Annotated in this window: 102 protein-coding genes, 2 tRNA genes, 2 rRNA genes and 2 pseudogenes (2 of these 108 running past the window's edge); 42 read left to right on the forward strand and 66 right to left on the reverse strand. The window is 46.9% G+C overall.

The window, feature by feature from the left end:
- Together PKOR_RS07550 and rrf are read left to right on the forward strand one after the other, a co-directional pair.
- Positions 1-444 (forward strand): 23S ribosomal RNA (locus tag PKOR_RS07550); it begins 2,453 nt to the left of the window's first position.
- Positions 445-543: 99 nt separating this feature from the next.
- Positions 544-655: ribosomal RNA gene (rrf, locus tag PKOR_RS07555) — 5S ribosomal RNA — on the forward strand.
- Between the two features lie 207 nt (positions 656-862).
- Here rrf and aspA read toward each other — a convergent pair.
- From aspA to PKOR_RS07590, 6 genes are all read right to left on the reverse strand, one after another.
- On the reverse strand, positions 863-2,272 hold the full coding sequence (gene aspA, locus PKOR_RS07565) for an aspartate ammonia-lyase (protein ID WP_046310022.1): 1,410 nt from the start codon (positions 2,270-2,272) through the stop codon (positions 863-865).
- A 38-nt stretch (positions 2,273-2,310) separates the two neighbouring features.
- On the reverse strand, positions 2,311-3,495 hold the full coding sequence (locus PKOR_RS07570; RefSeq protein WP_046310023.1) for a ribonuclease D: 1,185 nt from the start codon (positions 3,493-3,495) through the stop codon (positions 2,311-2,313).
- Between the two features lie 133 nt (positions 3,496-3,628).
- On the reverse strand, positions 3,629-3,865 hold the full coding sequence (locus tag PKOR_RS07575) for a hypothetical protein (protein ID WP_046310024.1): 237 nt from the start codon (positions 3,863-3,865) through the stop codon (positions 3,629-3,631).
- Positions 3,866-4,164: 299 nt separating this feature from the next.
- Entirely contained in the window at positions 4,165-5,898 is a 1,734-nt protein-coding gene (locus PKOR_RS07580) for a M28 family metallopeptidase (protein ID WP_046310025.1), read from the reverse strand.
- Between the two features lie 73 nt (positions 5,899-5,971).
- Positions 5,972-6,442, reverse strand: a complete 471-nt coding sequence (locus PKOR_RS07585; protein ID WP_235337321.1) for a very short patch repair endonuclease — start codon at positions 6,440-6,442, stop codon at positions 5,972-5,974.
- Positions 6,443-6,575: 133 nt separating this feature from the next.
- Positions 6,576-6,875 carry a WYL domain-containing protein gene (locus PKOR_RS07590; protein ID WP_046310026.1) on the reverse strand — a complete coding sequence of 100 codons (300 nt, stop codon included), beginning with the start codon at positions 6,873-6,875 and terminating at the stop codon, positions 6,576-6,578.
- A gap of 563 nt (positions 6,876-7,438) precedes the next feature.
- Between PKOR_RS07590 and PKOR_RS07595 the strand changes: the two genes are divergently transcribed.
- The 4 genes from PKOR_RS07595 to PKOR_RS07610 all read left to right on the forward strand — a co-directional run bounded on the left by PKOR_RS07595 (position 7,439) and on the right by PKOR_RS07610 (position 14,394).
- Positions 7,439-10,198 carry a 2-oxoglutarate dehydrogenase E1 component gene (locus tag PKOR_RS07595; RefSeq protein WP_046310027.1) on the forward strand — a complete coding sequence of 920 codons (2,760 nt, stop codon included), beginning with the start codon at positions 7,439-7,441 and terminating at the stop codon, positions 10,196-10,198.
- A gap of 109 nt (positions 10,199-10,307) precedes the next feature.
- On the forward strand, positions 10,308-11,885 hold the full coding sequence (gene odhB, locus PKOR_RS07600; RefSeq protein ID WP_046310028.1) for a 2-oxoglutarate dehydrogenase complex dihydrolipoyllysine-residue succinyltransferase: 1,578 nt from the start codon (positions 10,308-10,310) through the stop codon (positions 11,883-11,885).
- 144 nt (positions 11,886-12,029) lie between these two features.
- Positions 12,030-13,433, forward strand: coding sequence for a dihydrolipoyl dehydrogenase (lpdA, locus tag PKOR_RS07605; protein WP_046310029.1), 1,404 nt, complete (start codon positions 12,030-12,032; stop codon positions 13,431-13,433).
- 178 nt (positions 13,434-13,611) lie between these two features.
- Positions 13,612-14,394 (forward strand): pentapeptide repeat-containing protein, encoded by a 783-nt coding sequence (locus PKOR_RS07610; RefSeq protein WP_046310030.1) that lies wholly within the window; start codon positions 13,612-13,614, stop codon positions 14,392-14,394.
- A gap of 67 nt (positions 14,395-14,461) precedes the next feature.
- Here the strand turns inward: PKOR_RS07610 and PKOR_RS07615 are convergent, their stop codons facing one another.
- Entirely contained in the window at positions 14,462-15,013 is a 552-nt protein-coding gene (locus PKOR_RS07615; RefSeq protein ID WP_420806333.1) for a hypothetical protein, read from the reverse strand.
- Positions 15,014-15,383: 370 nt separating this feature from the next.
- Between PKOR_RS07615 and PKOR_RS07620 the strand changes: the two genes are divergently transcribed.
- The 7 genes from PKOR_RS07620 to PKOR_RS07650 all read left to right on the forward strand — a co-directional run bounded on the left by PKOR_RS07620 (position 15,384) and on the right by PKOR_RS07650 (position 21,777).
- Positions 15,384-16,115: an ABC transporter ATP-binding protein gene (locus PKOR_RS07620; protein WP_046310032.1), complete on the forward strand. Its 732-nt coding sequence runs from the start codon at positions 15,384-15,386 to the stop codon at positions 16,113-16,115.
- A 35-nt stretch (positions 16,116-16,150) separates the two neighbouring features.
- A complete protein-coding gene (locus PKOR_RS07625; protein ID WP_046310033.1) occupies positions 16,151-17,395 on the forward strand; it encodes an ABC transporter permease in 1,245 nt (414 codons plus the stop codon).
- 78 nt (positions 17,396-17,473) lie between these two features.
- Positions 17,474-18,724, forward strand: coding sequence for an ABC transporter permease (locus tag PKOR_RS07630; RefSeq protein ID WP_046310034.1), 1,251 nt, complete (start codon positions 17,474-17,476; stop codon positions 18,722-18,724).
- A 45-nt stretch (positions 18,725-18,769) separates the two neighbouring features.
- Positions 18,770-19,864: an efflux RND transporter periplasmic adaptor subunit gene (locus tag PKOR_RS07635; protein WP_046310035.1), complete on the forward strand. Its 1,095-nt coding sequence runs from the start codon at positions 18,770-18,772 to the stop codon at positions 19,862-19,864.
- A 207-nt stretch (positions 19,865-20,071) separates the two neighbouring features.
- Positions 20,072-20,557, forward strand: a complete 486-nt coding sequence (locus tag PKOR_RS07640; RefSeq protein ID WP_052738763.1) for a CHRD domain-containing protein — start codon at positions 20,072-20,074, stop codon at positions 20,555-20,557.
- Positions 20,558-20,705: 148 nt separating this feature from the next.
- Positions 20,706-21,191, forward strand: coding sequence for a GNAT family N-acetyltransferase (locus tag PKOR_RS07645; RefSeq protein WP_046310036.1), 486 nt, complete (start codon positions 20,706-20,708; stop codon positions 21,189-21,191).
- 280 nt (positions 21,192-21,471) lie between these two features.
- Positions 21,472-21,777: a hypothetical protein gene (locus PKOR_RS07650; RefSeq protein ID WP_052738764.1), complete on the forward strand. Its 306-nt coding sequence runs from the start codon at positions 21,472-21,474 to the stop codon at positions 21,775-21,777.
- An 88-nt stretch (positions 21,778-21,865) separates the two neighbouring features.
- Here the strand turns inward: PKOR_RS07650 and PKOR_RS07655 are convergent, their stop codons facing one another.
- Together PKOR_RS07655 and PKOR_RS07660 are read right to left on the reverse strand one after the other, a co-directional pair.
- On the reverse strand, positions 21,866-24,340 hold the full coding sequence (locus tag PKOR_RS07655; protein ID WP_084694743.1) for a TonB-dependent receptor: 2,475 nt from the start codon (positions 24,338-24,340) through the stop codon (positions 21,866-21,868).
- A gap of 228 nt (positions 24,341-24,568) precedes the next feature.
- Positions 24,569-25,108: an RNA methyltransferase gene (locus tag PKOR_RS07660; protein WP_071843123.1), complete on the reverse strand. Its 540-nt coding sequence runs from the start codon at positions 25,106-25,108 to the stop codon at positions 24,569-24,571.
- A 393-nt stretch (positions 25,109-25,501) separates the two neighbouring features.
- Here PKOR_RS07660 and mutS point away from each other — a divergent pair, with 393 nt between their 5' ends.
- The 4 genes from mutS (at position 25,502) to PKOR_RS07680 (ending at position 29,401) form a co-directional block, all read left to right on the forward strand.
- Complete coding sequence (gene mutS / locus PKOR_RS07665) at positions 25,502-28,135, forward strand: DNA mismatch repair protein MutS (protein WP_046310039.1); 2,634 nt, start codon at positions 25,502-25,504, stop codon at positions 28,133-28,135.
- A gap of 310 nt (positions 28,136-28,445) precedes the next feature.
- A tRNA-Gly gene (locus PKOR_RS07670) sits at positions 28,446-28,518 on the forward strand.
- 82 nt (positions 28,519-28,600) lie between these two features.
- Positions 28,601-28,684: transfer RNA gene (locus PKOR_RS07675), tRNA-Leu, on the forward strand.
- Positions 28,685-29,020: 336 nt separating this feature from the next.
- Positions 29,021-29,401: a hypothetical protein gene (locus PKOR_RS07680; RefSeq protein ID WP_046310040.1), complete on the forward strand. Its 381-nt coding sequence runs from the start codon at positions 29,021-29,023 to the stop codon at positions 29,399-29,401.
- A 127-nt stretch (positions 29,402-29,528) separates the two neighbouring features.
- Here PKOR_RS07680 and rodA read toward each other — a convergent pair whose 3' ends face one another.
- The 11 genes from rodA to PKOR_RS07740 form a co-directional block, all read right to left on the reverse strand.
- The gene (gene rodA / locus PKOR_RS07685; protein ID WP_046310041.1) at positions 29,529-30,848 is read right to left on the reverse strand and encodes a rod shape-determining protein RodA; all 1,320 of its coding nucleotides are present in this window, start codon (positions 30,846-30,848) and stop codon (positions 29,529-29,531) included.
- A gap of 4 nt (positions 30,849-30,852) precedes the next feature.
- Positions 30,853-32,682, reverse strand: a complete 1,830-nt coding sequence (mrdA, locus tag PKOR_RS07690) for a penicillin-binding protein 2 (RefSeq protein ID WP_046310042.1) — start codon at positions 32,680-32,682, stop codon at positions 30,853-30,855.
- On the reverse strand, positions 32,679-33,212 hold the full coding sequence (locus PKOR_RS07695) for a hypothetical protein (RefSeq protein WP_046310043.1): 534 nt from the start codon (positions 33,210-33,212) through the stop codon (positions 32,679-32,681). Before PKOR_RS07695 ends, mrdA begins: the two co-directional genes overlap by 4 nt.
- Positions 33,202-34,068, reverse strand: coding sequence for a rod shape-determining protein MreC (mreC, locus tag PKOR_RS07700; RefSeq protein WP_046310044.1), 867 nt, complete (start codon positions 34,066-34,068; stop codon positions 33,202-33,204). The genes PKOR_RS07695 and mreC overlap by 11 nt, the downstream gene beginning before the upstream one ends.
- A gap of 9 nt (positions 34,069-34,077) precedes the next feature.
- Positions 34,078-35,103 carry a rod shape-determining protein gene (locus PKOR_RS07705; RefSeq protein ID WP_046310045.1) on the reverse strand — a complete coding sequence of 342 codons (1,026 nt, stop codon included), beginning with the start codon at positions 35,101-35,103 and terminating at the stop codon, positions 34,078-34,080.
- Between the two features lie 295 nt (positions 35,104-35,398).
- A complete protein-coding gene (purH, locus tag PKOR_RS07710) occupies positions 35,399-36,922 on the reverse strand; it encodes a bifunctional phosphoribosylaminoimidazolecarboxamide formyltransferase/IMP cyclohydrolase (protein ID WP_046310046.1) in 1,524 nt (507 codons plus the stop codon).
- A 31-nt stretch (positions 36,923-36,953) separates the two neighbouring features.
- Entirely contained in the window at positions 36,954-37,547 is a 594-nt protein-coding gene (gene purN / locus PKOR_RS07715; protein ID WP_046310047.1) for a phosphoribosylglycinamide formyltransferase, read from the reverse strand.
- A gap of 1,402 nt (positions 37,548-38,949) precedes the next feature.
- The gene (locus tag PKOR_RS07725; protein ID WP_046310049.1) at positions 38,950-39,333 is read right to left on the reverse strand and encodes an SRPBCC domain-containing protein; all 384 of its coding nucleotides are present in this window, start codon (positions 39,331-39,333) and stop codon (positions 38,950-38,952) included.
- Positions 39,334-39,370: 37 nt separating this feature from the next.
- Positions 39,371-40,195: a Cof-type HAD-IIB family hydrolase gene (locus PKOR_RS07730; RefSeq protein WP_046310050.1), complete on the reverse strand. Its 825-nt coding sequence runs from the start codon at positions 40,193-40,195 to the stop codon at positions 39,371-39,373.
- 68 nt (positions 40,196-40,263) lie between these two features.
- The gene (locus PKOR_RS07735) at positions 40,264-40,761 is read right to left on the reverse strand and encodes a DUF4442 domain-containing protein (RefSeq protein WP_046310051.1); all 498 of its coding nucleotides are present in this window, start codon (positions 40,759-40,761) and stop codon (positions 40,264-40,266) included.
- Between the two features lie 68 nt (positions 40,762-40,829).
- Complete coding sequence (locus PKOR_RS07740; protein WP_046310052.1) at positions 40,830-41,246, reverse strand: Fur family transcriptional regulator; 417 nt, start codon at positions 41,244-41,246, stop codon at positions 40,830-40,832.
- A gap of 207 nt (positions 41,247-41,453) precedes the next feature.
- Between PKOR_RS07740 and PKOR_RS07745 the strand changes: the two genes are divergently transcribed.
- On the forward strand, positions 41,454-42,200 hold the full coding sequence (locus tag PKOR_RS07745; RefSeq protein WP_158453751.1) for a T9SS type A sorting domain-containing protein: 747 nt from the start codon (positions 41,454-41,456) through the stop codon (positions 42,198-42,200).
- 59 nt (positions 42,201-42,259) lie between these two features.
- Here the strand turns inward: PKOR_RS07745 and PKOR_RS07750 are convergent, their stop codons facing one another.
- From PKOR_RS07750 to PKOR_RS07800, 11 genes and pseudogenes are all read right to left on the reverse strand, one after another.
- Positions 42,260-43,162, reverse strand: a complete 903-nt coding sequence (locus PKOR_RS07750) for a geranylgeranylglycerol-phosphate geranylgeranyltransferase (RefSeq protein ID WP_262501852.1) — start codon at positions 43,160-43,162, stop codon at positions 42,260-42,262.
- 52 nt (positions 43,163-43,214) lie between these two features.
- Positions 43,215-43,409: a cold-shock protein gene (locus PKOR_RS07755; protein WP_046310054.1), complete on the reverse strand. Its 195-nt coding sequence runs from the start codon at positions 43,407-43,409 to the stop codon at positions 43,215-43,217.
- A 122-nt stretch (positions 43,410-43,531) separates the two neighbouring features.
- The gene (locus PKOR_RS07760; protein WP_046310055.1) at positions 43,532-44,029 is read right to left on the reverse strand and encodes a KdsC family phosphatase; all 498 of its coding nucleotides are present in this window, start codon (positions 44,027-44,029) and stop codon (positions 43,532-43,534) included.
- A 134-nt stretch (positions 44,030-44,163) separates the two neighbouring features.
- Positions 44,164-44,400 carry a Fe-S cluster assembly protein IscX gene (iscX, locus tag PKOR_RS07765; protein WP_046310056.1) on the reverse strand — a complete coding sequence of 79 codons (237 nt, stop codon included), beginning with the start codon at positions 44,398-44,400 and terminating at the stop codon, positions 44,164-44,166.
- Between the two features lie 73 nt (positions 44,401-44,473).
- Complete coding sequence (locus PKOR_RS07770; RefSeq protein ID WP_148561647.1) at positions 44,474-44,803, reverse strand: 2Fe-2S iron-sulfur cluster-binding protein; 330 nt, start codon at positions 44,801-44,803, stop codon at positions 44,474-44,476.
- A 107-nt stretch (positions 44,804-44,910) separates the two neighbouring features.
- Complete coding sequence (locus PKOR_RS07775; protein WP_046310057.1) at positions 44,911-45,690, reverse strand: Rossmann-like and DUF2520 domain-containing protein; 780 nt, start codon at positions 45,688-45,690, stop codon at positions 44,911-44,913.
- Between the two features lie 116 nt (positions 45,691-45,806).
- The gene (gene ccsA, locus PKOR_RS07780) at positions 45,807-48,404 is read right to left on the reverse strand and encodes a cytochrome c biogenesis protein CcsA (RefSeq protein ID WP_046310058.1); all 2,598 of its coding nucleotides are present in this window, start codon (positions 48,402-48,404) and stop codon (positions 45,807-45,809) included.
- A 61-nt stretch (positions 48,405-48,465) separates the two neighbouring features.
- Positions 48,466-48,891 carry a cytochrome c maturation protein CcmE domain-containing protein gene (locus PKOR_RS07785; RefSeq protein ID WP_046310059.1) on the reverse strand — a complete coding sequence of 142 codons (426 nt, stop codon included), beginning with the start codon at positions 48,889-48,891 and terminating at the stop codon, positions 48,466-48,468.
- A 112-nt stretch (positions 48,892-49,003) separates the two neighbouring features.
- Positions 49,004-49,270 carry a CcmD family protein gene (locus PKOR_RS07790; protein WP_052738766.1) on the reverse strand — a complete coding sequence of 89 codons (267 nt, stop codon included), beginning with the start codon at positions 49,268-49,270 and terminating at the stop codon, positions 49,004-49,006.
- Positions 49,257-49,952, reverse strand: a pseudogene (locus PKOR_RS07795) (cytochrome c biogenesis protein); the annotation flags it as partial. The pseudogene PKOR_RS07795 and the gene PKOR_RS07790, both read right to left, overlap by 14 nt.
- Before the next feature lie 164 nt (positions 49,953-50,116).
- Positions 50,117-50,782: a heme exporter protein CcmB gene (locus PKOR_RS07800; protein WP_235337501.1), complete on the reverse strand. Its 666-nt coding sequence runs from the start codon at positions 50,780-50,782 to the stop codon at positions 50,117-50,119.
- A 199-nt stretch (positions 50,783-50,981) separates the two neighbouring features.
- Here PKOR_RS07800 and PKOR_RS25980 point away from each other — a divergent pair.
- Together PKOR_RS25980 and PKOR_RS07805 are read left to right on the forward strand one after the other, a co-directional pair.
- A pseudogene (locus tag PKOR_RS25980) lies at positions 50,982-51,416 on the forward strand (trehalase-like domain-containing protein); the annotation flags it as partial.
- Between the two features lie 105 nt (positions 51,417-51,521).
- Complete coding sequence (locus PKOR_RS07805; RefSeq protein ID WP_338047514.1) at positions 51,522-52,802, forward strand: glycoside hydrolase family 15 protein; 1,281 nt, start codon at positions 51,522-51,524, stop codon at positions 52,800-52,802.
- 131 nt (positions 52,803-52,933) lie between these two features.
- Here PKOR_RS07805 and phoU read toward each other — a convergent pair whose 3' ends face one another.
- From phoU to PKOR_RS07865, 12 genes are all read right to left on the reverse strand, one after another.
- Positions 52,934-53,611 carry a phosphate signaling complex protein PhoU gene (gene phoU / locus PKOR_RS07810; protein WP_046310063.1) on the reverse strand — a complete coding sequence of 226 codons (678 nt, stop codon included), beginning with the start codon at positions 53,609-53,611 and terminating at the stop codon, positions 52,934-52,936.
- A 57-nt stretch (positions 53,612-53,668) separates the two neighbouring features.
- Positions 53,669-54,433 (reverse strand): phosphate ABC transporter ATP-binding protein PstB, encoded by a 765-nt coding sequence (gene pstB / locus PKOR_RS07815; RefSeq protein ID WP_046310064.1) that lies wholly within the window; start codon positions 54,431-54,433, stop codon positions 53,669-53,671.
- Between the two features lie 89 nt (positions 54,434-54,522).
- Positions 54,523-55,380, reverse strand: a complete 858-nt coding sequence (gene pstA, locus PKOR_RS07820) for a phosphate ABC transporter permease PstA (RefSeq protein ID WP_046310065.1) — start codon at positions 55,378-55,380, stop codon at positions 54,523-54,525.
- The gene (gene pstC / locus PKOR_RS07825) at positions 55,373-56,248 is read right to left on the reverse strand and encodes a phosphate ABC transporter permease subunit PstC (RefSeq protein WP_046310066.1); all 876 of its coding nucleotides are present in this window, start codon (positions 56,246-56,248) and stop codon (positions 55,373-55,375) included. Before pstC ends, pstA begins: the two co-directional genes overlap by 8 nt.
- 71 nt (positions 56,249-56,319) lie before the next feature.
- On the reverse strand, positions 56,320-57,306 hold the full coding sequence (locus PKOR_RS07830) for a PstS family phosphate ABC transporter substrate-binding protein (RefSeq protein WP_046310067.1): 987 nt from the start codon (positions 57,304-57,306) through the stop codon (positions 56,320-56,322).
- A 201-nt stretch (positions 57,307-57,507) separates the two neighbouring features.
- Positions 57,508-58,695, reverse strand: a complete 1,188-nt coding sequence (locus tag PKOR_RS07835) for a porin (RefSeq protein ID WP_084694744.1) — start codon at positions 58,693-58,695, stop codon at positions 57,508-57,510.
- Between the two features lie 588 nt (positions 58,696-59,283).
- Positions 59,284-60,420, reverse strand: coding sequence for a hypothetical protein (locus PKOR_RS07840; RefSeq protein ID WP_046310068.1), 1,137 nt, complete (start codon positions 60,418-60,420; stop codon positions 59,284-59,286).
- Positions 60,421-60,490: 70 nt separating this feature from the next.
- Complete coding sequence (locus tag PKOR_RS07845) at positions 60,491-63,220, reverse strand: TonB-dependent receptor (RefSeq protein WP_046310069.1); 2,730 nt, start codon at positions 63,218-63,220, stop codon at positions 60,491-60,493.
- Between the two features lie 697 nt (positions 63,221-63,917).
- Positions 63,918-64,877 (reverse strand): AAA family ATPase, encoded by a 960-nt coding sequence (locus PKOR_RS07850; protein ID WP_415837258.1) that lies wholly within the window; start codon positions 64,875-64,877, stop codon positions 63,918-63,920.
- Between the two features lie 167 nt (positions 64,878-65,044).
- Positions 65,045-65,584 carry a hypothetical protein gene (locus PKOR_RS07855; RefSeq protein WP_071843124.1) on the reverse strand — a complete coding sequence of 180 codons (540 nt, stop codon included), beginning with the start codon at positions 65,582-65,584 and terminating at the stop codon, positions 65,045-65,047.
- Positions 65,585-65,849: 265 nt separating this feature from the next.
- Entirely contained in the window at positions 65,850-66,239 is a 390-nt protein-coding gene (locus PKOR_RS07860) for a hypothetical protein (RefSeq protein WP_046310070.1), read from the reverse strand.
- A gap of 307 nt (positions 66,240-66,546) precedes the next feature.
- Positions 66,547-67,674 (reverse strand): hypothetical protein, encoded by a 1,128-nt coding sequence (locus tag PKOR_RS07865; protein WP_046310071.1) that lies wholly within the window; start codon positions 67,672-67,674, stop codon positions 66,547-66,549.
- A gap of 33 nt (positions 67,675-67,707) precedes the next feature.
- Here PKOR_RS07865 and PKOR_RS07870 point away from each other — a divergent pair, with 33 nt between their 5' ends.
- The 4 genes from PKOR_RS07870 to recO all read left to right on the forward strand — a co-directional run bounded on the left by PKOR_RS07870 (position 67,708) and on the right by recO (position 71,801).
- Positions 67,708-68,031, forward strand: a complete 324-nt coding sequence (locus PKOR_RS07870) for a 2Fe-2S iron-sulfur cluster-binding protein (RefSeq protein ID WP_046310072.1) — start codon at positions 67,708-67,710, stop codon at positions 68,029-68,031.
- Positions 68,032-68,142: 111 nt separating this feature from the next.
- The gene (locus tag PKOR_RS07875) at positions 68,143-68,739 is read left to right on the forward strand and encodes a thymidine kinase (RefSeq protein ID WP_046310073.1); all 597 of its coding nucleotides are present in this window, start codon (positions 68,143-68,145) and stop codon (positions 68,737-68,739) included.
- A 17-nt stretch (positions 68,740-68,756) separates the two neighbouring features.
- Positions 68,757-71,087: a type IX secretion system anionic LPS delivery protein PorZ gene (gene porZ / locus PKOR_RS07880; RefSeq protein ID WP_046310074.1), complete on the forward strand. Its 2,331-nt coding sequence runs from the start codon at positions 68,757-68,759 to the stop codon at positions 71,085-71,087.
- Positions 71,088-71,801, forward strand: coding sequence for a DNA repair protein RecO (recO, locus tag PKOR_RS07885; protein ID WP_046310075.1), 714 nt, complete (start codon positions 71,088-71,090; stop codon positions 71,799-71,801).
- A 74-nt stretch (positions 71,802-71,875) separates the two neighbouring features.
- Here the strand turns inward: recO and PKOR_RS07890 are convergent, their stop codons facing one another.
- Genes PKOR_RS07890 through PKOR_RS07900 form a run of 3 tightly spaced genes read right to left on the reverse strand, consistent with a single transcriptional unit; the run spans position 71,876 to position 74,419 of the window.
- A complete protein-coding gene (locus PKOR_RS07890; protein WP_046310076.1) occupies positions 71,876-72,385 on the reverse strand; it encodes an FKBP-type peptidyl-prolyl cis-trans isomerase in 510 nt (169 codons plus the stop codon).
- A gap of 15 nt (positions 72,386-72,400) precedes the next feature.
- Positions 72,401-73,372, reverse strand: a complete 972-nt coding sequence (locus PKOR_RS07895) for an FKBP-type peptidyl-prolyl cis-trans isomerase (RefSeq protein ID WP_046310077.1) — start codon at positions 73,370-73,372, stop codon at positions 72,401-72,403.
- A gap of 24 nt (positions 73,373-73,396) precedes the next feature.
- Complete coding sequence (locus PKOR_RS07900) at positions 73,397-74,419, reverse strand: DHH family phosphoesterase (protein ID WP_046310078.1); 1,023 nt, start codon at positions 74,417-74,419, stop codon at positions 73,397-73,399.
- Between the two features lie 219 nt (positions 74,420-74,638).
- On the opposite strand from PKOR_RS07900, the gene PKOR_RS07905 reads away from it, so the two are divergent.
- Positions 74,639-75,058 (forward strand): nucleoside-diphosphate kinase, encoded by a 420-nt coding sequence (locus PKOR_RS07905; RefSeq protein WP_046310079.1) that lies wholly within the window; start codon positions 74,639-74,641, stop codon positions 75,056-75,058.
- A 594-nt stretch (positions 75,059-75,652) separates the two neighbouring features.
- Here the strand turns inward: PKOR_RS07905 and PKOR_RS07910 are convergent.
- Complete coding sequence (locus PKOR_RS07910) at positions 75,653-75,949, reverse strand: LysM peptidoglycan-binding domain-containing protein (RefSeq protein WP_235337335.1); 297 nt, start codon at positions 75,947-75,949, stop codon at positions 75,653-75,655.
- Positions 75,950-76,190: 241 nt separating this feature from the next.
- Here PKOR_RS07910 and PKOR_RS07915 point away from each other — a divergent pair, with 241 nt between their 5' ends.
- Positions 76,191-76,601 carry a lipocalin family protein gene (locus PKOR_RS07915; RefSeq protein ID WP_046310080.1) on the forward strand — a complete coding sequence of 137 codons (411 nt, stop codon included), beginning with the start codon at positions 76,191-76,193 and terminating at the stop codon, positions 76,599-76,601.
- A gap of 78 nt (positions 76,602-76,679) precedes the next feature.
- Here PKOR_RS07915 and PKOR_RS07920 read toward each other — a convergent pair whose 3' ends face one another.
- The 3 genes from PKOR_RS07920 to dxs form a co-directional block, all read right to left on the reverse strand.
- Positions 76,680-77,867 carry an MFS transporter gene (locus PKOR_RS07920; RefSeq protein ID WP_046310081.1) on the reverse strand — a complete coding sequence of 396 codons (1,188 nt, stop codon included), beginning with the start codon at positions 77,865-77,867 and terminating at the stop codon, positions 76,680-76,682.
- 116 nt (positions 77,868-77,983) lie between these two features.
- Entirely contained in the window at positions 77,984-78,757 is a 774-nt protein-coding gene (locus tag PKOR_RS07925) for an alpha/beta fold hydrolase (RefSeq protein WP_046310082.1), read from the reverse strand.
- A gap of 167 nt (positions 78,758-78,924) precedes the next feature.
- Positions 78,925-80,841 carry a 1-deoxy-D-xylulose-5-phosphate synthase gene (gene dxs / locus PKOR_RS07930; protein WP_046310083.1) on the reverse strand — a complete coding sequence of 639 codons (1,917 nt, stop codon included), beginning with the start codon at positions 80,839-80,841 and terminating at the stop codon, positions 78,925-78,927.
- A 369-nt stretch (positions 80,842-81,210) separates the two neighbouring features.
- On the opposite strand from dxs, the gene PKOR_RS07935 reads away from it, so the two are divergent.
- Both PKOR_RS07935 and PKOR_RS07940 read left to right on the forward strand, forming a co-directional pair.
- Positions 81,211-81,984 carry a segregation and condensation protein A gene (locus PKOR_RS07935; RefSeq protein ID WP_235337346.1) on the forward strand — a complete coding sequence of 258 codons (774 nt, stop codon included), beginning with the start codon at positions 81,211-81,213 and terminating at the stop codon, positions 81,982-81,984.
- A 120-nt stretch (positions 81,985-82,104) separates the two neighbouring features.
- On the forward strand, positions 82,105-83,166 hold the full coding sequence (locus tag PKOR_RS07940; RefSeq protein ID WP_046310085.1) for a lysylphosphatidylglycerol synthase transmembrane domain-containing protein: 1,062 nt from the start codon (positions 82,105-82,107) through the stop codon (positions 83,164-83,166).
- An 82-nt stretch (positions 83,167-83,248) separates the two neighbouring features.
- Here PKOR_RS07940 and PKOR_RS07945 read toward each other — a convergent pair whose 3' ends face one another.
- On the reverse strand, positions 83,249-83,677 hold the full coding sequence (locus tag PKOR_RS07945; RefSeq protein ID WP_046310086.1) for a nuclear transport factor 2 family protein: 429 nt from the start codon (positions 83,675-83,677) through the stop codon (positions 83,249-83,251).
- Positions 83,678-83,816: 139 nt separating this feature from the next.
- Between PKOR_RS07945 and PKOR_RS07950 the strand changes: the two genes are divergently transcribed.
- The 3 genes from PKOR_RS07950 to chrA all read left to right on the forward strand — a co-directional run bounded on the left by PKOR_RS07950 (position 83,817) and on the right by chrA (position 87,041).
- A complete protein-coding gene (locus tag PKOR_RS07950) occupies positions 83,817-84,959 on the forward strand; it encodes an FAD-dependent monooxygenase (RefSeq protein WP_046310087.1) in 1,143 nt (380 codons plus the stop codon).
- A gap of 126 nt (positions 84,960-85,085) precedes the next feature.
- Positions 85,086-85,616, forward strand: coding sequence for a hypothetical protein (locus PKOR_RS23415; RefSeq protein WP_052738767.1), 531 nt, complete (start codon positions 85,086-85,088; stop codon positions 85,614-85,616).
- Between the two features lie 72 nt (positions 85,617-85,688).
- Positions 85,689-87,041, forward strand: a complete 1,353-nt coding sequence (chrA, locus tag PKOR_RS07960) for a chromate efflux transporter (protein ID WP_046310088.1) — start codon at positions 85,689-85,691, stop codon at positions 87,039-87,041.
- A 118-nt stretch (positions 87,042-87,159) separates the two neighbouring features.
- On the opposite strand, the gene PKOR_RS07965 is transcribed toward chrA, so the two are convergent.
- Entirely contained in the window at positions 87,160-87,570 is a 411-nt protein-coding gene (locus PKOR_RS07965; RefSeq protein ID WP_338047515.1) for a nuclear transport factor 2 family protein, read from the reverse strand.
- 293 nt (positions 87,571-87,863) lie between these two features.
- A complete protein-coding gene (locus PKOR_RS07970) occupies positions 87,864-88,853 on the reverse strand; it encodes an aspartate-semialdehyde dehydrogenase (RefSeq protein WP_046310090.1) in 990 nt (329 codons plus the stop codon).
- Positions 88,854-89,656: 803 nt separating this feature from the next.
- Between PKOR_RS07970 and PKOR_RS25230 the strand changes: the two genes are divergently transcribed.
- Positions 89,657-90,031, forward strand: a complete 375-nt coding sequence (locus PKOR_RS25230; protein WP_046310091.1) for a hypothetical protein — start codon at positions 89,657-89,659, stop codon at positions 90,029-90,031.
- A gap of 487 nt (positions 90,032-90,518) precedes the next feature.
- On the opposite strand, the gene PKOR_RS07980 is transcribed toward PKOR_RS25230, so the two are convergent.
- Positions 90,519-91,757: an alpha/beta hydrolase family protein gene (locus PKOR_RS07980; protein ID WP_235337348.1), complete on the reverse strand. Its 1,239-nt coding sequence runs from the start codon at positions 91,755-91,757 to the stop codon at positions 90,519-90,521.
- 180 nt (positions 91,758-91,937) lie between these two features.
- Between PKOR_RS07980 and PKOR_RS07985 the strand changes: the two genes are divergently transcribed.
- The gene (locus tag PKOR_RS07985; protein WP_046310092.1) at positions 91,938-92,759 is read left to right on the forward strand and encodes a sulfite exporter TauE/SafE family protein; all 822 of its coding nucleotides are present in this window, start codon (positions 91,938-91,940) and stop codon (positions 92,757-92,759) included.
- Between the two features lie 80 nt (positions 92,760-92,839).
- Here PKOR_RS07985 and PKOR_RS07990 read toward each other — a convergent pair whose 3' ends face one another.
- From PKOR_RS07990 to PKOR_RS08010, 5 genes are all read right to left on the reverse strand, one after another.
- A complete protein-coding gene (locus PKOR_RS07990; RefSeq protein ID WP_046310093.1) occupies positions 92,840-93,286 on the reverse strand; it encodes a DUF2059 domain-containing protein in 447 nt (148 codons plus the stop codon).
- 301 nt (positions 93,287-93,587) lie between these two features.
- Positions 93,588-95,027, reverse strand: coding sequence for a TolC family protein (locus PKOR_RS07995; RefSeq protein WP_046310094.1), 1,440 nt, complete (start codon positions 95,025-95,027; stop codon positions 93,588-93,590).
- A gap of 8 nt (positions 95,028-95,035) precedes the next feature.
- On the reverse strand, positions 95,036-96,403 hold the full coding sequence (locus tag PKOR_RS08000) for an HlyD family secretion protein (RefSeq protein ID WP_046310095.1): 1,368 nt from the start codon (positions 96,401-96,403) through the stop codon (positions 95,036-95,038).
- 3 nt (positions 96,404-96,406) lie between these two features.
- Positions 96,407-98,146: a peptidase domain-containing ABC transporter gene (locus tag PKOR_RS08005; protein WP_046310096.1), complete on the reverse strand. Its 1,740-nt coding sequence runs from the start codon at positions 98,144-98,146 to the stop codon at positions 96,407-96,409.
- 38 nt (positions 98,147-98,184) lie between these two features.
- The gene (locus PKOR_RS08010) at positions 98,185-98,859 is read right to left on the reverse strand and encodes a TetR/AcrR family transcriptional regulator (protein ID WP_046310097.1); all 675 of its coding nucleotides are present in this window, start codon (positions 98,857-98,859) and stop codon (positions 98,185-98,187) included.
- A 333-nt stretch (positions 98,860-99,192) separates the two neighbouring features.
- On the opposite strand from PKOR_RS08010, the gene PKOR_RS08015 reads away from it, so the two are divergent.
- The 3 genes from PKOR_RS08015 (at position 99,193) to PKOR_RS08025 (ending at position 101,840) form a co-directional block, all read left to right on the forward strand.
- Positions 99,193-99,918 (forward strand): oxygen-binding di-iron domain-containing protein, encoded by a 726-nt coding sequence (locus PKOR_RS08015; RefSeq protein ID WP_046310098.1) that lies wholly within the window; start codon positions 99,193-99,195, stop codon positions 99,916-99,918.
- 147 nt (positions 99,919-100,065) lie between these two features.
- On the forward strand, positions 100,066-101,331 hold the full coding sequence (locus PKOR_RS08020) for a DEAD/DEAH box helicase (RefSeq protein WP_046310099.1): 1,266 nt from the start codon (positions 100,066-100,068) through the stop codon (positions 101,329-101,331).
- Positions 101,332-101,612: 281 nt separating this feature from the next.
- Positions 101,613-101,840, forward strand: coding sequence for a hypothetical protein (locus tag PKOR_RS08025; RefSeq protein ID WP_046310100.1), 228 nt, complete (start codon positions 101,613-101,615; stop codon positions 101,838-101,840).
- A gap of 90 nt (positions 101,841-101,930) precedes the next feature.
- On the opposite strand, the gene PKOR_RS08030 is transcribed toward PKOR_RS08025, so the two are convergent.
- From PKOR_RS08030 to PKOR_RS08040, 3 genes are read right to left on the reverse strand one after another with little or no spacing between them, the layout of a single operon-like run.
- Positions 101,931-102,461: a dihydrofolate reductase family protein gene (locus PKOR_RS08030; protein ID WP_046310101.1), complete on the reverse strand. Its 531-nt coding sequence runs from the start codon at positions 102,459-102,461 to the stop codon at positions 101,931-101,933.
- Positions 102,462-102,503: 42 nt separating this feature from the next.
- On the reverse strand, positions 102,504-102,902 hold the full coding sequence (locus PKOR_RS08035) for a thiol-disulfide oxidoreductase DCC family protein (RefSeq protein ID WP_046310102.1): 399 nt from the start codon (positions 102,900-102,902) through the stop codon (positions 102,504-102,506).
- On the reverse strand, positions 102,892-103,098 hold the full coding sequence (locus tag PKOR_RS08040) for a YgaP family membrane protein (protein ID WP_046310103.1): 207 nt from the start codon (positions 103,096-103,098) through the stop codon (positions 102,892-102,894). The genes PKOR_RS08035 and PKOR_RS08040 overlap by 11 nt, the downstream gene beginning before the upstream one ends.
- A gap of 301 nt (positions 103,099-103,399) precedes the next feature.
- Between PKOR_RS08040 and PKOR_RS08045 the strand changes: the two genes are divergently transcribed.
- Positions 103,400-103,780, forward strand: coding sequence for a hypothetical protein (locus tag PKOR_RS08045; RefSeq protein WP_046310104.1), 381 nt, complete (start codon positions 103,400-103,402; stop codon positions 103,778-103,780).
- A gap of 76 nt (positions 103,781-103,856) precedes the next feature.
- Here PKOR_RS08045 and PKOR_RS08050 read toward each other — a convergent pair whose 3' ends face one another.
- Positions 103,857-104,210, reverse strand: coding sequence for a c-type cytochrome (locus PKOR_RS08050; protein WP_046310105.1), 354 nt, complete (start codon positions 104,208-104,210; stop codon positions 103,857-103,859).
- 4 nt (positions 104,211-104,214) lie between these two features.
- On the reverse strand, positions 104,215-105,663 hold the full coding sequence (locus PKOR_RS08055) for a PQQ-dependent sugar dehydrogenase (protein ID WP_052738769.1): 1,449 nt from the start codon (positions 105,661-105,663) through the stop codon (positions 104,215-104,217).
- Positions 105,664-105,738: 75 nt separating this feature from the next.
- Between PKOR_RS08055 and PKOR_RS08060 the strand changes: the two genes are divergently transcribed.
- Positions 105,739-106,122 carry a DUF2752 domain-containing protein gene (locus tag PKOR_RS08060; RefSeq protein ID WP_071843125.1) on the forward strand — a complete coding sequence of 128 codons (384 nt, stop codon included), beginning with the start codon at positions 105,739-105,741 and terminating at the stop codon, positions 106,120-106,122.
- Entirely contained in the window at positions 106,079-106,456 is a 378-nt protein-coding gene (locus tag PKOR_RS08065) for a TM2 domain-containing protein (RefSeq protein WP_046310106.1), read from the forward strand. The genes PKOR_RS08060 and PKOR_RS08065 overlap by 44 nt, the downstream gene beginning before the upstream one ends.
- A 98-nt stretch (positions 106,457-106,554) precedes the next feature.
- On the opposite strand, the gene PKOR_RS08070 is transcribed toward PKOR_RS08065, so the two are convergent.
- Positions 106,555-108,510 (reverse strand): M1 family metallopeptidase, encoded by a 1,956-nt coding sequence (locus PKOR_RS08070; RefSeq protein WP_046310107.1) that lies wholly within the window; start codon positions 108,508-108,510, stop codon positions 106,555-106,557.
- Between the two features lie 78 nt (positions 108,511-108,588).
- On the reverse strand, positions 108,589-109,473 hold the full coding sequence (locus PKOR_RS08075) for a TraB/GumN family protein (protein ID WP_052738770.1): 885 nt from the start codon (positions 109,471-109,473) through the stop codon (positions 108,589-108,591).
- 584 nt (positions 109,474-110,057) lie between these two features.
- Between PKOR_RS08075 and PKOR_RS08080 the strand changes: the two genes are divergently transcribed.
- From PKOR_RS08080 to PKOR_RS08090, 3 genes are all read left to right on the forward strand, one after another.
- A complete protein-coding gene (locus PKOR_RS08080) occupies positions 110,058-113,060 on the forward strand; it encodes a SusC/RagA family TonB-linked outer membrane protein (protein WP_046310108.1) in 3,003 nt (1,000 codons plus the stop codon).
- A gap of 20 nt (positions 113,061-113,080) precedes the next feature.
- Positions 113,081-114,481: a RagB/SusD family nutrient uptake outer membrane protein gene (locus PKOR_RS08085; protein ID WP_084694745.1), complete on the forward strand. Its 1,401-nt coding sequence runs from the start codon at positions 113,081-113,083 to the stop codon at positions 114,479-114,481.
- 241 nt (positions 114,482-114,722) lie between these two features.
- Positions 114,723-115,343, forward strand: the 5' portion of a protein-coding gene (locus tag PKOR_RS08090) for a hypothetical protein (protein WP_052738771.1). Its footprint extends 48 nt past the window's final position; 621 of the gene's 669 nt are visible here — the first part of the coding sequence; the start codon lies at positions 114,723-114,725; the stop codon falls past the right edge of the window.

Genomic DNA, 115,343 nt, shown 5'->3' on the forward strand with positions numbered 1-115,343 from the left:
TGGGGATAACAGGCTGATCTCCCCCAAGAGCTCATATCGACGGGGAGGTTTGGCACCTCGATGTCGGCTCGTCACGTCCTGGGGCTGGAGAAGGTCCCAAGGGTTCGGCTGTTCGCCGATTAAAGTGGCACGCGAGCTGGGTTCAGAACGTCGTGAGACAGTTCGGTCCCTATCTGTTGTGGGCGTAGGAGATTTGAGGGGTCCTGACCTTAGTACGAGAGGACCGGGTTGGACGAGCCTCTGGTGGACCTGTTGTGGCGCCAGCCGCAGCGCAGGGTAGCTACGCTCGGACGGGATAAGCGCTGAAAGCATCTAAGTGCGAAACCCGCCCCAAGATGAGATCTCCCTTGAAGGGCCGTCAAAGACGATGACGTTGATAGGCCGCAGGTGTAAAGTCAGAGATGGCAAAGCCGAGCGGTACTAATTGCCCGGGCGCGTCCGGTGCGGTGCACTGGCCCGCCGCTCTCGTAAATTTCCTTGCTTTTCTCTCCCCCACTTATCATGTCATAAAGCATAGGGCACGCATAGAAACCGTGCAACGATAATGGTGGCTATGGCCCCGGTGAGCACCTCTTCCCATTCCGAACAGAGCAGTTAAGCCCGGGAGCGCCGATGGTACTGGGGTCACACCCGGGAGAGTAGGTGGCCGCCAACCCCAACAAAGGGGCAGCAGGAGACAATCCCGCTGCCCCTTTTCCTTTTTATACACCCACCAGGGAAGGGAGGCATAGCAGCCCCAACAAACTGGCATGGCAGGCACGAAGGAGCCGCCATGAGATTAGAAGGCCAGCCAAAGGCATGGCCACAAAAAAGCCCCCGCTTCAGAGCGGAGGCTTTTTTGCTTATGGGGGTACTGTGAAAATTAGCTGTTGATAAACTTCGGATGTATAAGGTTTTCTATAGAAAATATCTCCTCCCATTTCTCCTGGGTAATTCTACCACGCTCAAGCACAGTAATATCATGAATGGATTTACCGGTTGCTAAAGCTTCTTTGGCTATAGAGGCAGACTCCTCATAACCTAAAATAGGATTCAAGGCAGTAATAATACCAACGCTATTCATTACCATGTTAGCACAGATCTCTTCATTAGCTGTTATTCCTTCTATGCATTTGTTCTTCAAAGTGTAGCAGGCATTTTCCATATAAGTTAATGAGCTGAATAAGCTGTAGGCAATTACCGGCTCCATCACGTTAAGCTGTAATTGTCCAGCTTCTGCAGCCATGGTTACTGTCATATCTGTACCTATTACATAGAAGGCTGTCTGATTTACTACCTCCGGAATAACAGGATTAACTTTGCCTGGCATAATAGAGGAACCCGGCTGCATCCTCGGCAGGTTAATTTCATTCAAGCCAGCTCGTGGGCCAGATGAAAGCAGGCGGAGGTCATTACATATCTTCGAGATCTTGACGGCAGAACGTTTCATGACACCAGATACCTGTACATATGCTCCTGTATCGCATGTAGCTTCTATCAAGTCTTCTGCAAGCACAACAGGTATTCCTGTGAGGTTACGCAAGTGCTCTGTTACGATTTGCGGGTAACCCTCAGGTGCGTTGATAGATGTTCCAATAGCGGTGGCACCCATATTGATTTCACAGATCAACATCTTCGCTTCGTTCAGGCGCTGAATATCTTCCTTGATAGTTGTAGAAAAGCCGTGGAATTCTGCTCCTAAAGTCATAGGTACAGCATCCTGCAACTGTGTGCGGCCCATCTTAAGAACATCCTTGAACTCTTCTCCTTTGCGAGCAAAAGCCTGCTGCAGAGCATCTAAACTTTCTGTGAATGCCTCTATTTTACGATACAGCGCTAAGCGAAATGCTGTAGGGTATGCATCATTTGTTGACTGAGAGAAGTTAACATGGTTGTTTGGGTGAACGTGCTGGTAATCGCCTTTTTTGTGCCCTAGTAACTCTAACGCGAGGTTAGCTACTACTTCATTAACATTCATGTTCACTGAAGTACCAGCACCACCTTGGATCATGTCAATCACGAACTGATCCAGATACTCTCCGGCAATTAGTTTATCACAGGCGCGGCAAATAGCCTCAGAAACCTCGGGAGAAAGAACACCACAATCACGGTTTGCCATGGCGGCTGCTTTTTTTACATAGCCGAAGGCTTGTATAAACAAGGGCTCCTTAGAAATAGGAATACCTGTAATATTGAAATTATCTAAAGCACGGGCTGTTTGGATACCATAATAAGCTTCGCTGGGTATATCCATTTCCCCTAAAAAGTCATGCTCAGTTCTGAACTTGCTCATATAATCTATGTAGTTGTAAAATTAATCAGGCGTTACGCTTAGCTCTCATCTCCTCCTTTGGTTATGGGGGAGGGCAAGTTGATTCTAAGCTCTTCTGCTGTACTTAAAACAATAGCAGTGGCATACTGTTTTGTGCAACGAAGCTGGCCGCTAAGGCTGTAGTCGGTAATTAGCCCTTGGTTGATAATAAGTCTGGTGGCAAACTCTCCGTACTTTTCTATAAGTCGCTTTTGTACCTGCGTTAGCTCTTCCTTGCGCTGCTCAGATTCAGGGGTGCGCAGTGGGCGTTGCCAACGATTGGTAGGGTAATCGTGGCTAATGTTATTCTCTTTAGCACCCTTTTTAGCATCACTTAGAGCATCTTTAAGCAGCTTCTCGTTACGAGAACGCTTCAGCCCCCCATGGATTCCCTTGGTGTGATTAAGCCACTCATGTATGTCTGTATTAGGGTTATTAGCCAAATCGACCAATGCCTCATTAGAAATAACGAAAGGTGCGGGCTTATTGAACTGCTTGCCCATCTGTTCTCTAAAAGCAAACAAATCCTTCAGGATGTACTGCTGGTAAAAATTTAGCTTATAGGCATTGCGCAGCTTAAGATGAGGGTTTTCAGGCTCTGTGTACGTAAGCGCTTCCAGTAGCTTATTCTCCTCTTCTAACCAGTGTAAGCGTCCTAGTTTTTCAATTTCATCTACTAGTTTCTCCTTAATCTGGTGAAGGTATATAACATCTATTGCTGCATAGTAGAGCTGTGCTTCTGTCAGAGGGCGTTTATTCCAGTTGCTAGACTGTTGCGACTTATCTATCTCGATATTGAACTCCTCTTTTAGCACCGTAGCCAGCGAGGAGCGTTCATAGTTCAGGATCTTGGCTGCTACATCTGTATCCATCACACCTTTGATACGACAGCCCATTTTATCAAGCAAGAGAATGTCGTTGTTGGAGTGATGTATGATTTTAGTAATCGCACTATTTTCCAGCAGCTCAAACAGTGGCTGTAGGTCTGTAACAGCAAAGGGGTCCATGATATAACAGGTGCCACTTTCGTCGGCAATCTGTATAAGGCAAAGGTTAAAACCGTAGGTAAAGCGATTCTGGTCAAACTCCAGGTCCAGGGCAAGCTCCTTTCTTTGGCTTAGCTGCCGGACAGCTTCCTCTAAATTCTCCTGCTGCTCAACCAGTTTTATTGTTACGCCATCAAGTTTTAGCGTTGAATTTTCCATTCCTAAATATAGAGCTTATTCAGCTTACTTGTATTCTTCTTTTTATGGCCTCTGGCACTGTTAATAAAGTATGGACATAAAAAAAGTCTCTGCCTTTTGAGCAGAGACTTCTAGTATAGTTATAATGTATAGATTACTGTACAGGTGGCTGTTCCTCATCTATTTCGTCAGCAACACCATCGTTTACAGTAGTATCTTCCACCATAATAGTGCTGTCTTCCTCCATATTCATATCGGTCTCCATGTCTGTTCCTACTTCATCAGTAGTTTCAACAGTTTCAGACTCAGTAGTTGTATTGTTATCGGAGCCGCAAGCCGTAAATGCAAAAGCTGCGAAAGCGGCAAAGGCGAATTTCCAAATCTTTTTCATAATCTTATTCAATTTGATTTTGTACTTCTTTATACGATATCATTAAAAAAGTAACCCCGCAAAAAGATCCATGTTGCATTTTTTAAAGCGAAGGTGAACTTATAGCAAGTGAAGGTACAAATATTGGGAGTGAATAAATGTGGTGCAGTAGAGGGAATAGGACAGGAATTTTAACTTTTCCTTGACGGATTTTAATTAAAGCTGACAAAGATATAAGCACTGGGCTATTTATGCGGTATAAACAGAAGGCCCCTGCTACAAAGTTGTAGCAGGGGCCTTCTGTAAGATAACTACAAGGGTTATTTAGAGGCTGAGGTTTTAGAAAGCATTTCTTCGCGCTTAGCTTTAAACTCTGTCCCTTCTTTCCATTCAGGGTATTTCTCAGTATTGGCTACTCTATAGCCTACACGCAGGAAGAGCTGCAAATCTTCAACAGCGCCCTCTAAATTCCAATCATCGCGTACTTCGTCAGAGAGCTTGTGGTAATCATTGGCTGTATAACGGGCCTTCCAGTTCTTTACATAATCAGCAGGTTGGTTACGTGCTATAACGCCCGAGCTGGCATATAAGGCAGGAACACCCTGTTTCGCGAACTCAAAATGATCTGAGCGGTAGAATGAGCCAACTTCAGGTGTCGCCTCAGGTACGACACGTCGGTTCTGGCTCTTGGCCTCTTGCGCCAGTACATCGTCCAGAGTGGAATTGCCAAAGCCTACCACTACCACATCTTCTGTAGGGCCATAGGCATTTAATACATCCATATTAACGACAGCCACAGTCTTTTCTAGTGGATAAAGCGGGCTGCTGGCATAATATTTAGATCCTAACAAGCCTTTTTCCTCGGCTGTTACAGCTAAGAAAAGGATGGAGCGTTTTGGCTTCGTCTCCATTTTACCAAAGGCTTCAGCAAGTTCAATCAAACCAGCAGTGCCAGTGGCATTATCAAGTGCACCGTTGTATACTTGGTCGCCTTGCAGGTTTGGGTCTTTACCCAGGTGGTCCCAGTGAGCTGTATAAACTACATACTCGTCCTTAAGTTCAGGATCTGAGCCTTCCAGTTTGGCAATAATATTGCGCGACTCAACCTCGCGTAGCTTGTTCTGGATGTTGAAGCTTGCAGTAGCCTTCAGGGGCACTGGCTTAAAGTCTTTCTGCTTGGCTGCCTCTTTTAAGTCCTCAAAGTTGCGACCCAGAGCAGAAAATATTTCCCGTGCCTTCGGCTCAGTTATCCAGGCTTCAACCTCTGCGCGGCTCATGTTTTTATCTGGTGTCAGAATCTCAACGCCCTCACGGCTGTGGCTTCCAGAGATAACCTCATAAGGATAACCTGCCGGGCCTGTTTCGTGAATAATGATGGCAGCTGCGGCTCCTTTCTCTGCAGCTATTTCATACTTGTAGGTCCAGCGACCATAGTAGGTCATTGCTTTGCCGCCAAACATGGTGCTGTCCAGCTGATCTGGGTTCTGAGGGTCTGCAACAGGCGGGTCATTTACCAGCATCACAATGGTCTTGCCTTTCACGTCTAAGCCCTTATAATCATTCCAGCCATACTCTGGCGCTACGACACCATAGCCTACAAACACCATATCAGAGTTCTTCAGGTCTACGTTTTGCACATAGCGACGCGTTAGAGCCACATAATCTTCCGGGAAGTTGAGCTGGATACTTTTACCATTGGCATTGATGGTTGCTTTTGGCTGTGGTGTATAACCAAACATAGGCACTCGCTGCACATAGCTACCATCAGGGTTGCCAGGCTGCAAGCCTAGTTGCTTGAACTGGCGTGTGAGGTAGGCTACAGTAGAGTCTTCGCCAACAGAACCAGGAGCACGACCCTCGAATTCGTCAGAGGCCAGAACGGTGGTATGAGCCAAAAGATCTTCTGCATTTATAGTTTGCAGGGCTGGCTGCAAGTTAGCGCTGTCAGCTGCTGCAGTGGCTTCACTGTCGGCTTCGCTTACCTCGCGGGAGCTTTCGTTGCAGCCAAAGGCCAGCAGTCCGAGCAGTCCGAGCAGCGGGATGTTTTTCTTCATAGGTTAAAAGTATAGGTTAGTATCTAATGTCAAGATAAGTAAAAATCTATACTTTATGCGTATGATGCTGCGTTTAGGCTGCTACTTCCCAGTTTTCGGGTACACCACTATGCAGCTCCCGTATTACTGCCACGATGCTACCTAGCCCTTGTTTTAGCTCGCATTCCCAGACTACCAGGCGCTGCCAACCTGCTTCGCGGTACATGTGTCTGTACTTGGCATCGCGGGCTACATTCTTCTCAAACTTATCTTGCCAAAAAGGGATGTTAGACTTAGGAAGAGCCAGCTGGCAGTACGGGCAACGGTGCCAGAAGCAGCCATGCACGAAAACAGCCAGCCGGCGGGAAGGGTAGCAAATATCAGGTTTGCCAGGAGCTTTAGGCCAGTGCACGCGGTATCCGCGCAGGCCTGCACGCCATAGTGCCCGCCGCAGCCTTAGTTCAGGCTGCGTGTTCTTGGCTTTGTTGCCCCGCATGTAGCGGCTAACCTTTTCCTGGGCCGTTAGCGGGGCCTTTGGCTTTTTATACTTTCTCTTTTTTGTCAATACTATTCCTGCAGGTATCGCACAGGTATAACACAAACACCTACAGCTTAGTTTTATGCAGGTGAGAAGTATAGCTAGCCTAGGCGTAGGCGGTTTTCATAACTCGGAGAGGCGGGCGCGAATTAAGCTTGTTTCAGATACGATAGTAGACGCGGGTCATGGTACTGTCGTAAGGGTCGTAGCCAGGACGTTTCCTACTGAACCGTTCGTCGAGAATCTTGGTGTTCTGCATTTGGTTCAAATAGTAGCAGTGCCAGGTTTGCTTGTGCTGATCTTCTTTGCTGATGCGCCAGGCAAGAAGGCAGTCTTTATGCTGTTGGTTTTGCCCCAAAAGGTGCGGCTCTACCGTATGGCTTTCACCCTCATAGTCGAAGCTTATCAGGAGCCTGGCTCCGATTGCCTTCGATAATTCTTCCAGCAAATAGCTATACATAAGTTTCCTCTGTTTTAGGGTAAAGGATATTTGGTGTTGCTGCACCTCTACGGCCCCATGGTGAATGCAAGGCCGTAACAAGAGCTTTATCCATGATCTAAAAATAGATCCTATATTACTGTTGCAACAGGAAATTATAGACGGAAAAGTAACTTGTATTTATTCTATCTATATTAGGTTTATTTTTATCACCTAGTATGTGTTTATGCGTTGTTAATGCGGTAAGGTGGTTATAACAATACACTAGTTGTTGGTAAGATAGAGAAAAGGAACAGGAGTATGTACACTGTTATAGCTTAATTTTACCCTGTTGTCTGATAGAAGATAATAATGTTGGGGAACATATACAGAGAATATAGCTAACTACCTGTAGCTGTGTATTCATAACATTATCTGTTATTTAGTGTTTTAGTAGATAAAAAGTAACCGGGCAGGGTAATAAAGGGTATGATATAAGAAGCTTATGTTTGATTTTGAGGCATATTTGCTAATGCGAATGTATGTAATTTGATTTTTAAAGAATACCTATATCTTTGCCTTTATCACATGCAGTAGTTCATACTATGGATAAATATACCTATATCGCCAACGCGCACGGCGATTACATCGATGGGCTGTATAAGGCCTATCAACAAGACCCTGAGTCAGTGGACGCTGGGTGGCGCAAGTTTTTTGAGGGGTTTGAGTTTGCAACAGCGTACAGCGAAAATGGCCATGAGGCTGCCGAAGGCGTTGCTGCCGCTCCTGCCAAAGGTACTGCAGCTGCCGCTGGCGAATCTGAAAAAGAGGTTGCAGTGCGCAACCTGATCCACGCTTACCGTACGCGCGGCCACCTACGCTCTAAAACTAACCCGGTGCGTGCCCGCAAAGACCGCAGAGCTAGACTTGATTTGGCTGACTTTGGTCTTACAGAGGCTGACTTGGATACTATTTTCCAGGTAGGTGAGATTATTGGCATCGGGCCAGCTACGCTGCGCGATATCGAAGCCGCACTGAAGAAGATCTACGAGGGCTCTATTGGTTTTGAATACATGTACATCCGTGATCCGGAAGTGCTGGAGTGGTTCAAGCAGAAGGTAGAGCGTGAGTCTCTTAGCTTCAACCCATCTATAGAGTATAAAAAACGCATCCTGTCTAAGCTGAACGAGGCTGTGGTGTTCGAGAACTTCCTGCACACGAAGTTTTTGGGCCAGAAGCGCTTCTCATTGGAAGGTGGCGAAACAACTATTCCTGCCCTGGATGCTATTATTGATAAAGGCTCAGAACTAGGTGTTGAGGAAGTAGTAATAGGTATGGCTCACCGTGGCCGCCTGAACGTGCTGGCAAACATCATGGGCAAGACCTATGAGCAGATCTTCTCTGAGTTTGAAGGTACTGCCGTTCCGGACCTGACAATGGGTGACGGTGACGTGAAATACCACATGGGTTATTCTTCTGAGGTGGTAACACCATCAGGTAAGAAAGTAAACCTGAAGCTGGCTCCGAACCCATCACACCTTGAGGCGGTAAATCCGGTAGTGGAAGGCTTTGTGCGTGCCAAGATAGACTGCATGTATGATAAGGATCCAGACAAGGTGCTTCCTATATTGATACATGGTGATGCAGCTATTGCTGGACAAGGCATTGTGTATGAAGTTACACAAATGGCAAACCTGGAAGGCTACAACACAGGTGGTACCATCCACTTTGTGATCAACAACCAGGTAGGTTTCACTACTGACTTTGAAGACGCTCGTTCTTCTATCTACAGCACTGATATTGCCAAAATTATTGATGCGCCTGTACTGCATGTAAATGGAGATGATCCGGAAGCAGTGGTATTTGCGATGCGTATGGCAATGGAGTACCGTCAGAAGGTGAACAACGATATCTTTATTGACATGGTTTGCTATCGTCGCCATGGCCATAACGAGTCAGATGAGCCTAAGTTTACGCAGCCGCAACTATATAACCTGATATCAAAGCACGCTAACCCGCGTGAGGTATACAACAAAACGCTTATCTCTCGCGGAGAGGTTGACGCAGAGTTGGCGAAGAACATGGACAAGGAGTTCCGCAGCTTGTTGCAGGACCGCCTGGACATGGTGAAGCAAAAGCCATTGCCATATAACTACCAGGTGCTGGAGAAAGAGTGGCAGGAACTACGCCGCTCCAAGCCGGAGGACTTCAACCAGTCTCCTGAGACCGGTGTGTCAGCCGAGGTTGTTGAGGCAGTAGGAAAAGCGCTTACTACACTTCCACAAGGCTTTAAGCCACTCAAGCAGATCGAGAAGCTTATCAAAGAGCGTAAGGAGATGTTCTTTGAGACCAAGCAGCTGAACTGGGCAGCCGGTGAATTGCTGGCTTACGGTTCTGTGTTATTGGATGGCAGGGTAGTGCGTTTCTCTGGCCAGGATGTGCAGCGTGGTACGTTCTCGCACCGCCATGCAGTGTTGCATGATGCTGTTACAAGCGCGGCTTACAATAACCTTAACCACATGCGTGAGGGGCAGGGCTCTTTCGAGATCTATAACTCGTTGCTGTCGGAGTATGGTGTGCTTGGTTTTGAGTTCGGTTATGCCATGGCTAACCCGAATGCTCTTGTTATCTGGGAAGCTCAGTTTGGTGACTTTGCCAACGGTGCCCAAGTAATGATCGACCAGTTTATCTCTGCTACTGAATCGAAGTGGCAGCGTATGAACGGTCTGGTGATGCTGTTGCCGCACGGCTACGAAGGTCAGGGACCAGAGCACTCAAATGCACGCCCTGAGCGCTTCCTGCAGTTGTCAGCCGAGAACAACATGTTTGTGACGTACATCACTACGCCAGCTAACCTGTTCCACTTTATGCGTCGTCAGTTGGCCCTGCCATTCCGCAAGCCAGCTGTTAACATGTCGCCTAAGTCGCTGCTTCGTCATCCTGCCGTGGTTTCTCCAGTAGAGGATTTCACATCAGGAGGCTTTAAGGAAGTAATTGGCGATACTTATGCGTCGGCTAAGTCGGTGAAGAAAGTGTTGCTGTGCTGGGGTAAAGTATATTTCGACCTGTTGGAAGAGCAGCAGAAGAACAAGCGTAAGGATGTGGCCATTATCCGTATGGAGCAGTTGGCGCCATTCCCGAAAGTTCAGCTGGAGGCAGAGCTTAGCAAGTATAAGAATGCCAAAATTTACTGGGTACAGGAAGAGCCTGAAAACATGGGCGCCTGGAACTACATCCTGCGTATCATGCGCAACGGTGTAGAAGACGTAGTAGCCCGTAAGGCTAGTGCTTCACCAGCAACCGGCTACCTGAAAGTACATGCTAAAGAGCAGCAAGAACTGATCGACAGAGCGTTTGCTATATAGTCCGGAAAGTATGGATGGTGTGCTGAGGAGGGATAAATTTACCTTTCTAAGACGGCATCCATACTTTTACCGTAATTCATAATTTGTAATTCATAACTCTGATAATAATATGAGCTTAGAAGTTAAAGTGCCTGCCGTAGGTGAGTCGATCACCGAGGTAACCATAGCCCAGTGGCTAAAGAAAGACGGCGACCGTGTGGAGATGGACGAGGTGATTGCAGAGCTGGAATCTGACAAAGCCACGTTCGAATTGCCAGCCGAAGCCGCAGGCATTTTACGTATTGTAGCGCAGGAAGGCGATACTATCGAAGTAGGCGCCGTTATCTGCAGAATTGATCAGAATGGAGCTGCCCCTTCAGCCCCTTCAGCCCCTGCTGAGCAAGCTGCAGCCCCTGCTGCACAGGAGTCTGCTCCGGCTGCTGCTACTGGCGGTGCCGGCGAGGCTGTAGAGATGAAAGTGCCAACTGTTGGCGAGTCTATCTCTGAGGTAACTATTGCCAGCTGGTTAAAGAAAGACGGCGACCATGTGGAGATGGACGAGGTAATCGCAGAGTTGGAGTCTGATAAAGCCACTTTTGAGTTGCCAGCTGAAGCGGCAGGCACGTTGCAGATTGTAGCACAGGAAGGTGATACCGTAGAGATTGGTGGCCTGTTGTGCAGAATTGTGCCAGGTGCTGGTACTGCTCACGCCAACGCTCAGGCTAATGCCAAGCAGGAAGCCGCTAATCAGGCTGTTGCTACTCAGCAAGCCGCTGCTGCTACCCCAGGAGTACAAACTTATGCCTCTGGCACGCCGTCTCCGGCTGCTGGTAAAATTCTGGCAGAGAAAGGCATTAACCCAACTGATGTGCAGGGTACAGGCCGTGATGGTCGTATTACAAAAGAAGATGCTCAGAACGCACATAAAGCTGTTTCTCAGCCAGCTGCCGCTGCTGCTCCTAAGCAAGAGGCTACTGCTTCTAGCGGGACTCCGGCTGCCACTGGTGGCCGTAACCAGCGCCGTGAGAAGATGACCTCGCTTCGCAAGACTGTTTCTCGTCGCCTGGTACAGGTGAAAAACGAGACAGCTATGTTAACTACCTTCAACGAGGTAGATATGAAGCCGATCATGGATATCCGTGCCAAGTATAAGGAGAAGTTTAAGGAGAAGCACGAAGTAGGCTTGGGCTTTATGTCTTTCTTCACGAAAGCTTGTACCGTAGCCTTGCAGGAGTGGCCAGCTGTAAACGCGATGATCGATGGTAATGAGATCGTGTTTAACGACTTCTGCGATGTGTCTATAGCAGTTTCTTCTCCAAAAGGTCTTGTTGTACCGGTTATCCGTAACGCAGAGCAACTGACATTGGACGGTATCGAGAAAGAAGTGATTCGCCTGGCGAAGAAAGCCCGTGATGGTAAGCTTTCCATCGAGGAGATGACAGGTGGTACCTTCACCATTACTAATGGTGGTGTGTTCGGTTCTATGATGTCTACGCCAATCATCAACGCACCTCAGTCCGCTATACTTGGTATGCACAACATCGTGCAGCGTCCGGTAGCTGTTAATGGTCAGGTTGAGATTCGCCCAATGATGTACCTGGCGTTGTCTTATGATCACCGCATCATCGACGGCCGTGAATCAGTAAGCTTCCTGGTACGCGTGAAGGAGCTGTTAGAAGATCCGATGAGACTTCTGTTAGGAGTTTAATTTATAGAGATAGCGGAGGAGGGGTAAGCGAATAAGTTTACTCCTCCTTTATTTTGCTATCATAGTGAATACTGTCCCCACTTAAGGGACTTTCCTAAATCAACTAAAAACGAGAGTATAGCTCTCCTCAAAGTATAAGACACGATGAAATACGATGTAACCGTAATCGGCTCTGGTCCTGGTGGGTATGTGGCAGCTATCCGCTGTGCACAGCTGGGCCTGAAGACTGCAATTATAGAGAAGTATACTGTATTAGGTGGTACCTGCCTTAACGTAGGCTGTATCCCGTCTAAAGCACTGCTGGATTCATCTGAGCACTTCCACAATGCAACTCATACTTTCAAAGAACACGGTATTGAGCTAGAGAACCTACAGGTTAACCTGCAGCAGATGATCAAGCGCAAAGGTGAAGTAATCAAGTCGAACAACGACGGTATTGCTTACCTGATGAAGAAGAACAAGATCGATACTTATTACGGCCTTGGATCTTTTGTAAACAAGAATAAAATCAAAATTACTGGTGTAGACGGCAACGTGCAGGAAATCGAAACGGAAAAGACCATCATTGCTACCGGTTCTAAGCCAACTTCATTGCCTTTCCTGCCAGTTGACAAAAAGCGTATCATCACTTCTACAGAGGCTTTGAGCCTAACGGAGGTGCCTAAAAACCTGATTATTATTGGTGGTGGGGTCATTGGCCTGGAGTTAGGTTCTGTTTATGCCCGTCTTGGTGCCAAAGTACAAGTGGTAGAGTACATGGATTCTATCATCCCGACAATGGATCGTGCTTTGGGCAAAGAGCTGCAGCGCATCCTGAAGAAGTCTCTAAGGTTTGAGTTCTTCTTTAACCACAAGGTAACTGGCGCTACCAACGAGGGCGACACAGTAAAAGTAACTGCTGAGAACCCGAAAGGTGAGTCTGTAATATTCGAAGGCGACTATGTACTGGTATCGGTAGGGCGTAAGCCATATACTGAAGGCCTGGGTCTGGAGAATGCGGGCGTGCAAATGGGTGAGCGCGGCATGATCGCTGTGAATGATCACATGGAAACAAACGTGCCAGGTATTTACGCTATCGGTGACGTGGTGCGTGGTGCTATGCTAGCCCATAAAGCCGAGGAGGAAGGTGTTTATGTAGCGGAGTATATGGCAGGCCAGAAGCCGCACATTAACTACAACCTGATTCCGGGTGTGGTATATACCTGGCCTGAAGTGGCAGGTGTAGGTTACACAGAGGAGCAGTTGAAGGAACAGGGCCGTGCCTATAAGTCTGGTTCGTTCCCATTCAAGGCCTCCGGCCGTGCAAAAGCCTCTATGGACACCGACGGCTTTGTGAAAGTGTTGGCAGATAAGGAGACTGATGAAATCCTGGGCGTGCACATGATCGGCCCACGTATTGCCGACCTGATTGCTGAGGCGGTAACAGCTATGGAGTTCCGTGCATCGGCAGAGGACGTGGCTCGTATGAGCCATGCGCACCCGACTTATGCCGAGGCTATGAAGGAGGCTTGTCTTGCTGCTACAGAAAACCGTGCTATCCACATCTAAGTAGCTTTCTGTTATTACATAAAGTTGGCAGCGCCACCCCAAGGGGTGGCGCTGTTCATTTATAGACGCTTTGAGCAAAAAGCTGTAAAACTTTACCACCCCAAGCAACCATTAGCCCAATGCCTGCATCTATAAGTCAGAACCTCAAGCAGAAAGTATAACCTTAACCATACATACTATGATAAGAAAAGTATACCTATTGCTGGCCTTGCTCATGCTGCCGTTGATGACGTGGGCACAAACTAAAGTTAATGCTTCCGAAATCGTAGCCAAGATTAACCGGGGCGAAGCCGTGTCTTACAGGAACGCCCGGATTGTAGGCGACCTTGATATGACGAAGCTGCAGAACATGAAAGTGAAGCAGGATGGGAAGAACTCCAGAGAATACACCAGCACTGTAACAGCTCCACTTTCCTTTGTGAACTGTACTTTTACAGGCGATGTGCTAGCTTACTTAACCCCAAGTAATGAAGTAAAAGCCTCCAAACCAAGCAACGAGGTGTACAACACGAATTTTGAAAAGGATGTACTATTTGAGAACTGCAACTTTGAGCAGAAAGCGGCTTTTAAGTACAGCGAGTTTGACGGCAAGGCTTCATTTATGAGCAGCCGTTTTGCTGAGGAGGCGTTGTTTAAATATGCCGAGTTTGATAAAAGCGTTAACTTTAGTAACGTACGCTTCGGCGGAGAGGCTAATTTCAAATATGCGGAATTCCCAGAGCGAGCAAGCTTTGCGGGAGCTAATTTTAGAGGCGAGGCAAACTTTAAGTATAGCAAATTTGACAGGGGTGTAAATTTCGAGAACGCCATGTTCGATGGAACAGCCAACTTCAAGTATGCCAAGGTTACAGACAGCTTCAATATTAAAGGAGCGAATTTCCGCGGTGGAGATGACTTTAAATACACCGAATTGAACAACAAGAAAGTAACGCTCTCCTCGCTGCAGAGCATGAACAGATAAGTATTTGCATATCCATGTATACTTGTGATAACAGAGCCGTCTCCTGCTGGGAGGCGGCTCTGTTATTTTATACTTGTTGCATTAGCGCTATAATTTTGCCTAGTCCCTCTTCAGAAGTATACCCAATAACTGGCGGCAGCTCCAGCCAATCTGCCCGTGCCTGGTTTAGCAGTTCAAGGCTCAGAGGCTGTCCATACTTTAGGCCTGCTATGGCAACGGCAATGGCAGTATTAAGGTGGTTGGCTTTTACCCTTAGGGTATGTGGCGAATAACGACCAGGATGTAAGTGCACGTGGCGTTTGGCGTGTACGCCCCAGCGCAGTGTCCAGGCGGAGTTATCGGAAAGGGTGCAGATGCGGTAACCTATGGGTGCAAGAAAACTATTGAAGCTCTCAGCCTGATGTACATGCTGCGCCTGTAAGTATAAAATCACCTCTTCTGATATCTGTAAAGGCGAGAGTGTGCCAATGTACAGGTCCAACTGCGAGCCACCTATCCGCCGGAAATACTTCATCAGCTCCTGCTCTGGCATTTGGAGCCCTTCGTATACAAACTCCTTGATGTAGCCCAGATGATGCTTGAGTGGGTGAAATAGGATAGGTTCAGGCAATGGCTGCATAGACATAGGTAAGGTACGTGAGATGCACCTTTCGGATTCTTGCGGGCTGCTTTGTTGGTGTACAATGTTACCTATGTGTAAAGAGGGCGAAGTCCAAAATAAAAACTTAACTGCCAGGCAACCTGAAAGCTAGCCTGTGCATCTATACCTACAAGAGCGCCAGCACACTTTGCTGTTCTGCACTACACTTGCTTTCGTGGCTTGTTTACTAAGCTGCTGCTGCAGTTAAACTAAGTTGGTAGATGCAGATATGTTTTAGGTCGATGGAAACGCGTTGTAAGTATAAAGTAAATCACAATTAAATCATAGTAAAGTACCTTGCATAACAGCCTATCGTAAAATAAGAAGACCTAGTACCAAAAATTAGCCTATGATACAGCTCCAGGATATACACAAGTACTATGCAGTAGGGCATAACAAACTGCATGTGCTTAAGGGAATTGATCTTCATATTCAGGAAGGGGAGTTCGTGTCGATTATGGGCTCCTCCGGCTCTGGCAAGTCTACGCTGCTCAACATCCTGGGTATATTGGATGACTATGACAAAGGAGAATATACTTTAGCCGGGACGTTTATCAAGAACTTATCGGCGGCAAAGGCAGCTTATTACCGCAACCGCTTTCTGGGCTTTGTGTTTCAGTCCTTCAACCTGCTTTCCTTCAAGAATGCGGTGGAGAATGTGGCACTGCCGCTGTATTACCAGAAAGTGAGCCGCAAGGAGCGCAATAAACTGGCGCTGGAGTATCTGGAGATGGTGGGGCTGAAAGAGTGGGCTGAGCACTCGCCAAATGAGATGTCGGGTGGGCAGCGGCAGCGGGTGGCTATTGCACGGGCGCTTATCTCGCAACCTAAACTTATACTTGCCGATGAGCCAACCGGTGCCCTCGATACCCAGACTTCCTATGAGGTGATGGATATTTTTAAAGAGGTAAATCGCAAAGGCATGACTGTAGTGATCGTGACACACGAGAATGATATTGCCGAGCAGACGCAGCGCATCATCCGCCTGAAAGATGGCTTAATAGTGAACGATGACCACGGCATGCATGAGGCCACCGAGCCAACAGCTGTAGGGCTAGCTTCAGGTAAGCCTGTTTTCTAATCCTAGACTACAACAATCTAACAAGTGGCACTACCATGTTCGACATAGATAAATGGCAGGAAATCCTGGGTACCATGCGCAAAAACAAGCTGCGCACCTTCCTGACAGCCTTTGGCGTGTTCTGGGGTGTCTTTATGCTGGTGCTGCTGCTAGGCGTGGGTAATGGGCTGGAAAACGGCATATACAACCGCTTCGGCGACGGGGCTAAGAACAGTGTGTTTGTCTGGAGCGGCAAAACAGCTGTAGCGCACAAAGGAATGAAACCGGGTCGGGAGATAAAGTTCACCAACGCGGACCTGGAGGCGATAGAGCGGGAAGTGGCCGGTTTAAACATGATGGCCCCGCGCAACCGGGTGGCAGGCGAGTATACTATCAACTATAAAAAGCAGAACGGTTCTTACCAGGTATTTGGTGCGGAGCCGGATTTTATGGAGATAAACGGGGAGCGAGCCTACAGGGGCCGCATGCTGAATAAGTATGATGAGCAGGAGAAGCGAAAGGTAGTGGTGCTAGGTGAGCAGGTGGCGCAGGTGTTATTTGGCGAGCAGAACCCTGTGGGTGAGCATGTGAACATCCGGGGCATTTACTTTAAAGTAGTTGGCACCTTTAAGGTGAAAGGTAACAACAGCGGTCGCCGCGAAGAGAGAGCTTACATACCTTTTTCTACACTACAAGGTGCCTTTAACCAACCTAACCAGGTGCAGTTGATGCTGCTTACCGCCCAGGATGGTGTGCCTGCTAAAGAGATGGAAGACCGCCTGCGCACGCTGCTGTCTCAGCGACACAAGTTCGCAGAGACAGATGATATGGCGCTGGGTGTGGAAAACACAGAAGCTGAGTACCTAAAGCTACAAGGGCTTTTCAGCGGCATCCGCATCTTCGTCTGGATTGTAGGTATCGGTACTTTAATAGCAGGTATCGTGGGGGTAAGCAACATCATGATGATTATCGTGAAGGAGCGTACCCGCGAGATTGGTGTTCGAAAGGCACTGGGAGCTACACCACTGTCCATTGTCAGCCTGATTCTGCAGGAGTCGGTGGTGATTACAGCATTCTCCGGCTATATGGGATTACTACTAGCTACTGGCTTATTGGCGCTGATAGAGCACATGCTGATATCATCGGGGGCGGAATTGCCATTTTTCGCTCAGCCAGAGGTAGACCTGGAGGTAGCGCTTTCAGCTACATTGGTGTTAGTGCTGGCAGGAGCTATAGCAGGGCTAATGCCAGCTTTGAAGGCAGCTAATATCAAACCTATAGAGGCTCTGCGGGCAGATTAATTGATTTTACGATATAGAATGATTAGGGCTACAGCCATATAAGATACCATCTGCCAAAAGCAGCAATCAACAAAAAGTATGATCGACATAGATAAATGGACCGAGATCTATAACACCGTAAAGAAGCATAAGCTCCGCACGGCGCTGACGGCTTTTGGCGTGTTCTGGGGCATCTTTATGCTGGTGGTGTTGCTGGGTGCTGGTAAAGGGCTGGAGAATGGAATCACGGCTGAGTTTAACATCGCTAAAAACACCGTGTTTGTCTGGACACAGCGTACAAGCGTGCCTTACATGGGCCTGAAAGCAGGACGAACCATAGAACTCACCAACGATGATGTGGCGGCCATTAAAGCCAATATACCTGAGGTAGGCGTAGTAGCGCCCAGCAACCAGGTATGGGGCGATTTTTCAGTTAACTACAAAGACAAGAGCTCTGCTTTTACCGTGATAGGCGAAACGCCGGAAGTGCTCTTTGTAAGGCCACTACGGATCAAGACAGGCCGCTTTGTAAACGACATCGACATGCAGGAGAAGCGCAAGGTGGCAGTGGTGGGGCCACGCATACTGGAGGTGCTCTTTCCGAACGAGAAGAACCCGATTGGTAAGTACATCAGCATAAAAGGCAGCTATTTTCAGGTAGTGGGCACTTTCGAGCCTGTGGGTAAGGGCGAGGATGTGGTGGAGGACGCTAAGGTGATTTACATTCCGCACAGTGCCCTGCAGCAGACATTTAATCAAGTAAACAAGGTAGGTCACCTGGCCATGGTACCCAAACCTGGCGTGCCGGCCGCAGTAATCGAGGAAAAGGTGAAAACCTTATTGATGCAGCGCCACCGCGTGGCTCCCGAGGATTTGAAAGCCTTTGGTTCGGCTAACATAGAAAAAGAATTTCAGGAGGTGCAGGGGCTGTTTATGGGCATTGCCGGGTTCAGCTGGCTGGTCAGCATCGGTACCATCATAGCAGGTATCATTGGCGTGGGCAATATCATGTTAATTGTGGTAAAGGAGCGCACCAAGGAGATCGGTATACGCAAAGCCCTTGGTGCTACGCCTTTCTCAATCATCAGCCTGATCATACAGGAATCCATCGTGATAACAGCGTTGGCAGGGTACATTGGCTTAATGGGGGGCACAGGCGTTATTGCGCTAATTGAGTACCTGATGAACAAGTTTGAGGTGGAGGCAGGCTTCTTCGGCGTGCCAGAGGTTAACGTGAACATAGCAGTTACTGCTACGGTGTTACTGGTGGTTACTGGTGCACTGGCTGGTCTGATACCTGCCACCAAGGCAGCACGGGTAAACCCGGTAGTAGCGCTCAAAGACGAATAAACTAACGCAGAAAGTTTAAAACAGACACATAATCATTCATCAACTATGAAAAAGGTTCTTTTAGGCTTATTCATCCTGGTTTTTCTGGGCCTGTCTGGCTGGCTAGGTTACTACTTCTACAACAAGGCGAATACCGACCCTATTGTGTATAAAACAGAGTCGCCATTCGAAACAGAGATCGTGAAGAAGACGGTAGCGACCGGTTCTATCGTGCCACGCAAAGAAGTACAGATAAAGTCGCAGGTATCAGGTATTGTAGAGGAGCTGTATGTGGAGGCTGGTGAGGTGGTAAAGCAAGGGCAGCTGTTAGTTAAAATCCGCATCGTGCCTAATATGGTAAGTGTTAACAACGCTGAAACACAGCTACAGACAGCCAAGCTTAATTTTGACGAGGCAAAGCGTGAGCTGGCGCGTTATGAACAACTCTACGCCGAGAAAGTGATTCCAGAACAGGAGTTCCGTAAGTATAAAGCAGACTTTGAGCTGAAGCGGGAAGCTCTTTCTGCCGCCGAAAGCAACCTGCAACTAGTACGTGAAGGAGCATCGCGTAAGAGCGGACAGTCTTCTAACCTGGTGTACTCTACTATAGGCGGTATGCTGCTTGATGTACCCATAAAAGTTGGTACTTCCATTATTGAGCGTAACAACTTTAACGAGGGCACTACTATTGCCTCGGTGGCCGACATGCGCAGCCTTATATTCGAGGGTAAAATTGATGAGTCGGAAGTGGGCAAGCTGAAAGAGAACATGGACCTGTTGCTGACCATTGGTGCTATAGAAGGACGTGTGTTTGATGCCAAGCTGGAGTACATCGCACCAAAAGGGGTGGACGAGGAAGGCTCCATCAAGTTCCCGATCCGGGCGAAGGTGATGCTGGACGAGAAGGACTTTATCAGGGCAGGCTACAGTGCAAACGCCGACATCGTACTGGACAAGCGCGAGAAGACATTGGCCATAAAAGAGAGCATGCTGAAGTTTGAGAAAGAGCAACCATATGTAGAGGTAGAGACGGCTCCGCAGCGTTTCGAAAAGCGCATGATTAAAACAGGTCTTTCAGATGGTATTAATATAGAAGTTGTGTCTGGCCTTCAGAAGAAAGACAAGGTAAAAGTGCCGGATACAAATATCGCTCAGATTTAAAGGTAGTTTAATGTGTTTGTTTGCTTAATGTGAAAGAGCGGGTTTTATGCCCGCTTTTTCTTTTTTATAAATTTCGCCTGCCACTTAATTATTGCGGTTAGTGGAGTATAGTACAGTTTCCACGGAAAAGTTGTTGAATACCTTAACACATGTTGTACAGGGTAGTAAAATAATAGTATAAGTTTTTGTTTTACTAATTGTTTAGCTATGGAAAAAACATTCACAAACTATGCTAAATCACTGCTTGTGTGCCTGATGGTATTAGGTGGTTTAACTGTCGCCTGCGATGACGACGATGACATTGATATAGTTGATGAAGTAGAATTTGTTAATGTAGAGCTGCTTGGGGCTAATGAACGTCCGCCGGTTGAGTCGTCTGGCTCAGGAGAGATGGATGTGGTGTACAATGATGCCACTAACATGCTGACCTATACCATTTCGTGGGAGTTGGGAAACCCTGACGATAACACGGTAGCCATGCACTTCCACGGTCCTGCGGATGTAAACTCTAGTGCGCCTCCTGTTATCGATATTACAGGCTTTGACACCGACAACAGTGGAACCGTAACTGGTACTACCCGTGCGCTTACAGATGATGAGGAAGCGGACCTAAAAGCTGGCTTGTGGTACGTAAACATACACAGCGCTACCCATCCTAGCGGCGAGCTTCGAGGAAACCTAATTGAGGACTAACTTAAAGATGTAGAGCTAAGCTTTTGCTAGTCTGCTGTGGTGTTAGGACTAGCAAAAGCCTTTGGCTTTCCACCTCTTTCGACCGGTTTGCGCTTACGGTAATCACACCATTTTCCTAACTTTGCGCTGTTACAACTTACAGCGCATCATGGCACAGCATTACAATACCCCTACCGCTATACAAATTGTCGATTTCAATCCTTTCTATGGCAAAGCCTTCTACGACCTGAACCACGAGTGGATATCCAAATACTTTGTGATGGAGGAGGCTGATAATAAGTCACTCAGTGATCCACAAGGCTATATCATTAACAAGGGAGGCTACATCTTGATGGCGCTTTTCAATGGAGAGCCTGTAGGTACCTGTGCGTTGATAAAAGATAGCGAAGGTGTTTTCGAATTAGCAAAGATGGCTGTGGCGCCCAAAATGCAAGGAATGAAGATAGGCAAGATGTTGGGAGAGGCTGCCATAGACAGAGCCCGCCGCGCAGGTGCCTATAAAGTATACCTGGTGTCGAACCGCCGGCTGCATACGGCTTTGAGCCTGTATGAGCGTTTAGGTTTTGTGGAGGTTCCTATGCCACCAAGCATTTATGAGCGAGCGGACATTAAGATGGAGCTGGAGTTGAAATAAGAAAGCGATGCCTTACATAGCTCTTGCTCTATCTAATTTGAATTAGGCTATTTTCTCTAACTACATATTCACGACTTTACTTCCCACTCGTTTCATAGTGAGCTTTGGAGCGCTCAAGGCCGCGGGGCCTCATCCTCGGGCATCGCGCTGTGTTCCCTCCTGCGCCAGGGCGCTGCCGCATGCTCGTCACCGGATTTCACAAGGCGCTCAGCCCAAGGACTGGGACCAGGTTCCATAGCCACTGCCTTTGCTAATTCCCCTTTAAAGGGAGTATAGGAGGATGTTTATCGTTTCCGAACAGATTCCCCTCCTCGGCGGCAGGGCCGGTTACTACATCTGCAGCCTCAAAGAGGCGGACGCGGCCACGCTGGCAGGGGGCATTGGGAACCGGGTACACTGGGAGAAGGACATGACCCTGGGGGAGGATGGCAACGGCATCAGCAAGGGACAGGCGCCAGAGAACCTCTCGCTATGGAAGAGCGTGGCTCTGAACATCGTTCGCAAAAGCGGGTTCCGCTCCATGAAAGAGGCCATCATGGCCTTTGCAAATAGAATTAACGCAATGGCTAAATTAATTAGAACTTAACAGCCCTGCCTTCAAAGGGGTTAGGGGTGGGTTCACCAGAATAGCCTTATCAACAGAGCTTATACTTGGGGATGAGACTATTTAAGCTCTAAAAATCATCCTCATCTCCGCCACCCTCCTGACCATCTTGATTTCTGCGGCGGTTGCGGTTGTTATCGTCGCTGTTGAGACGGTAGGTAAAGCCCAAGTAAATAATACGGCTCTGGCGGCGGTTCTCGATCTCTGATCTGAACTCGGGTCCATAACTCAGGAAGTTGAATTGGCGGGTGTTAAACAGGTCAGATATGCGCAGGGAGACTGTACCATTCTTCTTCAGGATATCTTTCTTCATGCCTAAGTCTGCGCTGAACATCTCCTCCATTTGCCCTTGTATATCATTTCTGGGAGCGCGGTAAAAGCCGGAAAGCTGTATATCCAGGTCCTTCCAAACGGTCATGTTAGAGTTGAGCTTGGAGTTCCAGCTGAACTGTGCGCTGCTAAGCTCCGTGTCGCCTTGGGTGGTGCTGAGCTCTGTTCTGAAGCCCGACCAGCTGGCATTTAATCTCCACCAAGTGGTGATGGGATAATTAGCTCCAAATTCAAAACCATAGGATGTGTTATCTGATAAGTTGATAAAGGTTGTCTGTGTGCCCGGTTCTTCCACGCCGTTAACAGCAATAGTGGTTGGCATACGGAAACGCTCGATCTCATCAGTTGTATGGCGATAAAACATAGTAGCGTTAAAAGAGGCCTGGCCCCAGTAGCGGAGGTAACCTAACTCCAGCGAGTTTACAAACTCCGGATTCAGGTTCGGGTTACCGAAGTATAGGTTATACCTGTCAGAGCGGTCCACGAAAGGGTTCAGGAAGCGGCTGCGTGGCCTGTTTATACGGCGGCTGTAGCTGAACTGCACTTTGTTGTCCTCATTAAAATCGTTGGTAATAAAGAGCGTAGGGAAGAGGCTGAAGTAGTTGTTGTTGAAAACTTCGTTGGAGGTGCGCTGGTCCGACTTGGTTAGTGTCTGTTCGGCACGTACGCCCACCTGGTAAGTTATACTTTTAAACTTGTTACTGTAGTTGGTATAAAGGGAGTATACATGCTGATCATACACAAAGTGGTTGCTTTGGTCAACATTATATTCCATTGCTCCTGTCTCACTATTCATGTTAAAGAAACGGGAGTCTTCGTCCAGGCGCTCAAAGGAAGTTCTGAAGCCAGACTCTAGCCGACTGTTCTCTGAGAATGGGTGTACATAATCGACCTTTGTTACAAATTCATAGTTTTCATCATCTACCAACGTTTCCTGTATTTCTGTCAGTGTTTCGATGCCTGTTCTTCTTTCTTCAAATAAAGCTACTTCATCATCTGCATTGGCATTATAAATTACATCTGCCGTTAGTTCCTGGCCTTTGCGATCGAAGGTCTGGCGGTAGCCCAGTGTTAAGTCGAGAGCTCTCTCATCTTCTACCTCATTGGTGTTTCGGGTGCTGGTACTTTGCAGCATGCGGTCTTCGTCCAAAAAGCGGTAAAAGATGTCATTAGAGCCTTCATCCTGGCCAAAGCGGTATAGCGCTGAGGCGGATAAAGTGTGTTTTGGAGTGAGGTAGTAATCTGCCCCAAGACGAAAGTTATGAGAGATATCTGTGCTGTTGCGCTCGCCCTCCTGCAGGCGGTAACTGGTGCTGTCGATCTGTCCGGCATCGTTCAGGTAATAATTAGTGGTGTTATTTCTTTGGGTGCCGGGGCGGGTGCGTTGTCTAAAATCATAGCCGCCGTTTAACGACCACTTGTTGTAGCGGTAGTTCAGGTTGAGTGCGGTATTGTAGTTATCGTACGTGCCGGCGGTGATGGAGGCCGAGCCGTTAAAGCCAGGTTTCTTCTCCTTCTTCAACACCAAATTAATGATGCCTGATGTACCCTCCGGGTTATACTTGGAAGAGGGGTTGGTGATCAACTCAATGCTCTCGATCATATTGGCTGGTATCTGGTCCAGCGGTATCTCAGAAAGCGCCGAGCGCTTGCCGTCTATGAGTATGGTTACATTAGAGCTGCCGCGCATATTTACGTTGCCATCAATATCTACGTCTACTGAGGGCAGGTTCTGCATTACTTCGGCTACAGTACCACTTTGTGCGTTCAGGTCCTGGCTTACATTTACTACACGCTTGTCCAGTTCGTAGTCTACAATTTGCTGCTGTGCCACTACTTCTACCTCGCCTAATTGGGTGGCAGAGGCGCTCATGGTAATGTTACCCAATGCTACCTGTGGCTTTTCAGGGGTGACGCTGATGCCGGAAACATACTTAGTTGGATAACCCACCATGGAAGCTCGCAGGACGTAGCGGCCTGCGGGTATGCGCTCAAGTATAAAAACGCCTTCTATATCAGTAGTGGCGCCAGTCACCAGACTGGAATCGGGAGCAGAAAGGAGCACCACGTTTGCAAAGCCTATTGGCTTGCTGGTGCCGGCCTCCAACAGTGTCCCGCTGACCCTGCCACTACCGGACTGGCTTTGTGCAGAAAGTGCTAGTGGGGTAAGTATAAGCAGGAAGAAAAGTATAAACTGCAAGTAAGTCTTCATCATAGTTCTGTTAGAGTCAATTAGCAAAAGGCTGTTAGCCAAGCACGGGTGCAGTGCATAGCTACTACTAGTGCGACAAAAGATAGGGGCGAAGGTTTAATCTCTGCGCAAAATTTTAGCGGATTTAACTTAAGTTTTGCCTTACAGTAATCCCGCCTTAGCTTTTTGGTGAGGGCGCAAAAAGAAGCACCAGCCAGTGCCAGTGCTCCAGTATGTATTGTGTACGATGATTTATACTTGCTGTGACAGCGTTTTGCTCAGAAAATCCCACACCACCACGCCGGTAGCCACGGATATGTTGAGCGAATGTTTAGTGCCAAACTGCGGAATTTCGAGTACAAAGTCAGACTCGTTAATCACCTCCTGCTCCACCCCGAAAACTTCGTTGCCAAGCACCAGCGCATACTTCTGCCCCGGCTCTGGTGCAAACTCATTCAGCATTATACTTCGCTCTGCCTGCTCCACCGAACCCACGTGGTAACCCTGCGCCTTCAGTTCCTGCACCAGTGCAAGCGTTTCCGGCACATGTTCCCACTCTACAGACTCAGTTGCACCCAATGCTGTCTTTTCGATATCGCGGTGCGGCGGTTTACCGGTAATGCCGCACAGATATACTTTTTCGGCCATAAAGGCATCGGCGGTGCGGAAAACAGAACCCACGTTATTGAGGCTACGCACATTGTCGAGCACCAAGACTAACGGTATTTTTTTCTTATTTTTGAATTCTTCAACCGAGTCACGGTTGAGGTCGTCCATCGAAAGTTTACGCATGATTTTTAGACGCTAGACTTTAGACATAAGACACAAGACCTTTTGCCCCAGCGCTGCTGCAAAGGTCAGGCGGTTTTGGGCAAAAGTCAAACCAGGGCTGAAATGTTAGACCTCCGAACGGTTATGACAAAAATTCGGACCAAGGGAGGAAGCGGTTGCTATGTGCATCAATGACGATTTTTTGTTTGAGCGTTCAGCGAGTTCATAATCGTTTTGATTCTTTTGCTTCCTTTTCTCATCAAGGAGAAAAGGAAGGTCTAGCCGGCGAGGCGAGAAGCTGGCAAACAGTTGTAAGCTTTTGTTGTAACAAGTACATGTTGCGCAGAAGCAAATTTAAAATTCTCAGAAAGTATAATTCGTGATGCAACAGCATTTGCCAAAGTATAAAACAGTATGAAAGGAGGAGATAAAGGCACAGTAACGCCACTGATGAAGCAATACAACGCCATAAAGGCGAAGCATCCAGGGGCGCTGCTGCTGTTTAGGGTAGGGGACTTTTACGAAACCTTTGGCGAAGACGCCATTAAGGCAAGTAAAATTCTGGACATCGTACTGACAAAACGTGGAAACGGTTCGGCCTCTGAAACGGCGCTGGCTGGTTTTCCGCATCACTCTCTTGATACCTACCTGCCTAAGCTGGTACGTGCCGGCGAGCGCGTAGCCATCTGCGATCAGCTCGAAGACCCGAAAACAGTGAAGGGTATTGTGAAGCGCGGTGTAACGGAATTGGTAACGCCGGGCGTGTCATTCAACGATCAGGTGCTGGAGAAGCGTAGCAACAACTACCTGGCTGCCGTGCACTTTGGCAAGACCGAGACGGGCATCTCTTTTCTGGATGTCTCCACAGGGGAGTTTATCACGGCTCAGGGCGATAAAAACTATATTGGGAAGCTACTGCAGAGCCTTGCTCCGGCGGAGGTGCTGTTCTGCAAGCGCGAGAAAGAGACCTTTACCGAGCGTTACGGTCCAGACTTCCGTTATTATGCGCTGGAAGAGTGGGTGTTCAATTACGATTTTGCCTACGAGTCTCTGACGCGGCAGTTTAGCACTGCTTCACTAAAAGGCTTTGGCATTGAGGGGATGAAAGAAGCCATCATCTCAGCCGGAGCTATATTGCATTACCTGTCCGAGACGCAGCACAACGAGATCAGCCACATCGCCACTATTTCCCGTTTGGAGGAGGACAAGTATGTATGGTTAGATCGCTTTACGGTGCGCAACCTGGAGCTGGTATACCCGCAACATCCGGAAGGCGTGCCACTTATACAGGTGCTGGACCAGACTGTTACTCCTATGGGTGCCCGCTTGTTGAAGAAGTGGGTAGTATTACCGCTAAAAGATGTCGTTCAGATTCGCCGCCGCCTCGATACAGTGGAAGCCTTAACACAGCACCGCGAACTGCTGGATGAGCTGGTAGTACACCTGAAGCAGATTAACGACCTGGAGCGCCTTATTTCGAAGGTGGCTGTGCGCCGTGTGAACCCGCGCGAGTTGGTACAGCTGGCCAAGGCACTCGAGGCTATACTCCCTATCAAAAAGCTACTTGCTGCCAGCGGCATACCTGCGCTGGTAAAGCTTGCTAATCAGTTGGCGCCCTGTGATGGGTTGCGGGAGGAAATCCGTAGCATCCTAAAACTGGAGCCGCCGATGCTCACCAACCAAGGCAATATGATTAATGAGGGGGTGAACGAGGAACTGGACGAGCTGCGCGCCATCGCCTTCTCGGGCAAGGACTACCTGGCACAGGTGCAGCAGCGCGAGATTAAGAGCACGGGCATCAGCTCCCTTAAAATCGCCTACAACAAGGTGTTTGGCTATTACCTGGAGGTAAGCAACGCGCACAAAGATAAAGTGCCGACTTCCTGGATACGTAAACAGACGCTGGTGAATGCCGAGCGCTATATCACGGAAGAGCTGAAGACTTACGAGGAGAAGATACTGAACGCAGAGGAGCGCATTTATGCTATAGAGTACAGCCTGTTTAATGAGCTGGTGCTGCAGGCAATGGATTATGTGGCGCAGGTACAACAGAACTCTAAGGTGATTGGGGTAATTGACTGCCTGAGCGCTTTTTCAGGCATTGCCCTGAGCAGCAACTATGTGAAGCCAGAAGTAAGCGACGGCCATGTACTTGACATTAAGAAAGGGCGCCACCCAGTTATTGAAAAACAGCTGCCGCTAGGTGAGACTTATGTACCGAACGATATCTTTTTGGATAACGAGGAACAGCAGGTAATTATCATTACAGGTCCAAACATGGCCGGTAAGAGCGCGCTGCTGCGCCAGACGGCTCTGATCGTGCTGATGGCCCAGATTGGTTGCTTTGTGCCCGCAGAGGCTGCTAAAATCGGTATCATTGATAAGGTCTTTACCCGTGTGGGAGCTTCAGATAATTTATCGAGAGGGGAGTCTACGTTTATGGTGGAGATGACCGAGACGGCCAGCATCTTGAATAACCTCTCGGACCGCAGCCTGGTGCTGATGGATGAGATCGGCCGAGGTACCAGTACCTACGACGGTATTTCCATAGCCTGGGCCATTGTGGAGCACCTGCACAACCACCCGAAGTTTAAAGCTAAAACACTTTTCGCTACGCACTACCACGAGCTGAACCAACTGGCTGAGGAGCTACCGCGCGTGAAGAACTTTAATGTATCGGTGCGTGAGGCGGGCGGAAAGATCCTGTTCATGCGCAAACTGGTGCCAGGCGGCAGCGAGCACAGCTTTGGTATACATGTGGCTCAGATGGCAGGTATGCCGAATAACGTGGTGCTACGTGCCGATGAGATCATGCATCACCTAGAGAAGGAGAAAGTATCAGAGCAGGCGCCGCAACAGAAGATGAAGACAGCGCCAAAGAACAACTACCAGCTCAGCATGTTTGAGCTGCACGACCCACAGCTGGAGCGTGTAAAAGAGCTGATGGGGCAGCTGGACATAAATACCATTACCCCGGTAGAGGCATTGCTAAAGTTAAACGAATTGAAGCTTCTGCTGCAGGATAAGCAAAAAGCTGGGATGCGTTAATACTGGCAGAGCTGTAAGAGCATATGCTTTCTGGTGCTCTTATGGCTTTATATCCTTTCTGCTGCTGATTGGCGTATTTTTTAAGTATAAAACTGCTTGTTTTCCGGCGTGGGATGCCTAAATTTACAGATAGAAGCACGTACAGCGGCTGGCTGCGCGAAGAAGTTGAAAAAGATTTGAAAATTTTCTACCTGATTATCAGTGTGGAAGCATGTTGAGGTTGATTTTTTTTACAGCGCCTATTGACATCTCAGATTTTGTCTATATCTTTGCATCACTAAATCACTACGGCGGTTTAGAAAACAAAAAAGCGGGAGTAGCTCAGTTGGTAGAGCGCGACCTTGCCAAGGTCGAGGCCGCGGGTTCGAATCCCGTCTCCCGCTCTCGAAAAGCAAGACAAAAGACGTTGTGATAAGCAACGTCTTTGTTTTTTAAAGCCACTACTTCGGGAATAGCCCGGAGGTTGCCGGGATGGTGGAATTGGTAGACACGCAAGACTTAAAATCTTGTGGCCGCAAGGCCGTGCGGGTTCGATTCCCGCTCCTGGTACTCAAGTTACTATATCTGCTAAAGCAGATATACTGAAAAACCCGCTTAAACGATGTTTTAAGCGGGTTTTTCAGTATATAGACCTTCCTGAATATATCTCGCTTTTTCCCTTGTTTTGATGTCTCCGTTACTGGCTCGGCTGAACAATCAAAAGAGATCAGAGTCTCCAAAAAGATTAACTGCAACTCCATACAAGCGACTATAAGTCAAACAGTAGTCACTATCCCACATTCTATTTTGAAAAACTGAATTTACATTGGTTTTATTCTACAGCTACGGGAACAGTCATGCTATAAATTATCTCAGGGTTTAGCGATAAATTAATGTATAGATTTGATGATTATACCTAACCCGCTCGTTAAATTAGACTATAATCCAGGAGATATTCTTACTGTTGAGTGGCCTAACTTTAATGATTATTCTGTAAGTGAAGCTATTCATATTCTGAACATTGTGATTGAAGCGGTAAGGTATCATGATATAAAATATCTTCTAACTGATACCAGAAACAGGATGGTTGATATTCCTGATGCGCAGTATAAGGAAACGGTAATGAAGTTTGCAGAAGATTTAAGGACAACACGTCTGCAGAGATTAGCTCGAGTGGTTACTGCGAATACTGTCAGAGAGAAGCCTATCAACGAAATCAGAGAGAAAGCGCGTCTTACAATACCATTCAAGATGGAAGAAGCGTTAGAATGGTTGGTTTCTGAGTAGGCATTTTTCAGTTAAAGCTAGCTTAGCTCATAGTCATCCCCTTCAGAAATCGATAAACTGTTAAATAACAAAGCCACCTGTATTTAGTAGAGGAGGCTTTGTTATTTATAGGAGACAAGTAAGCGAACTATCTTGCCAAGTCCTTAGCTCTGTTCGCATCTATCGCTAGAAGTATGAACAGCAGGATTGTAAATGACCATAAGGAAGAGCCTCCGTAGCTAAAGAAAGGAAGCGGAATACCTACTACTGGTGCAAGTCCTATAGTCATTCCCACATTCACCAAAAAGTGGAAGAAGATAATGGAGGCTACGCAGTAGCCATAGGTTCGGGCAAACACGGACTTTTGACGCTCCGCTATACCTACAATACGCGTTAATAGCAGAATAAACAGACCAATCAAAATTGTGCTGCCTACCCATCCATGCTCTTCGCCAATAGTGCAGAAGATAAAGTCTGTACTTTGCTCAGGAACAAAGTCAAACTTTGTTTGCGTGCCCTCTAAAAAACCCTTGCCCCAGAAGCCTCCAGAACCAATTGCTATCTTAGACTGTGTAACGTTCCATCCGTAGCCTAGTGGGTCCGCCTCTGGGTTTATGAGCGCCTTGATACGGTTTTGCTGGTGCGGCTGTAGTACATCATTCACAAAGAAGTCTACACTGAAGATCATGCCTACCACTACTCCCCAAAGTGCAATCATAATCTTAAAGCGACGTAGCAGGCGATAGTCCATCCAAGTGGCTAGTGCCATCAGAATGGTGATGCCGGCAATGAGGTAAAGCTTAGGGATGAGCAGGGTTAGAATAAAGATAGCCGCAGCAGAGCCTCCAATGATCAGGATGAGAGGCGACATGCCCTCGCGGAAGTAAGCCAATACAAAAGCTGCGAATACCAGGGCCGAACCAGTCTCGTTTTGAAGTACTATAATGATAGGCGGCACAAGCGTAATTGCTGCCAAAATCATCTGGTCTTTGAAGTTCTGCTGGCGCAGGTTTATACTTCCCAGGAACTTGGATGCAGCCAACGCTGTGGCAAATTTTGCAAGCTCAGCCGGTTGTAAGCGTACTCCACCACCCAAATCAAGCCAGGAGCGGGAGCCAGCAATTGGCTTAGCAATAACCAAAGTCACCAACAGCAGCAATATAATGAAGCCATAAATGGGGTAGGCCAGGTGCTCATATACTTTATAGTCTACTACCAGCAGCACGATAATTAGCAGAAAAGAGGCACCAATCCAGGCCAATTGTTTTCCTGAGTTGATGTCAAAGCTTAGGATGTTTACCACATTGTCAGGGCTGTAGACAGCTGCATAGATGTTCATCCAGCCTAAAGCCACCAGCAAAAAGTACAGCAGTATTGTAACCCAGTCGAGGTGCGGGGCAATAAAACTGGAGCTTCGGCGGCTGCGCGTAGTAGTGCTTGAGAGTGTTTGTCCGAGTACTTTCTCCATGGCCTTACTTCGATTTAATATTGAGGTACTCTCTGCTAAGCACCCATTTCTCCTGTTCTTTTATGGTCACAGTGTCTGTCAGGTACTGCTCTATCATGAGGCCTGCAATAGGAGCCGCCGACTGGCCGCCCCACTTACCGTGCTCCACATACACAGCAATGGCTATTTTAGGGTTGTCTTTGGGAGCAAAAGCTACGAACACAGCATGGTCAGGCCCCTGAGGGTTTTGGGCTGTGCCGGTTTTACCGCAAACTTCAATGCCAACTTTCTGCAAGTTAGCTCTGCGGCCCGTACCTGCACGCACTACCTCGGCCATACCTGAGATAATAGGTTCAAAGTGCTGTGGGCTAACTGCCGCATAATGCTTCTCCTGATACTCCTTCAGGGGCTTGCCGTCTTCGCCTACCGATCGGATAATGTGTGGCGTTACATAGTAGCCCCTGTTTGCAATGATGGACATAAAATTAGCCATCTGAAGTGGTGTAACTCCCAACTCACCCTGTCCTATACTTAGAGAGTAGATAGTGGAGTATTTCCAGCGGTTCTTGCCATACACGCGGTCGTACAAATCTGTAGATGCTACAATACCTTTCTTCTCGCCAGGTATGTCGATCCCCAGCTGTTGCCCAAAACCAAAGGTTAACACTTTTTCCCTCCACTCCTTCAGACCAATAGACGTGTCCGTAAAAGTGTTAGGCGACTTGCCTTGATTGATAAGAGCCTTGTAAGCCTGGTAAAAGTATGGATTGCAGGAGTGCTGCACGGCTCCATACAAATCAATAGGAGAAGGGTGAGCGTGGCAGTTCACCAAAGCTTTGTTGCAGGCAAACTTTGTGTTTGGATTGATAACACCTTCCTCCAAAGCTATTAAGGCTTGAGTAAGCTTGAAGATAGAGCCTGGAGGGTTTTGGTCAGCCATGATAGGACGGTTGAACATGGTTTTGTTCGAGTCCTGTAGCAAGGTCATATAGTTCTTGCCGTAATCTTTGCCGGTAAATAAGTTAGGGTCGTAGAATGGGGCAGAGACATAGGCCAATATCTCGCCGCTAGATGGTTCTATGGCTACTATACTTCCTTTGGCACCGTTCATTAGGTATTCGCCGTAAGCCTGCAGGTCCAGATCAATTGTACTAACAAGGTTCTGGCCGGCCACTGCCAAGGTATCAAAAGCACCGTCACGGAAGGAGCCTTTCTCTACGCCACGCACGTTCACCATTTTATACTTCACACCACGCTGACCCATCAGGTACTTCTCGTACTCTAGCTCTATACCAGCTTTACCAATGTAGTCGCCTGGGCGGTAACCTCTGTAGGTGCTATCCTCCAGCTGCCTTGGGCTGATCTCGGCAATGTAGCCTAGGGCATGTGCCAAGCTCTGGTGCGGATAACCACGGGCAGTACGGGCATTGATGTAAAAGCCGGGAAAATCAATCAGGTTGTTCTGTATGTAAGCGAACTCCTGCGTGCTCAGCTTCTGGTAGAAAGGAGACGGCTGTACATAGGAGAAAGCACGGGCTTTCTTGAGGCGCTCGCGTACGTCATCGAGCGGCAGGTTTACCAGTTCTGCCAGACGCAGGGTATCTAAACTCTTTACGTCCTTTGGCACTACCATCAGGTCATACACTGGTGTGTTCTGCACCAGAAGTTTACCATTGCGGTCATAAATCAAACCGCGGAAAGGGTACTGGATGATAGGCTTAATGGCGTTAGTTTCGGCAGCTTGCTTATAGCTGCTATCTACAACCTGGATGTAAAAGAGCCTGGTGGCGAAGACAATTCCTACTATAAGGAAGATGCCTTGGATAACGTATTTTCTGTTTTCTAAATACTTCATCGGTAGTCTATTCGCTCTCGCTTAGGTGAGAAGAACAGAAGTTGCATTATGATTACAACAATACCTGTAAATAGAGTGCTGATCAGAACTTTCACCAAAGTATACAGGAATGTCTGGGAGTTAATCGTCTCCAAGAAGAATACAGCAGTATGGTGAAACAAGATCAGCGTGAAGGCATAGGTCAGAAACCAGCGTGTGCCCATCACATGTATATTTACAGCATCGCTGCTGTCGTAACCATCACGTGGTGTCAGAAGGTTCAATACATGTGGTCTTAGAAAAGCTAGTAAAACGCTTGCGGCAGCATGTATACCCATCGTGTCATAGAATATATCCACGGTAAAGCCAACTATAAAACCTAGTATCAAAAGCCATACTCTGTTGATAGTCAGGGGTAAGTATAGCAGGAAGGCAACATAGATAAAGCAGAAGCCTGTACTGTAGAGCACCAGGTTATCCATAAGCAGAACCTGTAGCGCCACAAATAAAAAGAACTGGACAATATGTGTTAATCCAAAGCTATTGTTCATCTGGTAGGATGCCTGCGTTTTGTTCTAAAGTGTCACGTTCTTCTTTCCGCGTATTCTCTACCACGTACACATAAGATAGCTGTGCAAAGTCAACGCTAAGTTGTACACCAATCGTATAAAAGCTCTTATCTGGCTCCTGCTCCACAGAGCTGATGGTGCCAACCGTAATGCCCTCTGGAAATACTGTATTGAAGCCACTTGTAACAACCGTGTCGCCCTCTTCAGGCTTTACGTGCAGCGGTATATAGTCTAATAGTGCTGTCCGGTAGTCGCCACCTAACCATTTAATGGTACCAAAGGTGCCATCCTTCTTGATCTTGGCTGAGATAAGCATTTGGGAGTGCAGCAGGGAAGTAACCGTAGCATAATGCTCCGATACGGTTTTTACCCGGCCTACTACCCCATTGGGGGCCACTACGCCCATACCCGGCTTTACTCCATCAGCTGTACCCTTGGCTATTGTCAGGTAGTTATTCATGCGTCGCACAGAGTTATTGATAACCCTGCTCGCGTGAAGCATGTAAGGGTAAGCTTGGCTGGTATCGGTTGTGGCGAAATACGTGGTGTCCAAGGTGGCTGTACTGTCTATCAGAGCTGCTTGCCGGTATTGCATCAGCTCCTGGCGCAGCGCAGCGTTTTCGCTAGCCAGCGTCTGGTTGACGTCTGTAAGCCGGAAGTAGTCTGTAATACCACTCTGGAACTCCAGTACCTGCCCCACATATCTGCTAGCCGAATTAAAGAAGGCTGCGCCCTGATACGTGTTATAGCGTACGATCAGGAACACGCACAGCGCCTCCAGCAACAGAAACACGAGGAACGCACGGAACCGGTAAATAAATGCAAATAGATTCCGCATGTAGCCCTGTTATGTTAGCAGGACGTTCTTGAATCCTTCTATGTTTTTGATAGCAGCACCTGTGCCACGTACTACTGCTCTAAGCGGATCTTCAGCAATATGAATCGGGAGCTTAGTTTTAGCAGCTAGTCGCTTGTCGAAGCCTCTCAACAAGGCTCCACCACCTGTCAGGTGAATACCGTTGTCGTAGATATCGGCAGAAAGTTCAGGCGGAGCGATCTCCAGTGCTTTCAACACAGCCTCTTCAATCTTAGAAACAGACTTGTCGAGTGCAATGGCAATCTCCTGGTAAGTAACTTTGATTACTTTTGGGATACCTGTCATCAGGTCGCGGCCACGGATCTCGTAGTCTGCAGGAGGGTTCTCCAGCTCAGTAAGCGCGGCACCTACCTCAATTTTGATTTTTTCAGCCGAGCGCTCTCCGATCAGCAGGTTGTGCTGGCGGCGCATGTAATCCAGGATATCCTTTGTGAACACGTCGCCGGCAATACGAATAGACTGGTCACATACAATACCAGAAAGGGCTACAACAGCAATTTCCGTAGTACCACCCCCAATATCCACAATCATAGAACCAATCGGTTGCTCCACGTCGATTCCTATACCGATGGCAGCGGCCATAGGCTCCTGGATCATCCATACTTCTTTAGCACCAGCGTGTTGCGCAGAATCACGTACGGCACGTTTCTCTACCTCCGTGATACCTGATGGAATACAGATTACCATGCGGTGAGACGGCTGGAACAGACGACGGCCAGTATCAATCATCTTGATCATGCCTCGGATCATTTCCTCAGCAGCGTGGAAGTCGGCGATCACACCATCCTTCAGCGGGCGGATAGTTTTAATGTTCTCGTGCGTCTTCTCGTGCATCTGCATGGCGTTGCGGCCAATAGCAAGTACACGGCCTGTGGTGCGATCCACGGCAATTATAGAAGGCTCGTCTACCACAATTTTATCGTTGTGAATGATGAGGGTATTAGCAGTACCCAAATCAATGGCTATATCGCTGGTTAAGAAGTTAAATAGTCCCATGGTGAAGTATGAAAGTCGCGCAGTTGCTCTTTATATCCTGTATATACAATATTTCTATTCAGAAACTTGCGGCAAAATTAGTGAATTTCAGTGGAATTAATAATGTAAGTGCTCGCTTGAATCCTGAATAAAGTTTTTTTTAGTACAAAACTATGTAAATGCACCTGCTCTGTTAGCTAACGCAGTTTTAGGCGTTAAATTGGACCTCTTGGAAATGAAGTATGGCAATAAAAAATCCCCGGCCTCTTCAGAAGCCGGGGATTTGCATCAATAAGTAAGGTAATACGCTGACGAATTAGTGCTTGAAGTGGCGAACGCCTGTCATCACCATGGCCATGCCGTGAGCATCGCAGTAGTCAATAGAATCCTGATCTTTGATAGAGCCGCCTGGCTGTACCACTGCTTTTATACCTACCTTGTCAGCTATCTCCACGCAATCAGGGAAAGGGAAGAAGGCATCAGAAGCCATCACAGTCTTACTTACATCGAAGCCAAAGCTCTGAGCTTTCTCAATGGCCTGACGAAGTGCATCTACACGTGAGGTTTGTCCTACACCGCTGGCAAACATCATCTTGTCCGTAGCAAGTACGATGGTGTTAGACTTGGTGTGTTTACATACCTTGGCAGCGAATACAAGTGCCTTTTTCTCTTCGGCAGATGGTGTACGCTTGGTAGCTGTTTTGAAATCTGCCTCAGTCTCGGTTGCCAAATCTTTATCTTGCTCAATCACACCGTTCAGCAAAGTTTTAAACAACTTTGTTGGTAGCTCAACAGGCTTCTGCTTCAACAGAATGCGGTTTTTCTTTGTCTTCAGTAGGTCCAGTGCATCTGCATCGAACTCAGGAGCGATCAATACCTCGAAGAACAACTTGTTCAGCTCTTCGGCCACGGCCATATCAATGGTGCGGTTAGCAATGATTACACCACCGAAGGCAGACACTGGGTCAGAAGACAGAGCATTCAGGTAAGCTTCTTTCATGGTTTCGCCAGTGGCACAACCGCAAGCGTTGGTGTGCTTCAGGATAGCTACTACCGGCTCCTCAAATTCGGTGGCAAGGGCCACGGCAGCGTCCACGTCTACCAGATTATTGTAAGACAACTGCTTACCGTTTAGTTGCTCGAACAGGTCCTCTAGCTTGCCGTAGAAGGTGCCTTTCTGGTGCGGGTTTTCGCCATAGCGTAGTGGCATACTGTTCTGCACGCTCTGCTTAAACGCCTGTATCTCCTCACCAGCATTCATATAGTTGAAGATATGTGTATCGTAGTGCGAGGATACGTTGAAAGCCTTAGCAGCGAAACGCTTACGGTCTTCCAGTTCGGTAGCGCCGTCTTTCTCTTGCAGCAGCTCTACCACCTCATCATACTGCTCACGCGAAGACACGATTAGCACATCTTTGAAGTTTTTGGCCGCCGCACGGATCAGGGAGATACCACCAATGTCGATCTTCTCAATCACGTCAGCTTCTGATGCACCAGAGGCTACAGTCTCCTCAAATGGGTAAAGATCTACCACCACCAGGTCAATCGGCGGAATTTCAAACTTCTCGCGCTCCGATAGGTCGCTGTCGTTATCGCGGCGGTGCAAAATGCCACCGAACACTTTTGGGTGCAGAGTTTTAACGCGTCCTCCGAAGATAGAAGGATAGTCAGTCAGGTCTTCTACTGCTACTACTTGTGCGCCTTGCTCTTCCAAAAAAGTCTGAGTACCACCAGTAGAGTAAATAGTAACGCCGTGTTGCTTTAGCAGCTCCACCAGCGGCTCCAGGCGGTCTTTATAGTATACCGAGATCAGCGCGGATTTAATTTTAACGGGTTGCATGAGATTGAAGGTATTGAGTTGATATTTGATTTTAGAGTTGAGATTCCTGAAGCAGCAGCTTTTCTACTATCAGAGGCAGGTGCTGATGCTCTAGTTGAAGTACACGGGCTGCCAGTTCCTCAGGTGTGTCGGTGGGTTGTACCGGGCAGCGCTCCTGAAGTATAAATTCGCCTTTATCGTATTCCTCGTTTATGTAGTGTATGGTAATGCCTGATTCCGGCTCCTGTGCCTGAATTACAGCTGCGTGTACGTTAATACCGTGCATCCCTTTACCACCATACTTGGGCAGCAGGGCAGGGTGTATGTTGATGATGCGGTTCGGGAACGCGCGTAATAGGTTCTGGGGCACCAGCCAAAGGAAACCAGCCAGCACGATCAGGTCGGGTTCGAATTGCTGGATCTGCTCCAGGACCTTATCTGTGTTATAGAACTCGTCTCTGGAAAATAAAAAAGCCGGGACGTGGAAGGTCTCGGCTCTTTTTAGGGCATACGCTTTCGGATTGTTAGAGAACAGGGCGGCCACACGAATTTCAGGGTGGTGCTCAAAATGCTCCAGTAGGCGCTGTGCATTGCTCCCCGAGCCCGAAGCAAAAATGACTATATTTTTCTTATTCTTAGGTTTCAAAATATGGGCTTGCTTTGAAGCTGCAAATATAGTGGGTTCTGCTCAGATGTATGCAAGGAAGTACGAAAGTATGTAGTGCCACAATTTGCTTATTCAGGACTCTTTTTTCCTACATATTACTTGTTTGGTGCGTCCTAGGCTTAAGCAAGAAGCGAAATATAAAGTGAAAAAACAGCAGAAGTGAAGCTGCAGCTGAATATTCGTTGAAAAAGTTGTCCGTCATACTGCCAATAGTCTGGAAGTACACTTTATTAGTAACCAAGGTGCTTAAGGTAATTAGAACTAAAAGCAATAAGATATAGCTGAAAAGTTCACATATCTTGTATTTTGATAACTTAGTTCGAATATAACGGTACTCGCTGCTCACTATTTTTGCCAGAATAGGCCATAGAAAAATCAATGGGAGAGTAAACAGCCTTGTCTCTCTAGCCCAAGTAGTTAAGAATACTACAGCTGTGTTAAGCACCGTGACTAGAAGAAAAGCATTCACAAGTATTCTCTCAGAAGTGGTGAGCCGGTTCCGGCTTAAATAGCTATATAGCAAATAGCTTTGAATGCCAATGGCAAGAAAAAGTGACATGATAGATTCTACTATGAATTTGGGGCTCTGGAAGTTGTAATGAAAATGCAACAAACGTGTCATAAGGTCTTGCTTTGATGACGCCTCTATATCTGTTTCTGCTATGAATATAAACAGATATACAGCATAAGGAATGATTGGCAGAAATATGAAGAAAAGCTTCCTGAGGCAGTGCAGTCGGCTACTGAACATATTAACGGTCATCAAAGCCAAGCCGGGTAAAAGAAGCAGGCTACTTTCCCTAGTAATTAAGCTAAGAGAAAACAACAAAATGTAAAGCAGCCACTTTCCTTTGGTTAGTGCAATTAAGCTGAGGTAGACTAAAAAATAGTGTAAAGGCTCATCATAGGAGTAGATTGGAGGAAAAAATGCAAAGAGTATACTAAAACTAAGAAAGAAACAAACTATACTCAGAACCGCATTTCTTGGGTGATTGCCTATGTAGACCGAATATGAATATATAGATAAGCCACAGAGAAATAGCAAGATGAAGTTCACGACTGTAAAAGACTCACCTTTGCTTAAGCAAGAGTTGCTATCAAGTTGTTCTAACAAGTACGTTGTTAAGGGGCGCTTTGCAAATGCCGGATGCTCTTTGTGGTACTCAACAACAGTTGATAAATACTCATCTGATATGAGAGGTTTCTGCGCGTTTGAAGGCACCTCAAGGTTTATCATACTGTTAACTGACGGCAAGATGTGCAGGAAGAAGCAGAATAGAGAACACATTAGGCTAACCAGAAAAGCATAAATAGAGTGTTTCGTTCTAATGCTACGCTTCGTCTCGTTGCCAAGAATATTTTGAATCATAGTGTACCCCAGCTACTCTCCTTCATAGAAATCAATCAGCGCAGCAAAGTATGTGTCATTCCATCCTTCTGTAATGTCTTCGAATGCATCATCAGGAATGCTGGTATGCCGAAGCTCTGCCGAGGTGCCATGCTCATGTGGGTGCAGTTTGATGGTTACAATAGAAGGCTCTTCCTGCTCTCCGAAGTACCACTGCTGCATAATCTTTTTGCCTTCCTCAAACTCCAGGTTTTTACCCACAATGCTACCTTCCCAGAGCGAGAACTCAGAACCCGGTTCTGTAGACATTTCGGCTGGCTCACCTGTCCATAGCTGTATAGTGTAGGGGTTTGTAAGGGCCGCATACACTTCCTCCGGTTCGGCAGGTATAATAAAATATTTCTTATAGTCTTTCATGTTGATTCTTTGATGCCTATAGCTTTTTACTCCTGCTTTATAGGAAATACTTCTCAATGGCTACAGCCACGCCATCGTCCACACTGTTAAGAGTAACTTCATCCGCTGCTGCTTTTACTTCCTCGCGGGCATTTCCAACGGCTATACCTTTACCTACTTCCTGAAGCATGTGTATATCGTTGTAGTTATCGCCGAAGGCCATTGCCTCATGCATGGCTATACCAAAGCGTTCTTTTAGCAACAGCTCCAACGCAGTAGCTTTGGAAATAACGCGTGGCGCAATCTCCAGGTAAGTGTCTTTGGAGCGGTAAGCATGCACCTGGTCAGCGTAATTATTGTTCAGCTCCTGCTGTAGGGCATCGATTTCGTCGGCAGGCCCCATACACATTACTTTGTGCGCTCCGGTTTCTGCCTGGTGCCAGCTCTCTAGTATAGGTGCTAGGTCTGCTATTACCGGAGATACTTTTGTAACACGCTCCTCACGTTCGGCCCAGTAGTCGAAGGTAGGGGCGTACCAGTTGTCCTGCTCATAAAGGCTTACATGTATATCAGTACCTTTTGCAAAATCGTGGATAGTTTGGCACACAGCTGAAGGTATCTGAACCGAATCCAACGGGATAGGCTTTGTTTTTCCATCCTCAAAATGAATTACATACCCCCCGTTAAAACTGATAAGTGGTTGGTGCAGAATACCCAGCTCCTGCTGCAGGTGACGCATGGCGCTCGGCATACGGGAGGAAGCCAGAATAACAGGAACATCTTTATCCAGATTTTTGAAGGTGTCGATAGTACGCTGCGACAGCTGGCGTTCGCTGTTTAGCAATGTGCCATCTATATCGGTACAAATAGCTCGAAATTTCATGCTAAGTTGTTTGTTGTTGCCTGCAAGTTACAAGTATAGCTATCCAAAAGCCAGTTAACTTCAAGAAGTTAGCTCCCGGTCTTTGCTTTCAGTGACCAGGTATAGCGAAATATGGCCACTTGTTCGCCACGTTCATCAGTGCCTATACTGGTAGCTGTTACTGTTACACCTTGCCCGGCTGCTTTAGTCGTTTCAACAGCTTGCTGTATAAGTTGCCCATCTTGGCAAGTAAAGGTAATTGTGCCCACAGCCTTCTTAGTAAAATCTGCCTCCATGTGCACCACCAGCATTGATATGGCCGGATGAGCCCTATATACATACATCATGCACAAAGCGCCTGTTGACAGCTCGGCGGCCATACTTAAGCAGGCAAAGTAAATGGAGTTGAAGGGGTTTTTATTAATGTACTTGTAAGGTATTGTTACGGATGCCAGCTCAGAGGTGAGGGTAGCAATGCGCAAACCCGCCAGGTAAGCCATGGGTAGTTTAGCCAACAAAAAAAGGCGAAACTTTACCGGTGACCTAACCAACTTACAAAAAGCATCTGCTTGGTTTTGCTGTGACATCAGGAGTAGGTTTATACTTGATATATAAGCTAGGGCTAGGGGAGGAGCCCCCAGCAGCAAGGGTAGGTTTAGCTACACCCTTTGCATACTCCCTCGGCAGAGAAGTGCAGACGCTCTGCTTTGTACCCCTCAGGTAGCACAAGCATAGGTATGTTTACCTCATTAAGGCAAAAGGTTTGCCCGCAGGAGGTACAGTTAAAGTGTATATGGTTATCCTGGTGCTGGTGCTGCGAGCAAGCATCTGCTTTGCAAAGAGCGAACTTAACAGAGCCAGCCACATCGTTGATACTATGGATCAGGCCCTTCTCTTCGAAGGAGTATAAGGTGCGATAAATGGTAACACGGTCGTAGCTGTTACCGATAAGCTTCTCTAACTCCGCATGCGACAGCGCAAAGTCATTCTGCATAAACTGGCGCAGCACCTCCAGCCGACATCCTGTTTTGCGTAATCCATATTCTGATAGCAGCTGTTGCGCTTTGTCCATCTTTATTGCTATTCCCAGTCAACTAACAACATCAAATATACTTACTTACCTCTAAAAAGCAATAAACCTTAAATATCCTGAATGCCTATATAGTAAAAAAAGTATAGAAAAAGCTGAGCAAAAACAGTCCTTTTACGTATGAAAGCTAATACTATTACCTTAAACCTTATAATCATACCTAATATAGAAATGTTAAAATTTTTTAAAATGAAAACAGCTCTACATTTTATTGCGACAGTTATGGCCATTGTGTTAGCAACAGGCATTAGTAAGGCGCAGACAATCAATGAGCCTACTGTAAACGGCACACTTGATGTTATCTCTGAACAGGGAGGACTTGTAGTTGGCGAAGATGTTTTTTGGCAGGCATACATCAACTCTTTTGATCGTGCAGGAGAAGCGGCAAACCTATTGATCAAGCTTCATAATCCAGCGCATAGTGAAAATTTCACACTGTTCTACAACTCAAACAGAGAAGCAACTAATGAGGAAGAAGCTGTTTACGTGCCGGTAACCTTTGAGGACAGTATTGCTATGGTAGGTCCGGAAGGTGGTGAGGAAATGGCAGCTTCATATCAAGAATATTTTAAGATTAATTTTTCGGCACCAGGTACTTACAAGTATGACCTTATTCTGCAGCGCAATGATAATGTTAGACTTGTAACTGTTACAGAGACTGTGGTAGTTGGCACTGTGGCAGGGATCGATGATATGATCGGAGGTACGCGCGTGGCCGTTTATCCAACTGTATCGCAAGGTACAGTGAGACTGAACCTGGGCACCATCCGCAATGCTGATGTAGCTGTGATGGATATCCTTGGCCGCAAAGTGATGGAGCTGAATAAGGCAAACGGTATTGTGGAAATCAACACGCAGAAGTACGCTCGTGGCACTTATTTTGTGAAAGTTATGGCCGAAAACGATGTGGCATCTAGCCGCCTGATTGTAAGATAGCTTTCGCCTTGTTATTAATTACGCTTTAGCCTGGGGTTAGCACTCCAGGCTTTTTTATGCTATAGCAAAAGCATAGAGAGAATACCAGTAAGCATAATAAGCTTATTCAGGTTGCTGAGGAAGGAAAAGTCCCGCTTACGATCGGCCCGAACCAGCTTTATGACCAGCCACACACTTGGGACCAGCACCAATACGATCATGTAAGCATCAAAAAGAAGCTTAGAAGCAGGATGCAGAGCTACAACAATAACAAAGGCCTGGAAGATAGCCAGAAGCGGGTACAGCACTAGTTTGGCTCCGCGCACCCCGGCTACAATAGGTAGAGTCCGGCACTCAAAAGAGGCATCGCCTTTCATATCCTCTATATCTTTAATTATCTCGCGAATCAGGGAAATGAGTAAAGCAAAGAAGGCGTAGCCAAGCGTAATGCGGTTAAGTGTATCGGCATAAACTGCCACCACCAGTAACATAGATGCCGATAGCAAGGCAATAACGACGTTACCAACGAGCAGCAGCTTCTTCAGCCTTGCTGAATAACCCCAGAGTAGTAGTACTGCCCCTAAGTTAATAATTGCCACAGGTATAGAGAGCAGCAGGCCGAGCAATATGCCTACGCCTGATAAAATCATGTGAGCAAACATAGCTCGGCGCCTGCGTATACTTCGGCCTACCAACAGCCTTTCAGGCTTGTTAATGGCGTCGATCTTTACATCGTAGTAATCGTTGATGATATAGCCTGCAGCAGCAATACACACAGTAGAGAGCACCAGCAGCCAAAAATTGGCATCCAGCAGCCTTTGCCATTCTACTCCCGGAGCCAATAAACATGCCTGTACGAGCGCCTGACTCATTACAATCATCACCAGGTTGCGGGCACGTATCAGAGTCAGTATCGATTTCACGGGCTGTAGGAGTGCAGGCTTATTCTGGGGTAAAGTTACGATGTGGTTGCGAGGGAGCAATAAAAAAGCCCCTGCAGAAGGGGCTTTTCCTGTACCAGTAAAGTATAGTTGTTTAGAACTTCTTCACGTTTACAGCGTTGATTCCTTTTTTGCCTTCTACCGTGTCGAATTCTACGCGGTCGTTTTGCTGAATCTGTAAGCCATTTAGGCCGGTAACGTGCACAAAGAAATCTTCGTTTGTCTCGTCCTCAGTAATAAAGCCAAAGCCTTTTGACTCAATAAAGAATTTTACTTTTCCTGTCTTCATAAGAAATTGAACTGTTAATAGTAATTAAACTGATGGTAAACTAAAAATTATTTTCTATATATGCAATAAGGTATTAAGAAAAATCTTCTATATTTTTCGGAAAAAGTCTAAACAAAGTTTAACTACCAATTATCCTGTGCCTTCATAATACTTTCGATCAGTTCCCGCACAGCGCCTCTACCACCGTTTTTAGTGGAGATGAAGGTAGAGATAGCTTGAATGTCCTCAGCAGCATCAGCGGGGCAGGCGCGTAGGCCACAGCGTTGCATTACCTCGTAATCTGGCATATCATCGCCCATATAGGCCACAGTAGCCGGGTGTATGCCTTGCATGTATAAGTAGTCCTCCATGGCCTCTACTTTATCTTCTATCCCCAGAAAGATATCCTCTATTCCCAATTGCTCCAGGCGGCGGCGCACACCAGGCTCGTTTTTACCAGAAATAATAGCTACTCGAAACCCTTGGCTGATGGCATGCTTGATGGCAAAGCCATCTTTGATATTGAATGCTCGCACCTGTTCACCATCGGCAAAGCAATAAAGTAAACCATCTGTCAACACGCCGTCTACATCAAAAATAAAGGTGTTGATGCGGGTAAGGTCTGTTTGGGTAATGGACATATGTTTGAGTTATAGAAAAGAGAATTAAGCAAAAACCAACTCGGCTCTTACGCCTGAAAAAAGAAAAAGGCTCTTTGTCAGAAAGAGCCTTTAAAAATATAGATAATTTCTAATTTATGCTGAGAGTGCGGGTTTTAATCTTGGTTATCGCGCCATTCATAAACCCAAGCCGCCTGAATTTGCTCCAGGTGACCTTCATTAGCCTCTTCGCGCTTGCCTTCAAAGTTTGGCAAAGACAGTACCCACTCCAGTAGGTCTGTAAAGCGGATGCGGTAAATCTTTGATTCAGTAAAATCGTCGCCAAACTTCTCATAAAGGGCCATGGCGATGTCCTCGTAATCGTTCCAGTGTATTGGTGGCTCGTAGCTCATACTTCTTATTTGTTATCTTATACCACTTGCCGCGCTCACGCGCGGTAAATGCTTATTGTGTTTTCTATTCAGATTAATGACCCAAAAAATCTTGTTCTGGAATGGTTACCACGACATCCTCGTTGCCTTGTACCACACACTGGCAGCCCAGGCGGGAGTTAATACGAGGATCGATAGCGCGGTCTATGTAATCTTCTTCCTTATCGGAAATTTCTGGCAGGTCATCCATGCCGGCCTCGATATACACATGGCAGGTACTGCAACCGCATACACCACCACAGTTGTGCTGCAGCTTAATATTATTGTTCAGGGCTACATCCAACACTGATTCACCTTCTACAGCCGGATGTGTCTCGTCTGGAGAGCCGTCAGCGAACTTAAACGTTATATTTACAACTTTCATGTCTGTGTCTTTATGCTAAAGTGCAAAGTTACAAAGCCAGAAAGCCTAATCAAAGTATACCTTTGTTATCCACTGGCAGTAGTTTAACAGGTAATAGCAGAAAATGGTTAGCTATTGTCTGCAGTGGCCTGTATACTGTGCGTGAGCAGCCTGTATAATTCTTGCAGGCGGGGGTGTTGCTGTAGCATGTGCAGGTGCTCCTGAATAACATTCTCGTCATGGCGTATAGCGGGGCCTGTTTGCACGGTGTAAGGGTTGTGTTGCATGGCTTTGGCTATAGTCTCCTGTATCAGAGGGTGCAGCAGGTGGTGTGGCAGATTTGCTTCCTGCAGTATCTGTTGGCTGATGCCCAGCAGGTGATTGGTGAAGTTACAGGCAAACACAGCAGCCAGGTGCAGCTGCTTTCTGCTATCTGATGCAACTGCTTCTATCGTCTTGCTTATAGATTGCGCCAGCGCCACTAGTTCTTGCAAAGTCGCACTATCCTGAGCCTCTACCAGCATTGGCACTTGCTTAAAATCAACTGCTTTGGTTTTGGAAAAAGTCTGAAGCGGATAGAACACTCCTTTGCGGGCATTAGCTATGGCATTAAGTATAGCGAGAGGTTGAGAGCCAGAAGTATGTGCCACCACTGTGCCTGGTGCCACCTGTAGTGCTGATGCTACAGGTGCTAGCGCTGCGTCCGGAACAGCAATCAACACTATATCTACAGGTATAGTGTTGAGGTCAAGCGTAGCTATGGGCTGTGCCTGTGACAGAAGCTGAGCTAGTTCTTCACGATGTGTTGCAGTACGGCTGTAGACAGCGGTTAGTGTGTGTCCTGCTGCTTGTAGTGCCTGCGCCAGGTGCCAGGCCACGTTTCCTGCACCAATCATAGCTATGTTCATACTTCTGTTGGTTTTGTGCTTACTGCCTTGGCAAGTTAAATTGCCGGTGCTATAAAACAAAAAAGCCTTTGCTACACTAGCAAAGGCTTTTCATATAGTTCTATACAGGCAGTTAATTACGCTGCCTGTACTTTTCTTTTCTGTTTAGGAGCTGCTGGCTTGGCTTTATTTCCGCCATTGTCTTTGCGACGAACAATAGCCATCACAAATCCTATTGACATAACAATTGTACCGATCCACAGAATGTTCACGAATGGTTTCTCTACTGCCTTTAGGATGATGTAGTCCTTCTGCGAGGCGTTTATTCCAATTTTGAACTTGTTATTTTCAGTGTCGATGTTCATGAACGTAAGGCGTAAACCAAGGTCGGCAACTTCTTCCGGTACACGGCCTAGCATCTGGTTCTTGATCATCAGCACTGGGTGCGCATGATATTCTTTGCGCTCACCGAAGATCTTGAAGTCAGCCTGTACAGCCACGTCGCCTGCCTCTAGTGCTACACCTGGTACCTGCTTTATCTGCTCAACACCATTGAAGACAGCTATATAGTCGTTCAGGATGATGGTATCACCGGCAGCAAGATCATACTCCTGCAACTCGCCCCACTCTTTCTCCTCATTTGGATCCGGGATGGAAGACACGTGCGTGTATAAATCTTTATTAGCAAAGTGCTTGATATCCGGAGAGGCTAATAGGCCCATGTTCGGGTTTACCTGCGCACGTGGGTAAAGCGTAAAGGTATTATCGCCTTCGCGCTCCTTGTACTGTACCTGGTAGTAGGTGTTCTCCGGAGAGTAAAGCTCCAGTGTATCGCCTGTCTCATAGTATACTTTGTCTTCTACCTTAATCGGCCCGCGTGCAATGGCTTTGTATGGATCGCTGGTAGGAAAGAGTAACTCGCGGTTTATATAACCTGGTACACCTTTTACCTCCTGGAACTGCCCGTGATAGCTCACGGTGTACTTATCCATATCTACCGGGCTGTTGCGCCACAGCAGTACGTTATCGCGATTAATCTCATCCGGAAACTCTCTGGAGTATACCAAGCCAGAAGTGTTTTGGGAGATGATGTTATCATAGCCAGAAGAGAACAGGATGCCTAGTAACATCAGGGCTATGCCTATGTGAGCCACGGCTCCGCCAGAAAGGCTTATCTTCTTATGAAGCAGGCTTAGGATAATGCTCAGGTTTGCGAACACAGCGAACAGCGAAGCTACCAGCAACACGATAAACACTGGGTTGTCCATTGTTTCGTGCAGCATACCCATCTTCGAAAGTACGATGATTAAGCTGGCAAACAGCAGGGTAAGCATACCTGGTAGCATGATTGCGTCCACGAAACTTCCTTTTTCGCCTTTTCGCCACCACAGCAGCTGACCTATACCGGAAAGTATGGCTACCGCTACACCGCCCCATAACTGAAATTTAGTGTAGTGAGCAATTTGGTCGGCTGGAAGCGCTGCATTAGACTCTATCCCAATAAAGCCCAGGAATGAGTTATAAACCGGTATAGAAGTAGTAAACAGCACCTGGAAAGCAGCCAGACAGAGTACAATGGCACCAATAAACACCCAGAACTCTCCGCTGTAAGTGGTAAGCTCTTTCTCTGTCGTTGGGATGTTCTTCCAGCGGTACGCAAGTAGGGCAACAGCTAGAACTGCAAATGCAGCCAGGTAAGTAAACAGCTGTCCTGACAGGCCTAGGTCCGTAAATGAGTGAACAGAGGCATTACCTAAAATGCCACTTCGGGTAAGGAAGGTAGCGTAAAGTATAAGTATGAAGGAGGTGATAACAAGAATGAAAGACGCCTTCAAGCCAGACCTGCCACGGTTGTAGGCGATCATAGTATGAATGGCACCAACCAGCACTAACCAAGGAATGTAAACAGCATTCTCCACTGGGTCCCAGTTCCAGTAACCACCGAAGTTAAGCGTCTCATAAGCCCAGTAGGCACCCATCATGATACCGATACCCAACGTTACAGCCGCAAAGTGCGACCATGGAAGGGCTGGCTTAATCCACTCATGGAATTTACCCTTCCAAAGGCCAGCCATTGCAAAAGCAAAGGGCACTAAGGTGGCAGCAAAGCCAAGGAACAACGTTGGCGGGTGAATTACCATCCAGTAGTTCTGCAGCAGTGGGTTTAGTCCTGTACCATCGGCTGGCACGAAGTTAGGGTCCATGGCAAATACCGGAGCATCTGACATGAAGTCACGCATCAGGATGAAGGGAGAGGAGCCTATTTTCAGGTCGCCGATCACCACACCCAGAATCATGGAAGTGAGGAAGAGCTGCACAAAAGAGAAGACACCCATCACCGGAGCTTCCCATACTTTAGACGTCTTACCGGTGTTAATCAACACCACGCCCAGCAGCACATGCCAGAAGATCCAGAGAAGGAACGAACCTTCCTGGCCTTCCCAGAAGCTGGAAATCATGTAGTGTACCGGCAGGTGGTTAGAAGAGTGGCTCCAGGCGTAGTAGTATTCATATCGGTGCTCATGGATAATGTTGAACAGCGCAAATATTATCATCATTACGGCAGCTCCATGCACATAAAAAGCCCCGCGTGCCAGCTTGCGCCAGCTATTGTCGCCGGATAATTCTACCGTAGCACGAGATGCCATAAAATATGCATAAGAGGACACAATGGCCGCCACAAAGGCCAGGATCACACTCGCATGGCCAATATCCCCAATCAGCGTATTAATCATCTTTGGAAGTTAGAAAGTTAAAGAGTTAAAAGGTTAGAAAGCTGTACTTTCTAACTATAAGCTAAAGGCTTGCAGTATTCTGCTGGATTTCCTTCTCAACGTATTTAGATGGGCACTTCAGCAGGATTTTATCAGCTACAAACACATTATTCTGCATGTTACCGGTGATAACCACCTGTTCAGAGCGCTCAAAGTCCTGAGGTTTTGGGTTAAAGTACACCACTTTTTGCTCAACCCGGTTAGTGTCTACCAGCATAAAAGTAAAGTAGTTCGGGTCTACAAGCGGGTCGTAGTTCATGCCTACAATATGGCCCTGCATATCTTTTTTTAGGCGGCCCACCACGTGTACCTTTGTCATGTCGCCGTCTTCGGCGCGCTCAATAGCTTCGCCAAAAGAAACATAAGTGCTGGCGTCGCCTACAGAAGACATGATGATAACGATTGCCACGGCAATCACCAAAATCCCAACAATGTGTGTCTTTTTCATCTCTTATAGTTGCGTATAAATTTTATACTTAATGCTCTTATCCTGAAGCCTAACACACATAGTTATAATATAAATCCATGGCAATAGGCTTATTTTATACTTGTTTTCCGAACTATTCGCGCATTTGCTTCTCCAGCTTGCTCACCTTGCGGTCCAGTGTAATCAGGTACACAATCAGGCCAGCCAGAACGGTAAGCAGCACAACCACCACCACGTAAATTTTGCCATCCTGGCGAAGGGTATCAGCCATCTCCACATCATTTTGAGGTGCTGAGGAAAACTCTACCTCAGTTTGATTAGGCTGTGCCTGTACTGGCTGCAAGCCTGCTGTGGCGCCAAGTATAAAGCACCACATGGCTAGTAATCTAAAGAGTTTCATATAAGCGTTGTCTCAGTATTTCTAATCTCGATTTCACGTTCACGATCCAGATTCCCAGAAGTGTCCAGCCAAGCACGGCAGGGTAAAACACTACGCGCAGGCTGCTGTCCATGTCGTAGGTATTAAAGCCAGGATTACCACCATTGCCCGGGTGTAGTGAATCAGTGAGGCGTGGAAGTATAAACAAGAGCGGTATAAGCGCCGCGAACGCAAAAATATTGTAAACTGCGCTAATGCGGGCTCTTTGCTGTTGTTCGCTAAAGGAGCTGCGTAGCACCAGGTAAGCAAAGTAGATCAGCAAGCCTATGGCCGAAGCATTCTGTTTTGGGTCATTGCTCCAGTACTCGCCCCAGGTAAATTTAGCCCACTCCATGCCTGTGATGATGCCCAGCACGCCAAACAGTATACCTACCTTGGCTGCCTCATAGGCTATCACATCATTCTTCACAGTTGGGTTGCGGAGGTATTTTATAGAGTAGACTACCGAAATGAGTAGGATCAGGATCATGCCGAACCACATCGGCACGTGAAAATAGAGGTTACGGATGGTCTCGTTCAGAATAGCCAGCCGTGGTACTTCAGAAAGCATACCGGCTACTACAGTAAAAACCAGTAGTATCACTGCCAGTATTTTCCACCAATTCTTTTTCATTTTATTATGTATGATACCTGGTTTAAGACAAAGGTATAAGGCGTATGCTGTTGTTGCTGTTTTCCGCTTAAGTAGAGCGTTAAATGGCTGTTACAGCTAAAAAAAAGACATTTTTTTGACTAAAAACGTTCTTTTTACTGCCTCTATAAGCACCCCATGTGCGCCCTGAAAGCCTGTTTCCTGTATCCGTAACTTTACGAACGCCAAAGGTACGGGAATAAGATGTAAGAAACAGTGACCACGATCATGTTTATGGCAAGCAGGGTAAGCAGTTCGTCGAGACTAAGGCTACGTTCAAGGCCATCCATGGCGTTTTTTGACATCCGGATGAGCATCAGTAACATGGGCACTATAACCGGGAAGCTGAGCACCGCCATAAGCGTACCACTATTGGCCGCTTTGGAAGCAATGCTTGAGATCATGGTCAGAGAGGTGGAGAACCCGATGGCGCCCAGCATTAAGGAGAGCAGAAACATTGGTACATCCTGCACCGGGTTGCCCAACACAAAGCCGTAAAACACAAAGCAGATGGATGCTAGCAGCAGCATAAGCAGGGTGTTATAGATAATCTTGGCAAGTATAATTCCTTGCGGGCTCACAATGGAGTAAAAGTATAACAGGCGACCCCGGTTCTCCTGCATAAAGCTTTTCGCGATAGCATTAACCGAAGTAAATAGCAGAATGATCCAGAGCACAGCGTTCCATACCGGGGCCACCAGTATATTGGAGCGCATGCCAAAGCTCAGGTAGCACACAAACACCACACTGCCTACATACAGCAGCATACCGTTAAGTGCGTATTTTTGCCGCCACTCCAGCACCAGGTCCTTCTGGATCAGGTATAAAATCTCTTTAAACAGCACAGTCCTATTATTTTGGCACAAAGGTAAGGCACAAAACAGTGGGAAGGTAACTTTTAAGTATAAAAGCACTTTAAGGCCGTTTCTGGCTCTGCTTTAGTTGGCTAGCATCAGGCCGGCAAGGTAAAAACTCCTGCTGCATATGAACTCTTAGTTTTATAGAGTCGTACGCAAGCGTCAGGATCAACTCTACTTAAGTGGCATGGCATATCAAGCAATTGAAGATTACGGCGTTATTGGAGATTTAAATACTGTTGCACTGGTGGGGCTTAATGGCTCAATTGACTTTATGTGCTTCCCTGACTTTGATTCGCCATCCATCTTTGCTGCCATACTAGACGACAAAAAGGGAGGGAGCTTCTCCATACACCCTGTGCACGATGGCATGAGGCACAAACAGCTTTACTTACCGGATACCAACGTGCTGCTCACCAGATTCCTTTCGGAAGACGGTATTGGTGAAGTAACGGACTTTATGCCTGTAGAGGAGCTGAAGCAGGGGCACCAGCTGATAAGGAGGGTGTCATGTGTGCATGGTGATATAACGTTTGAGATGTGCTGTGCTCCGCGATTCAACTATGCTGGTGCAGACCATACTGTTGAGCAGGTAGCCGAGAAAGAGATAGTGTTTTTCAGTAAAGGGCCAGATGGCGTAGTAATTAGGCTTAAGAGCACAATACCACTACAACTGCGGGAGGAAGATGCCGTGGCAACTTTCAGCTTACAGACCGGCGAAAAAGTGGACTTTATTCTGGAGTATAGCACCTGCGATACACCGGCAGCGGTTAATCTGGAAGAGTTTGTAACAAAAAGCCTCTACGACACCATCAGTTACTGGAATAACTGGATCAGCACGTGTACCTACAAGGGGCGTTGGATGGAGGTGGTACACCGGTCAGCGCTGGTATTAAAGCTAATGACCTCGCACAAGTATGGTTCCATAGTGGCAGCACCTACTTTTGGCTTGCCCGAGGAAATTGGTGGTGTGCGCAACTGGGACTACCGTTATACCTGGATCAGGGATGCTTCTTTTACTGTGTATGCCCTGCTACGGCTTGGGTACAAAAAGGAAGCAAAGGAGTTTGTTGATTGGGTTGACAGGCAGTGTGACGACGTTGGAAGCGCCGGCTACCTGCGACTCATGTACAAGCTGGATGGTAAAATGGACCTTGAAGAAACGGAGTTGAGTCACCTGGAGGGGTACAAGGGCTCAAAGCCGATACGGATTGGTAATGGTGCCCATGATCAAATACAGCTCGATATATACGGGGAGCTTCTGGACTCTGTGTACCTATACGACAGGTATGGGGATCGTATCTCGTACGGGTTCTGGCTAGATTTGAAGAAGCAGGTTGAGTGGGTTTGTAATAACTGGCACCGGGAGGATGAAGGCATCTGGGAAGTGCGAGGCGGTACAAAGCAGTTTTTATACTCCCGCATGATGTGCTGGGTGGCTATTGACAGGGCCATTAGAATAGCGCGGCAGCACTCCTATCCGCTGCCACCTCATTGGGAGCAGGAGCGGGATAAAATATTCTCTTCCATTCATGTTGAATTCTGGAATAAGGAGCTGCAGTGCTTTGTGCAGTATAAAGGCGCTGATACTGTTGATGCAGCAACGCTGCTCATGCCCATCATACGGTTCATAAGCCCTAAAGACCCTCGCTGGCTCTCTACCCTCAAGCGCATTGAAGAAGAGTTGGTGTCGGATGCTTTGGTGTACCGCTACCGTCCTGATGAGTCATTTGATGGCCTTTCTGGGGGCGAAGGCACTTTCTCAATGTGTACTTTCTGGTATGTAGAGTGTCTGGCAAAAGCAGGACAAGTAGATAAGGCCCGTTTTTACTTTGAGAAGATGCTTGGCTATGCAAACCATGTAGGGCTGTATGCCGAAATGCTTGGTCTGAAGGGTGACCACCTTGGTAACTTTCCGCAGGCTTTCACGCACCTGGGACTAATTACAGCAGCACTAACTATAAACGACATACTGGAAGGGGAGGAGAACAAGCGAAGGCTGTAAGCTTACTAATATAGGCATAAACTAAGCTGTTCGGCTTTTTAACTTCAATACTGTAACACCCTAAAACAAGAAGAGCACAGGCCATCAGCCTGTGCTCTTCTTGTTTGTGTTCATTTATTTACTCTAGCAGCTTAGTCTTTCCTCTTTTTCTTGTCAGACTTATGCTTCACGATCTTAGCGTCGCGGTAGAAAATAATTTCTTCCGCAATGTTAGTTACCTGATCACCCACACGCTCTAGCTTTTTGATAATGGAGGTTATGGCTAGTGCCTCCGAGATCCTGTCCGGGTGCTCAGCCATAAATTTAGTTACAATGGCATCAGACTTACGGTATACTTTGTTCAACGACTTATCGCGCTTGATAACCATTCTGGCCAGGGCAGTATCGTTATTACGGAACGCCACACGGCACTCTGCCAGCATCGCCAGTGCTTCATCGTACATCGGTAGCACTTTAGTTAGCTCCATTAGTTCAGGATCAGCAGGAGCCTCTAGCTTTTTAACAAAACGGGCTATACCTTCTGCCGTATCTCCAATGCGCTCCAGGTTTGCGTTGATTTTCAGCACGGCTAGCACCAGGCGTAGGTCAACAGCAACAGGCGTAAACAGAGCGAAGAACTTTTCGCACATGCGGTCAATCTTCACATCGAACTGATTTACCTTGCGATCACGCTTAATGATCATTTTAGCCAGCTCAACATCGGCATTCACCATGGCCTCGCGACCGCTTTGCAGTTGATATTCTACCAAGTCCCACATTTCTAGGAGCTTAGTTTTTAGGCGTTCTAGTTCGGTATCTATATGTGGCATATAAGCTTTCTTTAATGAGGGTGAGAATCTACAAATACGGGAAAAGCAGACTTCTGATTAACCAAAGCGGCCTGTAATGTAATTCTGAGTACGATCGTCTTTAGGGCTTGTAAATATTGTTTTGGTCTTGTTGTACTCCACCAACTCGCCCATATAGAAGAAAGCCGTGTGGTCGCTTACACGCCCCGCCTGCTGCATGTTGTGCGTTACGATTACGATAGTATAATCATCCTTCAGTTCGTAAATCAACTCCTCTATTTTAGCTGAGGAGATAGGGTCAAGGGCTGATGCAGGCTCGTCCATTAACAATACCGATGGTGAAATAGCCAGAGCACGGGCAATACACAAGCGCTGTTGCTGACCTCCGGATAAAGCCAAAGCCGATTTATCAAGTTTATCTTTAACCTCATCCCAAAGGGCAGCCTGTCGCAGCGACTTTTCAGCCACTTCCTCCAGTACAGATTTTTTCTTGATGCCCTGTATCTTTAGGCCATACACAACGTTTTCGAAAATGCTCTTCGGAAAAGGATTAGGCTTCTGGAAAACCATGCCCACTTCTTTACGCAGCTCATCTACCCGTATGTCTTTCTGGTAAATATCTCTGCCGTCCAGCAGGATGCTTCCTTCAACCCTAAAGCCATCAATGTAGTCGTTCATACGGTTGAAGGTGCGCAGAAACGTAGACTTGCCACAGCCCGATGGACCAATAAAGGCCGTTACGGCTTTCTCCTCCATGGCTATGTTAATGCTTTTCAGCGCATGAAAGTCTCCGTAGTAGGCGTTGAGGTTTAAGGCCTCGAGTTTATTTTCTTTTTTACTCATATTCAAAGACAAAGGATAAAGGACATAAGGCATTAAGCTGGAGCCAAGCTCACAAATTAACTTGGCTTAAGCGGAGGTACTGCTTTTTGCTACCACCTAACTTTTTTCTGCTGCTTGTTGCGCAGGTAAACGGCAAGTCCGTTCAGCAGGAAAGTAATGAGCAACAGTACAATAATAGCCGCAGCTGCGTTAGTTAAGAAAGCCTCCTGTGGTCTGGAGGTCCAGTTAAAGATCTGGATAGGCAGTACCGTAAACTCATCCAGCGGCGAACTAGGTGTGAAAGGAACATATGCTAGCGCACCAATCACAATCAAAGGAGCTGCTTCACCAACCGCTCTCGACAGCGCCAGAATGATACCTGTAAGTATACCTCCGAAAGAGGCTGGCAGCACCTGGAACCATACTGTTTGCCATTTAGACGCGCCCAAAGCAAAAGAACCATCGCGTATACTGCGCGGTACAGCTTTTATGGCTTCACGGGTCGTCACAATAATTATTGGCAAGATGAGGAGCGATAGTGTAAGCGCACCTGCCAGTAAGCTGCCCCCAAGGCGCATCTGGCGCACAAAAATTTCCAGACCCAGCAAACCGTAAATGATAGACGGTACCCCAGCCAGGTTAGCAATATTTATCTCCAGGAAGTTAGCCATTTTATTCTTCTTGCCATACTCCTCCAGGTACACACCAGCAGCCACACCCAGCGGAAAGGCAATCAGCGTCGTCAATACCAGGATCCAGAGCGTTCCCACCCAGGCAGTAAGGATACCGGCACGGCTCGCTCTGCGTGATGGCAGGCTCGTTATAAAATCCCAATCTATGCGGCCTACGCCTTCAACAACTATATCGATCAGGAAAATAGCTAATACAACCAGCCCTATGAAGGTACAAAAGATGCCGAAGATCTGAAAGGCTTTATCTTTTAGCCTGTTGATGTCAGAGTTAGTCATACTTTTCCTGATATTTCTTTTTGATCCAGAAGCTGAGGTTGTTCAGCGCAAATGTGAAGATGAACAGGGTGATACCTGCCGCAAAAATTGTTCTGTACTCCAGAGATCCCCGAGGCACGTCTCCCAAACTTACCTGCACGATGTAAGTAGTGATGGTCTCGATAGGTACAAGTGGGTTGAGCGTTAGGCGGGGCTGCTGACCGGCGGCAATGGCCACAATCATAGTTTCGCCCACTGCTCTGGAAATGGCAAGTATAACCGACACCACAATACCTGAGGAGGCTGCAGGAACCATTACACCAAACGCTGTTTGCAGCCGGGTAGATCCCATGCCATAAGCGGCTTCACGTAACGAGCGTGGCACAGAGCTGATGGCGTCTTCACTCAGTGAGGAGATCATCGGGATAATCATAATACCCATTACAATACCTGCTGAGAGGGCGTTAAAACCAGCCAGAGAGGGTATAAGTGTCTGAAGAAAAGGAGTAACTACAGTTAGGGCAAAGAAACCGTATACTACCGTTGGGATAGTGGCCAGTACCTCGAGCAGTGGCTTTACTACTTGTTTCATTCGGGCGTGGGCATACTCATTTAGATAGATGGCTATAGTTAAGCCAATCGGGAGTGCCACGGCAATGGCTACGGCTGTGGTGAGCAGTGTGCCCGCCACAAGAGGCATAATACCAAATTTCTTATCAGAGAACAGTGGCGTCCATTCTTTCTCCGTTAAGAACTCTATCAAAGAAACCTCTCTGAAAAAGCTAATGGACTCTGAGAGAAGGACCCAAATAATACCAACTGTGATAAGTATGGTTATGGCGGCAGATAACCACAATAAGCCCTCGATAATTTTTTCTGATGTTCTCAAGGTGCTGATCTGTTTAAGTGCCCCTGCAGCAATAGGGTAAGGTTACTGCTGCAGGAGCTATAATTTAGATGCTATTTCTTAGCTGAGCCTTCAGTAAAAGACTTAAACTTTTGCTGCTGCTCTTTGTACATCTCGGCTGGTAGCGGAATGTAACCCACCTCCTGGCTAAGCTCGCCAGCGTTCTCGAGGTAGAAGTTTACAAAATCTACTACAGCAGGATTGCTGGTAGCATTAGAATTTACATAGATAAACAGCGGGCGAGAAAGCGGAGCATAAGAACCGTCTTTTACAGTTTCCAAAGTTGGAGTAACTGCGCCAGTACCATTGCTGTCGTCCATGTCATCAACTGGTACTACCTTTAGCTTACCCTGATTCTCCTCATAGTATGCAAAGCCGAAGAAGCCAAGTGCGTTAGGATCAGTAGAAACACCTTGTACCAGTACGTTGTCATCCTCGCTGGCAGTATAGTCGCCTCGGCTAGAGCCGCTTTCGCCTACAACTGCTTCGGTAAAGTAGTCATAAGTACCGGATTCAACACCTGGGCCATATAGGTGGAATTCTTGATCAGGCCATTCCGGGCGAATTTGATTCCATTTTTTGACAGTACCCTGAGCTGCTGGCTCCCAAATTTTCTTCAGGTCTTCTGTAGTCATTTCCTTTACCCAGTCGTTCTCAGGGTGCACTACTACTGTAAGGCCATCATAAGCTACTGGTAGCTCTATAAAGGATATACCATTTTGCTGCGCTACTTCCTGCTCAGAAGACTTAATCTGGCGGGAGGCGTTTACAATATCGATTTCGCCACGTGTGAACTTCTTAAAGCCGCCACCTGTGCCTGAAACACCTACTGTTACTCGTACATCCGGAGCCTCAGCGCGGTATTCTTCTGCTACTGCTTCCGTAATTGGGTAAACAGTGGATGAACCGTCTATCTGAATGTTGCCGGAGACATCGGAGCCGCTTTCAGAGTTGCCGCCGCCGCAGGCACTGAACAAAAGAGTTGCGCCTAGGAGTGCTGCCGCGTTTAGTTTTAAATTGTTAAGCCTGAAGTTTAACATAAGCCAGAGTTAGTTTTATGGTTGTGAGTTCTTGATTCGTTTGATCTGGCACCAGCATTTGGCTTTATACTCTGATGCCTATAAAGGAGTTATGAAAGCTGTGTTATCCGTGTTGTGGGATCGCTTTTTAAGGTGCAAAGAGACACAGAAGTAATCGCACCTAATAATTTAGTGTGTTAAGCTATTGTAAAGATTTCGGCTTTATAGCGCCACTTCCATCTGTAGCCTAAACATGTAACTGTTCTCTCTGCCCGGCTGGTCCTGTAGCGTAACATCGCTCTGTACCTTCAGGCTATGGCCCACAATGTACTTGGATAGACCTAATGTATACTGCTCCTGCGGTCGCAAACCTGTAGTTCGCTCTGGGTTATAAGTGGTATAGCGTCCGGCTACTTCCCAGTTGGTTTTAAACAGGTAACCTGCCTGTATATTAAAGGCGTTGCCCGTAACAAAGGTCTCTTCTACTGCGCCCTCATCTGATTGTAACACTACCGGGCCATCAGGTGCTTTACGGCGGGCATATTCCGCCATACTTGAGAAGCCTCTGTACTTGAACATAGCATCTGCAAATACAGTGTGTAGGTCACGCTCCCCACTTAAGAAGTCGCCTAGCTGCCCTTGAGAGCGAGTTGCATTATCATTAAAGTTATAAGCTGCTGCAATGGCTAACTTTGGAGTTTCCTCCCGGTAAATGTCGCTACCAACATAGGCGCCGCCGCCTTCAAATTCTCCAAAAGGGAACAATTCGATTTTACCAGTATAATCGTAGCCGCCGGCATTGTTAACTGTGATATCGCGTCCTTCGCCCATAGAGATAGAGGCCACTTCGCGAACCAACATGTTGCCGATGTTATGGGAGTGATGCAGCTGCAGACCAGCGTCACGGTCTATGTTATAGCGGGAGTTCAGCAGGCTTCGATCCACGAACTGCATCTTTTGCGATGAGATAATTCGCTCTCGGTTGCCAGGTAGTTTGGTTTGGCCTACCCACAGTTCCCAACCTGGTGCAAAGTTCCACATGGCAACCGCATCAAGTATGATGTTGTCAGCATTGTTAAACCTGCTTGGGTCATCGTTACCGATGTCGCTGTTGCTGAGGCCTAGTTCTATTTTATACTCCAGCTTTGGAGTATAGGCAAAGCCTTCGAACTTCAGACGGGCCCTGCGGATCAGGAAACGGTCTTCCAGTTCCTCGTTAGTGCCGTTATTGATTACGCCCTGGTACAGCATCTGGAATCGGGTGCTGAACTTAAGGCTGAAAGAGGAGTCGGCGGCCACAAACTGTAAGCCTTTGCCGAATTTAGATTTGTTAATACTCTGACCTTGGGCGGTGCCACATGCTAGGCAAACCAAGGCTACTAAAAGTGCACTTTTTAGCTTCTTGTACACGATACTTTGGGTTTGGGTGAGAAATAAGCTTTAATCGTGATACTGTTTTCTCTTTTATAAGACGCTTCTGAGGAAAGAATACTTCTTAACTTCAGTGAGATCTTTAGAAAACGGTTTTTTCTAAATGGTGCAGGTAGTTAGTCAGGCTACTGCATCCACTGAACTTGCAAACCCAGAGTCAGCTTTAGTCAGAAGCTAAAATCTGGCCTTCCAAATTCTGCTGCAAAATAACTGCATTACTATTACTGCTGCTTTACCGCAATGTTAAGCAAATGTTAAGCTTTTAAAGCTTGCTGGTTTTTATGCCCATCATATTTGTCGTTAACAACGACGCCTTTTGATGGCAGGTAGGGGCTGGTATAAAGAATGCCTGCTCAGGTAGGGCAGGCATTGGGGGAGGTTTAGTTGAATTGCGATATAGCTCCATTAAAGTGGTTTTGGTCATGCTTCATGTGTTCATTTAGACACTAGGTAGCAGTAGAATATGTGCTGCCAAAATACTTTACCAAAACATCAAGCCCGTATCAACACAAAAAAGCAGCCACAAGTATATACTTGTGGCTGCCTCCAATACATTTCAAAATTTAGTTAGAATGTATAGCCAGTCCAGCTGAATGCTGATGTATTAGCACCTGTAATCGCATCGTTAGAATTAATGGTAGCATTGTCAGGGTTTTTAACTTCCTGACCTTTTACTGTCACGCCTTCATTTTTATACTCGATAGTGCTTGTCGCATTTCCATTGCCCTTACCGTCTGTTAAGTCGATAAGGTCTGTGCTTGTACCGCCTTTCACAAGGAGATTCGTGATAGTCGCTTTAGCGCCTCTACGCACTTTTACGGCATCCTGCATTTCAAAAGTAGATTCGTTTACGATTGTGATGTTTTTGAAAACAAAATCTGATTGATTAACATCACTTGGGGTGTTACCATCCAGGTTGCCGTCAAGCTCAGCTCCGCGTGGGTCTGATTCCGTACTGGTGTATCCACTCTTCCAAACACCATAGGCGTTATCTAATGTACCAGTCCAGCCCTGTGTAACATCAAACATATCGTCGTCAGAATCCACTACCATCAGGTTCTTTACATTTACTGAACCACCGAAAAATTCGATAGCGTCATCAGAACCATTCGGGATGTAGATATTTTCAATTTTGGTGCCACTGCCTACGGCATTTAGTGTCAAGCCATTGTGCTCAATATCAGCTGAAGATTTTGCTCCGGTATACTCTAGAATAAGATACTCCAAAACGCCTGAGTTATCGTTGTTGTCTTCGCCGCCATAGATAACAGCCGGGTTGATTTCTGTGGTGCTGGTCGAAACTACGCCAGTTGGGCCGGATATTTTTGCTCTACCGTTGATGATCAAGCCACCCCAGTCACCTGGGTTAGGATTAGCCTCTGCAGATGTTATTTTTACTGGTTTATCGGCTGTGCCGTTAACAAAGATTTGGCCGCCCTGCTCAACGAGAATGTACTTATTAAAGCCCTTCTCAGCCTTGATAACCGTACCTGCTGGTATGCGCAGTTTTCCGCCCTCAACTACAAGTAAAGATCCTGTTAATTTGTATTCGACGCTTGGGTCAAGGGTTATATCGGTGGAAATATCACCGCTCAATTCATTACTGACAATGGGTTCTGGCTCTGGAGTCGAACCATCGTCGTCGTCATTACAAGAGAATAATCCTAGCGGAATAAGTAGCAGGTAAAGGAATGTTTTTTTCATTTTTCTTAATTGTTTATACGAAATTAGAAATGAGGGATTAGCTGAATATGAATGGAAGATTAACTAATTGTTAAAACTGGTATGTTACGCCAAAGTCGAATAAAACACCTCTTTTGTAACTGCGAATTATAACGCTTTGAGAATTTGTGTCTTTCCCAGCACCTTCTCTGGTAAGTCTATATTCTGGATTTAAGAGGTTTTTAGCTTTTAGATTAAACTTAAGATGATCATTTATCCCTAGTGAGGTAATGAAATCCAAAGTTGTGATGCTTTCCTCTATCAGGTTGTTGAAGCCACGTGTGCCAATGGTGTGCACTTTATCGCTTAAATAGTTTAGAACCAGCGCAGACGTTAAGTTAATGTTCTTTTGTGTTAGCAGATTATAAGTTAAATCAGCATTAAGTATATAAGGTGCGGCGCCCTCCAAAGTAGATGAGGTGTTCTGCACAAAGAATGTTGGGTCCAGGTTTACTTTTGTGTGGATGTATGAGACATTTAATCCAGCATTAAAGCGATGTTTTTCAGCAAGGTTCATAAGTGATTTCCTCAGCTCTACCTCAATACCGGCAGCAACTGCATGGTCCGAAACATTATCGTAAGTTCTTAGACCTGCTGAGTTGCCCTGATCTACCCTTGCAATTGGATCCAAAATATGCTTGTAGAAGGCATTAACCGATACATGTTCATCAGATGATAGATAGTGATCCCATTTGATGTCGAAGTTGTAATTTGTGGAAACTTCCAGGTTCGGATTACCATTTTCATTTCCATCAATTCCCAAGTAAATAAAAGGAGATATTTCTTTATCCTGAGGAAGAGTATAGGTACGGCTAACGCCTGTTCTGATGTGGTTCTTCTCGTTTAGCTCATACTTGGTGTTAAGGCTAGGCGATATAAAAAACTCATCTATTGTGTTGGAACCAACGTCAGCGCCACGATTAACTCTGTAGTTAATCTTAGTATAAACATCATCCGCTCTTAAGCCTGCGTTTAAAGTAAGCTTATTGCCAATTCTATGTACCAGATCAACATATGCGCCATGGTTCATTCTTTCAACATCGTATGTGTCAAGAAATTGCTCAAGGCGGAAATCTCCATTTGACAAACTTTCCTGATTCAAGTAAGGATCGAGGCGTATATCATTTACAGGGAAAGTAGGGGCAGTGCCCTGGCCTCCAGCCCAAATAAGGTTATAGATAGGGGCGGAGAAGTCTTTGGTACTAATCCTGCTATCGTAGCCAACCTCAACATATGATAGCTTGTCCGGGTCAGTCGAGAGCGAGTACTGCAGATTGACTTTAGGAAGGATAGCGGTTTCTGTTATTTTACTGTTGAACCGCTGGGCTCTTCCTTCTCCCACACCTAATTGCACCATTCCGTTCCCGATAGAAGGAAGCATGATTATTCTGCGGTCAGGCTCTTCGCCAATTACGTTGTTTACCGCAGCACCAACATTATATTTGATTCTATCAGTTAAATCTCCGCTCCAAATAAGTTGGTTTATAAAAGCCGTATTGTCATTAATTTGAAGGCGTCTGATAAGGCCTTCGGAATTATGGTCCTCTGCTACCTGAAACAGTTCTGTTTCCTTGCCATAAAAGTTCATTGCCGCAGCTGTGGCTGTATGCAGGTACAAGGAGTTGTAGTGCAGTTGGCTTTTATTGAGGTTAATTTCCAGATTGGCCGCCAACATATGTGAAGCGTTTCGGAAGGATTGCTGGTAATTAAAATCGCGGAACGGGTTTTTGGTGTTGGTCGCCGTAATCAATCGGGTGACCCCTTCCTGATAATGATAGTTGTTGTTCATGGAGCCGACAACGAACAAGCGGTGCTTGTTTAGAAACTTCTGGCCACCGGAAATAGTGATGCCGCCGTTAAACAGAGGGTTTTTCTGCATCGGGTCGAGCGAGGTGTTAAAGGAAAAATCGTTTACAAACTGGTTGCCGTTGCGATCTCTTGGGCCGTTTGACGCAAAGGCATAACCAAACTTGTTCATGCCATCAGGAAGATAAAAGTTACTGCCTATAACCTGGCTGTTTACTCCAGTTGCAATTCCGATCTGAAGCGCATTGTCATCAACAAGTTCCTTCGAATTGATGTTAATTAACGCACCTCCAACATCGCCATTCATAGATGCTGTAAACACTTTGTTTATGTTTACCGACTGAATCATATCGCTCGTGAAGAAATCGAGTGAGATATTCTTGAATTCAGGGTCTTCAGATGGTATGGCAAACCCGTTTAGGGTAGTTGTGTTATAGCGGTCGCCTAATCCCCGGACGAATACATTTTTGACGCCGTCGCGTTTCGAAACGCCTGAAATTTTTGTAACCGCGCCTTCTGCATTGCTAACGCCTTTTCTGGAAAGTTCCTGTGCGCCAATAGCCTGCGTAGCTATAACAGCCTTCTTCTGATCAAGAAATAAGATTTGTTCGGTTTCCCTGTTTCCTTTTGCAGTTATGGTTACCTCCGACAATTGCGCCGTGCTCTGTTCCATCGCCACATTCACCGTAGCTGTCTTGCCCGCAGAGATGCTTATGTCGGCAATTGTTTTTGGTGTATATGAAAGGCTGTTTACCTCCAGAGTATAAGTGCCTTCTTTTATATTATCGATGCGGAAATTACCGAATGCATCCGACGGAGCGCCTAAGGCAGTACCCTGCAATTTTATAATAGCGCCAATCAGCTCTTCGCCGGTTTTAGCGTCTTTCACGGTGCCCTGTATGCTGCCAGTCTGTGCATGCACACTAATAAAGGCAGAAAGCACAAAAAATAGGACTGTGGTGAGAATTTGTCGCATAATATTTATAGTCTATTTGTTGCGACAAAGGTAGATGGGCTGTATTACCTCAATATTAATGAGAGGTTAAGATTGTATTATCCCGAAGATATATTAGGTGTAAGGTGTTAAGTTGTAGGTGATTATGTCTTTTTGTCTAGTTTAAAGCGTGTCTGGACAATAGTATGCTTTGGCAGCTACACCCACAAGAAATATATAGGTTTTAATAAAATAGTAACCTTGTATTAACCTGCAGCTAATATCATCGCCCTAGATTTGTTCCATCAATCCCTCCTATATAAAATATTGGTTGCACATGTATGGGTGAGAAACATCGTGGCAATCATTAGCAGAGCGGCTTAGTCTCCCGCTCTGCGAGAACCCGCCGTCAGGCGGGTTCTTTTTTTGATGCAAGTTAGAAAGTGGAGGTAGGAACACCACCACTGCAGGAGCGCAATAACAAAAAGGCAACAACTAGTATTACCAGTATTGCCACAAGTCCGAGGCAACCGCAGCCACCTTTACCACCTGTTCCGCCGCCTCCAAACAGCTTTCTTAGGAAGTATAATTTTAGTAAGCCTCTTAGCATAATATTATAGCTAGATTAAAATGAAAAATCTCCCACTGTGCCAGCAAGCATGGTGGGAGATTTTAGTACGCGTAAGCCTACAGCAACGTTTAAGAGGAGGACGTATGGCCGTTATACTAAGATTTTGCCTTAGCTGATAGGCACTTTACGGAGTATGGATTCTATGAAGTCTTTGGTTCTGATGCCATCAGCTTCCGCCTCGTAGTTAAGTATAATGCGGTGGTTCATCACATCATACGCTACTTCCTTTATGTCCTCTGGCAGCACGTAGTCGCGATCGTCGAAGTAGGCCACGGCCTTGGCAGCACGGTTTAAGGCTATACTTGCTCTCGGCGACACACCAAACTGTATGTAAGGCGCAAAGTCGAGCAGGTCATACTCAGCAGGGCGACGGGTAGCAAATACCAATTCTATAATATATCTCTCTAATGTTTCGGAGATCTGTACATGGTTTATCTCGTTTCGGATGGCAAAAATATCATCCCTCGAAAGTACCTTAGATACAGAGTCGGTAAAGCTCATGTTTGCCATGCGGCGCATAATCTCCAACTCATCCTCCTTTCTTGGGTAATCAATGTACACCTTCATCATGAAACGGTCTACCTGTGCCTCTGGCAGCGGGTAGGTTCCCTCGTGCTCCACAGGGTTCTGAGTGGCTAGTACCAGAAAGGGAAGGTCTAACCTGTAGGTTGTCTCTCCAATGGTTACCTGTTTCTCCTGCATCGCCTCCAGTAGTGCCGACTGTACCTTAGCCGGGGAGCGATTTACCTCGTCGGCAAGTATAAGGTTGGCAAAGATCGGCCCCTTCTTTACCTCAAAAGCAGAGGCATTCTGGTTATAGATCATGGTGCCGATAAGGTCGGAGGGGAGCAGGTCAGGAGTAAACTGTATGCGCTGAAAGTCGAGGTGTAGTGCCTTAGACAGCGAGTTAATTGTAAGTGTCTTAGCCAGACCAGGTACACCCTCCAGTAGTATATGACCACCTGTAAAGAGGCCGATTAGCAGGCGGTTTACCATATACGATTGGCCTACTACTACCTTGCTAACTTCGCTAAAAACCTGCTTTATTTTAAGTTGATATGTATTCACGTTATCCAGATAAATCAGAGTGCCTAGCAGCTTGCCACGTGGGTAGCCAACAAAGCCCCTAAATATAGGGATAATACGGTAGTAGTGCCAAGATATTGCCCGACTGTGCCTAAAACAAAAAAGCACCCGGGTAGGTGCTTGGTGTAAGGTAGGTTCTCAACAGTACTCTATGCGGCAGCCATGGCCTCTGCTTCGGTGGCCTGCTGTGCCTTGTAAACTGGCTTCGACAAACCAAGCTTGTCCAGACGTTTCTGCTGCGCTTGTCTTACCATGTCTATCAGGCTGTTGATATGCTTCTGCTCTACATCTAAAGCCAGAACCATGTCGTCACCTTGAGCTGTAAGCACATGCACCTTTTGGCTGCGGGTCATAAAGTACAAGGCAATAAAGAAGCCGCTTAGCAGGAAGAAAGATTCATTGAAGTACACGAGCAGAGCTGTAAACATACTCAGGCCCAGGTAAAGCTGAGAACCTGTAGCCTTTACTTCCCATGCTGCAATGTCTTCCAGCATAACTGCTTTGCTGCTGCTAAACGACAGTGGGTGCCGCTGTTGTATGAGCCTGTGTGTCGTGAGGGCAATGCGCTTGTCCACTGTTTGGATAAGATGCTGCTCCCCAGGTAGTAGCCTAGTTTTAGCCATTTGTGCCGGGGTATTAAGTTTGTTTAAAATAGGGTCGAGTAGAAATGTAAGTATCACAGTTTTCATTGTTTTAGTTTTCTAACCGTAAGATTCCGAAAACCATTAAAGGGTTGCATCAATATTATTTTGCAAATATATTATATTTCTTCTAACTGACACATGTATTGGATTATTATACGGACATTATAAAAAATGATTTTCATAATGTATTGTTTTGCAGTCAGATATGTGTGTATTTAAATATAGGATATTGTACAGGAATAAATAAAAAAAGAACCGCCTGAGCCGAAATTGCGGCTCAGGCGGTTCTTTGTAGGCTTTGTCCCCGGAATTAATCCGTCAGGTATAACTCGCCCTCATAACCATGCGCGCGCTGGTTCTTGAAACGGGCAATATCAGTTTGCATGTTGTCGTAAATCTCCTGAATCTCCTCCGAGTCTTGTGCAAGAGGCTTAATGTGCTCACTCAGCAACTTAGCCGCCAGAGGATAAAACTTGGAGTCGTCGGTATTTTTGGCGTTAACCTTAAACGAACTTACAGCGCTCTCCAACTTCTTAAGGGCCGGGTACTGGGTTTTATACTCTTGAATGGTGTCGCGGAGCTTTTCCCGTATCATCAGGTACAAATCCTCCTCAAACGTCATTCCGAAGTCATCATCCTCATCCTCGTCGTCGTAGTCGTTATAGGCGAAGTCGTCGTCGTAGTCAAAATCGTCTCTCATGGCTGATAATCAGGTTGCTTTTTAGTTGTTACGGGTTAAAACTCTGTTTGTGTCAGGCTGCGACTACTTTTCGCCTGCCTTTTTGGTAGCAGAGCAGAGGCAAATTAGCTAAGTATGGCGCAAAGCGAAATGCATAATTAGTACTTCAAGCCTTTATTTGCAATGCCTACGGATGCACATTTAGCCATGTTGCCTAACTTTTTACTTCAACCGGTGTAATAGCCAAGCGGATGTTCAAATGGCTTGAATAAAAATAAAAGAGCCGCTGTGTTGGCAGCGGCTCTTATCGTTACTATGGCTTAGCATCTTAGGCGAACTTGCGTTCGATCAGGCGAAGCAACTTATTTACATGCTCCTGCTTTTTGCTCCAATCATACTTGTCTGCCAGCGTACCCGTCACATATTGAGTGGCAGACTGCACGTCTCTAAAGTCATCCAACGTCTGGATAGCTTGGTAGTAGGTAAGGTTATCACCATTGAACAGCTCATTTATGAAGCTAAAACGCTGGTTAATGGAGATAGAGTTCTTCAAGGAGTCGATCTTACGGTTACTGTGTGCGTCAGCCACTGAGGAGGCTACTTTTTTGAAGTTGTCGTTCAGGGTAGGGCGTACACCGCTTCCAACTTCCTCTGTCTCCTCATCGTCCTCATCTTTATACATAGATGGTCGTGCCACAGGTGTAGCAGCGGCCTCACGTTGTGCTGTATGGATAGGGGCCACTACGTCCTTCTCCTGCACAGGAGCGGCAGGGGCAGGTTTTGCAGCAGTCCCTTCTGGTCTATCCAGGAACGAAGGAGTAGTTTTTGGTGCCTGTTCTTCTCTAATCTCTGCTTCTGTTATAGGCAGTAGGGTGTTAAACTGCTCTACAAGGTGCTGCAGTGGTGTGCGGAGCTCTTGCTTAGCGTTTACATACAGTTTAAAACGACTTAGGATATATTCTCGGTCGCGGCTGCTTGGAGAGAGCGTCTCAATGAACCCAGCAAAAAGCTGCTTATCAATTTCCATATACCTCAGGTTCTCCTGCAGCTTTGGAAGTGTTATTTCCTCCTGTATGCGTAGAAACTTCTCTTCAAAAGTATCTACAGGAGCCAGAACAACTAAAAACGTGTCGTAAATAGCCTTCTGCAGCAGTGGCTCAAAAGCGTTGCGCTTCATCAGGATCTTGCGCGAGAGCACGTTCATGAAGTTCACCAGCGCCTCTTTTACCTCCTCATGCTCATAATCAAAATAGGGGCTACGCAGGTTAGCCATTTCATGGTGCCACTTCAGCAAAAGCTCTTTAATCACGAACAGGTTCACCTGCTTTATGGGTGTAAAGCCAAGCAGCTGGGGGCCGTTTAGAGTGTCGTAAGAGGCAAAGTGGCGATCGCAAAGCAGATTTGCCAACTGTTTGCTGTACCGTTCCAGGTGTAATTGATTATATTTGTCTTCCATTGGTGTCGCTTTCTCCTGTAAAGTTATAAAATTATGCCAAAGTTGAAGGTGCAAAACCTGGCAAACCTCGAAGTGGAGGTTGCTGAGGGGCAGACACTACTGAAAGCCCTGCAGGCCCAAAGCACCGACTGGATGCATGCCTGCGGAGGCAAAGGCTGCTGCACTACCTGCCGTATTATTATTTTGCAAGGTATGGAGCATACAGCACCGCTCACGGCTGCCGAAATCCGCTACCGCGATAGAGGCCGCCTAAAGGATAACGAAAGACTGACCTGCCAATGTACTTTAACCTCCGGCGAAATTACCGGGAAAGTGCCGGAACAGACTAAGCTACCGCACATGAGTTATAGTAGTTAGAGATTTAGAGGGTTGAAAAGTTTGAAACTTGATGCTTTGCTCATCAGTAGTTTAGCTGTTTAGCCATCCGCCCAATTTAGAATTTAAGAAAACACATCAGCATACTAAATAATGTTTATTGAACCACGCGTAGGCAACAAGACTCACGCTAGCAGAAAGGGTTGGATAGAGGTGATCTGCGGGTCCATGTTCTCGGGCAAAACAGAAGAGTTGATCAGGAGGCTAAACCGCGCCAAGATTGCCAGACAGAAGATAGAGATTTTTAAGCCTACCGTAGACAAACGTTACCACGAAGAGGACGTTGTATCTCATAATGCCAACGCCATACGTTCTACTCCTATAGACTTTGCTCAGGACATGCTATTATTGGGCGGCAGCTGCGATGTTGTAGGCATAGACGAGGCGCAGTTCTTTGATGATGGTCTGGCCGAAGTATGTGTAAAGCTGGCGAACAGTGGTGTGCGTGTTATTGCTGCCGGGCTGGACATGGATTATCTTGGTAAGCCTTTTGGGCCTATGCCAGCACTAATGGCCGTGGCAGAGTATGTAACAAAAGTGCATGCTGTGTGCGTGCAATGTGGCGACATAGCCAACTACTCATTCCGCAATGCGGCCGACGAAAAGCAGGTGCTTTTAGGCGAAACAGATTCTTATGAGGCTCGCTGCCGCCACTGCTTTACAGAAGGCATGAAACAAAAGAAAAGCTGATCTATATTTAGAAATCTATGGAAGCCAAACCAGCAAAAAGTATAACATACCTGCCATACCTGCTGCTGGTGTGGTTGTGCTGGTGTGGCGTTGTTGCTGAGACACAGGCGCAAAGCCAGGTGCCAATTGGAGGCTGGCAGGTGCATGTGCCGTACCAGCAAGGTAAAGCTGTAGCAGTGGCCGGCGATAGAGTATACTTGGCAGCTGAACGAGGACTTTTCTACTTTGACAAGAAGTTTAACACTACCGAGACCATTTCAAAAGTAGACGGCTTAAGCGAGCAGCAAATCAGCGACATTGCCTACAGCGATGGTGCTAGCACCCTTATTATTGCTTATGCCAATACCAAAGTAGACCTGCTGCATAACAATAGCATCTACAGCATCACCGATATCTTCCGGAAAAGTATCGCTGGAGAGAAACGAATCAACCGCATTTATACCTATAATAAGCTGGCTTACCTGGCTACCAGCTTTGGCATAGTGGTGCTGGATCTGCAAAAGCGTGAGGTAAAAGACACCTATAGCAGCCTTGGGCCGAATGGCGGAAGTATAAGTGCAGCCGACGTAGCCATACACCAAGACCGTATCTACATAGCTACAAACCTCGGTATACTTACAGCGCCTGTCTCCGGTGCTAACCTGCAGGACTTTAGGAGCTGGAGCAGCCTGAGTGATGGTTTGCCCGAGCCTGCTACCGTTCTGGGGCTGGTTAGCTTTCAGGGGCAGCTCTATGCAGGCACAAGCAGCAGTATCTACAAATTGAGCGGAGATAGCTGGTCTGCATCGCAGCTGGCTTCCGGGGCTACTATAAAAAGTATAAACGCCACAGAGTCCTTTCTAAGTGTTGTTACAGCACAAGGCTTGACGTTGGTAAATGCTACGGGGCAGCAACAGAATCTAAGTCACGCTTTGCTCATGGCGCCGCAGGAGGCTATAGCTACAGCCGGAGGTGAAGTATGGATAGCAGATAAGACAAGTGGCTTGGTAAGGATGAGCCTGAATGGGAATGACGCTGCTTCCTTTGCGCCAAATGGCCCTTTCGCTAGCGACAGCTTTAAGGTTTATACTTATGGTGGCAGAGTTTATGTGCTGAGCGGAGGCTACGACGAGAGCTATGCTGCGGCAGGAAGCCAAAATGGCTTTTATGTGTATGAGAATGGCATTTGGCAAAGCTTTAACCGCTTTACATATCCGCAACCTGCCTTCGTAAGGGGGCAGGATTTAGTGGATGTAGTTTTCAACCCCATCACAAATAAGCTGTACCTGGCGAGCTATGGCAGCGGAGTAATAGAGTGGGAGGGGCCGGAGAAAGCAACACTTTACAATGGCCTGAACAGTCCTTTACTTAGTACGCTATCGCATACTGAGAAAGAACTTAACATCCGGGTAACCAGTGTAGCTGTGGATGCTGAAGGTAATGTTTGGACTGTAAACCCACATCGGTTAGCTGGAGCTGCCAGCCTGCACAAGTTAGGTCCGGAAGGTAACTGGGAATCTTATAGGCTGAGCAACATACCGGATGCAAGCAACCTAACCCACCTGGTTATAGATGATTTTGGGCAGAAATGGCTTACTATCTCGCGCCAAGGTAACACTCGTAGCGGGCTAGTGGTTTACGATGAGCGTCAGGGTAAAACGCGTACCCTCTCTACTGGCGAAGGTAACGGAGGCTTGCCTAACGCTACGGTGTATAGTGTAACCAAAGACCTGAACGGTGATATCTGGGTTGGTACAGCCAGTGGAGTGGGTGTATACTATAACCCAGCTTTTGCCTTGGAGTCTCAGCGGTACGATGCGCGTATACCAATAATTGATGGACGGCCACTACTAAATGGACAGGTTGTACGAAATATAGCTGTGGACGGAGCCAACCGCAAGTGGATGGGAACTGACAACGGACTCTGGCTATTTGGGCCTGATGGTGATGAGCTCATCCACCACTTTACAGCCCAAAACAGTCCCTTGCCCTCTGATAAAGTACGTTCTGTGGGGGTAAACCACCAGTCGGGGGAGGTGTTTGTAGCTACGGATGCCGGCCTTGCTTCTTTCCGCTCCAGTGCCACTGTTACAGAGGGTAAACCAGAATGTGCAGTTGTGTTTCCTAACCCCATACGCCGAGACTATACCGGCCAGGTGGGTATATCAGGTTTGCCAAACAATGCTGATGTACGTATTACCGACATCTCTGGTACATTAGTATATAAAGCTAGGGCCACAGGAGGTACTTTCGCCTGGAATGCCCGTGATTATAATGGCAACCGGGTAAAAGCCGGCGTATACCTGGTAATGAGTGCAAACGGAGAAGGCAGCCAAACCTGTATCAGTAAAATAGCCGTACTGGATTAAATGTTAGTCAAGACAAGAGGGATCGTTCTCAGTAACATCAAGTATAGGGAGACATCCATCATCACCAAAATCTATACTGAGGCGCTGGGCGTGCAGTCGTACATCGTGAACGGGGTGCGTAAGAAAGGCAACGGGTCGCGCATAGCTCTGTTTCAGCCATTCACCTTGCTGGAGATGGTGGTTTATGTCTCGCACCGGGGTGGCCTTTCCCGTATTTCAGAGTATAAAACTAACTATTCTTTTGTTTCTATTCCGTTTGATATCCGTAAGAGCAGCGTCCTGCTGTTTCTGTCGGAGATGGTGTCGCGCACAGTGAAGGAGGAGGAGGAGAACCTGCCACTGTTTCACTTTCTATATAATGCCGTCGTTACTCTCGATGAGATGGAGAAAGGCTTTGAGAATTTTCACCTGGTGTTTCTGCTGCAGCTAAGTTTTCATCTTGGCTTTGGGCCAAGCTCCGGGGCTGAAGTGGTAGAGCAGGTGGCTTTTTCGCCGAACGCTCAGGTAGGAAGTTCTGCACCAACTGTACTGGCTATGCAAGTGCATGAGGAGTACTTTGATCAATTGCTGCAAGAGCCGGACTACGCTAACATTCCCAACGGTAAAGTGCGCCGCGAGCTACTCGACATACTTATCCGCTACTATCAGCTGCATGTAGACAAGCTGGGGGATATCAAATCACTGGCTATACTTTCTGAGGTGCTGGCAGAGTAGCGCTGCACAAAGAGCATAAAAAAGGCCGCCGGAAGTATGCTTTCGGCGGCCTTTTTTATACAGGCAAGAAATAACTACGGTAGTATTTCTAGTACCTCAATTTCAAAAATCAAAGGAGAGTTTGGTGGTATTGCCCCACCGCCAGTACGACCATAACCTAGATGGGAGGGAATGAAAAAGCGTGCTTTCTCACCATCTTTCATCAGAGCCAGTGCTTCATGCCAGCCGGAAATTACGTTACTTCTTCCAACTGTTAACTCGAAAGGCTCGTTTCGGTCACGGCTAGAGTCAAATTTTGTTCCGTTTAGAAAAGTACCAACATAATGTACCTTTACTCTATCACCTGGAAAAACTTTGTCGCCGGTACCCTCTTCCAGCACTTGGTAATACAAACCGCTACTAGTTTTCGTTACTGTGGCAGGGTCGATATTGTTGGCCTGGAAGTACTGCTGTATCTGCTTGTCATCCTTTACCTTCTGGTCAACACTGTCGTCTTTACAGGCTGCAAAGCTTAACGTTACGAAAAGCAGCAGAAGCGCCTGCAAAAGGCGGCTTCTGTTGCTGCTGATATGTTTCAGGTTCATATACTTAAATAAAGGTTACTGAGCCTTCTCAACGTCAACCAGCTCCACGTCGAAACGCAGAATTGAGTTGGCAGGGATGTCAGCACTTGGCGCCTGCTCTCCGTAAGCAAGTGGAGACGGAATAAGCAGAGTAGCCTTGGAGCCTTCGTTCAACTGCAGAATTGCATCGTCCCAGCCCTGGATTACACGGCCCTGACCTAGTGGGAAGCGGATAGGCTCACCATTAGACATTGGATTATTGTAAGAAGAGTCAAACTCTTTGCCATCCAGACGAGTGCCTTTGTAGTGGACAGCCACCACATCGCCGGCAGATGGTTTCTGGCCTTTGCCCTGCTCAGTTACCACATAGTACACGCCAGACTCAGTCTTCTGAACGTTCTCAAGGTTTTGCTCCTTAATATAAGCCTGAATCTTCTCGTCGTCTACTTTAATCTGCTTCTCTGAGCGTACCTTCATTTCTTCCATGTACTTCTGCATCAGCTCCTGCTGGTAAGTCTCAGCTTCTGACTGGTTCATAACACGCTCAGCCTTAATTCTGAAGGTGAGCATAGAGCCAGGCTTTACAAATGGAGGCAATGGCTGACCAAACGTTTTAGTGAAAAGCGTATCAGCATTCAGTTTAAACACACCACTGTCACCGGCAGAAAGCATCATGAAGGCATTCTCAAGGCCACCTTTCATAGTTGGCTCCATTACCGGAACAATTCTTGGCAAGCCCGGGCCCTGTGAACGCGTATCTACAAAAACAGAATCCTCAGAGTTAACCATTTGCCAGTGGAAAGCAACAAACTCACCGATTTTAGCACCAGTAGAGTCTTCAGCAGCTACTTTACCTTTGTTCTCGTATTCGCCCTTTTCGTTTTGCTCAAAGATTTTATAGGTCAGGCCGTCAGCCGTAGTATAAAACTCATCGCTGTTTTTGTTGCAAGACTGCAACGCTATTGCTCCGGCCAAAACCGGCAGCAAGAATTTAGTTTTAGATAACATCTAGTATGATTTGATATAAGTTGATTACTTAACTATGGCCTGCTGCAGTTGGTCTTTGTAGAGCGGTAGCAGACTTTCGAATTTGGCTACAGTGTTCTCCAGCGTATCCAGAGACATACCACCTGCTGCGTTTTTATGGCCACCTCCGTTAAAGTGCTCCCGGGCGAATTCATTTGCCGAGAAGTCTCCAACAGAGCGGAATGACATTTTAACTGCCTGCGTGCGGTCGATAATAAGTGCTGCAAATACAATGCCTTCAATAGAAAGTGCATAGTTCACAAGGCCTTCTGTGTCACCTGTTTTAGAGTCATAGGCCTTCAATTCTTCTGCTGTAATAGCAATGTAGGCCGTGTTATACTCTCGCAATACTACCAGCTTGTCTTTCAGTGCATAACCTAGAAAACGAAGGCGTAGTTCCGAAGAGCTGTCGTAGATTAGGCGGTGAATGTCAGAGGTTTTAACACCAATGTGCAGCAGGTCCGCAATAATGAGGTGCACGTTTTTAGAAGTGCTTGGGTGGCGGAATGAGCCAGTGTCGGTCATGATGCCAGCATACAGGCATTCTCCAATCCCGGTATCGATCAAGTCGCCGTCGCCCATAGCCTTTATCAGGTCGTACACGATTTCAGCAGTGGCAGCAGCGTTAGTGTTTGCGAAGTCCAGGTCAGCGAAATCCTCCGGCTGCAGGTGGTGGTCTACCAACACCTTAGTGCCTTCGGCCTGGCGAATGTATTCGCCCATTTCGTTGATTCGGGAGAGGCTGTTAAAATCAAGGCAAAAGATTACCTGCGATTCTTTGATGATGCGTTGTACCAGGGCATCGTTCTTCTCGGAGTAAACCATCACATCGTCGTTACCCTCCATCCAGTTCAGGAAGTTGGGGTAATCAGACGGAGTGATGACGGTAACGCGGTGTCCTTTCTTTTTAAGATAACCAGCTAGACCAAGGGAAGAGCCCAACGCATCAGCGTCCGGTTTGTGATGTGTTGTGATCATCACGTCTTTAGGCTCTTGCAGAAGCTCTTTCAGAGCGTTAATATCATGCATAGGGTAAGTATAAATCCTCTGATTAATAAGGATATAAGGCGCGAATTTCTAAATAAAATAGATGCAAAGCAACAACAGGCATTTTTAGCAGGACCTAATGCCCACTTTGCGTAGCGGGCGCTTCACTAAAGTTAGATGAAAAATATACTAATATTGCCCGAAATACGCTACTTTTGCAGGCTAAAGTAGACATTATAAACGATAAAGTAAAAAGACAACATGGCCGGAAACATTACATTCACCATGATTAAGCCTGATGCGGTAGCAGAAAATCACATTGGCGGTATTACCAAAATGATTGAGGAAGGCGGCTTCCGTATCGTGGCGATGAAAAAGACAAAACTGTCTGAGGAGCGTGCAGGCAAGTTTTACGAAGTGCACAAAGAGCGTCCGTTCTATGGTGACCTAGTAAAATATATGTCTTCAGGCCCAATCGTGGCGATGATTCTGGAGAAAGATAATGCTGTGGAAGATTTCCGCAAGCTGATCGGTGCTACTAACCCTGCTCAGGCTGAGGAAGGCACTATCCGTAAGAAGTATGCTAAGTCTATCGAGGCTAATGCCATCCACGGCTCTGACTCTGATGAGAACGCGCAGATTGAAGGAGATTTCTTCTTCTCTGCTGACGAGCGCTTCTAAGTTAAAAAGTGTACTTATTGATTAAGAGCCTGCCGGGTGTAAAGCCTGGTGGGCTTTTTGTTTGCCTGAACTTGCAAGATTGAGGAGCTGGCTAGGTTTGTTAGCAATATCCTGCGCAGCGCAAATGCTATCCACGTGACCCCACCCCTAACCCCTCCCGAGAGGGGATTTTGGGAATGATATACATCCCCCTGTGACCCCTTCAAAGGGGAAGAAAGGCTGTGGTTATTGAACCTGATCTCAGTCCTTGGGTTGAGCGCCTTGTGAGATTCGGTGTCCGAAGGGCAGCGCCCTGGCGCAGGAGGGAACACAGCGCGATACCCTTATCGAGGGCCCCTTCCCCAGGACGAGGCCTCCCGGGCCTGAGAGCACCAAAGCCAGAGGTGAAGCAATAAAGCTTGTAAGGCTATGGGTGAACAGCAGCTGTCAAGGAAAGCAGGAAAAACAGAGCCTGAAACACTCGCAGGAGCTGTGCACAATGCAAGGGTTAAACTTATTACAGTAGGTGTAACCAACATTAAACCTGATCAGCATAAAACAAACAGCCAACCCCTAAGGAGCTGGCTGTTCTACCTTCAACACAAACAGGTATTTTTAGTCTCTTGGTATTACAAAGCGCTGGCCTGGTCTGATAAGGTCAGGGTTGTCGCCTATCTTGTCTTTATTGGCATTGTATATTTTTGTCCACTCGTTGGCACTGCCGTAGTGCTTCTTAGCGATCTTTGAAAGTGAGTCACCGCTCTGCACAGTATAAACATCCTGATTTGGCCCTGGATCAGTAGTTTTGTTCATGTCGCTGTTGCTGTAAAAGCCCTGCTCCGGGTGGCCCGGTGCACGCGAGGTAACATCAGTACCTTTGCTTATAGGCTGTGTACCCTTTGGCGTCTCCACGTTTCTGGACGAGGATATGTTACTAGATGGTTTAACGGGCTCTTTCTTTCCCTTCTTAAAAAAATCTGACAGTCCCATATTGTTGTCTTTTAATTCAAACTTGTTTTCATAGCTGCGAATAATTTCTTCATAATCCGCTTTATAAGATACGCCACTATAGGTACTTAGTTGTGCTGTGCACTGCAACGCCAGGTTATAACAGGCCGTAAGCTTCAGTTCAGAACAACAATAAAGTAGAACTATGGAAACACTTAAAAAGAGCTGGCATGGCTTATTGGCTTTGCTTTTAGCCATCATTATTACAAGCTGTGGCGGGAACAAAGAGGAGGTAGGTTCCGAGAGCATGATGTCAGGGGCAAGCAGTAAAACCTGGGTGGCAGCCAAGGAGACCAATGCTTCAGGCGACCGTGAAAAACTATCCGATGCAGAAAAGGAGCAAACGATGCAGTTTTATGCTGATGGCCGTTTCGCACTTGGTGCAGGGAGTAACTTACAGACAGGTACCTGGTCGTTTGATCAGGCGGCTAAACGCTTAACGCTACAGTTTGAAAACGAGGATATGACGGAGAACTTTGAGGTACTGAAGCTAGACGACGATGAGTTGGACCTGAGGGCCTCTGATGGTACTGTAATGGAGATGGAGGCAAAGTAGAAACTATTCCTCTATTTTGAAGTATAGATAATCGGTTTCGATTTGGCGGCAGCCTGCATATAGCGGGCTGCCGCTTTTTTATTTTGTAAAAAGCGGGCGCATCGAGAGCAGGCCCAGCAACGGACCTATAAAAAGTAGTATAAATACCCACTGTACAGGCATTATGGTTAGAAGGTACCCTGTTAGCTGAATACTGAAGATAGTGATGGCAAATCCGATGGAGGTAACAACCGTGAGCGCCGTGCCTACCAAATGCGGAGGAGCAGCGCGTGCTGTTAGTGCAGAAAACTGTGGCGAATCGCCTGCCACCACTACGCCCCAAAACAGAAGGAAAGGCAGGAGTACAGCTGGCATCTGCAATACCCATACACTGAAAATACAGCATAAGCCAGACAGTAGCAGTTGTGCAAAGGCTACCCGCTCGCTACCCCAGCGCTGCGAAAGGTACCCACCTCCAACTGAACCCACAGCTCCGGCCGCAATAATCAGAAAGCTGCAAACTGCCAGTTGTTCCTGGGGCCAGTCGGGGTAAGCATAGGCAAGTATAAAAGGTACGAAGGCCCATACAGTATACAGTTCCCACATATGTCCGAAGTATCCGAAGGCTGCTGCCCGGAGTTCCCGTACCTGAAACACCCTTAGTAAGTTTGCCACTTCAAATCTGGCGCCTTTGGCTAAGTATGGCCCGTCAGGTACAAGCAGGTACATCAGCAGGCCGCCGGTTGCTGCCAACAGGCTTATCGCCAACAGCATCGTTTGCCAGGGTAGAGCAGTACCAAAGCCACGCAGCAAATGCGGGAAAGCTGTACCTAATATAAGCGCCCCTACCAGGTAACCAATAGCCTTACCCAACTTGCCGCTGTACCAGCTAGCCGCTATTTTCATGCCAATGGGATAAATACCAGCTAGTAGAAAGCCCGTAGCTCCGCGAAGCAGCAAGGCTCCTGTCAAGCTGTTGGCAGAGAACAGCATCATGGCGTTAGCTACAGCCCCTAATAAAGAACACAACAGAAACAGCAAGCGCGGTGATATTCTGTCAGCCAGGGAAAAGAAGGCAAAGCAGAGGGTGCCAAGTATAAAGCCAAACTGCACAGCAGAGGTAAGCCAACCTAGTGCCTCTTGCTGCAGTCCTAGAGAAGCCTGCAGCTCTGGCAGCACAGCATTACCTGCAAACCACAATGAAGTACCTGCAAACTGTGACAGCACGATGGTAGGCAGAATGCGTGCCGGAGGAGGTGCAAGTGTGGCTGTGGGAGTACTACTCATGCTATAAGCGTTGTGAAGCTTAGAGGTACGGCTGGTTTATTTTGAAACGTTTATCATCATTGCAGGATCACTAATGTCTTGAAACTAGTTTCGTTCCTTTGCATTTTATGATTTCTCTACCCGTAAATGGTCTCAGCAAATTTCTCCAGTGCCTTCCGAGTTTCATACGTACGTTCAAACATGCCCATGTGGCCGGTCTTCCCCAGGAAATATACCATGCTGTTGCCAGGCAGGTGGCACTGCTCTAGCGCCTTCTCCAGTGGCACCGCACTATCCTCTTTGCCGAAGATAAAGAGCACAGGAAACTTTGCCTCACGAAGCACATGTGTGCGGTCCGGGCGGTCTCGCATGGCAGCCAAGGCACCTTTTATACTTTCTTTTGGTGATTGCTTGCCAATGTTTTTCATCAGCTCTATCTCCTGCTGCAGCCGTTCGCGGTTTTCGCGGTAAAAGAGTGGCTCTGTAAACGGGTTGATGAAGTTATCTACCCCATGGCGCTCTACATAATCTATACTTTTGCTGCGCTGTTCTCTCTTCTCGTCGGTGTCGGGTAAGGCAGAGGAGTGGAAGAGGCAAAGGCCGCTAAGCATGCTGCCATACTTCTCGGCAAAGGCAAGGCTCACGTAGCCACCCATTGAGTGTCCAATCAGGATACACTTTCTTACTCTCAGGTCGTCTAGCTGTCGCTTCACATCATCAGCCATACTTTCCATGCTGTAGTTGCTGATGTTCTCGATGTTATCCCCAAAGCCCGGCAGGTCAAGCGCTATAGTGTGGAACTTCTGTTGCAGCGGCTGCATAAACTCATTCCATACTTCTTTGCTTTCGCAGAAGCCATGCAGAAACACAAGCGCATCGCCGGAGCCGGAGTCTGTATAAGTGTTTGCCATAGAGTTGCTGTTTGTTGTAAATATAAGCAGTTGTTTCGGGATTTCGGGAGAATCAGCTTTTTCAGCTTCCTCAAGTATAGCCCATTTCTTTCTCGATAATCCTGAGGAACAAAAAAGCCTCACAGGTTTGAAAACACTGTGAGGCTTTGCTCTGGTCTTATCTTAATCTATATCTTTACCGGTACGCCAACTAGTTCGCGAACGGTATTTTCAATATCAACCGGTGCGAAGCCAGCTTCGTGCTGAAGCTCCAATTGTGAACCGTGCTCGAAAATCTTATCTGGTATGCCTAGGCGCTTCACCTGAGAGGTATAGCCATTGTCTACCATGAATTCCAACACTGCGCTACCGAAGCCGCCCTGCAGGCAACCATCCTCTACAGTAACTACTTTATCATACTTGCTGAAGATGTGGTGTAACAGTTCCTCATCCAGTGGTTTGGCATAACGCATGTCGTAGTGGCCCGGCTTAATGCCGTCGTGAGCCAGCTTTTTACACACATCAACTGCGTAGTTGCCCACATGCCCGAAGGTAAGTATGGCAACTTCTTCGCCTTCCTGTATAGTGCGCCCTTTGCCTACCTTCTGCAGCTCAAGTGGCGTGCGCCAGTTAGGCATAACACCTTCGCCGCGTGGGTAGCGGATCGTGAATGGCCCCATATCATCCTGTGAGGCAGTGTACATCATGTTACGCAGTTCCTGCTCATTCATAGGAGCTGCTACCACCATATTCGGGATGCAACGCATGTAGGCAATATCGTAGGCACCGTGGTGTGTAGGGCCATCAGCTCCTGCAAAGCCAGCTCTGTCGAGACAGAACACGACATTCAGGTTCTGCAGGCACACATCGTGCACCACCTGGTCGTAGCCACGCTGCATAAACGTGCTGTAGATGTTGCAGAATGGTACCATGCCCTGTGTGGCCAGGCCAGCAGAGAAGGTAACAGCATGCTGCTCAGCAATACCTACGTCAAACGCACGATCTGGCATTGCCTTCATCATGATGTTAAGAGAGCAACCAGACGGCATGGCAGGCGTAACACCCATAACTTTAGAATTCTGTTCAGCAATCTCCACAATAGTATGGCCAAACACATCCTGGTACTTTGGGGGCTGAGGCGTATCGTGATGCTTTTTATAGATCTCGCCAGTTATCTTATCAAACAGACCTGGCGCGTGCCATTTGGTCTGATCTTTTTCGGCAAGGGCAAAGCCTTTGCCTTTGGTGGTAAGGCAGTGAAGAATCTTCGGACCCGGAATATGCTTCAGGTCCTCCATAACTGACACCAGGTGGTTTATATCGTGGCCATCTATAGGGCCAAAGTAGCGGAAGTTAAGGCCCTCGAAGAGGTTGCTTTGCTTCAGAATAGCCGCTTTTACGCCGCTTTCAATCTTAGAAACGATAGCACGGGCATCTGGGCCAAACTTACTGATCTTGCCCAAAATCTTCCATACCTCGTCGCGCATCTTGTTATAGGTGCGCGAGGTAGTGATATCGGTTAAATATTCTTTAAGCGCGCCTACGTTCGGGTCGATGCTCATGCAGTTGTCGTTGAGCACCACCAGCAGGTTAGCATTGGCCACACCGGCGTGGTTCAGAGCTTCAAAAGCCATACCGCCTGTCATGGCACCATCACCGATCACGGCAATGTGCTGGCGCTTATCTTCGCCTTTATACTTAGAGGCTACAGCCATACCCAACGCTGCCGAAATGGACGTGCTGGAGTGGCCTACGCCAAAGGTATCATACTCGCTTTCTTTTCTTTTCGGGAAACCAGAGATGCCGCCAAGCTTACGGTTAGTATGAAATACATCGCGACGGCCCGTCAGGATCTTATGTCCGTAGGCCTGATGCCCCACATCCCACACTAACTGGTCGTATGGCGTGTTAAACACATAGTGCAAAGCCGTAGTAAGCTCTACCACACCCAGGCTAGCACCAAAATGGCCGCCATGGATCGACACAACATCGATGATGTACTGCCTCAGCTCCTGTGTTACCTGCAGCAGTTGCTCCGGCTTCAGGTTCCGCAGGTCGGCAGGTGAGTTGATGGAGGAGAGCAGCTCTCCGGGTTTGATTACCATAGAATTAGCCTTATAGACCCCTAACAAAAAAAATGGGCTAAAGTTTAAAAAGCACTAACTGTACCTTTTCTTCCAAATCGTAAAGTTAGTAAATAAAAAAACACAAGTAGCCACTTAAAATGGGCAAACGCTTGTACGTTATATATACAAAAAAGTATATGTAGTCTAAGTATGAGCGAGAAAGCATGTTTGAGCACACAGGAAGCCGGGGCAGCCAAACATTTTGTTGTATACCTGTGCCAAGTTAAATAGTTGTGAACCATGGCTCACCTGTTTCAGTTGAAGCACTGAAGCGGCATACTCAATCCGCTGAAAATGTTTATTTTTGCCATCAGCGCAGCTACACGCGCCCATAAATGAGTTGATAAGGTGAGTTTCGAGATTAGATTACCGTTGTTCGAGGGTCCGTTTGACCTGTTGCTCTTCTTTATAGAGCGTGATGAGCTTGATATACACGACATTCCGATTTTTCAGATCACGAATGAGTTTGTGGGTTACTTACAGCAGCTGGAGCAACTGAACATAGAGGTAGCCAGTGATTTTATACTTACCGCTGCCACCTTAATGCGTATCAAGGCTAAAATGCTGCTGCCGCGTGTAGAGAAAGATGAAGAGGGCAACGAAATTGACCCGCGTGAGGAGCTGGTGCAGCACCTGCTGGAGTACAAGAGGTATAAAAGCGCGGTGCCGGATCTTTCGCTGATGGAAGACCAACGCCTGGCACAGGAGAGCCGTGGGAATATACAAGAGGAGCTGCAGCAGATCGCTAACGCCAACCACTTTGAGTATGAGCTGCAGGACCTGAGCCTCTACAAGATCATGCGTGTGTTCGAGAAAGTGATGGTGCGGTTCGAGGAAGAACAGAACAGACCGAAGCATACGGTAATTCAGTACCCATACACGATTGAGGAGCAGCGTGATGTTATTCTGAGAATGGTGCAGCAGCGCAACAGGGTGGCTTTCTCAAAACTGATAGAGGAGTTTCCAGATAAGATTGGTATGATCTTCAACTTCCTGGCAATTCTGGACATGCTGCAGCTAAACCAGATTGGTGTGGAAGTAGGCGAAGGCTTCAACGACTTTATCATCATCGAGGCAGAAGGCCAGGCTGCCCAGGTAACACAGTTGCTGATAGAGCAGTAATAATGGGCTGGTAGTACAGCCACCCGGCCAACATTTCGGCATTGTTCCCGAATTGTACGTAGCTTTGAGTCTGCCTCACCGCAGTAGAAAGTATAGGCAGACAAACGATGATCGCTTTAAATGGATCAGAATAAAAAAACAATACTTAAGAGCTTTAGCCCGGTAAAGGTGTTGATACCTGTACTGTTGGGACTCGGTGCCACTGCCTGGCTTTTTATAAAGGACGATAAGTTAAGCGAGCTGAAAGGTATAGCCGATGCCAATATCTGGTGGCTGGTAGCGGCGCTGGTAGTACTGGTAGTGCGGGACGCAGGCTATATGTACCGCATTCGCTCCCTTACCGATAAATTTTTGACCTGGCGAAACAGCCTGGATGTAATTATGCTCTGGGAGTTTGCCTCGGCCGTTACGCCATCGGTGGTGGGGGGTACTACAGTGGCAACCATCATCCTAAACAAAGAGGGTATACCACTTGGCAAATCGCTGGCTTATGTCATGCTGACGGCCGTGCTGGATAACATGTTCTTTATTGTGGCTGCGCCTATAGCCTTGCTTCTCTCCCAGGGGCAAGTGTTTCCTACCTTCAACCTCGACCCTTCGGATGTAGCCAAGCTGCAGTCTGCTTTCTACATCAGCTATGCCCTGATCGCGATCTATACTTTCATTATGATCTACGCGCTGTTTGTGCGCCCGCGTGCTTTCAAATGGCTGTTGCTAAAGCTTACAGCGATACGATTTTTACGCAAATGGCGCGTTAACGCATTTCAGCATGGTAATGAGATCATCTGGGCATCGGAGCAGCTTAAGGGGAAGGACTTTAACTACTGGGCACGTGCTATTTTATCTACTGTGTTTGTGTGGAGCGCCCGTTACTTCCTGCTCAACTGCCTGATTGCTGCGTTTGTAGATGTAAGCTTCAGTGAGCACCTGTTGATCATCTCCCGCAACCTTATCTTCTGGATCGTGATGCTGATTGCTATTACACCAGGGGGAGCAGGTATTGTGGAGATGGCCTTCCCAAGCTTCTTTGGACTGTTTCTGGGCACCTTTAGTAGCGTGGTAGTTGTGCTGTACCGCCTGATTACGTATTACCCATACCTGATTCTAGGTTCCATCTTCTTACCGAAGTGGGTGGCCAAGGTGTTTGGGCATCAGCCGAGGGAGAGTGAAGTGAACGTATAAAGACAACTTAACTTTGAAGTATAATATAAACAGAGAAGCCGCTCCTGACTAGGGCGGCTTCTCTGTTTATATTATCTTGATGTTAGATCTTATAAGCCTGGCGTGCCAACAGTTTCCACTGGCCTTGCTGCTTTTGCCACACAAGCATTACGCCTAATTTTACGGTGCCGGGCTTGCCGCTGTCGTTTGTTTCGGCAGACAGTTTATGGCGTACAATGGCGGTATTGCCTACTACCTTTACTGTCTGGTCGGTCAGGTCCATGGTTACAAAGTCGGACTTGCCACTAGTAAGGGATGAAACAAAACTAGCTTTATCCTCTATATTGCCGCTGGAGTGGCCGTAGCTTAAGTCTTTTGCCGCTATTGCTTCTAATGCCTTCTTATTGGCATCTACCATGGCTTTTTTAAGTTTATCTACAGCTGCGGCTACCTCAGTTTCAGCCTTTGTTTGAGCATTGGCTGCTATAGTTAGCGTAAGCAAAAGGGTAAGGAGGAGAAAAGTCCTTTTCATGTAGTAAGAGGTTTATATTGAAAAGTATAAGCAAGTATTTCAACTTAATACAAAAACCTTCCGGAGGTTTAATGCTTTACCAAATATAACCATTATTCCATAAATGTAAGGTTAGCTGGCAGGTATAACAGATGATATAATGAAGGTAACAATAATTGGCGGAGGTATTGGTGGCCTGTGTGCGGCCATAGCTTTGCAGCAGATTGGCGTAGAGGTAAAGGTGTATGAGGCGGCTCCTGAGCTAAGGCCGCTAGGTGCCGGTGTGGGCTTGGCTGCCAATGCCATGCAGGGCTTGCAGCGCCTAGGCGTAGAGGACGAAGTAGTAGCACGAGGCAAACAGCTTACAGCACTGGTCATTTTCGATGAGCATGGCAACATCATTAGCAAGATGGACACCCGCCCACTTAGCAGGAAGTATGGCATCAACAACTTTGTGATCCACCGAGCCGACCTGCATGAGGTACTGCAGCAGCACCTGCAGCCTGGTACACTGGTACTAGGCAATCGTAGTGCAGGCGTTAAGCAGCAGGGTGAGCAGGTGCAGGTTAGCTTTACTGATGGCACAAAGACTACTGCAGACCTTCTTATTGCTGCCGATGGTATAAACTCAGCCATACGGCAGCAACTGCTGCCCCAAAGCCAGCCACGCTATGCCGGTTATACTTGCTGGCGCGGCGTCGTTGAGAATCCGGGGGTAGAGATAAACAGCATGATCTCTGCCGAAACCTGGGCGCCACAAGGACGGGTAGGCATTGCTCCTCTAAAAGATGGTAAAATCTACTGGTACGCCTGCATTAACGCTCCTCAAAACGATGACCGGATGCGTCGAATGTCGCCTGCTGATTTAGCAGCACACTTTGCCGGTTTGCCTCCTGCTGTTCCAGCTGTACTTAGAGCTACCTCTTCTGAACAGCTGATCTGGAATGATATAGCTGACCTGAAGCCTTTGAAAAAATTTGCCTACGGACGGGTGCTCCTGCTGGGCGATGCAGCACATGCTACCTCACCTAACATGGGGCAAGGTGCCTGCCAGGCCGTAGAAGATGCCGTAGTGCTGAGGCAGTGCCTGCAGCGGGAAAAGAATCTTACGGCAGCGCTGGCTAGGTATGAGAAACTACGGTTAGCCAGAACAGCCAAGGTTATCCGCCTGTCTCGGTTGCTGGGTTCTGTATCGCAGTGGCAAAACCCTGTGCTGCGTAGCATCCGGAAGATGACTTTTAAGCTAATGCCTGATGCTATTACACGAAGCCAAATGGAGTGGCTTTATAAGGTTGATTTTTAGCAGATACTGTACAGCTGCTTTAGGTTAACAGCTCGCTATATAAAGTACTTGTAGCCATCAGGCTTATGAGGAAAGAAAATTTATATGTAGTTTCAACAAATCATTAAGCTTACTCTTTACTGAAACATGAGACTAACACTGAAAAATATACTACCCTTCTCGTTTGCCTTGTTGTTATTCGGATGTTCTGGTTCTAATACCTCTCTAAACGAGAAGTTAAGAGCCGCTGTAACTGAAGGTGAGGTAGGGGCACAAGGGTACAAAACTATACAGATGGCTGATCTCACGGACTTTGAGTGGGATGTGATGTACTACTTCCAGCCAAATGAAGACGAAAAGGCCATCAGCGATGTGCTTGGCTTTAAGTGGGAGGGAGCTGAGGTTCCTGAAAATCACCGTCGCCTGCTGTTTGTAAAGGAGCAGGAGGTAGTGTCGTACGTAGACTACTATTACAAGGACTTTCCGCTATTTGTGTATGGCTGCGAAGGCGATAAGTGGATATACCCTAAGAGCCGCACCAACTTCGCCAGCTTTAAGTACTGCAGCGGAGAAAAGGAGATTTACACATTTATCCCGGTACAGTGTGTGGAAAACATAAGGATGCTGATGGATAATAAGTGTCCTGAAGGAGGCCCTGCCACTGCACTGGCTGAGTAGTTAGAAGATACATTTTAGCCAGATATCCGGCTGTTTAAGTTTGCCCTTCACATTTCTTACAAGTCTCAGACTATGCCTGTGCACTCCGATAACACCACAACAGCCTCGGCAACTGGCAAACCTAACTTCAAAGAGGCTTTCTTCTTTTGGCTGAAGCTGGGCTTCATAAGCTTTGGTGGGCCCGCTGGGCAAATCGGTATAATGCACGAGTTCATAGTAGAGCAGAAAAAGTGGGTTTCAGACTCCAGGCTTTTACATGCGCTGAATTACTGTATGTTGCTTCCGGGGCCTGAGGCACAGCAACTGGCAACTTATATAGGATGGCTGCTGCACGGGGTGCGAGGAGGATTGACGGCAGGCATCTTGTTTGTGCTGCCTTCTGTATTTATCCTGCTCGGGTTAAGCCTTATTTATGTTACCTACGGAAGCATACCTTGGGTGGCAGCACTATTTTATGGGCTAAAGCCTGCTGTAGTGGCTATTGTAGCACTGGCGCTTATCAAGATCAGCAAAAAGGCCCTGGTAAGTTGGTTGCACTACGTGCTGGCCCTACTAAGCTTTGTCCTTATCTTTTTCCTGGACGTGCCATTTCCGCTCATCATTTTGGGAGCAATTGTGGTGGCTGTCTTTATGCTGAAAGTATTCCCGGCCACCTTGAAGCGGCGTGGTGGTGAAGAGCAGAAGGTAACTGATGAGTCAGGCTATTACATCAGTGCAGAGACAGTACTGCCTGATACCGTTTTCAGCTGGAAAAGGGTTAGTAAACAGTTAGCTGTCGCTGCCTTGCTTTGGATAGCTCCCTTCCTTGTGTTTTACCTCCTGTTGCAGGATAGCAGCTTCTGGAACAACCTTTCCCTGTTTTTTACCAAAGCTGCTTTTGTAACCTTTGGCGGTGCCTATGCCGTGTTGCCCTATGTGGCTCAGGTAGCAGTAGAAAAGCTTAACTGGCTCAGCAATCATCAGATGATCGACGGCTTGGCTCTGGGCGAAACCACGCCTGGCCCTCTCATTATGGTGCTGGCCTTTGTGGGGTTCATGGCAGGGTATAATCACTTTGCCGGCTCTCTGTTGATGGGTACAATAGGACTGGCGGTTACAACCTACTATACCTTTTTGCCCTGCTTCCTGTTCATACTGGTAGGCGCTCCGATCGTGGAAAAGACTCAGAGTAACACTAGCATCAAAGCTATTTTAAGTATAGTGACTGCTGCTGTTGTGGGCGTTATATTGAACCTGACGGTATATTTTGGGCAGGCGGTAGTGATAAGGGAAGGTAGTGGGGGGATGGCCGTAGACTATTTCAGCTTCGGCTGGATTATTGTGTCTCTGGTTGCCATGTACCGGTTCAAAGTAGGTATGATTCCGTGGATAGTCGTTAGTGCACTGGCGGGTTTAGGCATGTATCTGATCGGCTATCAAGTATAAGTTGCAAGCCTAACGCAGCGTAACTTGCCAGATGTTAGGTTATTATTGTAGTAAGTTAATGTTTAAAATTGGTTTCTGTACTACAAAGTTGGGCAGACGTTGTTTGCATGGCGTACTGTCAGCCGCCAACCGGCATCTTTTTTATCCAGATGTTTGTATACCTGCGTTGTATCCTTTTTTCTGCATTGGGTGCGCCCTGCGCGGGGACAACAATTTCGTTGCCCATAACCACAACCATATCATTAAAAAACAGGAATGCTTCCGGAGATCGCTCAAAAGACGTGTAGCGGATTACCCCCTGCTTTATCAGATCAAGTAACTCTTTCTTTTCTTTCACGATTTGGTTTATAGGATGATTAACTGTAACATCATCATCCATCAAACTATCTAAAGCCAAGGCATCACCTTTATATATCGCCATAGCATGTGCAAGATCCAGTTTCTTGATTTCCGCCTGCAGCGCAGGGTTTTGATCGACCTGTTGTGCAAGTACTGAATTAATGACCAGGAGCGCTGATATTAAAAGAATTGAATGTCTCGTAACTTATTCGTTTTAAGTTTTTACATCATTTTTAGCTGTACGAGCAACTTCCTTTCTAAGTAGAGCTCAGAATCAAAGATTGCGACTAACTCCTGCTTTCTGCATTGTAGTGGGGTAGATTAACCTTTCAATCAACTGTTCGGACTTCCTAGAGCAAAACGAGCCGGCTGCGGATTCATAAATCCACGGATTAGCATAAATAAAAAATGGGGACTTCTTTGTCCCCATTAGTTTGCTTCCGGACTAGGACATCCGGAAGATTCATTATTTATACTTAGCGGTTATACCAGCTCTTTCTCCACAAGGTACTCTGCAATCTGAACAGCGTTGGTAGCGGCACCTTTGCGCAGGTTATCGGCTACAATCCACATGTTCAGGGTGCGAGGCTGTGTTTCGTCCAGGCGGATACGGCCAACAAATACTTCATCTTTGCCATGTGCATCTTTCGGCATTGGGTACTGTAGGTTCTTTACATCATCTACAATCACCACACCTTCTGTTTCATCAAGTATGCGGTATACTTCGTCTAGTGTAAAATCTTTCTCAAACTCCACGTTCACCGACTCAGAGTGACCTCCCATAACCGGTATACGCACTGCTGTAGCCGTAACACGAATGGAGTCATCGCCCATGATCTTCTTCGTCTCCAGGATCATCTTCATCTCTTCCTTGGTATAACCGTTGTCCTGGAACACGTCGATGTGCGGCAGTACGTTCAGGTCGATTGGGTAAGGGTAAGCTTTGTCACCGTCTTTGCCGGAACGCTCGTTCATCAGCTGCTCTACTGCCTTTACACCTGTACCTGTTACTGATTGGTAAGTGCTAACAACAATACGCTTCGCCTTCAGCTCCTCGTGCAGCTTGTTCAGCGCCACTACCATCTGGATGGTTGAGCAGTTAGGGTTAGCGATGATTTTATCTTCTTTAGTCAGTTCTTTTGCATTGATCTCTGGCACCACCAGTTTTTTGCTTGGGTCCATGCGCCAGGCCGAAGAGTTATCTACTACCACAGTGCCTACTTCGGCAAACTTAGGGGCCCACTCGGTAGAAGTGCTGCCACCAGCAGAGAAAATGGCAATTTGCGGGGCAGCCGCAATCGCGTCCTGCATCCCGATAACCTTTATCTGTTTACCCTTAAACTCCATCTGTTTACCAACAGACCTCTCAGAAGCAACTAACAATAACTCTGTTACCGGGAAGTCACGCTCCGCCAGTACTTTCAAAATTTCGCCGCCAACCAGACCGGTAGCGCCTACTACTGCTACTTTCATTTAGGGTGTATGTTTAAATTGTTTAATGGCTTATTGCTGAATCAGGGTTTGGGATAAACTTTCCATATCTGAACGCTTCCTCAAAGTAAACGCCTCAACTGTCTAATACCAAACTTTTTAACTTTCTAACTAACGCCCACGGCTCCCGTAATAGTTCTAAAAATACAAGAGCAGTTGCGTTATGGCAGATCCGCAGCGTGCGAAACTCCTGCCAAGTCTCTCTTCGCTCGGGTGCTCCGGCAGGCTTAGGTGTTCTTTTTACCTTTTGCCTTAAAACCGCCGACTCAATTTTTCAAGCAGCTGCAATTTCGTAAGTTTTCATCAGAATTTCTGCGCATGAAACAAACTTTACCACAAACCTTTGCCAAAAAAGTAAAATCGGTAAATCCTTGTGTCCTCTTTCCCATACTTAGCCACACATTTATACCTCCAGAAATAAAAAAGAGTACAGGCCGTATCCCTTTAGCGTAATGCTCTTTTCCCTTGTACTTTTGATGCTGCTCCCCTTAGTATCTACTGCGCAGCTATAGGAAGACTTCTCCGACGGCAACTTTACCCAAAACCCCGCCTGGTCCGGAAACACGGATAGCTTTACCATAAACCCGCAGAACCAGCTGCAAAGCAATGGGCCCGCCGTAACAGGCACTATACTTCAGCTTACCACACCCTCACGAGCGGCTGTAGGTACCACTTGGGAATTCTGGGCGAATCTGCGCTTAGCAACTTATTCCAGTAACTACGCCGACATCTTCCTTATTTCCGATTCCGAAGACCTGAGGAGTGCCAGCACCAGCGGCTATTTTGTGCGCATTGGCGGCACCCCAGACGAGGTAAGCCTCTTCCGAAAAGATGCAGGTATAACTGCCGTCAACATCATCAACGGACAAGACAAAACTGTAGCCACCAGTAATAATGTGGTGCGCGTGTGGGTAACTAGAAGCATCACCCATGAGTGGGAGCTAAGTATAGACATAAGCGGGACTGGCGAAAATTATGTAAGCCAAGGCACTGCCACCGACGCCACCTATAAACGCTCTTCATACTTCGGTAATTTGCTCTGCTATAGCGCTGCCAACAGCCAAAAGTTCTACTTCGACGACTACAACCGTTTTTGCCACACCTGGTTACAAAAACTCGCAATCGCAGGAGGGAATAGAGGCGGCACGGCAGGTATTTGATGTCTTCCCAAAAGTATTCTCGCCGGATGGAGACGGGTATGAGGACTATACTACCATCAACTATCACTCCGACAAAACTGGCTTAGTCGTTAACATAACCATTTATGATCCACAGGGTCGCGGAATATGAAAGTTGGCACGCGACGAGCTTTTGGCTGCCGAAGGCTTTTTTCAGTGGGATAGCCTGCGGGAGGATGGCCAAAAGCTAACATTGGCTATTACCTGTTCTACATCGAGCTTTTCGGGCTAAATGGGGAGAAGAGTGAGTTTAACGAGAAAATGGTTGTGGGAGGGAGATTCTGAGTTGTACTATCTGCTAAATTTATTGGAGTAGCAGCTAATAATGTTAGCAACTTTGTGGATAAGCCATCTTATCCACATCTGTACCTGAATTATACACCCGATCAATGCTTGCTGAATTTTTTAGCAAACGTATGAAAATAAAAATCCCCACACTGTCTAGGTGCGGGGATTTGATATTAATCGTCTAGAATTGCTTTATCCAAGGTATTACAGACTGCAGCATTGGTTCGAAAGCTGAGCCATGGCCTTCGCCTTCTATCGTGAAGAACTCTAGCTGTTTTGCTCCTTTCTGCATAAACCTATCATAAGTCTGTTTGGAGTTACTGTATGGTACAACATTATCGGTGGTGCCATGGTAGAGGCGGGTTGGGCTCTGTGGTACCCAATCGTAGAAACTGTTGTCCAGCAACGCTTTTTTTAGCGGCAGTTCCTTCTGCTCATTCTGAAGGTCAGCATAAAAAGTCGGGCTGAAGAGCTTTTTAGGGTCAGTGGTTAGCTCTCTGTTGATAGCGCTTCCACTCTTGCTGCCGTCGAACAAGGATGGCATTTTAGTAGCGTACGGCTCCTGGAAGAACTCTGTCATAGGGCGGTTCCACTGGTAGCTGTTGTTATAGGACTGCAGTACATAAGCCAGGTAAGCAGGGTAGGAGTAAGGCGCTCCCGACTTTACATGGCCCAGCATATCCATCAGGTCGTAGCCACCTGCGCCGGCTGCAGAGGCTGTTACCCTCAGGCCATGCTCCGGATTAGTCTCAATCTCTTTTTGCGCAGAAAGCGTTACGTAACCACCCTCCGAGTATCCAACCAGGAAGAGCTTATCATTTACAGTAAGGTCGATCTCTTTGTACAGTGTCTTAGCTGCTTTGATCATGTCTACCACTGCCAGAGCAGAGTACTTCTGGTTGTAGTATGGGTGCAGGATATCCTTAGACTCACCAAAGCCGATGTAGTCCGGAATCAGCATTACGTAACCGGCAGAGGCAAACAGTTCAAAACCTGAAATGCCTTCGAAGTTGGAAGGAGCATCGCGATGGGCAAAGTTTGTTCCGTGCTGGGCACTGATAACAGGGGCTGGTGTGGTCATATTCTGTGGCACGCAAACCAGGCCGGATGCTTTGATCTCACGGTTCAGGTAAGTGGTAGTATAAACCATCTTGTAAATCGACACGCCATACTTTATGTCACTGCTATAGGTGCCGAAGCTTTTAGAAGAAACTAACTGCTGCAGCATTTCCTTCGGCACGCTTAACAGTAGCTCAGAGGATACATAAAAGTCTTTCTCCTTGGGAGGTGCTACGGTTGGAGTATCTTCAACAGGGGCGTCTGCAACAGAGGGTGCAGCGGCTGTAGCTTCTTTATCGCAGGAAGTATGGCTCAGCAAAGTGCCGAGTAGTAAAATATAAACAACTAATTTCTTAATCACGGGTGATTTCCTTTTGATGTGCAAGCGCACAACAGTATTTAGGTCTCAGAAGTGCCATAAGGCTTGGTAAAAATCAATCGCAAAATTCTTGTAGTGTGTGCTTTGGATAATGTGCCTGTGCCGTATCTTGCGCCGCTTTTGCCGGCATGTGGAGTGTCGGCCTTACTACATTAGATTACCGTGGAAGAAATTATTTGCCTGTGCCTGTTTGCCTTTATGGCGGGCTTTATAGATTCAGTGGTGGGAGGAGGCGGATTGATACAGGTTCCGGCCCTACTTATCTTTTTACCGGGTGTTCCGTTGCCCACGGTGTTTGGTACAGGCAAGTTTGCTGGTATAGCGGGCACCACTGCTGCTATGGTTAAGTATGTGCGCAGTGTTAAGATCAACTACCTGGCTATACTTCCGGCAGCACTAGCAGCATTTGTGTGCTCGTTTCTGGGAGCGCGTGCTCTTAGCCACCTCGACGCCAGCTTGTTAAAGCCGCTTATGCTGGTGCTGTTGGTTTTAGTGGCGGTTTATACTTTCATCAGAAAAGATTTTGGTTCTCTGCATGCGCCAAAGCTTACGGAGTCCAAAGAGCGCTTCTACGGCTTGTTGATTGGTGCAGCCATAGGTTTCTACGATGGGTTCTTCGGACCTGGAACAGGCAGCTTCCTCATTTTTATCTTTATAGGCATATTCGGGTTTAACTTCTTGGCAGCATCGGCAGCCTCTAAAGTGGTGAATGTGGCAACTAACCTGTCGGCCTTGCTATACTTTGCTTGGAACGGGCATGTGCTTTACGAGGTGGCTGTGCCAATGGCGGTGTGCAGTATACTGGGCTCTCAGTTGGGTACGCGTACGGCGCTGAAGCGTGGTGTTGGCTTTGTGCGGGTGCTGTTCCTGGTAGTGGTAACGGGCATTATCCTCAAGTTTGCCTACGATACCTATGGCACTGGAGGCAGCGATCTTGCCAAAGCTGCCTCCTCGGTGCAGCAGTTGTTCGGCAGAAAAGGGTGAGTTGATCGAAGGACCAAATAAATCAGACGCCATCTCCTAAAGTATAGGTATGGCGCCTGATCTCTTTTGCAGCTTTTGAATTAATTCTGAGGAAGCTTTCCTTCTGCCTGCATTTTCTGAATAACACGCGTGGCAACTTCCTGCCCGTACTGCTGCCCCTTCAACATTGATTCTTGCATGATGACGGGCATTTTATCTAAAAGCTTCTGACCCAGTGGTGTGCTGTATAAAGCGATCAGATCTTTTATCTCCTGGTGTGTGAAGTGCTTATCATAGATTGGCACTGTCAGGTTTACAAGGCTTTCAACTGTAAAGTTTTTTTCGTACTCATCCCAAAATTCAGCGGGAACAGATGTGTTTGTTCTGCGTGCAGACTCCATACTGGTTTTAATGGCCTGCATACCTAATTCGCCCGCCTTTGTTAAACGGAGTAACTCTCTGATGTCTTTGGTTTTTGCGTTATCCTGCGCAAAACCGGATGTGCATGCTATGAGCAGCACAAATAGTAAAGTGTAAAGTTTTTTCATTGATGTTAAAGTATAGAAAATAAAGAAATGCAATAAAAGGCTGTAGGTTGCCAGTAGAGGGTTACGCTTTGTAAGGGAGCTTCAAGAGGTGGTGGTTGTTTTCATGTATGATTAGTGTATGGGTGCGTTTGGGGTAAATATAAGTATATAGCTATGTAAGATATAGATCAAGTTGTAAAGCTTATGTTATAACGTAGTTGATGCGGTTGCTAGACTCTATGCCGATGGACAAAAAATAAGCACCTGCACTCTCGGTTTCCAGTTGCCGAAAGTGTAGGTGCTATTACTATCCACTAAATGTTTAGTTTACCTCTATACTTCCTGCGGACCAGTAAAGGAAAGTTCTAGCCTTGGCATACTTTGTTCTGAGGTTAAACAGCTTCACCTGTGCCTCCATTAGTTTCATCTCGCGGGAGTTTACCAGGAACAAAGAGCTCTCACCATTCTGGAAACGGACAACCTCTCCATTACGAAGTATGGTGGCGTTCTCTACCATCTGCTGCTGTAGCCTTATTTGTTCCTCCAGGGCTAGCCACTCATTGTAAGCAGCCAAAATGCCGTTTTCCACCTCCCGTGCTACTTGCGTGAGTTCAAGGCTGTTGGCTTGTTGCTTCACCTTGGTAAGCTGAAGTTTGCCGCGTTCCTGCCTTAAAAAGAGTGGTAAGCTGAAGCTGAGACCTAACTTATAGTTTTCTCCCATAAACTTCCGGTCTACGGCCTCTGGATTCATGTAAAAGTCTTTCTGCAGCAGGTTGTATTCGGCATTTAGCTTTGGTTTTAGCTTATCCGCGGCAAAGCGCTGCTCAATGCGTAGCTGCTCACCTTTCAGGCTTATCTTGCGCAGGTCTGGGTGGTTTGCTTTGGCTGTTTCTAATAGCTGCTGCAGCTCCTCCTGTGGTAACGATACTATTTCGCTGCCTGCGAGGGCGGGTATAGTATGCTCCTGAAGCTCTAGCGGGGTTTGGTTCTCAGCCCACAAGTGTGTGGCTACCATCAGGCGAGCATTATTGTAACCTACCTGTGCCTCCTGTAGCAATACTTGCCGTGTTTGTACTTCTGTTAAGGCCTCTACTGTATCAATGGCTGCTAAGTCGCCCTCCTGTACTCGTGAACGTACAGCTTTCAACCTGAAATCAGCCAGCTCCACCGATTCCTGGTACAGCTGTACCTGTCGGTAGTACAGCAGCCAGTCCCAATAGTCTTTGGTAGCCTGCAACAGTAATTTGTTGATAAGCTTCACTCTGTCTGCCTCGGCAATATCCTGCATCAGGCGTGCTTGCCGGATAGTGGCACGGCGTTCATCTATGAATAGGCCTTGCCCCAGTGGCACGGAAATGCCCACCGAGCTTAATCCTTCGGAGGGAGTGTAATCTTCAGGGTTCAGGTAGGAGCCTTGGTTCTTGTCAAAGCCAGCTTTTAGCTCTGGTCCAAACCACAAGGGTACAAGTAAGGTATTGCTCCATATATTATAGTACTCCTTGCCGCCAAACTCCTTGCGGTATACCTTGCTGGAGATGACAGGATCGAGGGTGCCTCGGGCAATTCGTAGTTCCTGTTTGGCCTGCTCCGACAACAAAGCCGCCTGTGAGGCTATGGGGTGGTGCTGCAGAATAATGCGGTGGAACTCCTGCAGCGTAAGCACCTCAACTGAGTCCTGCCCCTGCGCTTTAGTATGATGTAAGGCAGGTGCGGAAAAAGCTAAGAAAACAAGAAGTAATCTTATGTAAATTGTAATGCGCATGCTTTAGGCTATTCCTTTTTAGAGGTTCCTCCTTTACTGCCGGCGTCTGCTGCAGAGGTGGTTTCGTTAGTATAATCTGGCGGGAAGTTGTTTAGCTGACGCCATAGCTCATACCAGATAGGCACTGTATTCAGCATTGCCCAGCCGTACACGCCGGAGCCAACACGCAGGGCATCCGGCCATGGCTCTTCCTCTGGGTCCGGCACTACCAGCATGCGGTACTTACCGTTTGTGCCGGTATTATCAATTACAGCAACCCTACCGGCAAATGTACCGAAGCTGGCACCAGGCCATCCGGAGAATACCAGCGTAGGCCAACCTTCAAACTGCAGGCGCACATCATCGCCCGGTTTTATAAGCGGCAAGTCGAGGGCATCCACATACAGTTCGGCTGCCAGGTCAGGATCGCGTGGCATAACGGTGGCTAGCGGTTCCCCTTCTTTTATTGTTTCGCCGATACCTGCTTTCAGTGTCCTCACGAGGTAGCCATCCTGCGGAGCCACAATCTGGTAGTACTGGTTCCTGACTTGTGTGCTGCTAAGCTCACTCTGAAGCTTTGCTACCTCTGCTTCTGTGGCATAGATGTAGGAGCGCGTGGAGCTAAGTTCCGCTTCTGCCTTGGCAATTTTATCGCCATACTCTGCCCGCAGGGAGTTCAGTTCTGTGCGGGCATTCTGTAGCTCAGCCTGTGTAGACTCATACTTGTTTATGAGTGAAACAAGCTTGGCCTGTGCCTCCTGAAGCTGCATGCGGCGCTGCTCCAGCTCTGTAAGCGATTTAAGCCCCTGCTTGTACAGGTTCTCCTGGCGCTGAAACTGCGACTCAGCAATAGCCAGCTCTGTACGCTGTGCCACCACATCCATGCTATCGCTCTGCAGCTTTAGTCGGGTCTGTTCTACCTTGTTGCGAGCTTTTTGCAGGCTGAAAGTCAGACCCTCGCGCAGAGCCTGTATCTGCTCTTGCATGGAGGCAGCTTTGGCTCGATTGGCCTCAACAGAATTTTGCTTAGCCTCTACCTGGTCAGCCAGGCGGGCTAACAGGTAGGGGTCCATGTACTTCTCCTTTATCTCGGAGAGGCTGGCAATTGTATCGCCTTTCTTCACAGAAGCGCCTTCCATTACGTGCCACTGCTCAATACGGCCTGCAATGGTCGCCTCCACTGTTTGTGGCCTGTCTGCCGGGGTAAGTGCCGTAAGTGTTCCTTGCGAGCGGATGTTCTGCGTCCAGGGCAGGAACAAAGAAAGAAGTATGATCAGGAAAATTCCGCTAATCCAATAGGCAAGCGTACGGCCAAGGCGCGGAGTTTGCACCTCCGACATTACCTCCAACTCTGCATGATCCGTAGTGTTGTCTATTACTTTTAATTTAGTAGCCATAGTTTAGCTAATTACATCTGTTAACTCCTGCAGAACACCAAGTTCCTTTATCTGCTCATAATTGCCGCTGGCTACCAGGTGCCCGTCCTGCAGCAGAAGGGTGCGGTCGCAAAGCCGCATCACATCCTTATCATTCGACACAATAATCATCGTCCAGTCGAATTCCGGAGCGGTAAGCAGGCGCAGGAACTCCAGTCTATCCTTTTTCGCCATACCCGCCCAATAGTTGTCTATAATCAGGAGCTTCGGGCGTTGCACTAAACTTCTGGCCATTACTACTTTGCGGGCAACGCTGCCTGGTAGTCGCCTGCTGCCGCCGGTAAGGTAGGTATATAGGCCGTCTTGTAATGTGCCCACGAAGTCCGACAGCTCGGTAAGCTCAATAGCCCACAGGATGTCTTTCATCGGGAGATCGCGCCCAAGGGTAATATTCTCCAGTAATGTACCATCAAAGACCTGCTCTGCAGAAATGTTATCGCCGATAAGGCTGCGCAAGTTGCCTTTGTGCAGGTCGTGCATGGATACGCCATTAAAGCTCAGGCTACCTTTGTAAGATGGAAGAAGGCCAAGTAGTATGCTGATCAGGGTGCTCTTGCCGGAGCTGTTAAAGCCAGCCAGGCAGACGCGCTCCGATGGCTTTATGTTGAAGCTAACATTTTCCAGAGCGATTTTCTTGGAGTCCGGGAAGTGGTAGCTCAGGTTTTTTGCTTGTAAGCTCAGACCTCCATCTAGTGCTACCTCCTCCAGCTTAATACCTTTTACCTCCTCAATTGGCAAGTCAGTTACCTGACCAATCTTATCTAAGCTTGTCAGTACATCATACACCGAATCCAGCTTGATAATGATCTTCTCAACGGCAGTCATGATAAGGATGATGATGATTTCGGAGGCAACAAACTGACCGATGTTGATCTCCCGCTGCACCACCAGAATACAGCCTAGCACCAGCAGACCGCCTGTGATAAAAGTTTTGAAGCCCACAAAGCTGTAGTACTGCGTCATCAGAACCTTAAAATGCTTCCTGCGGACATCCAGATACTTCTTAACATAATTGTTAGTGCGGTCCATAGGTAGATTGGTATGACCAACCAGCTTAAAGGTGCTCAGGGAGCGGGCCATTTCTTCCAGCCATGCCACCAGCTTATACTTATATTTCGACTCCTTTATACTTGTATCAATGCCCTTGTCGGCTGTAACCCAAATGATCAGGTACAGGGCTATAAGCAGGAAAAAACCGAAGAAGATAAAGTATGGGTGGTAGAAGGAAAGCAGGATCAGACCAAAAATGATCTGTATAAGCGCAGTCGAAAAATCGACTAATATTTTGGCCAATCCTTTTTGCAGGCTCACTACATCAAAAAAGCGGTTCATCAGCTCTGGCGGGTTGTGCTTGTGCAGGGCCTCAGGCTGAAAGCGAGGAATACGGTAGGCAAACTCGGAGGCGGTGCGCGCAAACAGGCGCTGCTGTATAAACTCCACCAGCCACAGCTGCATTACCTGCAGGCCACCTACAATCAGCAGGGCTAGCACAATCAGGCTAATCAACACTACCACCGATGTTGTTACCTGCCCACTGGACACAAAGCCAATGATACTCTGGATGCCGAGCGGCAGCATAAGGCTGATAAGACCTGCTGCGACAGCATACACATACATGTACATAATCTCCCGGCGCTCTATCGACAACAGGTTTAAGAAGCGCTGTCCCGGTGTTAATTTATTTCCTTTTGTAGGGGAACCCATCTATTCTGGATTTTCGGTTAATTAAAATTCTACGGCTGCTACTTATCTACTGCAGCAAAAACTATCTGCTTTAAAAAAGCTACAGTCTCTGAATACTGCTCTGAACGGACATCGGTTAGCGACGGCAGGTGCTGCGCAAAGTATAGCTGTTGGTGTGCCGCCTCCAGCATTGTGCTCATAAGCGCATGCGGATAACGGTAGTCGGCGTTTATCTCCAGCACGATCAGAGCCAGGTGGTGGCACAAGCGCTTATACTCCAGAAAGAAGCCTGCCTTATTCTCGGTGTCCACCTCCTTGGTATAATATACTTTGGGTGACTCGGCAATGACCACGCGGTGCAGCTGGCGCTCGTCAATATGGGCCACGGCCGGGTCGTCTTCCTCTCCGGCTTTTGTTATAACCTCTATGGCACGGCTTAAACGCTCCCGTGCGTCGTTAATGTTCTGCGTACGGAACGTAACAGTATAATGTAACCACGCCCAGTACCACGACACCAGGTAAACCAGCAGCTTGTGTTTGTTTTCGAAATAACGATACACAGAGGCCTCTGTAGAACCTATTTCGGTTGCTAGCTTCTTGAACGTGAAGTCCTCAAAACCGAGCTCGTTTATCAGCCTAATGCTTTCTGCAATTATTTTTCTGCCCAGTTCAGTTCCTTCTGGCTCTCGCAGATACGACTGATGCTTCAGACTAATATGTATGCTTGTGGCCATAGCTATATCCTTGTTAGTAGCTCACACAGCACTTACATAGTGCTGTTCGTAATACAAAGTTATGTAAGCTTTTGTTTGTAATAGTATTACTATCAAAAAAGTTTGTTAAGCTATTGTTATTTTTTTGAGAAACCTCTTTATGGTCCTGAAAAAGCGGCAGGCAAGGCTAGGAATCCGAAGCATGAAAAGCGCTAGGTAAAAATGAGTAGATTGAAATAAACTGTTCATTTAGAGGGGTATGCAGGATGAAGAATTGGTCGAAAACGTATAATGCTATAGCACTTAAAGTTGCTGTGCTTCAAATGTTTCTTCATCACTAATTCTTTTCATACCATGACAGCCATAGACGAAATAGCTCCTGACCTTTACCGCATCAGTATATATGTGCCTGAGTTTGACATGCAGTTCAATCACTTTCTGGTGAAAGACGATGAGCCGCTGCTTTACCATACCGGTATGAGAAGTATGTTTCCGCTGGTTAAAGAGGCTGTAGCTAAGATTCTTCCTCCTGATCAGCTACGCTGGATCGGGTTTAGCCACTTTGAGGTGGACGAGTGCGGCTCGCTGAATGAGTGGCTAAGTGTAGCTCCAAACGCACAGGCAGTTTGCAGTGAGGTGGGTGCTGTGGTAAATATGAGCGACTTTGCCCTAAGGCCAGCCAAAGGTATGACACGAGCCGATGTGCTGGAGACCGGAAAGTACAGCTACCGCTTTATTCCCACACCGCACCTGCCACATGGTTGGGATGCCGGTGTTATGTTTGAAGAAAAGAACAAGACGCTGCTGTGCTCAGACCTGTTCCATCACAATGGTAACCAGGCAGCCGTAACAGAGGCAGACATACTGGAGAAGGTGCGCTTAACGCTGCGCTTTATACAGCAGACTCCTCTTAACAACTATATGCCTTACACAGGCAAAACTGCAGGTATGTTGAAAGAACTGGCAGACTTAGGTCCAAAAACTTTAGCTACCATGCACGGCTCAGCCTATAACGGTAACTGTGTGCAAGCGCTGCTGGATCTGAATGCAATCATGAAAGAGGAGCAGGATGAGGAATAGAGAGGCTTTGTTGGTTAAAGGGCTACTCCAGATGCCTTAGGCTTAGCGTAAAAGAGGCGGGATAGAGCCAATGCCGGAAAGAAGCGTTACCTTTGCACGCTGGTTATACCGTACGTATAGGCAGTAACAGATTAAACCTGCATTACCATGAAGTTTGAAGATTACCGCATATCTGACGAAATAAAGAAGAGCCTTAGCAAGCTGGGCTTTAAAAAGCCAACTGATATCCAGTTCAAAGCCATTCCGCCAATCATGAGAGGAGAGGACGTGTTGGCCATAGCACAGACCGGAACCGGTAAAACAGCCGCTTTCGCTATACCTGTGCTCGATAGGCTGCAGTTTAGCAAAAACCGCAAGCGAGGTGATGGAATCAAATGTGTGGTAATGGTGCCTACCCGTGAGCTGGCGCTGCAGATAACAGAGGTATTCAATGAGATCGGACGTGGCACGCGTGTAGAGACGTTCTGCGTGTTTGGTGGTGTGGAGCAAGGGCCGCAAATAGCGAAGCTGGAGAATGGCATAGATGTGCTTGTAGCCACGCCAGGCCGCCTTTTCGACTTGGTAAGCCAGGGGCACCTACATCTGCACCGCGTGGAGATGCTGGTGCTGGATGAAGCCGATCATATGCTGGACTTAGGTTTTATTCACGACATCCGCCAGCTGATTGCCAAGCTACCACGTAAGCGCCAGACACTGTTCTTCTCGGCTACTATTAACGAAAAGATAAAAGAGCTGGCTTACTCGTTGGTGAACAAGCCAGTGAGAATACAGATTTCTCCAAAAGACCCTGTATCTAAAAATGTGGACCACTCGGTGATGTTTGTAGAGATGGATGATAAGCGCTTTTTTCTGGAGCGGGTAGTAAAGGAGAATCCTGACAAGAAGATATTAGCCTTTGTGCGCACGAAGGTGCGTGCCGAGCGTGTAGTGGCAGCCATGGAACGTGTAGGCATACAGGCCATAAGTATACACGGAGGCAAAGAGCAGAAGGACCGCCTCGATGTAATGCGTAAGTTTAAGAAAGGGGAGGTGAAGCTGCTGATTGCTACCGATGTGAGTGCCCGCGGCATTGATATCCCTAATGTAGAGTACGTAGTTAATTACGACCTGCCAGAGCAGCCGGAGAATTACGTGCACCGCGTAGGCCGTACTGGCCGTGGTACTGAAAAAGGTATAGCTGTTAGCTTATGTGCCCTAGAAGAAAGGCCGATGCTTGAAGAGATTCAAAAGTATCTAACCAAAGACATTAAAGTCTTAGAGGTAGATAAGGAGGACTACGAAGCTACCCTCGATTTCAGCGCTGATGCCAGTTATGACTGGAAATCTTTAATGAAAGAAGCAGAGGAGACCGACGCGAAGGTTAAAGCCGCCAAGAGCAAGAAAGCAAAAGCAAAAGCTAAAAAGAAAAAATAAGCAACGGCTCAATAGATTTTGATAAAGGCCTGTATAGATAGTCAATCTGTACAGGCCTTTATGTTATGTGCGAGCTGTGAGAACGACTGCTCTACTAGTTTATAACATTTTAAAATTTAGATTTATCCATTGAAAATATTGCACTAAAATTTCTGCTGTTTTAGCACTTTGAAAATTCTTTCACGTATATTTAATTATACTAAGTGAATAAAATTTAAGAATTTTATTGGTGTTGATGAGATAGGAAATTAACTGATTTAATTTAGAAAGGAGCGTGTGAGATGAGACGACATGTGAGAAGCTCTACTGGAGGTATATCCGATACTTGGAACTATAGCTTAAGCTCAATTAATGATAGCCTAGGCTTTACAAGATACTTTACCAATACCGTAAACCAGGAGTTACTGGATGAAGAACGCATCCTGAGAAAGCATAGGCTGGAGAAAGAACAAGCGCAAGGTTTTGTTTATCCAAGCTGCAGCCTTGATGACAGGCCAAGGGTAGTATAACTGTAGCCTGTGTAAGTTTTGAAGCTCACAAAAGTATATGTAATAGCAGCAGCTAAACAGATGTTCTGTATTGGCCGCTGCTATTATTTTTTAAACTGCTGCTAACCTCATCTGCACAAAACCATTTTTATAGTTCTTGACCTCTTGTACCTGTACTTGATGCTCCTGTGCCCCGGGGGGAAACAGCGGAACACCGTTGCCAAGTATAATCGGGATATAGGTAAGTATAATCTCATCAATCAGGCCAGCATTCAGCAGCAAAGTATTTATTTGTCCGCCACCAATAAGCCAGATATCCTTCCCATTCTGCTGCTTTAACCGCTGTACGAAGGATACCACCTCTTCCTGTACAAACTCTACATGCTCGGTATTTGTATGGCTGGAGCGGCTGAAAACATAATTGGTTTTGTCTGTGTAGGGGAAGGGTATATCGAAGCCGAGAATCACTTTATAAGTGTTGTGCCCCATCAGAGTAGTGTCTATACTTTGCATGAGGGTGCTGTACCCAAAATCCCCTCCATCCAAAGTATATTCCTCGTTGTGGAGCCATGTTGTGCTGCCATCTGGGCGGGCAATACAGCCATCAAGGCTAGCTGCAATATATAGTATAACTTTTCGCATGCCTTCGAGGATAGTTACTGTTCCTGATATAAAGCATCATTATCACATGTCCTTTAAGGCCAGTTTTGTAAGCTTGTAAAACACATCGCGGTTGTCGGCTACTATGCGGTATCCTAGTTCTGCTATGGTGCTCGCCAAAGGCACACGGTGATAAATCCAGTTCCAGGTGCTACTGTAGCCACTTATTTGTAGCAATGCTGCTACAGCCTCAGCCCCATGCAGGCGCTGACCATACTGTGTAATCAGATATACTGATCTTTTGAACTGAGCATGTGTTATGCCATGAAAGCCATCAGGAACCTTTTGGTAAGGCACATACTCCACTTGATTACCCGTTCGGCGTCGCCACCTGCTTATCCAGTATTTACAGAAGCTGCAGTCGCCATCGTATACTATAGTAGGCTTTGAGGGCGCATTTGTTCTGAAGGTCTTATCTGCCATAATTGCCTGTTTTGCTGTGGCAACTGTTGTATCCTATGGCTGCATTAACCGGGCACCAACGTAGCATACCGGTTAAAATTGGCACCAAGCCAACTGCTGCCAATGGTTTAGAATTATAATAAGCACCTACTCCTATAAGTGCCAGCCCCGCCAGCACACGTGCCTTTTGTTCTACTAGTCCTACATTACACTCCATATAAAATAAGCTTAAGGTTTGCTTTCTGTTATACTTTAGTCCAACACTTTTGTTGATGTTCAGAGTGGGGAGCAGTAAAATGATTACTGCCCAAGTGCAGCAACCTGTGGAACTATAAACTGTAGAAAATTTCTACAGTTTGGGGAATAAATTAACAAGATGCTATATGTGTTCTACAGATTAGTTTATTGTCTGTATTTGTTAAAAGTGCTGTATTTCAGCAGAATACAAGAAAGTGTGAGTTTGGCATGGTTCTGTCAATATATAAAGCAGATTACATAAGAAACGAACGAATAAAACTATGAAAAAAGCAACATTCTTTGCAGCAGCAATAGCAATATTAGGTTTTACATCACTGGATGCCAACGCTCAAATGCAAGGCCAGGGTCAGCAGGGTCAGACACAAACTCAAGGCCAGCAAGGCCAGCAAACAGGCCAAACCCAAGAGGGTAACCGTGAGCAGGTAACGCAGGACCAACTGCCAGAAGCTATACAGAACGCTTTGAAGAGCGATGTCTACAAAGAGTGGACAGTAGGTGAAATTTATAAAGTTACACCAACTGAAGGCGCAGCTAATTCTGAAGTTGTTTATGAAGTTAGAATGACTAACGCTTCAGGACAGGCAGGTGTTGTAAGACTAAATGAGAAGGGCGGTGCCGCCGACTCATCAGATCAAGAATAACTGTGAACGTCATATAGTAAGCTTAAAAAAGCTCCATACTGTGGAGCTTTTTTTTATGCCCTAGCCCCATTCGGTTTTATGGTTTATCCTTAGCCGATTTCAAGCTTTTTAAGTAAGCAACCAAGTGGTCCAACTCCTGGTCAGAAATAACCTCCTCTTTAAAAGCAGGCATTGTGCCTAAGCCGTTGCGAACTTGAAACCGCATCAGTGCCCCTGGTAAAGGTTTATTGTTGATAGCGGGGCCAAGACCAGCGGTACCTCCCGGATGGCACTTCTGACAGTATTCCATAAAAACCACCTCGCCCTGCGCTACTGCAGGTGTGGCTGAGGTAAGCGGCTCAAACAAAGGTTCTCCCCTACGAGCGGTGCCGCAGTTATTCAAAGTGAGTAGCAACAGAAACCACACAGAAAGTATAAATAGCTTTTTCATAGGTTTACCTGTTTGTTCTGGTGATTTTCCATATAACTCCTGTTTTCTGTTGTGGGTGAGACCCTGTTTTGCTCATTTCCATAATGCCGAAGTCTACCACATACATGCTCAATCCATCTGGTGAAAATCTGACACTGAGGGGGCGCTCAAAGCCTCCGGTTTTAAGCTTTGATGCCGGTGCTACCTTTTTGCCCTTGTTAGCCGCAAAGTCTTTTACAGTACCATCAGCCACATTAACACGTACTATTTTGTAACCTACAGGTGCCAGAACTTTGCCCACTTTTGGAGCCATATCGCCAAACTGAGCTACAAAAGCCTCGCCTGCATACCCAAACTCATCGCTACTTGAGAAGTCAAAGCCATTAGAAGAGGAATGGACGCCTAACCTTGCAGCTGGCTTTGGAGGCTGGTTGGGATGCTGTGCTAATAAAGGTTGAGGAGCCTTATCTCCTGGAGGGGCAAACCTTTCGCCGTTGAAAGCTAATCCCCCGGAAAAGTCAGGCCAGCCGTACCACTGCCCGGGCTCTACCTGCCAGAAGTAGTCGCCAGTTCCCCATGCCGGGCGGCTGCCGCGCACATCAAAACCGTTGTCACTTATATATAAGGTGCCGCTAGGAGAGAAGCCCAGCCCATAGGGGTTTCGAAAGCCCCAGGCAACTAACTCTAGCTCCCCACCCTCAGGTGGAATGCGAAGCACAGCCCCGGAACAGGGAATGCTCCCTTTTACAACCTGCCCCTTTGTAGTGGGTGTACCATATGGCTGATAAGCTCCTGTTGTTTGTTTGCCATGCTCCGGTATTTCAGAAGTATAGTTTTGCCCCGACAACACCACGTCCTGGCAAGGTATATCATGAAAGTCCGGGTATCGATTCAGCCAACCGTAGTCGTAGTTATCTGGCCCAACTACGCCGGAATTGGTGGCTGTGCCCGTTGAAAAGTATAAGTTACCGTCCGGGCCTAGGGCTATGCCATTGGTGTGGTGGTCTCCTTTAGTAGGCAAATTCTCTAGGATAGTAGTAATGTTGCCCTCGGGGGAGATGCGCAGAATTTTGCCACCGTTTAATTCACCGCCCTCGGATACATAGAAATTGCCGTTATAAAAGATAACGCCGGTCCAGGGGCCATTTTTTTGTCCGGTGGCTACTGTTGTCAGACTTCCGTCCTGTTCCACACGCAATAGCTTTGGCTCCAGAAACACCTCTCCGTAAGAATATCCCGCCTCTATAATATAAAGTTGCCCCTGGTCATCAAAAGCTAGACTGGTTGGGAAAGTGAGGCCATTTGCTACGGCTTCAATTGTATAACCTTCAGGCAGTGCGATATCGGCTTGGGAGATAGGTCTGGAACTGGTGCGTATATCTCCCTGTCCTCCTCCCTTCGATGGAAGTATAGTGTAGCACCCGCTCAGGCTAAGTAGCATGAGCAAAGGAAGGAGCCGGTAAAATTTTTTCATGCCTTTTGATTATCAGAATTTTATCTTACATTAAATCATAATTATGCAATACGGCCGCTATAAGCCTAAGTTGAAATGAAGCTGTTCTTAACTCCGAATAAGGCATGGGGCCTGGTGCGGGCATGGGTACCTTTGGAGGCTGTATTGTGGCTGCTCGGCCTGAGCCTGTTGGCGCTAATGGACCCGCATGAAGCACATTTGTTCAGCTTCTGCCCTTTTAGCTGGATGTTGGATACAGGCTGCCCTGGTTGTGGGCTGGGGCATGGCATTGCTTACCTCGCGCGGGGCGATTGGCCGGCAATGTGGGCATCTCATCCGCTGGCAGTCCCTGCTGTAGTGCTACTGCTGTGGCGCTGTGGTAAGCTTCTGTACTTTCACCGGAAATACGATCATCAACTATACACAAAGAAAAACTATGGCAAGTATCCTCCATCTGATGCCGGACCTGGAGCCCGATGAAATGAGTTATGTGCAAACCCTCGTGCAGAACATGTCTGATAAAGAGGCACACCAGTTTGCAAGCATTTACCGCTCCCGACGCCGCGAGCCTACGTTGCTGTTGGTTACTACGCTGGTAGGCTTTTTCGGAGTGGCCGGAATTCAACGCTTTATAGTTGGGCAGATAGGCTTAGGGTTGTTATACTTCTTTACAGGCGGGCTTTGTTTTGTCGGTACTATTGTAGACCTGATTAACCACAAGCGGCTGGCTTATGAGTATAATGTAAAGCAGGCTGAGCAGGTAATGGCTATGATGTTTGGGCAGTATGGTGGCAGAGGCGGTTACGGTATGTAGCAAGGGTGCTGTCTCTTTTGATCTAAAGCAGCAGGGGAGTCTATAAGCTTGCTTTTGCCTCTGCAGAATTAGTCCGGAGAAGAAAAGGTAGATGCTCTCTACCTTTTTACAAACTTGCCCTGAAAGTATTTGTTGCCGTTGGAGGCGCGAATAAAGTATAGGCCTGCAGGTAGACTAGCCGCAGAAAACTGAACCTGTTGGTTATAGAGCAGTTGCTGGCGATAAACCAATCGTCCTGTTCTGTCGTGCACCTCTAAAATATTTGGCTGGAAAGTCAGGTTTTCTATTGTTGTCAGATCTTGTGTAGGGTTAGGGTAAATACGTGCGGCTTGTTCTAGTGGAGGTGCTGGTGCCGAAGTAACGTTCTGTATCACTTTTCGCGCCAGCAACCAATTATTGGGGTCTATTACGATACCGATTACTTCTTTATCTAAACTGAACTGGTATTGCTCTGTTTGCTCCGTTTGCGAAACTCTTACAAGTGAATCGCCGCTAGCTGTTTGGATCAGGTACTCTACATCTGTTCGGAAGAAGGGGGTGCTGGCGCTAGGCGTTTGAGTTGCGCTCAGCACCAGTTGGCCATCTTGCTGCTGCCAGTCTATAGTGATGGTTGGCCAGCCTTCGCCTTTGTACCATTGCTCAAAGAAGTAGTCCAGGTTTAAGTTTGTTGTCTCCTCAAACACGCGCTGTAAATCGGCAGTGGTGGCTGTACTGCCTCCAAGTTGCTGCTGGTACGAACGCAACGCCTCAAAGAAGAGCTCATCGTTGTCAATGGTAAAGCGCAGCATGTGCAGCACTGTAGCCCCCTTTGCATAGCTTAGCCTATAGTTGAAGATGCGGCTCACATTTGTAGTGTCTTCAACGAAAACACTACCAGTTGGCACTGCCAAAACTCTGCCCTGTGCTGTACTCATCCACTCCGGGGCGTAGAATGGCTGGAGTTGCTCCAGAGCCAAGTACTCTGCATAAGAAGCGAAACCCTCGTTTAGCCAGATATCTTGCCAGGTGGCACAGGTTACATTATCCCCAAACCATTGGTGTGCTAGCTCGTGTGCTGTTAAGGTGAAGTTGAAGGTGCTTTGGGTAGTTATGGTCTGGTGCTCCATGCCGCCGCCCATAGGAGCCATGCTATGGCCATATTTTTCCTTAGCAAAAGGGTAGAGCGTAAATAAGTCCGAGAAGGTCTCTAGCAGCGGTACCGTTAGGTCTATCTGTGACTTAAACTGATTTAAGGTAGTCGTGTTGTAGACGTAATTGATAATAGGAATGGGCGTAGGTGCACCAGTAGGGTTGGCCAATAGATTATACTCTAAATAATCAGACACTGCCACAGATATAAGGTAGTAGGCAATAGGGTAGCGCGACTTCCACTCATAGCGCACCTTATTATTAGGCAGCTGAACTGTATTAGTCAGAAGACCGTTAGAGCCTACCTTGTTCTCAGCACTAGTTGTAACAAATACATGCACGGAGTCGGCTTTGTCTGTCAGAATCTGCTTTGTGGGCCACCACTCATAGCCAGCATAAGGCTGGCTCAGGCTCCAGGTAACATTTGCGCCTCCCCAGTTAACCTCTCGGGCAGTGCTAAAGCCATTGCCAATGGCGGCACTAGCGCCACTTGGTGCCGTGCCTTTGTAAAATATTTGCGCAGTTACTTTGGCTGGTGCGGTAACAGGCGTTTGCAGCTTTACAGACACATCACCTGCATTACGGCTTATACTTGCCTGCTTGCGCCCATTCACTAGTACTGAGTCTATCTGGAAGTTAGGGTGAAGTTCAAACGCGAATGTGTCTAGTTGAGCCACTTGTAGATTGGCATTAGTAGTTACATTGCCTGATATATAGGTGGAGTTGCGCTCCAGGTGTAGGTCTAGCTTATAGAAGGTAACATTATACTGCTGCATTAGCTTAGCATGGGCTGGAGAAGCAACTGCCTGCCGCTGCATGGCCTGTGTTCTGCTTTCAGCGCAGGCAGATAAAGGCTGATGTTGAGCTTGCAGCGTTTGGCTTAATAAAGGAAATGCCAGGAGCAGTACGTATAATGTTGCCTTCATATTGGTAGTTTAGAATTGGAGGTGTCTTCTGTAGTACGTGCAATGAGCAGGTGTAGGCATTGTTTACGCTTCCTGCCGCTACTTTAGCACAGGGGTTACCTTGTAGCCTTGCTTACGCAGAAGCGCTATCACACCATTCTCCCCGGGAAGATGCGCTGCACCAACCGCAAAGAAAGTGGGTTTGGCCTTTGCCATCTGCACCATAACGGGAATCCAGGCTTTGTTGCGTTGAGTCAGAAATGCCTCATCAAAAATTCTGTAATCCTCCTCCGAATAGTCTCGCTTCATGAACTCCTGCAACCCTTTCAGGTCTTGGGCCAGGTACAGGTTTACCATTTCCTGGTAATCAGCTTTCGATTGCGCAATGTCGCTTACCGTGCGCACCAGCATATCGGCGTAGAGCTCGTTGGGTAGCTTGTCGACGGCAGCCATCTGCTCCTGCACGCTTTCAATACCAATCACTTCCTTCTGTTGAGCATGAGCCATTTCCATTAGCTTCTGTTCATAAGATTCGGGCGTACAGTCTGTCAATTTTGCCATGATCATACTCTGCAGCATGAAAGGCTTCATATTATCCAGCAACGTCAGGTCAATGCCATAGCTGCTGGTAAAGTAATCAGATAGCGCTTTATACTCCTCATCTTCAAACATAGCTTTTAGCGACTGGCCTTCAGGCAGCGTAGCGTACTGCATGATCTGGGCCATCATGCCGGGGTCGTCCATGTCAAGTTCCAGCGTGAGCTGCTCTGTTTGGTTTACTTTGGCCTGCAATGCTTCTGTTAGTATCAACTTTTCAGGGCATATAGCATGGATGGTGCCGTAGAGGTAAGATGGCTTTTTGAGCTCCTTGCCTGAAATCTGCCATAGCAAGGCATTCTCATCCTGGCTATTGCCTGCTAAAGCCGGTAACGCCTGTGCTAACACCAGAAGTAGTGCCAGCATAATGTGCATGTTCCTTTTCATGTTGTTGTAGTTAATAACTAATGCAATCTAGTAGTTTTTTGCTGTATGTAATGATTGTATAGAGTGCAGATGCTTACTTAGTATACTAGAATTTATGGCGCCAGTCTGTCCTTACATGCTACACCTACCGATGGATAAAGGCTTTCCTGCTTATCAGCTTCTGACAGCTATAGTTCTAAGGGATCAGGCATAGATCAACCTATTTTATTTCCTTGTTGTGACAATATATTCCTATTGCATGCTTGTTGATCAGGTGTTATGCCAGCTTTTTTGCCTGTATAGTTATATTCTCTGTTAAACATTGGTGTTGCAACATTAATTATATTTTATAAAGAATCTAATAAATGTGTTAGTAGGATCGGATGTGTTGAGGTTTCCGAAAACATCGGTCAATTAAACTTAAATGCAGGTTTGCACAGAAATGGTTAGCGGCAGGTTTCCTTTAGTGGGAGCGGGTAAAATATGAGTTTTTTATGCTATGGATGGTTAATTTTTTTAAAAGATGAGTTTTATTATTTGCACCAAATACTTATGTTTGAATTTATATACACAATCTAACCAATTTTCACCTTAATTATTCTTTCATGAAAAAACTGCTACTACTCAGTTTTATCCTGGTAGTAACGCTGCTGCAGCAGGCGGTAGCTCAGGGTAAAACAGTATCGGGTACAGTAACTGATGCGCAAAGCGGGCAAGGGTTGCCTGGCGTTACTGTATTGGTAAAAGGAACTCAGGTGGGCACAGCAACCGGTGCCAATGGTAATTATACCATAAATGTGCCTGAGGGAAGCAACACATTAGTATTTAGCTTTATTGGCTATACTGCTGTGGAGCGCCAAGTGGGAAATGCCTCTACTGTTAATGTTGGCCTTTCTGTAGACAACAAACAACTTTCAGAGGTAATCATTACTGGTTACGGTACTACGAACACTCTTGTGAACACAGGTGCTGTTAACCAGGTTACTCCAGAGGATATTGACATCCCGGTAACATCTTTCGATAAGGCTTTACAAGGTAAGGTTCCAGGCCTACAGTCTGTAGGTGCTTCTGGCCAGCCAGGTTCTGCGCAGGAAATCCGCATCCGTGGTGTGGGTTCAATCACTGCCTCTTCTTCTCCTTTGTATGTAATCGACGGTGTGCCAATCAACTCTGGTGACCTTTCTAGAAATACTACTACAGCTAACGCACTGGCTGGTATCAACCCTAACGATATCGAAAGCATCACTGTACTTAAGGATGCTTCTGCAGCCTCTATTTATGGTTCAAGAGCTGCTAACGGTGTAATCGTTGTTACTACTAAAAGCGGTAAGGCTGGCAAAACAAGAGTTCGTTTAAACGCTGAATATGGTTGGTCTGAGCGTGCTTATAATAACGAAAACACTCGCCCTCTAACTACTGCTGAGAACATTGAACTGTTTTCTGAGGCTCTGTTAAATGACTCTTACTACAGAAACGGTTATGGTCTTACTCCTGACAACATTGGAGAATTCTTGAGCGATAATTTCGGTCTTGATCCTGCGGTGAACACTAACTGGGAAGACGAAATCTCTCAAACTGGTGTAACGCAGCAGTATAACGTTGCGGCTGACGGTGGTAATGACAAAACTAGATTCCACGTTTCTGCTGGTTACTTTGGCCAGGAGGGTATCGTGCAGAAGTCTGAGTTTGAGAGATACACTACAAACTTTAAGCTTTCTCATGACCTGAGCAATAAGCTTACATTCTCTTCAAACCTGATGATCTCTTCTTCAAATCAATCGGGACCATTGAACAGCGGTTACTTTGCTAACCCTGTAATGGCTTCGTTGTTCCTGTTGCCAAGCATCGCTGCGGATGACAGACCTCGTGCACCATTCAACCCAGTTGTACTGCGAGACCTGGATCAGAACAACAACAACACACTGAAAGGTATCGGTAGCTTTACTGGTGAGTACAGGATCCTGCCTAACCTGAAAGTAACCTCTAAGTATGGTATAGATTACAACAACCTGGAGGAGGATTCTTATCAGAACCCTATCTACGGTGACGGTATGTCAGCTGGTGGTTACTCTACTAGATACTATACTCGTTATTTCAACTGGATCTGGACAAACCTTGTTGATTATACTTGGGATATCAACAAAGACAACACTTGGGTAGCTAACCTGAAAGGTGGTTATGAAGCACAGAAGTCAACGTACCTGTCTTCTTCATTAACATCTAACAACCTGCCGCTAAATACTGATTATACAGTGCCTTCTGTAGGTGCAATCCCTTACGAGGCTGGTGGTACAAACGAAAGCTATACTTTCGCTTCATTGCTTGCTATCGCTGACTTCTCTTACCAGAGCAAGTATGTACTTTCTGCTAGCTTCCGTCGTGATGGTTCTTCTCGCTTCGGTTCAGAAAATCGTTACGGTAACTTCTGGTCTGTTGGTGCAAGCTGGAACCTGGATCAGGAAAGCTTCATTCAGGACATTGATTGGGTAGACCAATTAAAGCTGAGAGCTTCCTATGGTGTGAACGGTAACGCAGGTATCGGTAACTTCAGCTGGAGACGCCTATATGGCTATTCTTACACTTACGACGGCCAAGTTGCCAGTGTACCAAACTCACTGGGTAACGAAGAGTTGACTTGGGAGAAAAACAAGCCATTCGACGTAGGTATCGACGCAGCCTTCTTCAATAACAGATTAAGCATTACTGCTGACTACTACTCAAGAGAAACTTCAGACCTGTTATTGGAGAGACCACTTTCTAGAACTACAGGTTGGACTACTCGCTTAGAGAACGTAGGTGCAATGAGAAACAGCGGTTTCGAGTTTGGCATCAACGCTACTCCAGTTCAGGCCGGTGACTTCAGATGGGATGTGAACTTCAATATCTCTAAAAACAAAAACGAAGTATTGGAGCTTGTACAGGATGAGCAGCTTGTTTCTCCTTTCATCAGAAAAGTTGGCGAGGATATTCAGTCTTACTACCTGCCGCTTTGGGCTGGTATAGACCCAGCTGATGGTAACCCAATGTGGTATACTGACGGCACACGTTCTGAGACAACTAAGAACTATAACCTGGCTGAGCGTGCTCTTACAGGCAAAAAAGCTTCTCCAGATGCATTTGGTGGCTTCGGTACTACAGTGTCTTGGAAAGGTCTGGCGCTTGATGCTAGCTTCTACTACAGCTATGGCAACTACCTGTATGACCCATACTACCAGTACCTGAACAGTGGTGGTTACTACCTGGGTTACTACAACCAGAGAGCTACTCAGCTTAACAGATGGCAGAGCCCAGAGAACCCTGGCGATGGTAGAATCCCAAGACTTGACTGGGATGGTACAAATGCTCACAGATTGTCTGATAACATCCTGAATAAAGGTGACTTCATCCGTCTAAGAGATGTTACGCTTGCTTACAACCTGCCAGAGAGCATTATCAGCAAAGTTGGTATGTCGAACGTGAGAGTTTACGTTAGAGGTACAAACCTTTGGACTTCAACAAAAGACGACTACCTGCCATATGATCCAGAGGCTGGTGGAGTTGGTGGTACAACTAATTTCGACATCAATGTGCCTAAAACTGTGACGTTCGGCTTGAACGTAGGATTTTAATTAAATTTCGGTAACGTAACATGAAAAGATATTATAAAAATATATTGATGTCCGGTCTTGTTGCTGCAACTATGCTTACTTCGTGCAGCGATGAGTTCCTGGATCAAAGCCCTGCAAGTTCTACTAATGCTACTGAAGCGTTAGTGAATGATTACGATGTGCTAACAGCTTTGAGAGGTGCTTACGATGGAATGTCAGTTGTAGGCTTGTACGGACGTAACCTTCCAATTTTAGGAGAGCTTTTGGCAGACAACAGTTTTGTTGCTGCTTCAAACTCTGGTTATTTTACATCATTCCCTCGTTATACTTTTACAAGAGCTGACGGTGATATCTCTAACGCGTGGACAGAGGCTTATGATGTAATCAACAGAACAAACGCAATCATTAACTCTGACCCTGTAGTAACGAACCAGGCTGACATAGACCAGTACAAAGGTGAGGCTTACGCTATTCGTGCTTTGATGTACTTTGAGCTGGTACGTCACTTCGCAGTGCCATACACTGAGAATCCAAGTGCGCCAGGTGTTCCGATTGTGTTGGAGTTTGATTATAACGCACAGCCTTCACGTAACACAGTTGCTGAGGTGTATGCACAAATCAAATCTGATCTTGATGCTGCTTACGAGCTGATTAACCAGGATGTGCCTCCAACCCGCATCAGCAAGTATGCGGCAAGAGCTCTTGCTTCCGAAGTTAACCTGTACACTCAGGACTACAACCTGGCTTTACAGTATGCTGAGGAGGTAATCAATGAGAGCGGTCATGAGCTTCTGGAGTATGAGGATGTGGTAACGTACTGGAACGACCCGAGCGCAGGTTCAGGTTACTCTGAGACATTATTCGAAATTGCTGCTACAGATACAGATCACAATGGCGTAAACGAGCTGGGTTATTTCTACCACCAGGGCGGCTATGGTCAGAACCTGGCAGCAGGAAACCTGTATGCACTGTACTCAGAAGATGATGTTAGAGCTGACCTAATAATAGTAGGTAGAAGAGGCGCTGACAATCCTGCTTATATTGTAAACAAGTATCCGAACATTGCAGGTGACCGTGATGATAAAGCTATCATCCGTATGTCTGAAGTATACCTGATTGCTGCAGAAGCTGCTGCACGTCTGAACCAGGAAGACCTGGCGCGCACTTACCTGAATGCGCTGGTTTCTGAAAGAGATCCAGACCTGGAGTACACTTCATCTGGTCAGCAATTAATAGACAATATCATTCTGGAGCGTAGAAAAGAACTGGCCTTCGAAGGTGACAGATTCCATACGTTAAACCGTCTGATGCTTGACATCACTGACAGACCAGCCAACCCTACAACTGTAGAGTATGGCGATTACAGAAGAGTATTACCTATTCCACAATCTGAGATTGATGCGAACGATAACATCGCTCAGAACGAAGGATGGGGAGGTTAATAAACCGTTAATATGGGTGTCTGCAAAGTATAAGCTAAGAGTATAGCATAAATACTGTAGGCAACCTCTAATCAAAGTCCCGCAGCTCGAAAGGCTGCGGGACTTTTTTATTTAGGGAAGAGCCTTAAAATATAACCAGCTTATTGATGTGCCGACAGTAAATTTTAAAAGAAATACAATCGAAGTTTAGTATCTTACTGAAGCATAGACTTAAAAAGGAGTAACTAAAGCAGAGATCATCATGAGAACAAAGATGTTAAAGTATGTTCTACCAGCACTTGTGCTATCTGTATTAACAGTGGGTGCAGCATGGGCACAGGCTCCGAAATATGTTCAGGACCTTAATGGTGTACCCATTAAATTAAACCAGTACGAGAACATAAATGGCTCTCCGTATCTTCATATTGAGTGGATAGAAGGGCGGGTGGTGCTTGGTAACGGCAACATTTATGAGGGAGTGCCACTGCGTTATGATCTTGTGTCAGACAGGTTAATGTTTAAGGACAAAAATGGGCAGGAGCTAGAGTTTGCACAGCCTGTACTGGAGTTTCAGCTAGCAGGAGAGCAGAACAAGTATAGGAGTGGTTTTGTACCTGTTGATAACCACACGAGCACCTCATTCTATGAAGTATTGGAGGATGGTAAAGTAAAGTTACTCAAGAGAAGCCATAAGGTGGTTCGGGAGGAAAAAGCTTATGGTTCGGCTACCATCAACAAGAATATTATGGGATATACCAACTACTACCTTGCAAAAGAGAATGAGCTAGTGAAAATTAAAAATGGCAAAGCTTTGCAGGAAGCACTGTCTGGCCATGATGCTGAGCTTGCAGAGTACACAAAAAAGAACAAACTGAAGCTTAAA

It is taken from the genome of Pontibacter korlensis, from assembly GCF_000973725.1.
Lineage (GTDB): Bacteria > Bacteroidota > Bacteroidia > Cytophagales > Hymenobacteraceae > Pontibacter > Pontibacter korlensis.

Excerpts from the sequence above, each read along its gene's own strand:
- PKOR_RS08075 (WP_052738770.1), bottom strand. The coding sequence starts at position 109,473 with ATGAAAAGGAACATGCACATTATGCTGGCACTACTTCTGGTGTTAGCA.
- PKOR_RS07640 (WP_052738763.1), top strand. The coding sequence starts at position 20,072 with ATGGAAAAAACATTCACAAACTATGCTAAATCACTGCTTGTGTGCCTG.
- dxs (WP_046310083.1), bottom strand. The coding sequence starts at position 80,841 with ATGGTAATCAAACCCGGAGAGCTGCTCTCCTCCATCAACTCACCTGCC.
- PKOR_RS07925 (WP_046310082.1), bottom strand. The coding sequence starts at position 78,757 with ATGGCAAACACTTATACAGACTCCGGCTCCGGCGATGCGCTTGTGTTT.
- PKOR_RS07845 (WP_046310069.1), bottom strand. The coding sequence starts at position 63,220 with ATGCGACAAATTCTCACCACAGTCCTATTTTTTGTGCTTTCTGCCTTT.
- PKOR_RS07855 (WP_071843124.1), bottom strand. The coding sequence starts at position 65,584 with ATGAAAACTGTGATACTTACATTTCTACTCGACCCTATTTTAAACAAA.
- PKOR_RS07950 (WP_046310087.1), top strand. The coding sequence starts at position 83,817 with ATGAAGGTAACAATAATTGGCGGAGGTATTGGTGGCCTGTGTGCGGCC.
- PKOR_RS08055 (WP_052738769.1), bottom strand. The coding sequence starts at position 105,663 with ATGAAAAAATTTTACCGGCTCCTTCCTTTGCTCATGCTACTTAGCCTG.
- pstB (WP_046310064.1), bottom strand. The coding sequence starts at position 54,433 with ATGAGTAAAAAAGAAAATAAACTCGAGGCCTTAAACCTCAACGCCTAC.
- PKOR_RS07645 (WP_046310036.1), top strand. The coding sequence starts at position 20,706 with ATGGCACAGCATTACAATACCCCTACCGCTATACAAATTGTCGATTTC.
- PKOR_RS08065 (WP_046310106.1), top strand. The coding sequence starts at position 106,079 with ATGGCAAGTATCCTCCATCTGATGCCGGACCTGGAGCCCGATGAAATG.
- PKOR_RS07735 (WP_046310051.1), bottom strand. The coding sequence starts at position 40,761 with ATGTCACAGCAAAACCAAGCAGATGCTTTTTGTAAGTTGGTTAGGTCA.
- PKOR_RS07625 (WP_046310033.1), top strand. The coding sequence starts at position 16,151 with ATGTTCGACATAGATAAATGGCAGGAAATCCTGGGTACCATGCGCAAA.
- PKOR_RS07830 (WP_046310067.1), bottom strand. The coding sequence starts at position 57,306 with ATGTTAAACTTCAGGCTTAACAATTTAAAACTAAACGCGGCAGCACTC.
- PKOR_RS07570 (WP_046310023.1), bottom strand. The coding sequence starts at position 3,495 with ATGGAAAATTCAACGCTAAAACTTGATGGCGTAACAATAAAACTGGTT.
- PKOR_RS08010 (WP_046310097.1), bottom strand. The coding sequence starts at position 98,859 with ATGGCCACAAGCATACATATTAGTCTGAAGCATCAGTCGTATCTGCGA.
- PKOR_RS07635 (WP_046310035.1), top strand. The coding sequence starts at position 18,770 with ATGAAAAAGGTTCTTTTAGGCTTATTCATCCTGGTTTTTCTGGGCCTG.
- mreC (WP_046310044.1), bottom strand. The coding sequence starts at position 34,068 with ATGCGGAATCTATTTGCATTTATTTACCGGTTCCGTGCGTTCCTCGTG.
- PKOR_RS07725 (WP_046310049.1), bottom strand. The coding sequence starts at position 39,333 with ATGAAAGACTATAAGAAATATTTTATTATACCTGCCGAACCGGAGGAA.
- PKOR_RS07745 (WP_158453751.1), top strand. The coding sequence starts at position 41,454 with ATGAAAACAGCTCTACATTTTATTGCGACAGTTATGGCCATTGTGTTA.
- PKOR_RS07775 (WP_046310057.1), bottom strand. The coding sequence starts at position 45,690 with ATGAACATAGCTATGATTGGTGCAGGAAACGTGGCCTGGCACCTGGCG.
- PKOR_RS08060 (WP_071843125.1), top strand. The coding sequence starts at position 105,739 with ATGAAGCTGTTCTTAACTCCGAATAAGGCATGGGGCCTGGTGCGGGCA.
- recO (WP_046310075.1), top strand. The coding sequence starts at position 71,088 with ATGTTAGTCAAGACAAGAGGGATCGTTCTCAGTAACATCAAGTATAGG.
- PKOR_RS07865 (WP_046310071.1), bottom strand. The coding sequence starts at position 67,674 with ATGGAAGACAAATATAATCAATTACACCTGGAACGGTACAGCAAACAG.
- PKOR_RS07920 (WP_046310081.1), bottom strand. The coding sequence starts at position 77,867 with ATGAGTAGTACTCCCACAGCCACACTTGCACCTCCTCCGGCACGCATT.
- purH (WP_046310046.1), bottom strand. The coding sequence starts at position 36,922 with ATGCAACCCGTTAAAATTAAATCCGCGCTGATCTCGGTATACTATAAA.
- phoU (WP_046310063.1), bottom strand. The coding sequence starts at position 53,611 with ATGCCACATATAGATACCGAACTAGAACGCCTAAAAACTAAGCTCCTA.
- PKOR_RS07970 (WP_046310090.1), bottom strand. The coding sequence starts at position 88,853 with ATGAAAGTAGCAGTAGTAGGCGCTACCGGTCTGGTTGGCGGCGAAATT.
- PKOR_RS08020 (WP_046310099.1), top strand. The coding sequence starts at position 100,066 with ATGAAGTTTGAAGATTACCGCATATCTGACGAAATAAAGAAGAGCCTT.
- PKOR_RS07730 (WP_046310050.1), bottom strand. The coding sequence starts at position 40,195 with ATGAAATTTCGAGCTATTTGTACCGATATAGATGGCACATTGCTAAAC.
- PKOR_RS07915 (WP_046310080.1), top strand. The coding sequence starts at position 76,191 with ATGGAAACACTTAAAAAGAGCTGGCATGGCTTATTGGCTTTGCTTTTA.
- PKOR_RS07650 (WP_052738764.1), top strand. The coding sequence starts at position 21,472 with ATGTTTATCGTTTCCGAACAGATTCCCCTCCTCGGCGGCAGGGCCGGT.
- PKOR_RS07595 (WP_046310027.1), top strand. The coding sequence starts at position 7,439 with ATGGATAAATATACCTATATCGCCAACGCGCACGGCGATTACATCGAT.
- PKOR_RS07615 (WP_420806333.1), bottom strand. The coding sequence starts at position 15,013 with ATGCAGCCATTGCCTGAACCTATCCTATTTCACCCACTCAAGCATCAT.
- PKOR_RS07660 (WP_071843123.1), bottom strand. The coding sequence starts at position 25,108 with ATGCGTAAACTTTCGATGGACGACCTCAACCGTGACTCGGTTGAAGAA.
- PKOR_RS07860 (WP_046310070.1), bottom strand. The coding sequence starts at position 66,239 with ATGAGAGACGATTTTGACTACGACGACGACTTCGCCTATAACGACTAC.
- PKOR_RS07870 (WP_046310072.1), top strand. The coding sequence starts at position 67,708 with ATGCCAAAGTTGAAGGTGCAAAACCTGGCAAACCTCGAAGTGGAGGTT.
- rodA (WP_046310041.1), bottom strand. The coding sequence starts at position 30,848 with ATGGAGAAAGTACTCGGACAAACACTCTCAAGCACTACTACGCGCAGC.
- PKOR_RS07945 (WP_046310086.1), bottom strand. The coding sequence starts at position 83,677 with ATGAAAAGGACTTTTCTCCTCCTTACCCTTTTGCTTACGCTAACTATA.
- PKOR_RS07590 (WP_046310026.1), bottom strand. The coding sequence starts at position 6,875 with ATGTATAGCTATTTGCTGGAAGAATTATCGAAGGCAATCGGAGCCAGG.
- PKOR_RS08040 (WP_046310103.1), bottom strand. The coding sequence starts at position 103,098 with ATGGAGTGTAATGTAGGACTAGTAGAACAAAAGGCACGTGTGCTGGCG.
- PKOR_RS07580 (WP_046310025.1), bottom strand. The coding sequence starts at position 5,898 with ATGAAGAAAAACATCCCGCTGCTCGGACTGCTCGGACTGCTGGCCTTT.
- PKOR_RS07840 (WP_046310068.1), bottom strand. The coding sequence starts at position 60,420 with ATGAAAAAAACATTCCTTTACCTGCTACTTATTCCGCTAGGATTATTC.
- ccsA (WP_046310058.1), bottom strand. The coding sequence starts at position 48,404 with ATGATTAATACGCTGATTGGGGATATTGGCCATGCGAGTGTGATCCTG.
- PKOR_RS07890 (WP_046310076.1), bottom strand. The coding sequence starts at position 72,385 with ATGAACCTGAAACATATCAGCAGCAACAGAAGCCGCCTTTTGCAGGCG.
- PKOR_RS07705 (WP_046310045.1), bottom strand. The coding sequence starts at position 35,103 with ATGGGACTATTTAACTTCTTAACCAGCGATATAGCCATTGATTTGGGT.
- PKOR_RS08080 (WP_046310108.1), top strand. The coding sequence starts at position 110,058 with ATGAAAAAACTGCTACTACTCAGTTTTATCCTGGTAGTAACGCTGCTG.
- PKOR_RS07695 (WP_046310043.1), bottom strand. The coding sequence starts at position 33,212 with ATGAACAATAGCTTTGGATTAACACATATTGTCCAGTTCTTTTTATTT.
- odhB (WP_046310028.1), top strand. The coding sequence starts at position 10,308 with ATGAGCTTAGAAGTTAAAGTGCCTGCCGTAGGTGAGTCGATCACCGAG.
- PKOR_RS07785 (WP_046310059.1), bottom strand. The coding sequence starts at position 48,891 with ATGAAAAAGACACACATTGTTGGGATTTTGGTGATTGCCGTGGCAATC.
- PKOR_RS07620 (WP_046310032.1), top strand. The coding sequence starts at position 15,384 with ATGATACAGCTCCAGGATATACACAAGTACTATGCAGTAGGGCATAAC.
- PKOR_RS07680 (WP_046310040.1), top strand. The coding sequence starts at position 29,021 with ATGATTATACCTAACCCGCTCGTTAAATTAGACTATAATCCAGGAGAT.
- PKOR_RS07990 (WP_046310093.1), bottom strand. The coding sequence starts at position 93,286 with ATGAAAAAACTTTACACTTTACTATTTGTGCTGCTCATAGCATGCACA.
- iscX (WP_046310056.1), bottom strand. The coding sequence starts at position 44,400 with ATGAGCTACGAGCCACCAATACACTGGAACGATTACGAGGACATCGCC.
- mrdA (WP_046310042.1), bottom strand. The coding sequence starts at position 32,682 with ATGAAGTATTTAGAAAACAGAAAATACGTTATCCAAGGCATCTTCCTT.
- PKOR_RS07740 (WP_046310052.1), bottom strand. The coding sequence starts at position 41,246 with ATGGACAAAGCGCAACAGCTGCTATCAGAATATGGATTACGCAAAACA.
- PKOR_RS08035 (WP_046310102.1), bottom strand. The coding sequence starts at position 102,902 with ATGGCAGATAAGACCTTCAGAACAAATGCGCCCTCAAAGCCTACTATA.
- PKOR_RS07900 (WP_046310078.1), bottom strand. The coding sequence starts at position 74,419 with ATGCATGATATTAACGCTCTGAAAGAGCTTCTGCAAGAGCCTAAAGAC.
- aspA (WP_046310022.1), bottom strand. The coding sequence starts at position 2,272 with ATGAGCAAGTTCAGAACTGAGCATGACTTTTTAGGGGAAATGGATATA.
- pstA (WP_046310065.1), bottom strand. The coding sequence starts at position 55,380 with ATGACTAACTCTGACATCAACAGGCTAAAAGATAAAGCCTTTCAGATC.
- porZ (WP_046310074.1), top strand. The coding sequence starts at position 68,757 with ATGGAAGCCAAACCAGCAAAAAGTATAACATACCTGCCATACCTGCTG.
- PKOR_RS08045 (WP_046310104.1), top strand. The coding sequence starts at position 103,400 with ATGAAAAAAGCAACATTCTTTGCAGCAGCAATAGCAATATTAGGTTTT.
- PKOR_RS07940 (WP_046310085.1), top strand. The coding sequence starts at position 82,105 with ATGGATCAGAATAAAAAAACAATACTTAAGAGCTTTAGCCCGGTAAAG.
- PKOR_RS07790 (WP_052738766.1), bottom strand. The coding sequence starts at position 49,270 with ATGAAACTCTTTAGATTACTAGCCATGTGGTGCTTTATACTTGGCGCC.
- PKOR_RS07610 (WP_046310030.1), top strand. The coding sequence starts at position 13,612 with ATGATAAGAAAAGTATACCTATTGCTGGCCTTGCTCATGCTGCCGTTG.
- PKOR_RS07905 (WP_046310079.1), top strand. The coding sequence starts at position 74,639 with ATGGCCGGAAACATTACATTCACCATGATTAAGCCTGATGCGGTAGCA.
- PKOR_RS08000 (WP_046310095.1), bottom strand. The coding sequence starts at position 96,403 with ATGGCTACTAAATTAAAAGTAATAGACAACACTACGGATCATGCAGAG.
- PKOR_RS08085 (WP_084694745.1), top strand. The coding sequence starts at position 113,081 with ATGAAAAGATATTATAAAAATATATTGATGTCCGGTCTTGTTGCTGCA.
- PKOR_RS07755 (WP_046310054.1), bottom strand. The coding sequence starts at position 43,409 with ATGAAGACAGGAAAAGTAAAATTCTTTATTGAGTCAAAAGGCTTTGGC.
- PKOR_RS07575 (WP_046310024.1), bottom strand. The coding sequence starts at position 3,865 with ATGAAAAAGATTTGGAAATTCGCCTTTGCCGCTTTCGCAGCTTTTGCA.
- PKOR_RS07895 (WP_046310077.1), bottom strand. The coding sequence starts at position 73,372 with ATGTTATCTAAAACTAAATTCTTGCTGCCGGTTTTGGCCGGAGCAATA.
- mutS (WP_046310039.1), top strand. The coding sequence starts at position 25,502 with ATGAAAGGAGGAGATAAAGGCACAGTAACGCCACTGATGAAGCAATAC.
- PKOR_RS08005 (WP_046310096.1), bottom strand. The coding sequence starts at position 98,146 with ATGGGTTCCCCTACAAAAGGAAATAAATTAACACCGGGACAGCGCTTC.
- PKOR_RS08050 (WP_046310105.1), bottom strand. The coding sequence starts at position 104,210 with ATGAAAAAGCTATTTATACTTTCTGTGTGGTTTCTGTTGCTACTCACT.
- PKOR_RS07770 (WP_148561647.1), bottom strand. The coding sequence starts at position 44,803 with ATGAAAGTTGTAAATATAACGTTTAAGTTCGCTGACGGCTCTCCAGAC.
- PKOR_RS23415 (WP_052738767.1), top strand. The coding sequence starts at position 85,086 with ATGAGACTAACACTGAAAAATATACTACCCTTCTCGTTTGCCTTGTTG.
- PKOR_RS08015 (WP_046310098.1), top strand. The coding sequence starts at position 99,193 with ATGACAGCCATAGACGAAATAGCTCCTGACCTTTACCGCATCAGTATA.
- PKOR_RS07875 (WP_046310073.1), top strand. The coding sequence starts at position 68,143 with ATGTTTATTGAACCACGCGTAGGCAACAAGACTCACGCTAGCAGAAAG.
- PKOR_RS07655 (WP_084694743.1), bottom strand. The coding sequence starts at position 24,340 with ATGATGAAGACTTACTTGCAGTTTATACTTTTCTTCCTGCTTATACTT.
- PKOR_RS07760 (WP_046310055.1), bottom strand. The coding sequence starts at position 44,029 with ATGTCCATTACCCAAACAGACCTTACCCGCATCAACACCTTTATTTTT.
- PKOR_RS07995 (WP_046310094.1), bottom strand. The coding sequence starts at position 95,027 with ATGCGCATTACAATTTACATAAGATTACTTCTTGTTTTCTTAGCTTTT.
- PKOR_RS08070 (WP_046310107.1), bottom strand. The coding sequence starts at position 108,510 with ATGAAGGCAACATTATACGTACTGCTCCTGGCATTTCCTTTATTAAGC.
- PKOR_RS07630 (WP_046310034.1), top strand. The coding sequence starts at position 17,474 with ATGATCGACATAGATAAATGGACCGAGATCTATAACACCGTAAAGAAG.
- PKOR_RS08030 (WP_046310101.1), bottom strand. The coding sequence starts at position 102,461 with ATGCGAAAAGTTATACTATATATTGCAGCTAGCCTTGATGGCTGTATT.
- PKOR_RS08025 (WP_046310100.1), top strand. The coding sequence starts at position 101,613 with ATGAGACGACATGTGAGAAGCTCTACTGGAGGTATATCCGATACTTGG.
- lpdA (WP_046310029.1), top strand. The coding sequence starts at position 12,030 with ATGAAATACGATGTAACCGTAATCGGCTCTGGTCCTGGTGGGTATGTG.
- chrA (WP_046310088.1), top strand. The coding sequence starts at position 85,689 with ATGCCTGTGCACTCCGATAACACCACAACAGCCTCGGCAACTGGCAAA.